The 115,343-nt window shown below is 56.0% G+C and carries 80 protein-coding genes (1 of these 80 running past the window's edge); 55 read left to right on the top strand and 25 right to left on the bottom strand.

Features of this window, described 5'->3' with window-relative positions:
- From aroF to fabF, 7 genes are all read left to right on the top strand, one after another.
- A protein-coding gene (gene aroF / locus FYC48_RS22785; RefSeq protein ID WP_149499091.1) for a 3-deoxy-7-phosphoheptulonate synthase crosses the window boundary here: on the top strand, positions 1 to 217 show its end. 797 nt of this gene lie to the left of the window's left edge; 217 of the gene's 1,014 nt are visible here — the last part of the coding sequence; the start codon falls outside the window, past its left edge; the stop codon is at positions 215 to 217.
- The gene (locus FYC48_RS22780; protein ID WP_149499090.1) at positions 214 to 1,236 is read left to right on the top strand and encodes a class I SAM-dependent methyltransferase; all 1,023 of its coding nucleotides are present in this window, start codon (positions 214 to 216) and stop codon (positions 1,234 to 1,236) included. Before aroF ends, FYC48_RS22780 begins: the two co-directional genes overlap by 4 nt.
- A 318-nt stretch (positions 1,237 to 1,554) precedes the next feature.
- Positions 1,555 to 1,737 carry a 50S ribosomal protein L32 gene (rpmF, locus tag FYC48_RS22775; protein ID WP_149499089.1) on the top strand — a complete coding sequence of 61 codons (183 nt, stop codon included), beginning with the start codon at positions 1,555 to 1,557 and terminating at the stop codon, positions 1,735 to 1,737.
- Between the two features lie 321 nt (positions 1,738 to 2,058).
- Positions 2,059 to 2,982, top strand: a complete 924-nt coding sequence (gene fabD, locus FYC48_RS22770; RefSeq protein ID WP_149499088.1) for an ACP S-malonyltransferase — start codon at positions 2,059 to 2,061, stop codon at positions 2,980 to 2,982.
- Between the two features lie 191 nt (positions 2,983 to 3,173).
- Positions 3,174 to 3,932, top strand: a complete 759-nt coding sequence (gene fabG, locus FYC48_RS22765; protein WP_149499162.1) for a 3-oxoacyl-[acyl-carrier-protein] reductase — start codon at positions 3,174 to 3,176, stop codon at positions 3,930 to 3,932.
- 223 nt (positions 3,933 to 4,155) lie between these two features.
- Positions 4,156 to 4,401, top strand: a complete 246-nt coding sequence (locus FYC48_RS22760; RefSeq protein WP_149499087.1) for an acyl carrier protein — start codon at positions 4,156 to 4,158, stop codon at positions 4,399 to 4,401.
- A gap of 172 nt (positions 4,402 to 4,573) precedes the next feature.
- Positions 4,574 to 5,863, top strand: coding sequence for a beta-ketoacyl-ACP synthase II (gene fabF / locus FYC48_RS22755; RefSeq protein ID WP_149499086.1), 1,290 nt, complete (start codon positions 4,574 to 4,576; stop codon positions 5,861 to 5,863).
- Positions 5,864 to 6,076: 213 nt separating this feature from the next.
- Here fabF and FYC48_RS22750 read toward each other — a convergent pair whose 3' ends face one another.
- The gene (locus tag FYC48_RS22750) at positions 6,077 to 7,735 is read right to left on the bottom strand and encodes a CehA/McbA family metallohydrolase domain-containing protein (protein ID WP_149499085.1); all 1,659 of its coding nucleotides are present in this window, start codon (positions 7,733 to 7,735) and stop codon (positions 6,077 to 6,079) included.
- 107 nt (positions 7,736 to 7,842) lie between these two features.
- Here FYC48_RS22750 and FYC48_RS22745 point away from each other — a divergent pair, with 107 nt between their 5' ends.
- Both FYC48_RS22745 and rnpA read left to right on the top strand, forming a co-directional pair.
- A complete protein-coding gene (locus FYC48_RS22745) occupies positions 7,843 to 8,817 on the top strand; it encodes a DnaJ C-terminal domain-containing protein (protein WP_149499084.1) in 975 nt (324 codons plus the stop codon).
- 14 nt (positions 8,818 to 8,831) lie between these two features.
- Positions 8,832 to 9,260: a ribonuclease P protein component gene (gene rnpA / locus FYC48_RS22740; RefSeq protein ID WP_149499083.1), complete on the top strand. Its 429-nt coding sequence runs from the start codon at positions 8,832 to 8,834 to the stop codon at positions 9,258 to 9,260.
- Positions 9,261 to 9,433: 173 nt separating this feature from the next.
- Here rnpA and FYC48_RS22735 read toward each other — a convergent pair whose 3' ends face one another.
- Complete coding sequence (locus FYC48_RS22735) at positions 9,434 to 10,246, bottom strand: sensor histidine kinase (RefSeq protein ID WP_149499082.1); 813 nt, start codon at positions 10,244 to 10,246, stop codon at positions 9,434 to 9,436.
- Between the two features lie 421 nt (positions 10,247 to 10,667).
- On the opposite strand from FYC48_RS22735, the gene FYC48_RS22730 reads away from it, so the two are divergent.
- The 5 genes from FYC48_RS22730 (at position 10,668) to FYC48_RS22715 (ending at position 17,117) form a co-directional block, all read left to right on the top strand.
- On the top strand, positions 10,668 to 10,940 hold the full coding sequence (locus tag FYC48_RS22730; RefSeq protein WP_149499081.1) for a hypothetical protein: 273 nt from the start codon (positions 10,668 to 10,670) through the stop codon (positions 10,938 to 10,940).
- Positions 10,941 to 11,026: 86 nt separating this feature from the next.
- The gene (locus FYC48_RS22725; RefSeq protein WP_149499080.1) at positions 11,027 to 11,977 is read left to right on the top strand and encodes a lysophospholipid acyltransferase family protein; all 951 of its coding nucleotides are present in this window, start codon (positions 11,027 to 11,029) and stop codon (positions 11,975 to 11,977) included.
- Positions 11,978 to 12,375: 398 nt separating this feature from the next.
- Positions 12,376 to 14,988, top strand: coding sequence for an excinuclease ABC subunit UvrA (gene uvrA, locus FYC48_RS22720; RefSeq protein WP_390622160.1), 2,613 nt, complete (start codon positions 12,376 to 12,378; stop codon positions 14,986 to 14,988).
- A 373-nt stretch (positions 14,989 to 15,361) separates the two neighbouring features.
- On the top strand, positions 15,362 to 15,535 hold the full coding sequence (locus FYC48_RS27965) for a hypothetical protein (RefSeq protein WP_160149717.1): 174 nt from the start codon (positions 15,362 to 15,364) through the stop codon (positions 15,533 to 15,535).
- A gap of 319 nt (positions 15,536 to 15,854) precedes the next feature.
- Positions 15,855 to 17,117, top strand: a complete 1,263-nt coding sequence (locus tag FYC48_RS22715) for a DUF1559 domain-containing protein (RefSeq protein WP_149499079.1) — start codon at positions 15,855 to 15,857, stop codon at positions 17,115 to 17,117.
- On the opposite strand, the gene FYC48_RS22710 is transcribed toward FYC48_RS22715, so the two are convergent.
- Positions 17,114 to 17,590 carry an acyl-CoA thioesterase gene (locus FYC48_RS22710; protein WP_149499078.1) on the bottom strand — a complete coding sequence of 159 codons (477 nt, stop codon included), beginning with the start codon at positions 17,588 to 17,590 and terminating at the stop codon, positions 17,114 to 17,116. The genes FYC48_RS22715 and FYC48_RS22710 overlap by 4 nt on opposite strands.
- Before the next feature lie 194 nt (positions 17,591 to 17,784).
- On the opposite strand from FYC48_RS22710, the gene msrA reads away from it, so the two are divergent.
- The 9 genes from msrA (at position 17,785) to FYC48_RS22665 (ending at position 30,422) form a co-directional block, all read left to right on the top strand.
- Positions 17,785 to 18,498: a peptide-methionine (S)-S-oxide reductase MsrA gene (gene msrA, locus FYC48_RS22705; protein ID WP_149499077.1), complete on the top strand. Its 714-nt coding sequence runs from the start codon at positions 17,785 to 17,787 to the stop codon at positions 18,496 to 18,498.
- A gap of 102 nt (positions 18,499 to 18,600) precedes the next feature.
- Complete coding sequence (locus FYC48_RS22700; RefSeq protein WP_149499076.1) at positions 18,601 to 19,206, top strand: hypothetical protein; 606 nt, start codon at positions 18,601 to 18,603, stop codon at positions 19,204 to 19,206.
- A gap of 257 nt (positions 19,207 to 19,463) precedes the next feature.
- Positions 19,464 to 20,402 (top strand): sugar phosphate isomerase/epimerase family protein, encoded by a 939-nt coding sequence (locus FYC48_RS22695; protein WP_149499075.1) that lies wholly within the window; start codon positions 19,464 to 19,466, stop codon positions 20,400 to 20,402.
- Between the two features lie 3 nt (positions 20,403 to 20,405).
- Complete coding sequence (locus tag FYC48_RS22690; RefSeq protein WP_149499074.1) at positions 20,406 to 21,104, top strand: hypothetical protein; 699 nt, start codon at positions 20,406 to 20,408, stop codon at positions 21,102 to 21,104.
- A gap of 107 nt (positions 21,105 to 21,211) precedes the next feature.
- Positions 21,212 to 22,645: a phytoene desaturase family protein gene (locus tag FYC48_RS22685; protein ID WP_149499073.1), complete on the top strand. Its 1,434-nt coding sequence runs from the start codon at positions 21,212 to 21,214 to the stop codon at positions 22,643 to 22,645.
- Positions 22,646 to 22,805: 160 nt separating this feature from the next.
- Positions 22,806 to 24,635, top strand: coding sequence for a cation:proton antiporter (locus tag FYC48_RS22680; protein ID WP_149499072.1), 1,830 nt, complete (start codon positions 22,806 to 22,808; stop codon positions 24,633 to 24,635).
- Positions 24,636 to 25,040: 405 nt separating this feature from the next.
- Complete coding sequence (locus tag FYC48_RS22675; RefSeq protein ID WP_149499071.1) at positions 25,041 to 27,269, top strand: HAD-IIB family hydrolase; 2,229 nt, start codon at positions 25,041 to 25,043, stop codon at positions 27,267 to 27,269.
- Positions 27,253 to 29,244 carry an alpha-amylase family glycosyl hydrolase gene (locus FYC48_RS22670; protein WP_149499070.1) on the top strand — a complete coding sequence of 664 codons (1,992 nt, stop codon included), beginning with the start codon at positions 27,253 to 27,255 and terminating at the stop codon, positions 29,242 to 29,244. Before FYC48_RS22675 ends, FYC48_RS22670 begins: the two co-directional genes overlap by 17 nt.
- A gap of 248 nt (positions 29,245 to 29,492) precedes the next feature.
- Complete coding sequence (locus FYC48_RS22665; RefSeq protein ID WP_149499069.1) at positions 29,493 to 30,422, top strand: PfkB family carbohydrate kinase; 930 nt, start codon at positions 29,493 to 29,495, stop codon at positions 30,420 to 30,422.
- A 429-nt stretch (positions 30,423 to 30,851) separates the two neighbouring features.
- On the opposite strand, the gene FYC48_RS22660 is transcribed toward FYC48_RS22665, so the two are convergent.
- The 9 genes from FYC48_RS22660 to FYC48_RS22620 all read right to left on the bottom strand — a co-directional run bounded on the left by FYC48_RS22660 (position 30,852) and on the right by FYC48_RS22620 (position 46,002).
- Complete coding sequence (locus tag FYC48_RS22660) at positions 30,852 to 38,450, bottom strand: tetratricopeptide repeat protein (RefSeq protein ID WP_149499068.1); 7,599 nt, start codon at positions 38,448 to 38,450, stop codon at positions 30,852 to 30,854.
- A 152-nt stretch (positions 38,451 to 38,602) separates the two neighbouring features.
- Positions 38,603 to 39,022, bottom strand: a complete 420-nt coding sequence (locus tag FYC48_RS22655; protein ID WP_149499067.1) for a TadE/TadG family type IV pilus assembly protein — start codon at positions 39,020 to 39,022, stop codon at positions 38,603 to 38,605.
- A 167-nt stretch (positions 39,023 to 39,189) separates the two neighbouring features.
- Positions 39,190 to 40,266, bottom strand: coding sequence for a vWA domain-containing protein (locus tag FYC48_RS22650; protein WP_230776028.1), 1,077 nt, complete (start codon positions 40,264 to 40,266; stop codon positions 39,190 to 39,192).
- A gap of 5 nt (positions 40,267 to 40,271) precedes the next feature.
- Positions 40,272 to 40,709, bottom strand: coding sequence for a TadE/TadG family type IV pilus assembly protein (locus FYC48_RS22645; RefSeq protein WP_235034378.1), 438 nt, complete (start codon positions 40,707 to 40,709; stop codon positions 40,272 to 40,274).
- Positions 40,702 to 41,172 (bottom strand): hypothetical protein, encoded by a 471-nt coding sequence (locus FYC48_RS22640; RefSeq protein ID WP_200836678.1) that lies wholly within the window; start codon positions 41,170 to 41,172, stop codon positions 40,702 to 40,704. Before FYC48_RS22640 ends, FYC48_RS22645 begins: the two co-directional genes overlap by 8 nt.
- A gap of 216 nt (positions 41,173 to 41,388) precedes the next feature.
- On the bottom strand, positions 41,389 to 42,729 hold the full coding sequence (locus tag FYC48_RS22635; RefSeq protein ID WP_230776026.1) for a metal ABC transporter permease: 1,341 nt from the start codon (positions 42,727 to 42,729) through the stop codon (positions 41,389 to 41,391).
- Positions 42,726 to 44,318: a metal ABC transporter permease gene (locus FYC48_RS22630; protein WP_235034377.1), complete on the bottom strand. Its 1,593-nt coding sequence runs from the start codon at positions 44,316 to 44,318 to the stop codon at positions 42,726 to 42,728. The genes FYC48_RS22635 and FYC48_RS22630 overlap by 4 nt, the downstream gene beginning before the upstream one ends.
- A complete protein-coding gene (locus FYC48_RS22625) occupies positions 44,315 to 45,106 on the bottom strand; it encodes a metal ABC transporter ATP-binding protein (RefSeq protein WP_149499065.1) in 792 nt (263 codons plus the stop codon). The genes FYC48_RS22630 and FYC48_RS22625 overlap by 4 nt, the downstream gene beginning before the upstream one ends.
- Positions 45,106 to 46,002 (bottom strand): metal ABC transporter solute-binding protein, Zn/Mn family, encoded by an 897-nt coding sequence (locus FYC48_RS22620; RefSeq protein WP_235034376.1) that lies wholly within the window; start codon positions 46,000 to 46,002, stop codon positions 45,106 to 45,108. Before FYC48_RS22620 ends, FYC48_RS22625 begins: the two co-directional genes overlap by 1 nt.
- A gap of 777 nt (positions 46,003 to 46,779) precedes the next feature.
- Here FYC48_RS22620 and FYC48_RS28680 point away from each other — a divergent pair.
- On the top strand, positions 46,780 to 47,115 hold the full coding sequence (locus tag FYC48_RS28680; protein WP_149499063.1) for an RNA recognition motif domain-containing protein: 336 nt from the start codon (positions 46,780 to 46,782) through the stop codon (positions 47,113 to 47,115).
- Positions 47,116 to 47,350: 235 nt separating this feature from the next.
- On the opposite strand, the gene FYC48_RS22610 is transcribed toward FYC48_RS28680, so the two are convergent.
- The gene (locus FYC48_RS22610; RefSeq protein WP_149499062.1) at positions 47,351 to 53,599 is read right to left on the bottom strand and encodes a hypothetical protein; all 6,249 of its coding nucleotides are present in this window, start codon (positions 53,597 to 53,599) and stop codon (positions 47,351 to 47,353) included.
- A 668-nt stretch (positions 53,600 to 54,267) separates the two neighbouring features.
- Between FYC48_RS22610 and FYC48_RS22605 the strand changes: the two genes are divergently transcribed.
- Both FYC48_RS22605 and FYC48_RS22600 read left to right on the top strand, forming a co-directional pair.
- Complete coding sequence (locus tag FYC48_RS22605; protein ID WP_149499061.1) at positions 54,268 to 57,168, top strand: PSD1 and planctomycete cytochrome C domain-containing protein; 2,901 nt, start codon at positions 54,268 to 54,270, stop codon at positions 57,166 to 57,168.
- 57 nt (positions 57,169 to 57,225) lie between these two features.
- Positions 57,226 to 58,713, top strand: a complete 1,488-nt coding sequence (locus tag FYC48_RS22600) for a DUF1501 domain-containing protein (protein WP_200836677.1) — start codon at positions 57,226 to 57,228, stop codon at positions 58,711 to 58,713.
- A gap of 202 nt (positions 58,714 to 58,915) precedes the next feature.
- Here FYC48_RS22600 and FYC48_RS22595 read toward each other — a convergent pair whose 3' ends face one another.
- Positions 58,916 to 61,801, bottom strand: coding sequence for a PVC-type heme-binding CxxCH protein (locus FYC48_RS22595; RefSeq protein WP_149499060.1), 2,886 nt, complete (start codon positions 61,799 to 61,801; stop codon positions 58,916 to 58,918).
- Between the two features lie 560 nt (positions 61,802 to 62,361).
- Here FYC48_RS22595 and FYC48_RS22590 point away from each other — a divergent pair.
- The 3 genes from FYC48_RS22590 to FYC48_RS22580 all read left to right on the top strand — a co-directional run bounded on the left by FYC48_RS22590 (position 62,362) and on the right by FYC48_RS22580 (position 65,581).
- Positions 62,362 to 63,249 carry a serine/threonine-protein kinase gene (locus FYC48_RS22590; RefSeq protein WP_149499059.1) on the top strand — a complete coding sequence of 296 codons (888 nt, stop codon included), beginning with the start codon at positions 62,362 to 62,364 and terminating at the stop codon, positions 63,247 to 63,249.
- 94 nt (positions 63,250 to 63,343) lie between these two features.
- Positions 63,344 to 64,843, top strand: a complete 1,500-nt coding sequence (locus tag FYC48_RS22585) for a sulfatase-like hydrolase/transferase (RefSeq protein WP_235034375.1) — start codon at positions 63,344 to 63,346, stop codon at positions 64,841 to 64,843.
- 261 nt (positions 64,844 to 65,104) lie between these two features.
- Positions 65,105 to 65,581 (top strand): 6-pyruvoyl trahydropterin synthase family protein, encoded by a 477-nt coding sequence (locus tag FYC48_RS22580; protein WP_149499058.1) that lies wholly within the window; start codon positions 65,105 to 65,107, stop codon positions 65,579 to 65,581.
- 62 nt (positions 65,582 to 65,643) lie between these two features.
- Here the strand turns inward: FYC48_RS22580 and truB are convergent, their stop codons facing one another.
- Positions 65,644 to 66,576, bottom strand: a complete 933-nt coding sequence (gene truB, locus FYC48_RS22575) for a tRNA pseudouridine(55) synthase TruB (protein WP_149499057.1) — start codon at positions 66,574 to 66,576, stop codon at positions 65,644 to 65,646.
- 58 nt (positions 66,577 to 66,634) lie between these two features.
- On the opposite strand from truB, the gene FYC48_RS22570 reads away from it, so the two are divergent.
- On the top strand, positions 66,635 to 67,162 hold the full coding sequence (locus tag FYC48_RS22570; RefSeq protein WP_149499056.1) for an NUDIX hydrolase: 528 nt from the start codon (positions 66,635 to 66,637) through the stop codon (positions 67,160 to 67,162).
- A gap of 79 nt (positions 67,163 to 67,241) precedes the next feature.
- Here the strand turns inward: FYC48_RS22570 and FYC48_RS22565 are convergent, their stop codons facing one another.
- The 3 genes from FYC48_RS22565 to FYC48_RS27960 all read right to left on the bottom strand — a co-directional run bounded on the left by FYC48_RS22565 (position 67,242) and on the right by FYC48_RS27960 (position 71,174).
- Positions 67,242 to 69,887, bottom strand: a complete 2,646-nt coding sequence (locus FYC48_RS22565; protein ID WP_149499055.1) for an ATP-dependent Clp protease ATP-binding subunit — start codon at positions 69,885 to 69,887, stop codon at positions 67,242 to 67,244.
- Between the two features lie 454 nt (positions 69,888 to 70,341).
- Positions 70,342 to 71,028, bottom strand: coding sequence for a tetratricopeptide repeat protein (locus FYC48_RS22560; RefSeq protein ID WP_149499054.1), 687 nt, complete (start codon positions 71,026 to 71,028; stop codon positions 70,342 to 70,344).
- On the bottom strand, positions 71,028 to 71,174 hold the full coding sequence (locus tag FYC48_RS27960; protein ID WP_160149716.1) for a hypothetical protein: 147 nt from the start codon (positions 71,172 to 71,174) through the stop codon (positions 71,028 to 71,030). The genes FYC48_RS22560 and FYC48_RS27960 overlap by 1 nt, the downstream gene beginning before the upstream one ends.
- A gap of 220 nt (positions 71,175 to 71,394) precedes the next feature.
- Here FYC48_RS27960 and FYC48_RS22555 point away from each other — a divergent pair, with 220 nt between their 5' ends.
- From FYC48_RS22555 to FYC48_RS22530, 6 genes are all read left to right on the top strand, one after another.
- Complete coding sequence (locus tag FYC48_RS22555) at positions 71,395 to 72,759, top strand: metallophosphoesterase family protein (protein WP_230776016.1); 1,365 nt, start codon at positions 71,395 to 71,397, stop codon at positions 72,757 to 72,759.
- Positions 72,756 to 76,661: an AAA family ATPase gene (locus tag FYC48_RS28900; RefSeq protein WP_149499053.1), complete on the top strand. Its 3,906-nt coding sequence runs from the start codon at positions 72,756 to 72,758 to the stop codon at positions 76,659 to 76,661. Before FYC48_RS22555 ends, FYC48_RS28900 begins: the two co-directional genes overlap by 4 nt.
- Positions 76,662 to 76,922: 261 nt before the next feature.
- Complete coding sequence (locus FYC48_RS22545; protein ID WP_149499052.1) at positions 76,923 to 77,456, top strand: pilus assembly FimT family protein; 534 nt, start codon at positions 76,923 to 76,925, stop codon at positions 77,454 to 77,456.
- Positions 77,456 to 78,538 (top strand): hypothetical protein, encoded by a 1,083-nt coding sequence (locus tag FYC48_RS22540; protein WP_149499051.1) that lies wholly within the window; start codon positions 77,456 to 77,458, stop codon positions 78,536 to 78,538. The genes FYC48_RS22545 and FYC48_RS22540 overlap by 1 nt, the downstream gene beginning before the upstream one ends.
- Positions 78,539 to 78,663: 125 nt before the next feature.
- Positions 78,664 to 79,188, top strand: coding sequence for a hypothetical protein (locus FYC48_RS22535; protein ID WP_149499050.1), 525 nt, complete (start codon positions 78,664 to 78,666; stop codon positions 79,186 to 79,188).
- Positions 79,189 to 79,387: 199 nt separating this feature from the next.
- Positions 79,388 to 80,611, top strand: coding sequence for a hypothetical protein (locus FYC48_RS22530; RefSeq protein WP_149499049.1), 1,224 nt, complete (start codon positions 79,388 to 79,390; stop codon positions 80,609 to 80,611).
- Positions 80,612 to 80,669: 58 nt separating this feature from the next.
- On the opposite strand, the gene FYC48_RS22525 is transcribed toward FYC48_RS22530, so the two are convergent.
- Both FYC48_RS22525 and FYC48_RS28490 read right to left on the bottom strand, forming a co-directional pair.
- Positions 80,670 to 81,221: a DinB family protein gene (locus tag FYC48_RS22525; protein ID WP_149499048.1), complete on the bottom strand. Its 552-nt coding sequence runs from the start codon at positions 81,219 to 81,221 to the stop codon at positions 80,670 to 80,672.
- Between the two features lie 406 nt (positions 81,222 to 81,627).
- A complete protein-coding gene (locus FYC48_RS28490; RefSeq protein ID WP_230776004.1) occupies positions 81,628 to 82,155 on the bottom strand; it encodes a hypothetical protein in 528 nt (175 codons plus the stop codon).
- A 217-nt stretch (positions 82,156 to 82,372) separates the two neighbouring features.
- Here FYC48_RS28490 and FYC48_RS22515 point away from each other — a divergent pair, with 217 nt between their 5' ends.
- From FYC48_RS22515 to FYC48_RS22475, 9 genes are all read left to right on the top strand, one after another.
- Positions 82,373 to 84,433 carry an efflux RND transporter periplasmic adaptor subunit gene (locus FYC48_RS22515; RefSeq protein ID WP_149499047.1) on the top strand — a complete coding sequence of 687 codons (2,061 nt, stop codon included), beginning with the start codon at positions 82,373 to 82,375 and terminating at the stop codon, positions 84,431 to 84,433.
- A 77-nt stretch (positions 84,434 to 84,510) separates the two neighbouring features.
- Entirely contained in the window at positions 84,511 to 85,500 is a 990-nt protein-coding gene (locus FYC48_RS22510) for an efflux RND transporter periplasmic adaptor subunit (protein WP_160149715.1), read from the top strand.
- Positions 85,501 to 85,578: 78 nt separating this feature from the next.
- Positions 85,579 to 87,825 carry a hemolysin D gene (locus FYC48_RS22505; RefSeq protein WP_230776000.1) on the top strand — a complete coding sequence of 749 codons (2,247 nt, stop codon included), beginning with the start codon at positions 85,579 to 85,581 and terminating at the stop codon, positions 87,823 to 87,825.
- Positions 87,826 to 88,112: 287 nt separating this feature from the next.
- Positions 88,113 to 88,511, top strand: a complete 399-nt coding sequence (locus FYC48_RS22500) for a DUF3467 domain-containing protein (RefSeq protein WP_149499152.1) — start codon at positions 88,113 to 88,115, stop codon at positions 88,509 to 88,511.
- 97 nt (positions 88,512 to 88,608) lie between these two features.
- Positions 88,609 to 89,391, top strand: a complete 783-nt coding sequence (locus FYC48_RS22495) for a creatininase family protein (protein ID WP_149499045.1) — start codon at positions 88,609 to 88,611, stop codon at positions 89,389 to 89,391.
- 103 nt (positions 89,392 to 89,494) lie between these two features.
- Positions 89,495 to 90,676: a M28 family peptidase gene (locus FYC48_RS22490; protein WP_315853784.1), complete on the top strand. Its 1,182-nt coding sequence runs from the start codon at positions 89,495 to 89,497 to the stop codon at positions 90,674 to 90,676.
- 10 nt (positions 90,677 to 90,686) lie between these two features.
- Positions 90,687 to 91,040, top strand: coding sequence for a hypothetical protein (locus FYC48_RS22485; protein WP_149499044.1), 354 nt, complete (start codon positions 90,687 to 90,689; stop codon positions 91,038 to 91,040).
- Between the two features lie 9 nt (positions 91,041 to 91,049).
- A complete protein-coding gene (locus FYC48_RS22480) occupies positions 91,050 to 93,506 on the top strand; it encodes a BatA domain-containing protein (protein ID WP_149499043.1) in 2,457 nt (818 codons plus the stop codon).
- Positions 93,503 to 95,854: a VWA domain-containing protein gene (locus tag FYC48_RS22475; protein WP_149499042.1), complete on the top strand. Its 2,352-nt coding sequence runs from the start codon at positions 93,503 to 93,505 to the stop codon at positions 95,852 to 95,854. The genes FYC48_RS22480 and FYC48_RS22475 overlap by 4 nt, the downstream gene beginning before the upstream one ends.
- Before the next feature lie 151 nt (positions 95,855 to 96,005).
- On the opposite strand, the gene FYC48_RS22470 is transcribed toward FYC48_RS22475, so the two are convergent.
- Positions 96,006 to 96,542, bottom strand: a complete 537-nt coding sequence (locus tag FYC48_RS22470) for an adenine phosphoribosyltransferase (protein WP_230775996.1) — start codon at positions 96,540 to 96,542, stop codon at positions 96,006 to 96,008.
- Positions 96,543 to 96,694: 152 nt separating this feature from the next.
- On the bottom strand, positions 96,695 to 98,308 hold the full coding sequence (locus FYC48_RS22465) for an amidophosphoribosyltransferase (RefSeq protein WP_149499041.1): 1,614 nt from the start codon (positions 98,306 to 98,308) through the stop codon (positions 96,695 to 96,697).
- Positions 98,309 to 98,498: 190 nt separating this feature from the next.
- On the opposite strand from FYC48_RS22465, the gene proB reads away from it, so the two are divergent.
- Together proB and FYC48_RS22455 are read left to right on the top strand one after the other, a co-directional pair.
- Positions 98,499 to 99,758 (top strand): glutamate 5-kinase, encoded by a 1,260-nt coding sequence (gene proB / locus FYC48_RS22460; RefSeq protein WP_149499040.1) that lies wholly within the window; start codon positions 98,499 to 98,501, stop codon positions 99,756 to 99,758.
- Positions 99,759 to 99,851: 93 nt separating this feature from the next.
- The gene (locus tag FYC48_RS22455; protein WP_149499039.1) at positions 99,852 to 100,727 is read left to right on the top strand and encodes a DUF1559 family PulG-like putative transporter; all 876 of its coding nucleotides are present in this window, start codon (positions 99,852 to 99,854) and stop codon (positions 100,725 to 100,727) included.
- An 83-nt stretch (positions 100,728 to 100,810) separates the two neighbouring features.
- Here the strand turns inward: FYC48_RS22455 and FYC48_RS22450 are convergent, their stop codons facing one another.
- Entirely contained in the window at positions 100,811 to 102,106 is a 1,296-nt protein-coding gene (locus tag FYC48_RS22450; RefSeq protein ID WP_149499038.1) for a radical SAM protein, read from the bottom strand.
- A gap of 112 nt (positions 102,107 to 102,218) precedes the next feature.
- Positions 102,219 to 103,523 carry an amidohydrolase family protein gene (locus FYC48_RS22445; protein WP_149499037.1) on the bottom strand — a complete coding sequence of 435 codons (1,305 nt, stop codon included), beginning with the start codon at positions 103,521 to 103,523 and terminating at the stop codon, positions 102,219 to 102,221.
- Between the two features lie 43 nt (positions 103,524 to 103,566).
- On the opposite strand from FYC48_RS22445, the gene FYC48_RS22440 reads away from it, so the two are divergent.
- Positions 103,567 to 104,235, top strand: a complete 669-nt coding sequence (locus FYC48_RS22440) for a DNA-3-methyladenine glycosylase (RefSeq protein ID WP_149499036.1) — start codon at positions 103,567 to 103,569, stop codon at positions 104,233 to 104,235.
- Here FYC48_RS22440 and FYC48_RS22435 read toward each other — a convergent pair.
- Positions 104,203 to 105,018, bottom strand: coding sequence for a PIG-L family deacetylase (locus FYC48_RS22435; RefSeq protein ID WP_149499035.1), 816 nt, complete (start codon positions 105,016 to 105,018; stop codon positions 104,203 to 104,205). The genes FYC48_RS22440 and FYC48_RS22435 overlap by 33 nt on opposite strands.
- A 175-nt stretch (positions 105,019 to 105,193) precedes the next feature.
- Here FYC48_RS22435 and FYC48_RS22430 point away from each other — a divergent pair, with 175 nt between their 5' ends.
- From FYC48_RS22430 to FYC48_RS22400, 7 genes are all read left to right on the top strand, one after another.
- On the top strand, positions 105,194 to 106,720 hold the full coding sequence (locus FYC48_RS22430) for a sialate O-acetylesterase (protein WP_149499034.1): 1,527 nt from the start codon (positions 105,194 to 105,196) through the stop codon (positions 106,718 to 106,720).
- 242 nt (positions 106,721 to 106,962) lie between these two features.
- On the top strand, positions 106,963 to 108,201 hold the full coding sequence (ppk2, locus tag FYC48_RS28485; protein WP_235034374.1) for a polyphosphate kinase 2: 1,239 nt from the start codon (positions 106,963 to 106,965) through the stop codon (positions 108,199 to 108,201).
- A gap of 58 nt (positions 108,202 to 108,259) precedes the next feature.
- The gene (locus FYC48_RS22420) at positions 108,260 to 108,610 is read left to right on the top strand and encodes a hypothetical protein (RefSeq protein ID WP_149499033.1); all 351 of its coding nucleotides are present in this window, start codon (positions 108,260 to 108,262) and stop codon (positions 108,608 to 108,610) included.
- Between the two features lie 185 nt (positions 108,611 to 108,795).
- Positions 108,796 to 110,943, top strand: a complete 2,148-nt coding sequence (locus FYC48_RS22415) for an FAD-dependent oxidoreductase (protein ID WP_149499032.1) — start codon at positions 108,796 to 108,798, stop codon at positions 110,941 to 110,943.
- Positions 110,944 to 111,122: 179 nt separating this feature from the next.
- On the top strand, positions 111,123 to 112,805 hold the full coding sequence (locus tag FYC48_RS22410) for a flavin monoamine oxidase family protein (RefSeq protein ID WP_149499031.1): 1,683 nt from the start codon (positions 111,123 to 111,125) through the stop codon (positions 112,803 to 112,805).
- Between the two features lie 87 nt (positions 112,806 to 112,892).
- A complete protein-coding gene (locus FYC48_RS22405; RefSeq protein WP_160149714.1) occupies positions 112,893 to 113,414 on the top strand; it encodes a SixA phosphatase family protein in 522 nt (173 codons plus the stop codon).
- A gap of 18 nt (positions 113,415 to 113,432) precedes the next feature.
- Positions 113,433 to 114,602 (top strand): metallophosphoesterase, encoded by a 1,170-nt coding sequence (locus FYC48_RS22400; RefSeq protein ID WP_149499029.1) that lies wholly within the window; start codon positions 113,433 to 113,435, stop codon positions 114,600 to 114,602.
- The last annotated feature ends 741 nt before the right edge of the window (positions 114,603 to 115,343 follow it).

Here is a 115,343-nt window from a genome sequence, read left to right as displayed (position 1 = left end):
GATCATCGACCCCTCACACGGGACCGGGCACACCTACATGGTTCACGACATGAGCGTTGCCGCCGTGGCTGCCGGTGCCGACGGGATTATCTTGGAAGTTCACCCTGATCCGCCCAACGCACTCAGCGATGGCTATCAGTCACAGACGTTCGACGAGTTTTCGCGAACGATGGGGCGGTGCAAAAAAGTCTTGGCCGCCCTCCAGGAAGACGCATGAGTGCCCCGCAAGAAAGCGACCAATCCCAATCGATCCGCAGCGCCGGCGATCGCACCGTCCAGCAATACCAAGACTGGATGCAGATCAACGGCGCGTCGCACCTGATGCGAACCGCCCGACAATCCGGAATCACGGCGCGGTTAAGAGAAAAGCAGCATTCGCTCGGCGAGCTTTGCGAGGCCCTTTCGCTCAACGAAGACTGCGCGCAATTGGTCCTCGATGGATTGGTCGCGATCGGCTATGTCGAACAGTACGGCGATGACTACGCGCTCGCTCGTGCGGGACATTTGCTTTGCCAATACGACGAAGATCTTGGCGATAGCCGATTCGAATCACTGCTGCCAAAGCTAAAGTTGGCATCGAGCAGCAACGACGGTTCGACAGCCGACACAGAGTCCTTTCGCAACGACTTGGCGGCGACCCAATGGATCCATACCTCCGCGGCGATGCAGGCGGCCGAGGTCCTCGATATCGGTGGCGAAGGAATGCAGGGCTTGCGGATCCTTGATCTAGGCTGCGGTTCGGCGGTCTGGAGCTGTGCGATGGCACACCGCGATCCAGAATCTTCGGTCACCGCCGTTGACCTTGCCGGCCCCTTGGAATCGGCTCGCAGCACCGCCGAATCGATTGGGCTGCAGAGTCGCTTGAAAACCATCGAAGCGAACCCGCCCGAGGCGGAGCTTGGCGAGCAAGAATTCGACCTAGCGGTTCTCGCGCAAGTACTTTCGGCCTACTCAGACGAACAAGCCGCTGGATTACTTCGCAAAGCTGTCGGGGCGGTCCGTCCGGGGGGGCGTGTCGCGATCCCCGATTTGTACTTAGGTCCCGGCAAAGCCAGTTTAAAGGAAACGCTGGGGCGCATCGCCATCCACCTCGCCACCCCGGGCGGCCGGGCCCGCGACCTGAGGAAGTGCCAGCAGATGATGACCGAAGCCGGTTTGGGTGCGATTCAATTCACCTATCTCGCGGCCAGTCCGATGGGATTGGGAATGATGGTGGCGGAAAAGCCAAGTCGTTAGCGGGCGGGCGTCCGCGCCGGCGATTGGTCGGAAACCGCGGCTGACGCCGTCCCGGCTGATCCTGATTCTGAAATGGGGATGGTAGAAAGCCGTCGGCGGCTTCCGCCACGGCATTGTTTGGAGACGACTGGCGATAACGAAGAAACCGGCGAGGCAAAGCGGGAGGCCCCCGCCTGGCAGCCGATCTTGCCAGATCTCGGCGAAAGCAATGACTTTCTGTCAATCGTGCATTGACGAAGTAGAGAACGTATTTCTACATTGCTGGGCCAAATAAAACACAACAGACAGTACGTCTCCTCCTTTTATTTAAACACAGCAATGGCTGTCCCAAAGCGAAAACACAGTAATAGTCGAACCGGCAAGCGTCGCAGCCACGATCACGTTAAAAAACGTCAGATCGGATATTGCCCCCAGTGCAGCAGCCCGGTGCCGACGCACACGATCTGCCCGAAGTGTGGGTACTACATGGGCCGGACCGTGGTCGAGCCCCGCGACGAGTAATCCGCTAACGACCGTAGTCGCCGCAAACGCGACATCGGCGTACTGAAAAAATCGATGAACGCAGCCGATCGCTTGTCGGCCTGTGTTGACCGCGTCGCAGCCTTTCTGCTGTGGCCGACGTGCGATGGCGACGCTTCCGCGTTGTAGTTCGCCTTGGGCGTACGGGGCAATTGTTTCGCGCCGCAAATGGCAGCGAGCAGTCCCGTCGCTTGCCCGAGGAATCTCCCGATGAAAGACCGCATGCCAGCGGTGCGACGGGGCCAAATGAGCGTGCGTCGCAGGCGGGTTCGTGCTTCCCTCCCTCTTAGTGGCAATACATCAATGGACGTCGATGCTGTCGGGATTCTTTTTCCCGGACAGGGGGCCCAGGCTGTCGGCATGGGCAAATGGCTCTGCGAGACCTACCCCGCCGCCAAGGATTTGTTCACCCAGGCGGGTGAAGTCCTCGGCTACGACCTCGCCGAACTCTGTCAGGAAGGCCCGGCAGAGAAACTGGACCAAACCGAATTTAGCCAACCGGCCTTGTTCACCGTTGGGATGGCGGCCGCGCGCGTACTGCAACAGGCACACCCCGAACGACTGGAGAAAGTCACCGCGGCGGCCGGTTTGAGCCTGGGCGAGTACACCGCAGTTTGCTTCGCCGGCGGACTTGAATTTGCCGACGCACTTCGCCTTGTCCAACGACGTGGCGAAGCGATGCAAGCCGCCGCAGACGTCGTACGCAGCGGCATGGCGAGCGTGATCGGCATGGACCTCGATAAACTCACCACGCTGTGCGACGAAGTTCGCCAAGATGACGAGGTTCTTCGCCCGGCCAACCTGCTCTGCCCCGGCAACATCGCAGTCTCTGGCCACACCACCGCACTCGATCGACTCGAACCAGCGGCCCTGGAAGCCAAGGCGATGAAGGTCATCCGGCTGAGTGTCGCGGGAGCTTTCCACACGTCGCTGATGCAACCGGCGGTCGAAAAGTTGACTGCCGCGCTGGCCGAGATGCCTATGCAAGACACCCAGATCCCGGTCTACAGCAACGTCGACGCACAACCACACCAATCCGCGGACGAGATCCGCGAATTACTCAGCCGCCAAGTCACCGAACCGGTTCAGTGGGAAGCCTCCATCCGGCGAATGATTGACGACGGAATCGGTGGATTCCTAGAAACCGGTACGGGCCGAGTCCTTCGTGGCACACTGAAACGAATCCAACGCAAGCTTCCGACCGACGGGTTCGGTGACGAATCCTAGTGCGCCGCCTAGACCAAACGTTCGGGTTCGACTTACTCAGCCGACGGACGTTCGCTGCGGTTGTTGAACCGAAATTGTCGCGAACGCCGCGGTGACGCCTCAGCAAAGGGCTGATGGCCAAATCCGAAGAGCCGGCCTAGAAACCGATCTAGGCAACACATTCCTTGACTTAGAAACACCAAATGCCCGCCATGGAAATGAGTCTCAAAGCCGACCTGACCGATCAGGTTGCAATCGTCACCGGTGCCTCGCAGGGGCTCGGAAAGGCAGTCGCCGTTGCCCTGGGAATGAACGGGGCGACCGTCGCTTGCTTGGCACGCAATGCCGATAAGCTGGCGGCAACGGTTAGCGAGATCGAAGCGGCCGGCGGAAAAGGCATCGCCGTGGCGTGCGACGTGACCGATCGCGAAGCGACCGACGCGGCGATCAAGAAAATCGCCGAAGACCACGGCCGCCTGGACATCCTAGTCAACAACGCCGGCATCACCCGCGACAAAACGATGCGTGGGATGAGTGACGAAGAGTGGGACAGCGTGATCGCGACCAACCTGACAAGTTGCTTCGTGTGCTGCCGTGCCGCGGCTGGCATCATGCGACGCAAGAAGTACGGCCGGATCATCAACATGGCCAGCATTTCTGGCCTGATGGGCAATCCCGGCCAAGCAAACTACTCGGCCAGCAAGGCCGGGATGATCGGCATGACGCGAACGATGAGCAAAGAACTCGTCAATCGGGGCGTGACCGTCAACGCGGTCGCACCTGGCTTCATTGCCAGTGAAATGACCGACGCGATCCCCGCCGCGATCCTTGAAGAAGTCAAAAAAACAATTCCCGCCAAACGCGTCGGAAATCCCGAGGACGTGGCCGCGGCGGTATTGTTCCTGGCCTCGAAAGACGCAGGTTATATTTCCGGCCAAACCATCGTCGTTGACGGCGGAATGACCGGCTAAGTTGCGAACTGACCGCTTAAGTCGAGCATAGTCGGCCCCGGGATATTGACGCCTTTTGCTTGTTTCCCCTATCTTTTCGGCGAATCAACGAGGCGTCCATGGGCTCCATCGGCTGACCCAAGTTCAAAGTCACCGTTTGGCACTTCGCCAGGCATCGCTCTGAACACACCACCTCCCATTCGAACTTCCCTGTTAAAGAACATAACAAACTGGAGAACCGCTTATGGCTACCGTCGAAGAGCGCGTGGTCGACATCGTTGCTGAACAGCTTGGCGTCGAAAAAGACAAAATCACCCGTGAAACCTCATTCGTCAACGATTTGGGCGCCGACTCGCTCGACACCGTCGAATTGGTGATGGAACTCGAAGAAGAGTTCAACATCAGCATTCCTGACGAAGCCGCTGAGAAAATCCAAAAGGTCGGCGAAGCGGTCGACTTCATCGAAAACGCTCGAGGCGACGACGCGTAAGCAAACCGCGTCCAACCGAACTCGCGACGGGCGATGTGCCATGCCATTTAAAGGTGTGCTCATCGCCCGATTTCGATGCCAAATTCCCCTTCTTTTTTTCAGGCACACTGCCGGACGTCACCCCGCCGGCACTTGGTTAACCTGAAGCGATTTCTTTCTTGCAGGCAGCACGATGGCCCAGGAATCTAATTCGTCCACCGCGACTCCCACCGTTTACAAAGGTGAACGTCGCGTCGTGATCACCGGCGTCGGTGTCGTCACTCCCCTTGCCGTCGAAGTCCAAGAGTTTTGGAAACGATTGACGGCGGGCGAAAGTGGCGTCGGAAAAATCACGCTGGTCGATACCGAAAAATACAAAGTCCATTTTGCTGGCGAAGTCTACGATTTCTCTCTCGAAGGGATCACCGACCCACGCGAAGAGAAACGCCTCGACCGATTCACCCAGTTCGCCGTCCACGCCGGCCACCAAGCCGTCAACGATTCGAAGTTGGATTTTGACGCGATCGACCGCACTCGTTGCGGTGTGATTCTCGGTAGCGGTATCGGTGGCTTGGTTGAAATCGAAAACCAAATCGAACGGATGCTGACCAAAGGGCCTTCCCGAGTGAGTCCGTTCACCGTTCCAAAGATGATGGTCAACGCGGCCGGTGGTAATATTTCGATCACGTACGGATTGAAGGGCCCCAACTACGCCGTCGCAACGGCCTGTGCCAGCGCCACCAACGCGATGGGTGACGCCCTGCGTAGCATTCGTCTGAACGAAACCGATGTCGTGATCACCGGCGGCAGCGAAGCCGCTCTGACCCGGATGGGGTTGGCCGCGTTTCAGAACATGAAAGCACTCTCGATGCGCAACGAAGAACCGACCAAGGCCAGCCGACCATTTGACAAGGATCGTGATGGATTTGTCCTCGGTGAAGGTGCCGGAGTTCTGGTGTTCGAAGAACTCAATCACGCCATCGCACGTGGTGCGAACATCTACGGTGAAGTCCTCGGTTATGGGACCACCAGCGACGCCGGACACATCACCGCGCCGGATCCCGATGGCGTCGGTGCCGCCGCCGCCATGTCAGCGGCACTGGCCGACGCCGGCGTTGGCCCCGAACAAATCGACTACATCAACGCCCACGGCACCAGCACCCCACTGGGTGACATCGCCGAAACGAAAGCTATTAAACGCGTCTTCGGCGAACACGCCTTCAAGACAACCGTCAGTAGCACGAAAAGCGCGCTCGGTCACTCGCTGGGCGCAAGCGGTGGCATCGAAGCGGTGATCTTGTGCAAGTCAATCGAAACGCAAACCATCGCCCCAACGATCAACTTGGACAACCAAGACCCCGAGTGTGACCTCAACTACACCCCCAATGTCGCGGCCTCAAAGGAAGTCAAACTCGCGATGAGCAATAGCTTTGGTTTTGGAGGCCACAACGCCTGCATCGTTGTCGGTCGCTACGACGGCTAGTGCTTCGCCAATACCTGAAATGAGGATCAGCCGAACGGCGTTAGCCGCGGTTTCCCCATCAGCCGAACGGCGTTAGCCGCGGTTTGGGTGCAATCTCCGAAACCAATCCCCGTCTGCTAACGAGTGCCCCAGAACCTTCGGTCTAGGCGGAACACTAATGCAACGGAGCCGCACGGGTTAGCGGCTTTCGGGACGGGCGACAACAGGCGACGGTCACTTCGCGACCGCACTCCCCGTCCATCGCTTCGACTGTTCGGCGCGCCGTGTCCAAAATCGACGGGCGGCGCGAACGAACGGGGCTTCTCGATCAATCGCCTCGGGCTGCGTTTGCGCGAGTCGCTTTTCATACGCCGATAACCAAGCGCGAAAAAACTCAACACTCGCTTGGCTGACTCTGCGTTCTCCGTCGAATTCGATCCACCATGGTGCGGTCATCGCAGCCCGGTAATGGCCCTCGTGCAGCGTCAGCACCCGCATGATGACCCAACCGCTTTGCTTTGCTTCGATCGGCGGGATTCTTCCACCAGCCTCGGCGAATTCATCCAACCGCGCGCTGTAATGGACTTGGTTGTTGTAAATCACTTCCAAATAGTCGACCGGATCACGAACTGTCAGGTTTAATTCGGGGTGCAACTGCAGCACTTCGCCGGTCCGACCTTCGAACACATGACCCGGAAGTGTTCCGGCGACCAGTGGACGCAGCAACGGTCCATTCGTTGCCACGCTGCGACCCTGCCAAACCCCGTCCCACCATTGCCGTGATGATGTCGGCAGGACCGGCCGCGACACACCGGTTTCGTTCGTCGCTTCATGGTGACTGGTTACATAAAGTCGGTTGTACCCAACCGGCGTTCCCGCGGAATCATCACCACCGCCGGCGAGCGGGACGATATCGATACCGGCATCAAGGAGATGGCGATAAATTTGCTCGGCATAACGCCCCACCTGTGTCGGCTCGCGAAGAGAAAATGCTTGCTCACCGCGACCGTCACGAACCTGATAAATCGTTTTGTCCAGTCGCAACCAATCGCCCATGACAAACAATCCGTCCAATTTCTGGCTGGCCAACCACACCGGCAACTCCCAAGCAAACGGGTTTTCCACACCGACCTTTAGTTGACCAGCAAGCTCGCTCCGAGATGCCGCGACCAACATTTCGGTTGACGACTTCGCCGCAGCGATCTCAGATCGAAAGGCATCATCGACTCCGTAGAAAATCAAACCTTCGGCGGATACAACGTCACTGCGAATCCAAGTCGGCGTGTGCTCGATCGGTTCATCCGAATCACGGTGCGGGATCGGCTTGGCAGGCACATCCTCCAGCACCGCTACGACGTGCAAATCTTCGGACGCCATACGCAGCGGCAAACTATTCGAGCTGGGAACGACGCAGCAATCTCCCGACATCCAGCCTTCGCGTTTCATTTCAATCATTCGCGGAAGCGCAACCGTTTTTTCATCCAAGCTGGTCTTCTCAAGCGAAAAACTTGCGCCGACGACGCGGTATTCGGGACCACGAATAATCTGCAAACGATAGGCACCGTCGGGTAATTCCATCAGTACCGAACGATCAACAACGACCCCCATTCCCGCATCAACGGTCTGCCGAATCGGCATCGGCTTATCGCGTTTGCCTGGCTGAACACGAAAACACTCCACTCGAGAAATCACCGGCTCGTCGGTCGTCTCATCGACAAGATTCAGCGTTAACGTTCCGCCCGCCGCCCAGAGTCGCCCCGCGCCTAAGCCGGTGATCGATACAAACGTCACCAACACGACGACAGAATAAAACAGACACTGCCGAAAGCCGTGTCTCGCACAAACGCGGTGTTTACAAACGGCGGATGTCCGCAACTGGCGCAAAGATTGCATTTGACTCGTCGGTTTTGATTGTCCTGCCAAGATTGTCTCCCTTGCAGTATAAAAGGCGAGCCAGACGCTTGGCCGACTTCCATTCAACCGCATAGTGTTAATTCATCGTGTCAGAAGACCTGTATCAGATCCTGGGGGTATCCCGAAACGCGTCGAAGGACGAGATCAAGAAAGCGCACCGAAAACTCGCGCTAAAATATCACCCGGACAAAAACCCCGGCAAAGACGCGCAAGACCGGTTCAAGCGGATTCAAGAAGCTTACGACGTTTTAAGCGATGACGAGAAACGCGCCGCGTATGATCGCTATGGCTCGGACTTTGAAAAGATCCGCGGTGGCGGTTATTCGGGTGCCTCGCCCGGTGGATTCGACGGACTCGACCTCGATCAAATTTTTGGCGGCGGCGGTGGTGCTCGCCCCGGAAGCGGCGGCGGAGCCGGGGGATTCAACTTCGAAGGCGGCTTCGGAGATTTTTTCGAACAGATTCTCGGCGGCCGGGCCGCGGGCGGAAGAAACGCTGGCGGTGCGGCCACACGTCAGCGGGCCCCGCAAAAAGGCGCGAACGTTCGGCACGAACTTGAGCTGCCATTGGAACTGGTCATCAAAGGCGGTGAGACCGAGTTTTACGTTAACGGCGAGAAGCTGGCCGTCACGCTTCCACCGGGTGTCGCCGAAGGTGCCAAGATGCGTCTCCGCGAACAAGGCAGTCCGTCGCCCAACGGTGGTCCCCGCGGTGACTTGATTTTGATCATCAAAACCACCCCGCATCAACATTTTAAACGGCACGGCCAGAACCTCGAATTGACTTTACCTGTCACCATCAGCGAAGCTGTGCTGGGCGCCAAAGTCGACGTGCCAACGCCCGCCGGTTCGGTCGCGCTGAACATTCCCGCCGGTAGCAGTAGCGGGCGCAAGCTGCGTCTGAAGGGTCAAGGGATTCAGCCCAAATCGGGACAACCCGGCGACTTGATCGTGCAACTGCAAGTTCGCGTTCCGGAATCGGTCGATGAAACGTCTCAAGAATTGATCAAGACGTTCGCCGAACGCAATCCGCAATCGGTGCGTGATCAGATCAAGTTGTAGTGCGCATTGAATCGATGGCCAAAATAACCACGAACACTGCCCGCGGTCGCCACACGTTTCCGAAGGCGAAACGTGTGACTCGAGGAAGCGAGTTCACGCTGATCTTGCGACGTGGGACATGTGCCGCCGACAACTGTTTGGTCGTCTTCGCGATTCCTCAAGAAGCATTGCTCGCCCAAAAAACGTCGTCAACTCAAGACCGGTCGGACAGAAGATTGGGCGTAACGATCCCGAAGAAAACCGGCAATGCGGTCGTTCGCAATCGCTGGAAGCGTTTGATCCGAGAATCATTCCGAACCCAGCAGGATCGTATTCCTACCGGTTACGACTTTATCGTACGCCCCAAAAAGGACGCCGAGTGTTCAGGGAAAATGATCCAGCGATCGTTGCCGAAACTTGCCCAAAAAGCGGTCCGTCGACTTCGAGATCGACGCACGACCTAGTCGCCTTCGAAATTCGTTAGGCAACGACCGGAACGAGCGAACGAACGCGAGTGTTTCGTTAGCATCTGGAATGAGAATCAGCCGCACGGCGTTAGCCACGGTTCCCGAGCAATAACCAGGACCGGCATCTGGCGGCTGAAAAGCCAACCGCAAACACTTGGTATGACCGAGCACTAGCTGGCTTTAGGAAGCCGAATGGTGAATGCGGTGCCAACGCCGACACTGCTTTCGACACGAATCTTGCCGTTGTGCGAATCGATGATTTCTTTGCACGCCGACAACCCTAACCCGGTACCGCCTTTTCCTGATTCATCAGGCCCGCTTTTGGTAGAGAAAAACGGCTGGAAGATTTTAGGCAGTGTTTCCTGGGCGATGCCACAGCCGCTATCACGCACCATCACTTCGACGTGCTCCCCGTCATCGCTGTTCCGAACCGCGACGACCAACTGGCCACCTTCACCGATCGCTTGTCGGGCGTTGATCAATAGATTTAACAGCACGCGTTGAATCTGGTTTCCGGCGGCGAGTGCCTTCGCGGTGCCCTCGGCGAACTCGGTCGCGACACTCACACGATATTTGTTCATCTCGCGTTCAAGCAGGACCATCGTGTCCTGTACGAGGGCGACCAGATCGGTCGGCTCCATCGCGTCGGAGCGATTGCGTGCCTGGGCGAGAATGGTCGATGTAATTCGCGCGGCGCGTTCGGAAGCTTCGAGAATTTTAGAAAGTGCTTTGTCACGCGAAGCATCGTCGCGATTGCGGATGCCGAGTCGGGCGTAGTTGATCACCGTCATCAGCACGTTGTTAAATTCGTGAGTGGCCGTGCTGGTCAATTCGCCCAACGAAGCCATCGCTTGGTTCTGACGCAACTGAGCTTTCAGTTGTCCGATCTGTTCGATTAACTCTGCCTCGGACGCTCCCGTCGTCGCCGCATGAGAACGATGGGAAGTGATCGGCGAGACGGACTGGGGCGTTGGCTGAGTCATTCGTTTCCGCTAAGGCTGTCGGAAGGCTGGTCGGTTTGGCTCGGTGTCCGCGTCGTAATCCCGGTCAGAATCTGGGCGATCGGATCTCATCCGCCCCGAACCGCCGTGGCGATCAAGCGAAATCGCCGTCGCGTTGAAGCACTGTGCGGTCATTTGATCGCGGCACCACTTGATCTATCGTCCGGCAGACCACCGTTGCTATACCTGACGTTTGTGCGTAAGTGCAGCTTTTCCGTGCTTCACGAGTCCCCCGTGTCTTGCAAGTCAGCCAGGTCACACTGGGTCCCGCAATCGGAAAAGTTTTTACTGTATTGCTAGCGAAACCGAGCCACGTCTCGATCAGTGAGAACCGCGGCGAACGATGTTTGCAACAGCCGCGACCGACCAACGCCCCCGTCAACGTCGAACCACGAGGAGCAGGATGCCACTCGAACGAGCCCCGAGAACGAATGGATTAAATGTTGCTCAACGACTGAGCCTTGCCCTCGGCCAAGCCAAGCAAATGGGGTTTGATGTGCGACGGATGGTGCTCGAAGACCAGCAACCGGGGTGGTGCCAAGTCGGGCAACGACGCATCTTATTCCTGGACCTATCAGCAACTACGACCGATCAGTTGGGACAAATCACCGATATATTGGAATCCTACCGACGGTCTCAGGATGGACTCGCTCACGAGGTCGCGGGGACTCCCTAAGGGATCGTGCTCGGATTGAAATTTTGCTGCCCCGATCCCCATCCGACGGACGTTCTTACCTTCGTCGCATCCGTTTCTTCTGACCGATGATCCGACCATTCATCCAAACCGCGTCTCATTTTTTTGCCTACATCTTCGTCCGCCTGTTCGTGGCCTTCGTGCAAACGATGCCTCTGGATATGGGTGATTCGATGTGCCGAGGCTTGGCATGGTTCGCGGCGAGAGTGTTTCGCATACGACATCGGACGACGGCCAATAATCTCGCCCAGGTCTTTCCTGATGCGACGCGTTCGGAACGCCGTGCGTTGGAACTTGCGATGTGGCATTCGCTGCTCTTGATGGTTTGCGAAATTGCCTGGGCCGGCCGTCGACTGCACCTGACGAACTGGACCGAGTACGTACGTTTTCGCAACCAGCGCGACATTCTAAGAGCCTGTTTGTCACGCAGGCCGGTGGTGATGGTCTCGGGACACTTTGGGAACTTTGAAATCGGTGGCTACACGGCAGGATTGATGGGCTGTGAAGCAACGACGATCGCCAGAACACTGGACAATCCGTATTTACATCGCTGGGTCGAGCGGTTTCGCAGTGCGAAGGGACAGCGTTTACTGGACAAGGATGGATGTGCGGTCGAAGTCGATCAACACCTCTCCGCCGGCGGGATGCTGGCGATCTTGGCCGACCAACATGCCGGCCCGAAAGGTTGCTGGGAGCGTTTTCTTGGTGTGCACGCGTCTTGTCATAAAGCACTCCCGTTGTTCTCGCTCGGCAGCGGTGCGCCGATGCTGGCGGGATTCACCAAACGGCTAGACCATCAACCAATGAAATTCGAGTCCGGCAGTCTGGGGGTGGCCGACCCGGAGGACGATCCCGAAGGCCACTGCGAAACGGTGCACACTTTGACTCGCTGGTACAATCGTCGGCTTGCCGAAAGCGTCGGCGAGGCGGTCGAGCAGTATTGGTGGCTTCATCGACGCTGGAGAACCCCACCACCTCGTGTCGCCAAACGGCTGGCAAAACTAGCCAAAGCAGCCTAAAGCCAGCTTCTCGGCTTGATTTCGCCTCAACCGGTAGGGACTCAGTCCATCGAGAGATCGCATGTCGTTTGAGGCGTCCCGCCACCGAACGGCGGCTGCGACGTGACTTTCAAACCGCATCGGACGATTTCCGGAACTGGCCTCGGCTTGTCGCGCGCGAGGTCAACGCTCCCTTGACTGCCGGTAGGGGCTTTGGCAGACGGCGGCTTTTATTTTAAAACGCAGATGTCGCCAGCTCGCATCTTGCCCCGACGTTCTACAGTACCGTCTAAAGTAAATGTTTGGAGGCGGAGCATTAGACGACGGGCGTTTCCCCCGGTTCCTGCACAGAAACCGTAGCCAACACCATCCGGCTAATTCTCATTTCAAATGTCGACGAAACACTAGGCTTAACTTTAGTGCCCCCCTCCGCCACTGCAAAGCAATCGACCGCCAGGAAACAGAAACGCGCGAGCGCCGCGAACAGCATTCGGATCCGCGGCGCCCGGGTTCACAATCTGAAGTCGGTCGATGTCGACATCCCGCGCGACGCGATCACGGTCATCACCGGCGTTTCCGGGAGCGGTAAAAGTTCGCTCGCTTTTGACACTCTGTTTGCCGAAGGACAACGGCAATACATCGATAGCCTGTCCGCGTATGCGCGTCAGTTTCTCGATTCGCTTCCTCGCCCGGATGTCGATTGGATTGACGGTCTAGCACCGACCATGGCGATCGATCAGAAAGGCGGCTCGACGAGTGCCCGGAGTACCGTCGCGACGGTCACCGAAGTCTACGATTACTTGCGGTTGTTGTTCGCCCGAGTTGGCACACCCCACTGCGCCGCTTGCGGAGCCAGTATCGACCGTCAATCACCCGACGCGATCCGCGAAACCCTGCTCGCGTCCCCGGACGGGACCAAGATGATGTTGCTGTCACCGATGGTACGCGGCCGCAAGGGAGCCCATCGTGATGTGCTGCAGTCGATTCAAGTGGCCGGGTTGGTTCGCGCGCGAGTCGACGGACAAGTTTACTTACTTGACGATGTTCCCGAACTTGCCGTTCGAAAGAATCATACGATCGAAGCGATCGTCGATCGGTTGGTCATACGTGAAGGGGTCGAATCCCGATTGGCAGATTCGCTCACGCTCGCGTTGCGTCTGGGTGAAGGATTGGTGACTTCGGCGGTTCAATCAGAATCGGGTGACTGGGTCGATCAAATTCACAGTACGTCGATGGCCTGCATTGAATGCGGCGCAAGCATCGATGAAATCGAACCACGTTCGTTTTCGTTTAACAGTCCCTACGGTGCTTGCCCTACTTGTGATGGACTGGGAATCGTTGACGCGAAGACTTCGCCACGTGTTTGCCCCGACTGTGATGGCGCGCGATTAAAGCGTCAATCGTTGGGGGTGACGATCGGAGGCATCTCGATCGCCGAACTGACGGCAATGAACGTCAACGAATCCCTGGCATGGATGAATACTCTGGAACGCAACGCGAGCGATGCTCAACCCGATGAAGGAGGCCCCGGCAGTCACTTTTCGGCGCTGCACAAAGCGGTGGCCCAGCCGATCGTACGCGAAGTCTCGAAACGTTTGACGTTCTTGCAACGAGTCGGCGCACCCTATCTGACACTCGATCGCTCCGCCGACACGCTTTCCGGTGGCGAACTACAACGCGTTCGCTTGGCAACCAGCATTGGCAGCGGCCTGGTCGGGGTTTGTTATGTGCTCGATGAACCTTCGATCGGCTTGCATCCGGCCGATCATGATCGACTGATCGAATGCCTACGTGAACTTCAACGTCAAGGGAATACGATCGTCGTCGTCGAACATGACGAAGCCACGATGCGTGCGGCCGATCGGTTGATCGATGTCGGTCCGGGGGCAGGCGCCGGAGGCGGTGAAATCATCGCCCAGGGAACGCCCAAACAGATTCAAGCGAATCGCAACAGTGTTACCGGTAGGTATCTCTCCTGCGCCGACAGTGTTCCGATTCCCGAGACACGACGCCGGAGCGAACAAACGCTGGTTTTGCGCGGGGTGACGACGCACAACTTAAAGGGCATCGACGTGAAGTTCCCGATCGGATGTCTGATCGGGGTCAGCGGCGTTTCGGGCAGTGGAAAAAGTTCCCTCGTTCGCGAAACTCTGCTCCCTGCGCTTCAACACAAGCTGGAAACCGGAAAGAAGTTGCCGGTTCGAAAGGACTCGGTGACCCAGTTCAAATCGCTCGAAGGCGCAGACTTGGTTGATAAGTTGATACCGATCGATCAAGCTCCGATCGGTCGAGGACCACGGTCTTGTCCGGCAACCTATAGCGGAGTGCTCGATGAGATACGCAAAGTCTATGCGGCGACACGAGAGGCCAAGACGCGCGGATTCACGGCGAGTCGTTTCAGTTTTAATTCGGCCGCCGGACGCTGTGAACTTTGCAAAGGCCACGGCGTCGAACGGATCGAGATGAATTTCCTGAGCGACCTGTATGTGACTTGCCCGCGCTGCAACGGCAAGCGTTTCAACCGGCAAACGCTGCAAGTCCGATTCAAAGGCGCGACGGTCGCTGACGTGCTTGCGATGAATGTCGATCAAGCGTGCGAGTTCTTTGTCAACGTCCCCAAAGTGTTGCGTTTATTGACATCGCTGCGTGCGGTGGGCCTGGGATACATGCACCTGGGACAAAGCAGCACAACGCTTAGCGGCGGTGAATCGCAGCGCATCAAACTGGGGACCGAGCTGGCTCGGGTATCGACCGGGAAAACGCTTTACATCTTGGACGAACCGACCACGGGCCTGCATTTTGTCGATGTGAAACGATTGATCGATGTGCTGCAGAAGCTGGTCGATGCCGGCAACACGGTGGTCGTGATTGAACACGACTTTGATCTGTTGGCGTGCTGCGATTGGATCATCGACTTGGGACCCGAGGGCGGAAGTGCCGGCGGCCACCTCACCGGCGAAGGAACTCCGGAAACGTTGGCCGAGCAAATGGCGGGGCCGAGTGCCAAATTTTTGGCCGAAAAGCTTCGCTAACGCTTCGAGAAGCGTTTTGCCTCACCTCATGCTCAGATCGCACATGGGCCCGGAGGCGGACTCCCCCCGGGGCGCGTGAATTCCCCAAACCGCCAAGTCGGCCGGAATGGGTATGGCTTCATATCCAACTGACGACAACGAAGCGTAACCGCAGGCCTCTCGGAGCGGATTACTAAGCGGGTCGATTCGATCCGGCATTGCATGTCCACGATGCATGTCCACGATCCGGCCCTGCGACCGAGCTCAAATGTTGTGGGGGACCAGCGGCTATAGTACAGTGATAGGGCGTCAGATTTGCGCGGTAATCCGAACGATTCACGATTCCGCCGGTGTTATCAATCCTCTTGCTTCTGTTTTCTTGAGATCGAAATCTATGAAACATTTCCTGTTGGGGTGTTCCATCGGGCTGCTAAGTTTGTCGGGGCTGGCTGGATGTGGCGGACATAAAGGTGGCGTGTTGGAAGTAGCTCCGGAGGACAATCCGTATCAAGCAAGTGATCAGGAGCTAGAGAAATTGAACTCCGGAGGCGCATCCGGAAAGAAGTAGTCATTCATCTGCACGCGGTGTTCGACTAAACCTGCGTTTCAACTTCACTTGGGATGATCCGATCGGTCCCGCGAGTTTCATCGCGGTCGCCGAACCTAGCCCCTGGCGGTCGGTCGGTAAAACCTGCAGTCGGGGCTGAATCGCATACTTGAATTGAGTTCGTTCACCGATCGCGGACGCACGGCTTTGAATAAGAGACGTGCCGCTGGTGAGACGCAGACGCTTAGGCTCGACCGTTTTTCGGCTGGAGAATGATCCAGCCCTTTTGTTCTTTTCAAAAATCATTTCGTTCAAAATCATTCCTTCTTGGGAGACGTCTATGTCTAGACGAAACCGCGCCGGCTTTACACTCGTCGAGCTATTGGTCGTGATCGCGATCATTGGAATTCTGGTTGGGCTTCTGCTTCCCGCCGTTCAAGCGGCCCGCGAAGCGGCACGCCGGATGAGCTGCAGCAATAACTTTCGCCAAATCGGTTTGGCCGTTCAAAACTACCACACCACCTACAAACGCTTGCCGATGCAGGGCGACGGAACGGGACTGGATCCGTTCTCGGGAAGCCCCGCAAAGATCTGGCACTATTCCGCAACGACCAACCAAAAAAGCCTGAGTTTCTTGGTCGGACTGCTACCGTTTATCGAGCAGCAGGGATTGTGGGATCAAATCTCACAACCATTGGATATCGATGGCAATGGCACACCAGACTTCCCCGCGATGGGGCCACGACCGCAGGCAGGCGTTTACCTTTACACGCCGTGGGTGACCGAGATCCCGATGCTGCGTTGCCCTAGCGATCCCGGCACTGGTTTGCCGGCACTGGCGCGAACCAACTATGCGGCGTGTTTGGGCGACAGCGCCGTCGGCGCGACCCTGGGACTGACCAACGAAGACCTGGGTGATTATGGCGATCCGCTTCCCACGACCGAGGCGACCGTTAAACGATGGCTACGCGGGATGTTTGTGCCACGTAAGAAGATGGAACTCGCCGACGTCAAAGACGGTCTTTCGAACACGATTTGCTGCGGTGAAATCATGACCGACATGGGAGTCCGCGAAACACGCACGCATGCGGCATTCAACGTCACCAACGTTGATGGCTTTGACGTCGAACTTAGCTCCGGTAGTGGGACGATGGCTTGCCGGACGAATGCAAACTTGATCGACCCCGAACGCCCCTTGTTCTGGAACGCCTCGATCTTCCCAGCTCACAACCCGCTGAACAACGACGGATCTCCCTATCCCGGCACCATCGAAGCCGGGACCCGCCGGGGTTACAACTGGGCGAGTTACTCGGCAATCTACACCGGTGTAACGACTAACCGGGCGCCGAACACCGAGCTTTGCATCAGCCAATTTACCGAATCGAGTCCGGGGAACTGGTCGATCAGCAGTTTGCACCAAGGCGGCGCCCATATTTTGCTCGGTGACGGTGCAGTCGTGTTTATCACCGATTCAATTGACAGTGGCAACCAATCGGCGGGCCAACGCGACGCGGTGACCAAAGGCGAAAAGAGCCCCTTCGGTGTGATCGGCGCTCTCGGCACTCGCAACAGCCGCGAAGTGATCGAAGACGCGTTCAACTAATCCTGGTTTTCCCACGGAAGCGGCGGTGGCTGATCGAGGATCGTCAATGACTGACGAGCCTCGTCCGGTATCGGCATCACCTTGTGCCGCTGAAGATCGACGAACACCCAGCGGGTTTCAATCCGCGCCAACACGGCGCGGTCGGCCGGTCGGAAGATCACGTACTTTCGCCGCGACGCGAACCGCTGTAAATCAGCGACCCACGTCCGAACGACGATGTCATCGCCGGCTAACGCCGCGACGCGGTATTGGATCGAGTGTTCTCGAACGACCCAACCGACATTTCTAGCGAGCGCTTCTTGGGCGTCCCAACCGATCGCCGCGGTGTGTTTTCCGGCTGCCCAAAGTGACCATTGAAGATAACGCAGGTTATGAACGTGCTGCTGGGCGTCAATCTCGTCATCGGCAACATGATGACTCAAGTCAAAATATGGAAACGCAGAAGTCGGATTTCCTGGGGGTGAATCATTCACAAAAATAGTGGCTCGTGCGGTCCAACGTCGGGCTTAAAAGCAGGGCAGAACCTGCCGAAACGGGCGGAATCTAGTTCGCCTTCGCCATTCTACGATTTCACGACGACTGTCCCAGGGCGTATACTGAGATGCCGACGATTCGTGCGTCGCCCCTCCGTCCGCAACCCGACGGTAAACCAAACCCGAGGATCAAGATGAAACCCACCGCCCACGCCACCGCGATCACACCGAAGGAACGCTATTTGGAGCGGTGGATTCTATTTCTTCTGCTTGCGATCGGCGTCCTGGTCGGCGCAAGGGTTTCGGCAGAACCACCAGCCAATGGAGCCACAACGTTGTCATCAGAACAGTCCACGGAAGACCCCGAACAGCTCATCGCGACCTTTGCCGGCGGATGCTTCTGGTGCACCGAAGCGGTCTTCGAACGCATGGAAGGCGTCAGCGATGTGATCAGCGGCTACATCGGTGGACACGTCCCCAATCCAACCTACGAACAGGTATGCAGCAAAACCACCGGTCACGCCGAAGCGATCGAAATGCGGTATGACCCGTCGAAGGTCAAGTACGAAGAACTATTGGAAGTTTTCTTCAAAACGCATGACCCGACAACCTTGAACCAACAGGGCGCCGATAAGGGGCCACAATACCGAAGCAGCGTTTTCTATCACGACGAAAAGCAACGGGAAGCGGCCGAAAAGTACATCAAGAAACTTGACGCCTCCGGCGAATTCGATCGCAAGATCGTGACCAAGCTCGAAAAGGCAACGACATTCTATCCGGCCGAAGAATATCACCAAGATTTCTTCCGCAAGAATCCCAACTATGGCTATTGCCGTGCAGTCGTCGTTGACAAAGTGCGTAAGTTCAACCGAAACTTCGGCGACAAGATAAAGGAAGAATTGAAGTAACCACGATCAGTGCTTCGAATTTAACGAACCTGTCAACTTACGATTGCGATACACCGAGAATCACGGACGAATGCGAAAACGACGAGTCAGGAGCCTTGTTCGATGTTCCGGTTCATCACTATTGCCGTCGGAACGCTCTTGTTTACCGCGGCTGCCACTGCCCAGACCATACAACTGCCCTCCTTCCAGACATTTCGCTACTCAGGCAGCGTCGTGGTTCCCGATCAGGGGGCGACATCACTCGGCAGCGTCCGTCGTTCAGCATCCCGAAGCCGATCCGTTGGAAGCGGAAACATTACCCGTCGTGGGTTTGGCCAGCGAGCAGGCTCGGCAACCGGTTCGACCGGCGATTCCTCAGTTCACGTCACCATCATTGACCACGATGCGATCGACCGACAACTTCGTGGTCTGCCGACAAGGCCCGTCACAGGCTCTGCCGTTCCGAAATCGACCCGCGATGCACTGAAGCCGCCGAGGCAGCCCGGCGGAACGTCTCGCGACCGGGACCAATCGGATCCCGATGCCGAGGGTAAGGCACTCGTTCGATATGCCCGGTCACAGTACCGGGCCGGGAAACGGTCGGCAGCATTCGATATCTATCAACTTGCGATCAGCAAACTTTCACCTCGGCTTGCCGAGCTAGCGAAAGCAGAAAGAGATCGCGTTTTTCCCGCCGAGCAGCGTCGTCTGTTGCGCGGCCAATATTGAAGCCCGAATCTCAAACCGACGGATCACATTCGCCGCGCCGGCCGGCTGTACGTGCTGGCTAGGTAACCGCACTCGCCGCGAGCTGCTTGACCGCGGCGTTATCCGATCTCGCAATCATCGCCTGCTGATCAGAAAGTCCGCCTGTTTTCACTGCCTCAGCTAGGCTCTCGCTAGTCGCCCCAGTGGTTAGAATAAGCCAATTCCTTTGCATTGGATTTCGCTTTCTCCGTTTTGCCGCCCCGGGCCCCACCATACCGATGACCAACCGACGCCAATTCTTCTTGTCTTCCGCCGCGACCGCCGGTTTGCTGTCTTTCCACTCGATCGTTTCTGCTCAAGAAGAACCAACGACGCTACCGGCGCGTTTTGCACTGAACACAAGCACGATTTCAGGCCAGAAACTTCCGATCGAAGAACAAATTCGTGTGGCATCCGAAGCTGGCTACGACGGGATCGAGCCCTGGATCCGAGACTTGCAGGCATACGTTTCGGCAGGCGGCAAATTGGTCGATCTAAAGAAGCGAATCGATGACGCAGGACTGTCCGTAGCGAGCGCGATCGGGTTTGCAAACTGGATTTCAGACGATGATAGTGAACGCCGAAAGGGATTAGAGACAGCCAAGCATGACATGGACTTGGTTTCGGGAATCGGTGGCAAACTGATCGCAGCACCACCGGTCGGTGCCCACCGAGGCGGCGGCCCATCCCCACCGCTAGAAACGATCGCCGAACGTTATCGACAACTGTGCGAGGTCGGCCAGCAGGCGGGCGTCGCACCACAGCTTGAGCTCTGGGGCTTCTCGCCCACACTCAGCAAGCTTGGTGAACTCGCCTATGTCGCGACCGAGGCCGGTCATCCACTCGCTTGCGTCTTGCCAGACTTCTATCACATCTACAAAGGCGGCAGCGACTTTGCCGGTTTGTCGATGATTGAGAGTTCTAAGATGCATTGCTTCCATATCAACGATTACCCCGCCGATCCGCCCCGCGAATCGATTTCCGATCAACACCGTGTTTTCCCGGGAGACGGCGTCTGCCCTTTGCCGTCGATCATCCGTTCGCTGGTCGACAATGGTTTTCGTGGCACGTTCTCGCTCGAACTATTCAATCGAGATTATTGGAAACGTGACGCCTTGGCAGTCGCCCGCGAAGGGCTGGAAAAGTCGCGGGCGGTTGTCGCAAACGCGTTGGCCTGATCGATGGTCGATGCGTCTGAACAACAATTCGCAACGAAACCTAAGGCACCGCGTCCGATACGGCACCAGTTTTCGATAGCCAACCTGCTCGGGTTACTCGCGCTGGTTGCACTCTCACTAGGCTTTGTCATCACGACGATTCGGTTGCGTGAGGCCGAACGAGAATTGACCCGGTTGCGAAACGAAGTGGGCTATTTAGAACCGACGGAGGCGGGGCAAATTGCGGCGGTGCGATTAGCGAGTGAAGAACCGATGACCTATCGCCTGCGTGTGCGAATCCCAACTGGATCCAAGTATCGGCTCGTTTACAGTTCGATGTGGCCCCGCGGGGCGACGGCACCAAGCTGGTTTGGCGCCGTTCCGATCTCGCCTGGCGAGTCGACGCTGCTGGTACGGGTGATGAAGGATCCACGTGACGACCGCTGGAAGATCGCCGCCTTAGGACAATCAACAGATCAAAGGCGGCGAATTGCCACGGTATTGCCGACCGAACAGATCGAGGTTTTTCGCGGTTCACACGACTGGCTGGCCTCCGGAATCCCCCAAACAACCACAATTCGGTCCTCCGGCCAAACAATTCGTCTTTTAGACGAGCGTGTGTTGGTTGGCGAAGGGGCGATGATGTTGTACGGTGACCGGCCGCCCGACGAAGACATGATCGGCGTCTTTGCCGAACTGCAGCCGGACGTCGGCCCAATCTAGTTCGATCGATCTGGAAAAGCTCGGCCTTGATCGAAAGCGTCATCAACAGTTTTTGCTTCTTTCCATCGATCGCACCTCTCCGTTTTCTCCGAACCGCTCGCTTCAACATGCCGCGTGATTTCCTAAAAGGCGTTCAAGACGAATACGATGTTGTCGTCATCGGTAGTGGCTTAGCTGGTATGACCAGCGCGAACATCCTTGGCCGCGCCGGTCACCGCGTGTTGCTGCTCGAACAGCACTACAAATTAGGTGGGCTCGCGACCTGGTTCCTGCGGCCCGGGGGACACACGTTCGATATCTCGCTGCACGGTTTTCCACATGGGATGATCAAGTCGTGCCGCCGTTATTGGAACCGTGAGATCTCCGACCGAATTGTTCAGCTAAAGAACATCCGCTTCGATAACCCCCAGTTTTCGCTGACAACAACGTTTGATCGTGAAGACTTCTCGCGGTTGCTGGTCGAACGGTTTGGGCAGCAACCGGAAAACGTAAAAAGCTTTTTCGATACCGCACGGGGAATGAATTTTTACGACGACCAGTCGACGACGACCGGGCAACTGTTCGAACGCTTTTTCCCAGGCCGAGATGACATTGTTCGGTTGTTGATGGAACCGATCACTTATGCCAACGGCTCGACACTGGAAGACCCCGCCATCACCTATGGAATCGTCTTCAGTAATTTTATGAGCAAAGGCGTATACATATACGAAGGCGGTACCGACGACTTGGTCAAACGGATGCAAAAGGAACTGGAATCCAATGGCGTCGACATTCGCATCAATTCGGGAGTCGATTCGATCGAGTTAAAAGACGGTCGTGTCAGTGCGGTCGAAGTCGGCGGACGCAAAATTCGCTGCCGTGCGATCGTCAGCAATGCGAACCTCCGTACCACCATTCTAAAGATGATCGGGGAAGAAAAGCTCGATCGCAATTACGTCGACCAAACCCGTGCGGTGCGTTTAAACAACAGCAGCACCCAGGTTTACATGGCACTAAAAGAAGGCGAAGAAATCGACGAGTCCTCCGGTGACTTGTTCTTCACCAGTACCGCCAAAGACTTTAATACAGAGCTACTGCTAAGCCGTGATATCACGTCGCGAACGTTCAGCTTTTACTATCCGCGGACGCGTCCTTGGAAAAAGAAAGAACGCTATGCGATCGTCAGCAGCACCAACGCTAACTGGTCCGACTGGAGCGACTTGAGCGACGAGGACTACGACGCCAGCAAACAGGACTTGGTGGAAACAACGATCGATGCGCTCGAACGCTATCTCCCAGGTGTCCGCGACAAAATCGGGCACGCCGAAGCGGCAACCCCGCGAACATTCCATCACTACACCCAGCACGAAATGGGCGCCAGTTTCGGGACCAAATTCGAAGGGCTGCAGGTCAGTCGGGACCTCCCCAATCAGATTGGCGGAATGTACCACGCGGGCAGCGTTGGAATCATTATGAGTGGCTGGCTGGGTGCGATTAACTATGGCGTGATCGTAAGCAACGAAGTCGACCAGTTGTTAACCAGCGAAGCTTCACCGGTCTAGCAGGACGGTTCGTTAACGTCCCCGAAACCGCCTTCGTGTGCTGATCTTTCAACCGTTTTTCTTCGAACCGGTTGCACTGCTCGACCGAGGGGGTAACTGCGGCCTACACTGGACCGACAAATCTACCCCCTCGCTGCCCTGACCATCGTGACGTTCGTCTATGGATTACTTCCTCGTCTACCTGGTCTGCATTCCCATTCTCGCGGTGACCGCGCAGTGGATCGCTTGGAAATTAAAGCTTCCCAGCATCTTGCTGTTGTTGCTCTTTGGGCTAGCACTCGGTGGGGTGTTTCGCCCCGATGAAGTCCTTGCCGAGGTGACCGGCGGTGACGCGGAAATGGCCGGCCCAAACCTACTCTTTCCGCTCGTCTCGCTTGCCGTCGGCGTCATCATGTTCGAAGGCGGTTTGTCACTTAAGTTTTCCGAGCTGAAAGAATCGGGCGTTCCGGCGTTACGCCTGTGTACCGTCGGCGCCTTGATCACTGTTATCGGCGTCGCGATCACGGCGCACTACTGCCTGGGATTTCATTGGCGAATGAGTTTCCTTGTCGGAGCAATCTTGATGGTGACGGGGCCGACGGTGATCGGGCCTTTGATTAAACAAGTGCGGCCGAGCAACCGTGTGGCGAACACGCTGAAATGGGAAGGCATCGTCATCGATCCTATCGGTGCGGTGACGTCGGTGCTGGTCTTCGAAGCGTTGTTAATAGACGCAGGAAATGGCACCGGACACATCGCCTATATGCTCGCCAAAACCGCGATCGTCGGTATCGTGGCAGGAATCATCGGCGGATTCTTTGTGACCGAGTTGATTCGCCGATTCCTCTTGCCGGACAACCTCCATGGCGTCGGTGCCCTTGCCGTCGCACTGCTGCTATTTGGGCTCAGCGACTACGTCGCTCACGAGTCTGGTTTGATCACCGTGACGGTCATGGGAGTGTGGATGACCAATCGTCACCCAATGGACATCGAACACATCGTTCAGCTTCAAGAGCACTTGGTCACACTCTTGATTGGCTGCTTGTTCATCGTACTGGGATCACGAATGGAACTTGCCGGCATCCTTGACCAAGGGCTCTGGGGACCGCTATTCACGTTAATTCTGATTGTCGCCGTACGCCCACTATCGGTGTTCGTCGCGTTACTCGGTAGCAAGCTGAACTTTAAAGAACAGTGTTTCATCGCCGGACTTGCCCCACGCGGGATCGTCGCGGCCGCGATCAGCACCGTCTTTGCATTGCAACTCCAGCGGCAAGGTTCTACCGAACTCGCTTCGAGCGCAAGCCAACTTTCCAACGTCATCTTCATGACCATCATCGGTACCGTCGCGATCTATGGGCTAGGCGCGACGCCGTTGGCGAATTGGCTCGGACTCGCCGACAAAGACTCTAGCGGTGTCTTGATCGTCGGCGCCGACCCTTGGGTGCGGGAGTTCGCTCTCGAACTCAAAGACGCGAATGTGCCAGTCGTGATTGTCGATACCAATTTCGCGAAAGTCTCGCTCGCAAAGATGGCTGGCTTGAACGCCCACTGTGTCAACATCGCCAACGAACATGCCCGAGATGCGTTGCCGCTTGGTGGTATTGGGCAAATGATGGCGATGACGTCAAACAACGAAGTCAACACCTTCGCCGTCCGCGAATGCCGGAGCCTTTTCGGACGTGCAAACGTGTATCAATTGACCTTCGATGAAAAAGCCGGGCGGACCATCGATAAGTCTTTGACCGGCCGAGGACTGTTCGCCAAAGGCCTGAAATTCCAAGAACTGGAACGGCGATTCAAAGACGGCTGGGAACTGAAAACAACTCGACTCAGCGATGAATTTGGCTTCGAAGATTTTGTCGCCCAACGCAAGCAAGTTGAGCTGTTATGCATCATTGATGAGCAAAAGCAGTTGAAGCTTGACACGGTCGACGAACCCGTCGAGCCTCAATCGAAGTGCTCCGTGATCGCACTTGTCGAAAATGGCGAAGGGTCGTCACAGACGTAGCTCGACGTACGATGGCCATCGATTCGAAGACACCCATGGTACGCTACCCTATTCGTTACTTTGCCGCCGAGATACCCCGTCTCGGTTTTAGATAGCAAATCCCGGGGCCTGCGCGGTCACCGCGCGGCCTGGTCGTTTTCCGACCACCACAGGGATTGAGAAGCCGTGGGAATATGAGAACAGGGTTCGAGCAAGCGTTGCTGCGATCATCGTGCCAGATGACGTCGCCCCCTCACCATTCTGCCTTCGGTAGAGCAGTATAAGGGGGGCCGAATGATCGCTGTCTGTCCGCAGTGCCGTTTTGGCATATCGATTGCATTATTTGCAAGACAACCAAGCGTCGAAAAGCCGTATCGACGGGTGGACCGTCAGCGGCTTTGCAGTTCCCAATTCATTCGCACACTCATGAGCTTTGTCATCGAGCCTGAATCCAATTCACTACAGAGTTTGCCGAGTCCCCAAGAGTCCCCCGACGAACCGGCCGTCCAGGAACAAGAAAATCGAGCGTTGAAAGTCTGCCTAATCAGTTTGCATGGACTTGTCCGTGGTCACGAGCCTGAGCTTGGTCGCGACGCCGACACCGGTGGACAGATCAAATATGTCGTCGAATTGGCTCGCGAGTTGGCCAACCGAAATGACGTCGCCGAAGTCGAGTTGCTGACCCGGCAGATCGTCGATCCTAAAGTTTCTTCGGATTATTCGGCACTCGAAGAAGAGTTATGTGAAGGGGCAAAAATCGTCCGCATCCCCTTCGGTCCGAAGCGATACTTGCGCAAGGAGTCTCTCTGGCCATTCATCGAAATGTTCATCGATCAGGCCCTGGTCCATTTCAAGCGAAATGGCATCCCGGATGTGATCCATGGACATTACGCCGATGCCGGTCTGGCAGGTGCTCACCTGGCGCGATTGTTACACGTCCCGTACGTTTTCACCGGTCACTCGCTTGGTCGAGTCAAACGCGAGCGGCTAGCACACGGTAAGTCCTCCGCCGAAACGCTCGAGAAACGTTATCGGTTTCGTCAGCGGATCGAGGCCGAGGAGTTCGCGCTTGAAACGGCATCGATGGTCGTTACGAGTACTCATCAAGAGGTCGAGCAACAGTATCAGCTCTACGACCATTACGTCCCAGGACGTATGGAAGTCATTCCTCCGGGTGTGGACCTATCGTCCTTTACGCCGACACCGCCAAGGGACGGCACACCAGAAATCGCTGGGGCGCTTGATGCATTCCTTCGAGAACCAAACAAGCCGATGATTCTGGCGATGGCCAGGCCGGATGAACGCAAGAACCTTGAGATGCTGGTCAAGGTCTATGGCGAAAGTCACTACTTGCAAGAGGCGGCCAACCTAGTGCTGGTGCTCGGGACGAGAGATGATCTCAGAGAACTTCCGAAAGGCCAACAATCGGTCATCACCAATATCCTGCATCTGATCGACAAGTACGACCTGTATGGGAAGGTCGCTTATCCGAAGTCGCACCGCCCGTCAGATGTCCCTGATTTGTACCGACTTGCCGCCCAGTCACGAGGCGTATTTATCAATCCGGCTTTGACCGAGCCGTTTGGATTGACTCTGCTGGAAGCCGGCGCGACCGGCTTACCGATCGTCGCGACCAATGACGGTGGCCCACGAGACATCATCGCCAATTGCGAAAACGGCCTGCTGATCGACCCGCTTGATGAGGATGATATCGAGCGATCGCTGCTGCGTGTGCTCACCGAACCGGAAGTGTGGGACCGATATTCGGCCAACGGGATCGAAGGAACTCGCAAGCACTATGCATGGAAAAACCATGCCGCTCGCTATGTTCGCGATATCCGCGAAGTCGTCGACCGATCGACGTCACACAAAATGATCAATCGACCGGCGAGACGACTTCCTGAATTCGATCGATTGATCATCACCGACCTGGATAACACCCTGACCGGGGATGACCAAGCGCTCGCCGACTTCGTTGATTTCCTCAACGACAACGAACACATCGGGTTCGGGATCGCGACGGGGCGTCGCCTTGACAGCGCCCTGGAGATGATTGAATCCCTGGGGCTTCCGAAGCCAGATTTGATGGATACCGACGCCGGAACGCAGTTGCATTACGGTGAATCATTGATCGCCGACCGGACTTGGCAGAAATCGATTGGCTTTGCGTGGCATCCCAACGCGATTAGCGATTGTTTAGACGGGGTAGACGGATTGACCAAACAGTCCGACGATCGACAATCCGACTTCAAAATCAGCTACGACATGGATCCCAAAAAGGTGACCGTCGCAGAAGTGAAAAAGCGATTGCGCAGCGCCGGCTTGCGAGCTAGAGTTGTCCTGTCGCTAGGGATGTTCCTGGATATCATCCCTGTTCGCGGCGGCAGCGGCCTATCGATGCGACATGTCTTGTGGAAGTGGGGGTTCTCACCAAGCAACGTTCTTGTCGCGGGGGATTCTGGAAACGATGCCGGCATGCTGCTCGGCGGAACCCTTGGTGTTGTCGTCGCCAACCATAGCCGCGAGCTAAACCGCCTGAAGAATCGGCCACGAATCTATTTCGCAGAGCGCTCACACGCTGGCGGGATCCTGGAAGGCATCGAGTATTACAACTTCTTTGACAAAATCACCATTCCCAATGATCGGATTGACTGAAGCTACTGAGATCGCGCCTAGCTATCGAGATGAAATCGAGTTTCAAGCCGACTTAACGCTTCAGCGTCTTCGTCCACGTTTGCATGAGGTTTGGGAAGCGACCCAGACGGATTCCAGTTTGCAGGAACTCTTCGATGAAAGACTGCAGGAGTTTTGGCGTCCGTTGTTTCGCAGGCTGATCAGTCTGTACGGAACTCGCTACGACTTCTTCTATCACTGTGAACAGATCCTCGAAACCTGTGCCCGCTCGTTCGCCGACCGGTCAGCGGAACTTCGTGAAAGTGATCGCCGACGCGTGATCGAACCCGATTGGTTTCAGTCGGAACAAATCGTCGGCGGTGCACTGTACGTGGATTTGTTCAGTGAGAATCTGTGCAAACTGCGTGAGCATGTCGCCTACTTCAAAGAACTTGGACTGACCTACCTGCACTTGATGCCGCTATTCGCGGTACGACCAGGCAATAACGATGGCGGTTACGCGATTAGTAACTACCGCAGCGTCGACCCAAGTTTGGGGACAGTCGAAGACCTGCGTTTGTTAGCGGATGAATTGCGCGAAGCGGGGATCAACTTAGTCCTCGATTTTGTGTTCAACCATACCGCCGATGATCACGAGTGGGCGATGCGTGCCCAAGCGGGACAGCGAGAGTACCAAGAGTACTACTACATGTTTCCCGATCGGGATATCCCGGAGCAATACGAACGTAACCTTCGCGAAATTTTCCCGACCGTTCGGCGTGGGAATTTCACCTGGCATGAGGGCACGCGTCGTTGGGTTTGGACGACCTTCAATAGCTTCCAGTGGGACCTGAACTACGGCAACCCTGCCGTGTTTCGGTCGATGCTGGACGAACTGTTGTTCATCGCCAATTTAGGCGTTGATATTTTGCGTCTGGATGCCGTCGCGTTCGTTTGGAAGCGAATGGGAACCAATTGTGAAAATCTGCCAGAAGCCCATGAGCTGATTCAGGCGTTCAACTACGCGACACGAATCGCCGCGCCCGGACTGGTTTTCAAGTCCGAGGCGATTGTTCACCCGGATGAAGTGGTCAAATACATTGACATTGGCGAGTGCCAGATCTCGTATAACCCGACGCTGATGGCGCTGTTATGGGAGTCGTTAGCCACTCGTCGAACCAGCTTGTTGACGCGAACGTTGGCGCGACGTTTTTCGCTGCCGGTGGGAACGTCGTGGGTCAATTATCTTCGTTGCCATGACGACATCGGCTGGACATTCGACGATGGTGATGCTTGGTCGATTGGGATCAACGCTTATGATCATCGCCAATTCCTAAATCGCTTTTACACCGGTCAGTTCGATGGCTCCTTCGCAAGAGGTGTTCCGTTTCAGGAAAACGAATTAACCGGAGACATGCGGATTTCGGGAACGATGGCATCGCTAGCCGGACTCGAGAAAGCAATCGAGGAAGAGGACGAGTGGGGGAAAGAACTTTCTATCCGCCGGATGATGCTCCTGCACGGAATCACTCTCAGCATCGGCGGTATCCCGCTACTTTACATGGGTGAAGAGTGGGGCATGTTAAACGATTACGATTTCGTCCGAGATCCGGCCAAGGCTGGTGACTCTCGATGGATTCACCGGCCAAAGATGCGTTGGGAATATCTCGAAGAGTTGGATGAAGATGTAGCCCGCGATTCCGTTCGGCGACGGATCTATCGATCACTGCAAAAGATGATCGCCATCCGCAAATCCAACCGTGCACTCGCCGGGCAAGAGATGAAGTTGATCGGTTGCGACAACCCACATCTGCTTTCCTACATCCGACAATGCGATGGCTCGCGTTTGGTTGTCATTGGGAACTTCTCTGAAGAAGAGCAGTCAATCAATGGCAACATCCTACGGACAGCCGGCCTCGGCAGGTTCTTTGTCAACTTGTTGGATGACACCGAATTTTCGACCAGCCAACCGATCCATCTTGATCCCTATGCCCTATTGTGGCTCAAAAGCGTCTGAGCGAATGGCGTCGCAACGAACGGGCAACGAGCAAGGCCTGCGGTCAGCGCTTTTGCTTTGCGCTTTCGAAACGACCTTGAGCCGAACGCGCTGACATCGGACCTCCGATAATTAGGCAAGAGCTGCGTCGATGGCCGTAGCTCACGAGCCCGCATTCACTGGTTTCCGGAATCGCTCAATGACCACTTGATCAGCTGATACATTGGTGGTCAGTCAGCGAACCATTTTCCTCATCTAAAAAGACAACAATGGAATCGTCACCGCTTCAACAATCCCCACCTCCCAAACCCGTGGTCGTGTTCGGGGAAGTCTTGATCGATCGTCTCGGTGATGGACAGGGCGTGATCGGAGGCGCCCCGATGAATGTGGCGTGGAACCTTCGTGGGTTGGAGCAATTTCCGTATTTGATCACTGCGGTGGGCGCCGACGAAGACGGTAAACGCGTGCTGGAGTCTGCCGAGCAATGGGGCATGACGACGGATCTCATTCAAACGGATATCGATCGTCCGACCGGCGTTGCCCTGGTGCATGATCGCGGCAACGGTCCTGAGTATGATCTGCCCCGTGAACAAGCTTACGACTACATCCGTTTTCCGGAAGCGTTTGTCGAAAGTTTTCCTAATGCTGACGATGCGATCCTGTATCACGGATCACTGTGCTGCCGCTCGCCGGTTTCCTTCGATACGGTGTTGCAACTCCGCAAACAGTTTGCTGCCGAAATCGTTGTCGACATCAACCTCCGCGAAGGCAACTACACCACCGAAATCGTGAAGCAACTCATCGATGGCGCAACGGTGTTGAAATGCAATTGCGATGAACTGAGTCTGATTACCGGACAAACCTGTCGCTCACACGAACAAATTTTAAACGTCGCGAAAACGCTCTTTGAAAACTCAACTGTCCGCGAGTTGTGGGTCACTGATGGTGCGTCGGGTGCTTACTGGGTCAATCAAAATGGAGATCATGCAAAACAGGACGCCGAAAAGATGGACGATCAATCGCTTGTCGATTCCGTCGGCGCCGGGGATGCATTCATGGCCGTCGTGTTAGCTGGAATGGCTACCAACGAGTTTCGCCCCGAGACCCTGGAAAAGGCCGTGAAGTTCTCTGCAAAAGTTTGCCAAATCGCCGGTGCGACAACGCACGACGGTGATTTCTACGCAGTTGCTTCTGTGTAGTTGCAGAAGAGTCTAGGGAGGATGTGGCATCAGGTCAGTGTTTCATTAACCCTTGATTTCAGGATCAGCCGCATGGTGTTAGCCACGGTTCCAGTGCAACGGCCGGGGCTAACGCACGTCGGCTTATGAGCCGAACCTGAACAGTTGATCTAGACGGATCACTAGTAACAAGAGCAAGGTCACGTTACTCACCGCCGAGTTCGCCTACTCCCGCGGACCACTCCCAGGACAATCAAGCTCGCCAAACCGGCGACACCTGAGGGAGAGGGCACCACCGAAATGACAGCATCCCGATAGTCAGCGGCAATATCATTTGGCACGCTGGCAAAGAAAGCAAACACGGACCACCACCTATTTACTCGACTCAACAACCCATTATGACGATGAAGGCTGCACCGCTTTTTTCCATGGGCATGAATGCTGAACGGCCTACCATGAATCGCCGAATTTTTGTTTAACCGCATCCATTAATTCCTTGATGCGTTGATCCCTCTGCCCGATAGCATCGGAAGCCTTGTAAAGCCGTTGTAGTGCCGCTAAAGCTCGCACGCGCGTGACGTCGTTTGCGTTTTCTGTCTCGATCGCGGCGATTAAAACACACAGGCATGCCTCTACGTCATGCACCTTGTAGCGCTGCCGCTGTAAGGCATGATTGAGGGACGTAATACTCATCAGCAGTTGTCGTGAATCGCCGCAAACGATTGCTTGGCCAACCTTGAGCGACTGCACTTGATGGGAGCGAGTTGACCGACTCAGTGACAGAAGCTGGGATTCAATTTCTTTAACGAGGCCCAACCGTTCGCTCAAATTGAACCATGCGAAAGCCAACGAATGGGTATTAAGACGACTTCCATCACTCTTATCGACTCGTTGAACCATCGCGTAAGGGAATAGATTGATAACCAGATCACTTGGGATGATCGCTTGACCGATCGCATCATAGAGCTCTTTTACCACGGATTCTTCGGTCGATTCGATGCTCAATCGACAGTCGGGATTGGTGAGCGGCCGGCCGTCCGCATCTTGAATGTGTTCAAAGATGGAAATTAATCGGTGTGTAATCTCATCTTCCAGGCCGACGGTTGAACTGACGTCTGCTTGGCCGCCGTGGACATCCCTTACGTTGACCTTGGTCATATTCCGTCGGATTTTAGCATTTAGATCAATGCCCCCACCCAATGTCATCTTGATCGCCTTGGCGACAACATCCCAGCGACCACATTGTGCCGCTAGTTCAGCGATGTCGAATTGCTGCATCAACCGCGCAGTCGCCTCGTCCTCGGAGGCCTGCTCGTCGTAGATTTCGAGTAGCGCAGTCAGCGACTCGGAAGTCCGACTGAGCCATAAGACATTGGTCGCTTCCTCATCACGGCCACGCGCTGTGACAATCGTTCGTAGAAAAGTTAGCAACCGCTCAAGGGAAGCCTCGCAATTGGGGCACTTCGCTCGCCGAATTGCGGCTGCCGTCTGATACAGGGTTTGATACCCTTCGAAAGTCCTTCGACTTGAACTGAGGTGTTCCGCTGACGGAAGCGTCGAGAGTAATTGATCGAGCCGGATGGCAAGAGAATCACGATCAACCCAACAGGCCAAAACCAATTCGGCAGCGTTGAGTTGCAACTCGCGAAGTAAAAATGCCGACGTCTGGGACTGTGATCGCTTTGCTAAAACACGATGTAGTTCATCCATCACTTGGCTACCATCGTCGCGTTGATAGGCAAGTCGACAGACGTGTTCGAAAATCCCATCGGAGCGCCGGTCCAAACTGATTTGCAGCGCGACCGAATTTAATCGCAGCGACTGTTCCGCACCGCTACGAAGCTCCTCTGCTAGATCACTTAAAAATACAACGGCGTGATCCGTCGTGATCGATTCGACCGACCGTCGCAGCTGGGTCTCGAGAATCTGCCGATGATCGGTCAAGGGGCTATGTCGACTGGCAAGATTAAACAGTAGCTTCTTTTGCAGCGATTCGGCATTCAGGATCGCCGCTTCGACTGGATTCCCGATGTTGACGAGTTGCTCTGAAACATGGCCGACCAGTCGAAGTTGTCGATCTTCGGCGGTTCCAACGGTTGCCGAAACGATACTTTCGTTCAGTCGCGCCAGCCAACCGTCGACGGCAAGACGGGTTCGTCCCGATCGGTGATAGGCGTGGAGCAAAAGATCAGACGGAACTCGAACGACCGACGAATGCATACGGAACGGTGGGGCAGACCGAACCGCCATTTGGTACATCCCCACACGGATATCATGATCTTGTTGAGTGTCCCCCAACGAATCGTCGACGTATTGTGCCGCTTGCCAAATCAGTGAAGGCGGATATGGCGACTGTGCTCCCGCTTCGATCGATTTAACTTGAACCGGAAACGTTTTTGCCAACGACTCAATCACCTTCGGATCGGTCGATGGCTTAGATGCATGTTTTGATAACCGATGTAAATCGAGAAGTAATTGAGCGATCGCAACTTTTGATTCGTCATCGCCAGCGATCGCTTGCTCGGCAACGCGGACGAACCTCTGACTCGCCTTCTCGTCGGCACACATCAACTCGAGAGCGTTTGCGAGTATCCCAATCACCTTTCCGGTAGAATCCCAGCCAACCATCGCCCAGATCTCGGCGTCTTTTTGAAAGGACTCTGGCGCTGAGATTGAATTCAACACCAGCCCTTTAAACTCATCGATACGATTTCGAGTCTGACTTGAAACCGACGCTAAAATTGTCGGTACGGGCACTTCCCTTTCAGTCAACAAATCGATCAATCGATCGGCGAACGATTCTTGCTGTTCGCTCGATATTGAATCGCTGATTCTCAACAATCCCAACAACGTGTCGGACTGAAGTGACTCTAGAGGAACGTCCTTGACCACGGCTGAAAGATAGCCGGGAAGCTCTCCCGATCGCACCGCATCAGAGAATTGATACCAGTGTCTGTTCCAAAAACTTGGCTCTTGCTCGAAAGCGATTCGGAATAAAATCGCGGCTTGTCGGGGATGCTCATGTTGAAGCTGCTTGAGGGCAAAGTCGATCACTTGAGTTGTCGGCCAATCCTGACTTTTTAAGAACTCTCGCCAGTAGCGTTCGGCTTCTTCGACGTGGTCTGTCAGCAGCAACAGGTTGGTCAAGCTGCGAACCGAATTCACATCAGACTGCCGTGCATGCTTCGCTTTCAGCGCGGTAAGAAGCGGTTCGGTCTTTCCGGTTTGTTGAAGGATCTCGACCGCATCAATGAAAGCCGGGTTATTGTCCGCCGTTTGGTAGGCGGGATGGTTCTTGATCACCGAATAAGCGACCTCGGCGGCCGTCATCAGATCACCTGCCTTGAGGTGAGTCCGGGCCACTGCGATCTCTGATTCTTCGCCCAGTTGAACGCGTCCGCTCGATATTCGAGCTGCCCCCTGCGATTTTGTCTTTGCCGATAAAGCACGATACACCTGTGCGACAACTTGGTTCGAACTGCGATACGGCTTAATACGGTTTGCAAGAATTCGCAGGGTCGGGATGTCATAAGTGCCTTGCAGTAACTCAGTCGCGGCAAGTTCGAGGGCAGTTTTATCCTCGGCGGTGCTAGCCAAAACCACGCGAGCGTAGTCTCGAACGATTTCATTGACACTTCGTGAGACCGGTGCGGCATCAAGGATTCGAAAGCCCAACTCAATGTTCTGGTTGACGACGGCCAACCTCGCGACGGCGATCTGCAAATCAAAGTCGTCACGATAGTCCTCTGCTATCTGTTGAAACTGGGCGTAGGCACGATCGGGTCGGTCCATCCACCAAAGCACATAGGCTGCCGTGACCCGGCGAAGCATCGCTTCGTCATTGGAAAGCTCATCATCCGGTTCACTCAGGTACTCGATCAACTCTTCAGACAGTCTGGCCTGGCGGTGCAAACTCGTTTGTCGAGTGGTCGGCGTGACCGCAAGTACCATGCGTAAAGTCTCCACATCAATCAAACGATTCGACAAAGGCGTCGGAAGTTCAAAAATGCTGTACGACACTCGTTTTTGCGTCTCACTCCGGCGTGAAGCAAGAACGATCTGCGATCGCTCAGCGCCCAGGGTTTTAGAGACCGACATGGTCTTGTTTTTTTCCGGACGCTGATGGGCAGCCATCGCCAAGATGACATCCAACATCTCACGTTGGTGGGAAGCGATAAAATCAAACTCAACGTCTGATTCAATCGACGTGATCCATTTCCAAAGTGGGTTCGGGTCGTGCACAATCGATCCCGAAGTCGAACGAAGGGCGGCGAGTAGTTTCGCCAACTGACGTTCGGCCGACGCCGTGTTGCCTTCTTCGACGGCAAGCTGAAATTCCGAGACGAGTAGAAGGATTTTTTGCTCGATCGCAATTTCCTTACTTTCTACCGCGCGTTCGTCATCATCGGTGAGGAAAGGATTTTCGCGGCCGGCCAAACGCATCTCCGCGATAATCCTCTGCCGCAACAACATATCACCATAAACCGATGCGATTGCGGTCACTTGCTCCAAATTGGCTACATGTCGAACCCGGCAAAGATGCAGCAACAAGTCAAGCTGCTCGCCGGTGAGTGGATCGAGCTTTCTCCTGCTCGTTCTTTCCTCCGCTCGCTTGTTCAGCCACCGCACCAAATTGGACTGGTCTCCGGTCGGATCAAGTTCTGCCAGTCGCCAGGTAAGTGTTTCAGGAACATCGAATTCCGACGACGTCAGCACCTGGGCGAAATCATACAACTGCGCATGATCACGGAGCTGATCCACATTCATCCTGTCAAAGTCGGCGGGAAATTCTCGTGCCATCAACTCTGCATTCGACCAATCCGATTTTTGCAGCCGGCGTCGTTCGAGTGCCACCATGACACGCATGAGCCGGCCGATCCAAACTGCCTCAAAAAAGTTTTGCGGCAAGACGACTGATGCGATCGGCTGGTTGATCGATTTGACAGCTTGGTTGGAAGACCATTTCGGTACCAACACCGCATTACTCGACCAACTTCGAATGGTGTAGCGAACGGAGGAACGAGAGTTGGTTGAACCACCCGCCCGTCGAAATAATTGACGATTGCTGGCTGCCAGCCAATCCAACCACCGCTGTTTCGGCCAGTTCGCCCCGGAAGACGCTTGTGGTCCGCTGCGTTGTGCAAGTGGGGAAGCGGCCACATGCGGTGCGAGCGATAAACCTTCGATTTCAGTCGCGAGTGTGAGCACCCGGTCGAAATCCGACTCGCCTGCGGTTTGATCGCGAGGCAGTGAAAGTTGCATTAAACATGTTTTCACGGCCCAGTCTTCGGGCGATTGCTCCAGAATTTTTTTACAGACGTCAATGGCAAACGCCCGGTCCTTTCGCAATGCGTCTTTCAAGACTAGTCCGACCTGACTCGGGGCCAAATTCAGGTCCAGTTGCGCTATCGCCGCTTCGAGTTCCGTCATCATTCCAGCTTGAGCCTTTAGTTGGATCAAGCGAATTTGATTCTCCGGGGTGTCATGCTGGCGAACGTAACGGGTGTAGTACTCCACTGCTAAAGCGAAATCTTCGGTTTCAATGCAAAGATCGACGATAGTGCGAAGTAGCTCGGAATGATTCGGTTGGTTTTCAACCGCCTGCATTAAGATCGTTTTCCCGCGATCGCTTTGATCTGCGAACCTCCAAACCGATGCGACCAAGATCGGGTAATCCGTGGACTTGCCTCGACGAATCAACTGAAGTCGTCGCATTAGTTCGTCTAGCTCATCGCGTCGTTCATAAAGTGGCACCAATTGCTGCACCATTTCGATTCGGCTCTGTAGCGATGCTTCTAATTCGATCGCTTTCCAGAGCAACTCGATCGCTTCCCGGGTGTCGTACTTTTCGCCCAGACGGTCGGCGAGCAAACGCAGTGAGGTAATCGAGTTTGGAGCCACCGCCAGCGAACGCCGTACGGTCGCTTCACTATCGTCGTGTAAATCGGCCCCACGCTGGACATCGGCCAACAAGTGATAGCCATCTAAAGAAGATGGGTTCTGACGGACTAACTGTTCGGCGGCATCAATCGCAGCGTCCCACTGGTTTCCGGATCGGTGCATGAGAACTAGCTTTCGCAAATAGCTGCTCGACCGGGAAGCATCCAACCGGACTAGCTTTTCGAGAGTCTTGATCGTCTGTGCGGTCTGTTGCGCTGCCTCGTAGATTGCTGCCGAATCGCGTAGAAGGAACAGATTCTCGGGGGCGAGTGAAAGCGCCATCCTAATGTTCTCGAGTGCGAATTCAGGTTGGTTGCTTTCATGATACAAAAGCGCCAACTGGTGAGTTGTCTTGACCGTCTTAGGTTGTCTGATGAGTTCGACGATCGCCGCGTCTAGGCGTCTCGTTTGGACTTGGACTTGAATCCACAAACGCATCACTTGGTCTTGATGAGAAGCTTCGGTGGCCGTTTTTTCGAGTGTGTCGAGTTCATCGAGAGCCTTGTCAGTCGAATTGAACCCGATCAAGGCTTGGCAATAGCGCAGGTGTTGATCCGTTTCCAGACCGATGCCTTTCGCCTCCTCCCAGGCCTGTAAACAGTCATCACGATATTCGAATGTTCGGAAGACCTCTGCAACTCGAATGAGAGATTCACGAGAGCGACGGGAACCTTCGGCAATCGTCCACCACGTTTGGACAGCCTCGTCTTTACGATCAAGCCGATGAAGATACTCGCCAAGGTACTCGCGGTATTGCGCTGACTCTGGGTCAAGTTCGATCGCTTGGCGATACAATTCGATCGCACGCTCCTGCCGATCGAGATGTTTCATCTTCCCGGCGATCGTCACCAAATGCACCGGGTTGTCGGCATGAACCTTTGCCGCCCGATTGAATACCGCCGCGGCTGATTCAACCTTGTCTTCCGCTTGAGTTTGTAAATGAAGGTCCCCGAGCCGTAATGCTAAATCAATGTTCGATGGTTTCTCGTCAACATGCCGCTGAAGCTCGATGATCGCATCGGAATGGCGACCGGAACTGACAAGCAACTCGACGAGTTCCATGCCCGCATCGAGTGATTGAGGAGATCGCTGAAGAACTTGACGAAACAGATCTTCCGCTTCTTGCAACTCTCCGATCTGCCACTTAATTTGCCCGAGTCGAATCGCGAGTGGCAAATCGTCAGGTCGTTTCAGCAATCGGCTCGTATAGTATTCGACCAACTCATCGACTTGGTCGTTCGCAAAGTAAAGCCTCTCCAAACTTTCGCTGGCGTCGCGATAGAGCCAACTGCCAGGACGCAATTTAACGAGAAGCGTTTTCAAAAGTTCTTTTGCATTCGTTGTCTCGCCAATCTGCTCGTGAAGCTGCGCGACATGAAGTTGATACTGCACCCGCTTTTCATCATTCGCGGTCTGTTCGATCATCTGCTGATAGACGGCGATCGCCCGCTCGGGTTGCCCCACTTCGTCCAACAGTGAAGCGACTTTTTCGAGCACCGCCTGACTTCGATTGAATTTGGAAAGCAACTCATCGATCGTTGCGTCAGCTTGATCAGCGTTGCCAACTTTGAACTGAAGTTTCGCCAACCCCATCGATACTTGGACCGCGTCAAGACGTGAGGGATTTCGGCTGAGTGCTTCCTGCAATTGCTTGATCGCCGCGTCGACTTCGCCAGTCGCTTCAAGCACTCCGGCGTAGTACTCGCAGACCAGAGGATCGCCGGGCCGTAGCTTGGCCGCCTTGGCAAAGGCATCGCGAGCCGCGGTTAAATCATGACGCCGTTGTTGAATCATTCCGTGCAGCATCGCCGCCGCGCCCGATTCATCGTCACCGTCAACGAGTGACTTAATCCACTGTTCGATGGTTCCTTGATCGGCGTGATGAGCGTAAACACGATCAAAGGCAACGCCCAAACGAGGTTGCCGAATCAGGACCTCAGTGAACCGTTCAATGATTTTTGCGTCCGAGGCCGAGGACGAATCTTGTCCTTTGACCGGGGCACCTAGCACTAGCAAGAAAGCCATCGCCAAATGGGGCAACAGCGGGCTGGTAAGACGGTTCCCATGGCAAGTGGGCTGCCGATCCGATTCCTGTTTCCGTCGAAGCATCGGTTCCCGGGCAATGGATTGGGTTGTCGAAGATCAATCAAGCGAAACGGCCAGTATGGCTGTTTGCGCCAGGTCGATCAAACCGAATCCGCCCAGGCAAGGCGTTCAGAGCGGCATGCCAAAGAATCATGCTAACTGAAGCTAGCAATCGCTTAGTTCACCGTCTCGCGTTGCATCGTCAATACCCGAGTGATGCGACGCCCACCGGTGAACTGCGGAGGGACGAAGGTATTTGCATCTAAGCGAACATCCACTTCGACGGTCACTTCGGGAGTTGTGTTGTCGATCACTGCCGGAGTAACGGTGACATCGTAACCATTCAGTCCCAGCGTTCCGAGAATCGCCTCGGCGCGCGTCCGCGCCATATTCGCGGTCGCTCCGGGGATAATCGCGTCCCGACACCCTTCATAGACGGCGTTGTCGACGGTATGCCGAATCATAGCGACGCGACAAAACTCGAAGGCGGCGAAAAAGAAGAAGAACAAAACAGGGGCGACGATTGCGAATTCGACCATCGCCGTGCCTCGGCGGTGGTTTCTTCTTCGATTCAGGGGTGCGTTTCGTTTCATCATGGTCGTTTCGTTGCAGGCTTCGCGCGATGGTTTTCGCTGGTAGGTCTTGTACGATTTCCGAAAACCGATGGACGCCATTGGTGAGCCGACGGCGCTGTCCGAGGGCCCTGGCTGTTGAGTGTGTTGTGGGACAAAGGGGGCCCCAGCGCGTTCGGCGCAGGGTTCTGTTACTCTGTCACCACGGTTCCCAGTGTCAACGCAATTTCACGGTAAGCCTCCGTTAACTCTGCGGCGCTCAGTGCATGAAAATGCTTCCCCCCGCCGATCGTTGCGATCTCGCGCATTCTGGCTTGATCGGCACCGTTGCCAAAAGTAATCGTGTGAATTCGGACATCATCGGCAGCCAACCGCGTCGCAACTCCGCGTGGTTCGGGACCTCGGTTGTGCAATCCGTCGGTCATCACGATCAACGTTCGTTCCACGAAATCACTCGATCGGCTTCGGCTCATGATGGAACTCCCTGCTTCCATACCTCGGCTAATGCTGGTCAATCCACTCGGACGTAGGCTGGCCAGCCCCGATTGGATATCGAACAGATTATTCGTCAGTTGGACGTCTTCGGTAGCAGTGGCGGCATAGGATGCCAAGCCAACTTCTTCGTCAACCGGCGTCGTTTGTAGCGTCGCGATAAATACCCCGATCGCGGCTTGCAGGTCGGAGAACTTTCGTCCGCTCATCGAACCACTGCGATCGACGACCAGGACCACATCGCGTTCGATGTAGGTCGCCGCCGCGACCGACTGAGGCTCGAACGAACTGAATCCCATGACGTTGCCGAAGAACAATGGAATCGGTCCGGATGGCGAACCGCTGGTTCGACGGCCTGTCACACGAACCGTATTCAAAGGCGTCGTCCCTTCGGAAAAGACGAAACGTCCGTCGGCATTTTCGTCACTACGCCCGAATTGGAAGTCGGCGCCGTCGAGTAACAGCGGGTCGCCATTGACGAGATTCAAAGCGGCGATTTCTTGTCCTTTGCGAATCGCGGCGGCTCGGTCAAACGTATCGGATAGTTCCTGTGATGCCGCTTGCGCTGCGGCATCGGTGGCCGAACGCAATTCGGTTCTGGACAGATGCATGTGGGCAATGTCGACCGAGAATGCGACGGCGGCGATAAACCCGACCATCATGAACAGGATCAAGACAAGCATCGCACCGCGGCGCTGCCGGGGGTTCTGCTTCGTGTTTTGCCGAGGACGCAAATGCTGGCGATGCTTTGGACTTGTAGTGAATGTGTTGTGCATCGTGTTTATTCTCGGAGCATGACGACGCTGGCGGTCAAGTTTCGGTTCGTGATCCACTGGCCGGCGAGCGGGCTGTTGGTATTGGTCGGTGCGGTGACTTGGCAAACGACTTGATCGCCTCGGCCGAGTGCTTCGACGCCACTGGGAAAATCGATCGCGTAGTCATTGACGCCGCGCGAGTCAAGAATTGCCTGTGCACGTGCTCTCGCATCGGCCTCGGTCCCGTCATCCTTCGCCGCCTCTCGGATGCCTTCATAGCACGCGACGCTGAGCGATTGTTTCAAGAAGATAAAACTGGACGCCTCGATCGAACCGAAGACCAACAAAACCAGGATCGGCAAGCAGACGGCGAATTCGACCGCCGCCACACCACGGCGAGTACGTCTGCGGCGATACCGCCCATGACATTTCGGTGGGCGGCGGAACGATGTCATCTTAGGCATCGTTGTTCTCCCCGGTTGGCTTCGAATCCGATCCCGCATCGAGTTCGCCTCGTCCACGTCGAAGGTCCATGACGTCGTTAAAGTTGCTCGCGATCTCCTGCCAAAAATCATTTTCACGGAATCGCAGCGGTGGCACCGAACGGCCTGCTTTCATGTCTTTGAGCGTGTTGCGAAGTCGGGTGATGGGCCCGGCAAATCGATGGCTCAGTTTGAGCGTGTCCCAGACGAATGCGGGGATCAGTGCGACGGTAATGATGAAAAATGGCAGGAACCGCCGAACGGTGTCACCGAACGTCTGCCCCCAGTCGGCGTCAGGCTGTTCGAACAGTCGAATCCAGCACATGAGCGCAAAGGCATTACAAAGAAAAAACACCACCCAGTGCATTGCGACCCGACGAATCAGGCTGCCTTGCACTTCGGAATCGACGAGGGTGCGTTTACGTTTGACGTGAACGGTAGCCATTTGACTTGCTTCAACTCGAGTGTCAATAAATCGGCGAATGGTTGACGCAACGGGTTGCGAAACACCAATGATCTAGAGAAACCTAGGCTACGAATTGAAGTTTGCCGGTCAAAGTCGATGCAAATTGACCACCAACGATTGGACTAAACGCTACAACCGGAACCGTGGATTGAGGTCGAGCCAGCATGACACGAAGATCGCCTCGCATTGACGGTTTTATTCATGCTCGTCCGGAATAGGACGGCCGTGCGGGTCTTCTTTGGGGGCATCGGTCTGCTTGGACAATCGCTCGCGAAGTTCACGGTCTGTGAAATGCTCGAACCGTTCGGCTTGGTCATGAATTCGATCCGTTCCGCGACCAGCTCGATCGACCAAGTATTGCTCCCACAATCGGTGAGAACGCACCAAGCGTTGTCCGCGGCGCCGGCCCGTCTTTGTCAATTCAAGCGAAGTCGTCCCGGATTGTAGTTCTCCTGACCGACGCAACATTCGAATCGCAAGTCGCAAAGCGGTTCCCGTGGTCAACAAGTTTTCCTGTACTTCGCCAGGTGTGGGCGTTCGATGGTCGATCTCTTCGGCCCGGAAAAGGTAAGCGACGATGTCGTCGCACAAGATGGTGAGCGACAATACCTGGCGTCGGACGGCTTTGACCAAGACGCCGTGTGTCGGACTGAAGGTCGCTGCAAACACAAAAAATATCCCCGTCGCGACGGCGATCATTCCGGCGGTCGTAGTGCTACCGAACCCGAACCAAGTCGGAACACTGATCGCCATCACGTGTCCCAACATCGACGAACAGGCGGCAACAATCGCGCTGATCAGAATCATGATGCCCATACGGTCGGTCAGCATGTATGCCGCGGCCGGCGGTACGACAAACATCGCAACGACCAGGATGCTCCCGACACTCTCGAACGAAGCGACGGCGGTCACCGAAACCAAAACCATCAACACATAGTGCATCCATTTCGCTGAATAGCCCATCGTGGTCGCGAGCGCGGGATCGAATGAAGTCAAACGGAGCTCTTTGAAGAACGCGATCACGAAAACAATATTGATGATCGTCACCGCCCCCAAGATCATTGCCGCACGAGGAACAAGATGGCCGAAGACGTTGACCGTATCGAGTGGCGTCAACTCAATCGCCCCATACAACACGCAGTACGGATCCAGATCAACGTTGTCCGCCGTCTGTACCAACAACACCAATCCAAGTGCAAAGAGCGATGTGAAGACGACTCCCATCGAAGCCCCTTCATCGACATTCCCGGTCGTCCGGATCCACTCGGTGAAAAACGCGGTGAGTATGCCGACAACGACCGCGCCGAGGAACATCGTCAACGAATCACGCGACTGAGTGATGAAGAAAGCCGCCGCGATCCCAGGCAACACGGCATGCGTGATCGCATCGCCCAACATGCTCATCCGGCGGAGCACCAGAAAGTTGCCCAACAGCGCCGACGATACCGCCGCCAGCGCGCCGACCAGAACGATCCAACCATCAAGCGACCACGACCATTGGATCGCGAGCAACGAAAGTGCATTGCCGTTTATCAAGATTGCTCCCTCGTAGGCGACTCGGCACCTCGATCGCCCGACACGTTGACGGACCATTCCTCGGCCGTATGCTCGTCGGCCGGCGTTTCCGCTGTCGACCGCTGTTCTAATTCGTGAGGGCTGACGGGAACCGAAATCGTGGTGCCTTGATCATCGAGTAAATCTTCGAGCTGGTCGATCACTTCCGGAGCGAGCACATGCTCGATCGCATCTGCATCCCGATCCACGTTGGCCGTCGCGACTTCGGCGAACGTGATCAGATACATTTCCCACAATCGGTGTTGCCGGGTCAAACGCGCCGCTTCGGTCAGACCGGCACCGGTCAACTTACAAGATCCGTTTGAACGACGAATCAAATCATCATCGACCGCTCGGTCGATCGCTCGTTCCAACCGCCGCAGCGACCAACTTCGCATCGACATCAATTTGGCGACCGAGACGGTAATCTTTCGGTGGGCGATTGCTTTGGGAGGTGTCTGGCCCGCGGGTGCCTTTGGTTGACCTTGTTCGATCTGTTCGAACATCGCACGCAGCAAGTGTTGGCGATCGATTCGCCGGTTTAACTGCTGGCGACGTAACAGCCGAATCAACACGCCACGCCGCGTCCCAAGCATCATGCTGACGAAGAAAAACGCCGAACAAACCAGAACGATCATCGCCCCCGATGGCAGACCGGGAAAGACTGCGCTGGCCAATCCACCGATCACACTGCCTGTTACTCCCAGCACAGCCGAGCAAATCATCATTCGTGACATCGCTTCGGTCCAGAACCGCGCCGCCGCTGCCGGGATCACCAATAACGCAATAATCAGAATTAACCCAACCGCCTGAAGCCCGACGATAGTGACCAGCACAATCATGGCCATCAGTAGGATGTCTAAAAAGACCACCGGGTACCCCTGGGCGCCGGCGAATCCTTCGTCAAAACAAAGCAGTTGAAGCTCTTTGAATAGTAACAGGCATCCCGAAATAACCACCACCGATACGATCGCGATCAGGCGTGCGTCGGCTGCCTGCATCGAGGCCGTCATTCCAAAAATAAAGCCTTCCAAGCCTGCGGCATGACCGGTCTGCATCTGTTGAATCACGCCGAACAAGGCCATGCCCAAACCAAAGAAGACACTCAACACGATGCCCAACGCCGCGTCTTCTTTCAATCGCGTTTGATTGCGGATCAGGAGAATCCCAGCGACGCCGACCAACCCTGTCACCGTCGCCCCGGCCAAAAGAACCGGAATCGATTTCCCGTCGCCTCCCATCACCGTCGCGATCATGAAGGCGAGCGCGATGCCGGGGGTACTGGCGTGGGCCAAGGCATCTCCCATCAAGGCTCGTTTACGAAGCAAGGTGAAACTGCCGACCAAACCTGCCGCGCCGCCGAGTGTGGCAACGCCGAAAATGACCACGCGCGTGTTGTAGTCACGCATGGTGACGACACGAACCAAATCCGACCAAAATGGGTTGACCGAAGCGGCTTGCTGTGGGCTGAATTCGGCTAGGCCCACCCACCCGCCAACCACCCCAGCGATGTCGACGAAAACAGGCGTCCACATCACGGCAACGGTCATCAAGTCCGACAACGCAATCATAAGCTCGTTTCACGCCGGCGCATCGCTTCGGTGACCTCGTCCAACAACGTCAGTCGTCCGCCATACGTCTTTTGTAGATTTTCCGGGGTAAACGTTTCGACGACCGGTCCGTGTGCGACGACTCGCATGTTTAGTAGCACGACGTAGTCGAAATACTCCGGCACGGTTTGCAAGTCGTGGTGGATGACCACGGCCGTTTTTCCGCGTCCTTTCAATTCACGCAAGATGTCAACGATCGCCAGTTCCGTCGACGCGTCAACGGCGGCGAAGGGTTCGTCCATCAAATACAAATCGGCATCCTGGACGAGCGCCCGAGCAAGAAATGTGCGCTGTTGTTGGCCACCGGATAGCTGGCTGATTTGCCGGTCGGCTAGATCACCGATGCCAACTCGACGCAACGCTTCACGTGCTTGGGCACGGTGACGTTTTCGAACCGGCCGGCACCAACCGATCTTGTCGTACAAGCCCATCGTCACGACATCGAGCGCGCTGACGGGAAATTGCCAATCGACACTTTCGCGCTGGGGCACATAGCCGACACGATTTCGCGAGTGCCGGTAGGTCTGACCAAAGAAACGAACGCGTCCCGACGCCCGAGGGATCAAGTCCATTGAAGCCTTTAGCAGCGTGCTCTTTCCGGCACCGTTGGGACCGACGATCCCAACCAAACTGCCGGAGGGAAGATCAAACGACACATCCCAAATCACTGGCTTGCGGTGATACGCTACCGTCAAATCATAGATTGACAGCGGTGTGGCTGGATCGGAAGGCTCGTTCGGCTGAGGCATCACTTGGGACTACTTTTTCCACCCAGTTTACCGCCAAAACCGCCAGCGGGCACCTGTCCACCAAGTGCGGCTGCCGTTGTACTGAGGTTATGGTCCAACATTCCAACGTACGTTCCTTCGTAAGTCCCGGCGAGCCCCATCGCATCGCTGAAGAGAACCCCTCCGGTGCTGACTTCGTGACCGCGTTGGGCTGCGCCCTCCATCAAGGCTTCGACGTTTTTTGGACGAACGCTACTCTCGACGAACACCGACCGAACGTCGCGTTCGATCAGCAAGTCGACTAATTCGTTGATCCGCCGCAACCCGGCCTCCGATTCGGTCGAGATCCCCTGAATCCCTTGAACCTCAAGTCCATACGCTTGTCCGAAGTAACTGAAAGCGTCGTGTGACGTGATCAATAGGCGACTTTTTTCGGGGACCGTCGCCATCACCTGCTGGCCGTATGCGTGCAGTTTTTCGAGTTCAGCTTGGTAAGCGACCGCTGCCTCAGCGAACTTGTCGGCCAACTCCGGTTTAAGCTTCCCGAGTTCTTCGGCCACCAGCGGCACGCACTGGCTCCATAGCGAAACATCATTCCAAAGGTGCGGATCCGGATGTGCGGACTGGCCCAACGTTTCTTCGCCGCCAGCACGGAGCAATCGCGACGCGTCGACGGCGTCGGTGATCGCGATGACCGGTTTGGTTTGCCCGACCTTTTCGAGCGTGTCGATCATTTTGCCTTCGAGTTTCAGGCCACAGTAAAAAACGATTTCGGCACTTTGGATCTTGCGGACGTCGTCGGTGGTGGGTTTGTAGAGGTGTGGATCAACCCCTGCCCCACAGATCTGCGTCACTTCGACGTCGTCACCGCCGACTTGTCGGACGAGGTCCGCAACCATCCCGACGGTAGCAACCACGTTGATTTTTTCGGACCGGGACGTCGGCCGAGAATTGCATCCCCCCCAGGCGATTACGAAAAACATGGCCGAAACACAGCCCAACGAAGCTACCCGGCGATTTGACTGAGGCGACATAAAGGGGCGAATCCTTTGCGGAGAATGACGTTGCGACCCGTGGTAGCGAGGAAATCCGGTCAATCGACAGCCCAAGACGGCGAAGGCTTTCCGAAACAGCAAGCCCAGCCAGCAAACGCTTCCCCCGCCAACCACGCGTTGCGACAAAACACAGCCAAAGCCTAGCGATTGTCGTGCTCCGATCCTACGGGATGACCTTTCGAATCACACGACGAGACACGAAAAGACGTGCCCCTACCGGCTCCTATCCTAGTGCTTCGTTCCCGTTCTATCTTGGGATTCACCGAATCGCGTTCGCCACAGTTTCCGCGCAATCACCGGGCAAACGCCCGTCGGATGAAGAGCCGGCCCTGTTTTATCGAGACGAACCACGAGTTTCGGCATGTTCATTTGCTGGCATTTAGGTGGGTGGTGGCGGAGACGATTGCGGCAAAATGGGGTACTTCGTTGCGTTAACTTTTTGTAAGGAAGTGCACATACCCAGCAGAATGATCGCCAACCCACCCTCAATTAGTGTTACACTCGGCGGCAGAGTGGATGGCGAATGGCGTCATCCCGTGTGATTGAAGACCGAACTCTCAGAACGAAATGGACCGCTGTGTGTGCGTCGCCGAATGCTCCGAGTGCATAGGCCTTCTGGACTAGGGAGCGATTGAAGCGATGAAAATGTATGTGGGGAATCTAGCCTGGGGTGTAACGACCGAGAAGCTAGAGGAACTTTTTAGGCAGTATGGTCAGGTCGATGATGCGATCGTCCTGACTGATCGAGAAACGGGCCGAAGTCGCGGCTTTGGCTTTGTCACGATGGCAGATGAAGCGGCAAAGGAAGCGATTGACGCTCTTGATGGCCACGACTACGAAGGTCGTCCGTTGCGAGTGAACGAAGCTCAAGAACGTGCTCCGCGCGGTGGCGGCGGCGGAGGTGGTGGTGGTTACCGAGGTGGCGGCGGCGGTGGTGGCCACCGCGGCGGCGGCGGCGGAGGCCGCAACTGGTAGGCTTCGGCACCAACCATAACGATGAATTAACAGAGGGTGCAGTCGGCAATGCCGGCTGCACCCTCTTGCATTTAAGTGCCTTGTTCCTCGGCGTCTTGTTCCTCGGCGTCTTGTATTTCAGTGTCTTGCGTCAGCGAAATCACTTGCCGATCGCCAACGCGAGCGGCAAGGCACGAACTGCCGACGAAGCGACGCTGGCTGCCGACGAAGCGACGCTGGCTCGCAAGCGAGAACGCTATGGGGCAGCGACTTCATGCAATGTTGCCCCTTTGGTCTCGCTTAGCACCATGATCGCATATCGTTCGGCTCCCTTCGCATCGCTCGCACTGATACTGGTGAAATCGAATCTCCCACGTCCATCGGTGTATCCGTCTTTGAAAAACCGAATGTCGCCGCCGGGATACCGGGCGTAGACTTTGACGTACGCGCCGGCAACCGGCCGATGAGTCGTCGCATCGGTTGTCTGCAGTTGCCCAAATGCTTCGCTAACGTAGGTCGTCAGTTGGCCGCCGTAGTACAACGCGGTACTTCGCGACGCCCCGACGTGACTTTCGACGAGCAACGTTTTACTACGCAATTGTCGTGGAATCTCCAGTTCGGTTGTTCCCGTTTGCGAACGCAGTGTGACCGTCTGGGAGGATGTCGGCTTGACCATCGCGATCTTTTGCAAGTCGCTGCGTGCGAACGGCGCCTTGCTGAACAACAATTCCAAATCCACGCCGTAGTAATTCAGCTCCACCTGATCCGCGTTGCGGTGATTCAAACGGACTTGATCGCCATCGACACTCACGATGACTTCTGGAACCGACGCCGAAGCTTGGCTGTTTCGGCGCTCGCGATCTGCGATTGCTAGGTCGGCGGCTTCCGGTGAAACCGCTTCCTCATCCACACCATTTCCGGTCTCCGATTTGACCAATTGCTGATTGTCCATCAAGTCAGACTGCTGCAGAACTTGAAGCGACATCTGGCCGAAACGGTCGCGCCAACGCGGCACCGGATGTTCTGCATGCCGCGTCGCGATTTCTAGTGCGTATTGATAGTTGCCTTGGTGCATCGCAAGGTAGCCGGCCAAGTAGTCGTACTGTAGTTGCGTAGCGATCGTATCTCTGTCCAGGCCCTGAAAGTACGCGATCGCTTCTTCGATACGATTTTGCAACAACAAGTAGTACGTCAGCGGCAGCACTTGTTCGGATTCGATCGCGGGCTGAAATCCGATCCGACGGACGAACCGCTGGTACTGGCTTAGAAATGTCGAATTTAGAATCTCGTCCTGATCCCCCAGGCGATGAATCCGTGCTCGTACCAATGGAGCGTACTCCAGGTGTTCGTAGGACTGTCGATCGATCGCGTCGACCACCAGCAATGTCGATCTCAATTCAGGACCGACACGATCGACCAAGTCAGTTCGCAATGACAGGAAACGCTGCATCGCGGGCTCATTGCGATGATGAAACCCATACGCCCAGACCTCGGCCAGCGGCAAACGAGTCTTGGCGATCGTTTCAGTAACGACATCGAAAACCTCGCGATCACGCAACCGATGAAAGATTAACGTCCAATCGAGTTCGTGCACGTTAGCTTGATCGAGGAATTCCCCAATCTGCTCTGCCGTTCCGTCGACGGCTATGCTTTGCCAAGTGACTTCGTCGTTATCCCACTGATCAGCGACTCGGAATGTCAGTGTTTCGGCGGACGCGAGTCGTTGATCCCCCCTCGAAACATTCGCCGGATAGTGGGCAAACGTGCCTGCGACTGGGAAGTAAAACTGGTACTCGACTGATGAAACGCCAAACGGTTTGATCACGAGGGTCTGGCTGTCGGTCGTTTGGCTATTAGCAAGCGGAAGGCTTCCCGCCGGAATCTGCCAGAACACTTCAACGGTTTGCTCATCGGCGGTTGGATTGGACACCACCACTTGGCCCTTGTAGGCACGTCCGGTCAGAAAGCGTTCATTGACCGCTTCGGTCGTGTCGCGGCTTGAATCCGGAGTCGCGAGCTGGAACAGCTGGCCGATCAAGACGCTGGCCGAATCGTCCGCCGCCTTGAGTTCACGCAATCGCTTGGCGACCAAGGCTACGGCATGTTCGGGCCGATAAACGGTTTCTGGTTTGGTCGGCAATGATATATCGCCGGACTGAAGCGGGAGTCCGCTCATCGCCAGTGCGATCAACGCCGCGTGTCGATTGCCCGTCGGTTCCAGTAGATTGGTTGAAACAGGCAAACGATTACCGGGGCCAAACTTTTGCCCCGCCAAGTCACTCCAGAATGCGTCCACGGGGATCAGCTGACCCGGTTCACTACCGACCGATCGAACGCGATCGAAATGGCTTTCGGCCCATTGCTTGGTGCTGTCGAGTTCTTGATACAGCATGCGAGCGGCGACATCTTTCCGCGCCTTCAACATCGACAAATTTGATCGACCGAGGGCAAGGCCATCGGATTGGCGGGCATGGAGTTCAACTGCGGAACGTGAGCGTCGTTCTGATCTTGAAGAATCTCCAAAGAAGCCACCGCCCCCCATTCCGCCTGCCATTCCCATTAGTGCTTCCGATTCGGCGACGTCGCCCATGGAATACAGTTGGGAAGAAACCTTCGCTTCGGCAACGGCGTCGAATCTTGAAAGTCCGCTCGATCGTAACGCGGTTTCGATAAGAATCCGCCGACGACGATAATCATTCGATGCCGCATCAACCATGTCGGAGAGATCGCGAACAATACCGGAACGCAATTCCGGCAACCGAATGGCCAACAGCGCTCGCTCAGCAGCCGACAACCGACGATAACGCCAAAGCTCGGTATAGGCAGAAACATCATTACCGAGCAACCAGTGGTCGATAAATTGCTTCTCTTTCTTGTTGCTCAGGTATGGCCGAATCACAGCCTCGAAGAAATCGTGATCATGGACCGATAAGAACAGATGCAGTTCATGGCTGGCCAATTTCGAATACTCGGCGAACTTTTCCTCGTCGGACAACGTGTGCCACCGACGCAGCACCGCGAACTCCGACAGTCGATCGTCATTGATTAGCGTCTCGTAAAGGCGGAACAAGGAGTCGACATCGCCGTAGACTTGCACTTGGGCCGAGCCGAGCGATGCGAGATCGAGCGGTTGATCTGGTCCGACAATCGAAACAACACGTTCGAACGAAAGGGCACGATCAACGGGCAGCGAGTTCGCCAACCGCAAGTCATCTGTTTCAAAATCATCGAGCGTGTTGGTGAGTGTTCGACCAACCAATGTCATCGGATCGGAAACGATTAGCTGTACGATCGGCATGCCCTGCACGACGTCCGCCGGTATCGTTAGCGAGCCATCTTCGCCCGGAATCAGATTTGCGACCAGCACGCCGGCATCGCTCAAAAAGTCGTAGTCCGATCCGACTGCGGCTACCGCGCCACCGCGTTGACCGCCTGCTCGCATTCGCGGTGCTGATGCGGGTTCAGACGCCGCCATTGGGGACATTTCGTCGCCGGCACCGGCGACCTGGGACTGATTACTCGTTGTTTCCGTTTCCCACGGGTTCAGCAAGACGCTCGGTTGAGGCAACATGACTCCGGGGTACTTTGCCGCAAACTGCCGTCGCAACACGTACTCATATTCGTCGCCTAGTCGTAAATCACTGATGTACCCGGATCGCATTAACGAAAGCCGTCGACCGTCCAACAAAGGCATGTCGAGTTTCAGCGCATCGAACGCCGATGTCTGACCAAAGTATCGAGAGGCGACCAAGTGAACGCGTGCCAATCTTGTTTCGCCGCTCAACCGCAAACGAATGCTTCCGTCATCATTCTGTACGACGGATTCGATCGACAGGGGGACACGTGGACTTTTTTGCCGATGACGAACTTTCCCGGCAATCACATCTCCGATCACCTTGCCTTCAACGACGGAGATCTCGGTCCGTTGATGTTTTAAACGATCGTAGATCACGTAGTCGCCGGCCGGTAACTTGCCCGCGACTAAGAACCCCGCTTCGACTCGCAGAGTCTCTGAGACGTCGGTCTGAAATGCGGCATCGCGAATTTCCAACAATCGGTAATTCTCTCGACCGCTACCATCGACCAAAGGCAACTGAAGCGTCTCGTCGGTCGACAGATGGATGACCGATGGCCAGCGCTGATGGTCGATCCGGGTCGTGAAATGATGGCGAGGTTGTCCGGCGATCCCGTATGAAAGTACACCTACATTGTCCAGCGTTCCCAACCGAACACGCCCCCGATCATCGGATTGCAACGTCACTTCGGGGCTGAAATCACCGAGCGTCATCGAACAGGTGACTTTTACCATCGCCCCGCCTACGATCTCGCCATTGCGGCCGCGGGTTTCGATCACATAGTTTTCGTCGTCTCGAGTTAGAAACGCATCGACGGTCTGATTCGTTTTTCGGATTCCGGCGAGTTCGATCGTCTCACCGACGCTCAATTTCCGTGTCCGATGATCACTTAGTCCAGGGATTTCGCCGGAGAGTTCAAAGTGCAGACTCGCTAAACGAGGCGGAACACGGAATTCCACCGTTGTCTCTTTTGCCTGATCGAGTTCAATGTTTTCGAATTGCTTTGTCGTTTCGATCCCATCGAGGTCGATCGCCGCCACACGTAGTGACAAGCTTTTCAGGATCGACGGATCTATTGCAACCGAACCGAGTGATAGCCGAGGCCGCACTACCAACGTGGCCATCCTTCCTGATTGAACCAACACCGGATCGATCAAGAACCCGGCTTTCAGGCTGTACTTTTCGACCAGTGGGTTCAGCTTCACTTCCCGAGCGATCGCACCGTCAAAGATGATCCCTCTCGCTTGTTTTGCGTCGCTGACCAACGGTATCAAGATATGCCCGTGGTCATCCGCCGTGAATTCTTGATTCTGAAAGAACAGCTTGGCCGACGGAACCACATTGCGTCCCTCATCAAGCACCGTGATTTGGGTCCCGTTAGGCGTTTGTGACCGTACCGTATGCAGATCGCCGTGCCGTATGATCGTTCGTGCGCGACGGCCTTTGCCAACCAAGTCAATGATCCAAACACCACGCCCTTTCGTTTCGTCGATTGCGATCGTTTCGCGATGCCGTTCGATCGCGGGACGATCATATTCGAGAGTACGCTCGTAGGTCGGAACGAGTCCATCCAGATCGATGCTCGTATCAAGGATGTGCGTGTTCGTTCGATAGTACGCGAGCGAATTGATTTCGTAGACCCGAACCACCAGCTTGTCGATGTTCTTGACGTCGACGAGTAACTCGGTTGAATCGTCACCAGAAAATCGTGTGCGATTCTGCGGCGCGAATGTCAATTCGACTTTGTCGCGTAGTTCCTTACGCTCGGCCGCCGACAACATTTCAAAGAACGGCTGAGGATTCGAAACTCCGGCAAGCAGCTTTGTCCTCGCGAACACCCGGCGGACAAAGTCGGGCTGAAGCAAATCGGTGTACTCCTCGAAATCCTTTGCATCACGCAAAAAGTGTTCGAGATAGGTTTCGATCAGTGGTTGGTCGTTGCCGACCGGTGGCAGGAAGGCGACGTCAGAATAATTCTGTCCAAGGTTGGCACGATTCCCCGCGCGGGCAAGGATGGGTGCTACGATATGACTTTGACGTGGTAAACGCAGATAGCGAATAAACAGATCCTTATCCCAGTGCCCCGCCTGCAGATTGGCTTCCATCAAGCGATAGGCCGCACTTGCTTTCAGCGAGTTATACGATGGGGGTAGGGATTGCGTGTACAGTTCGACTCGCCGCAAATACTCCCGCCGTTGCTCGGGTTGCTGACTCAAATCCACATCCGCGCCGGGGCGCAGGCGATGGAGTTTTGCGTTGACGAACGCATTGTCGTCAGCGATCGAGGGGACCTGTCGACCGACCTCATCTAACTCGGCGAGGGTCAGAAAAGTATGGGCCCGAAGATCCCCAAACTTGCGATCGCGTTGCGTTCGCGAATTCAGCTCTTTGACGACCAGGCGATCGAGCGCATTGAGGTAAGGACCGTCGACTTGATTGAGGAAGTCATGCAAACCGATCCCCAGGTTGCCCGGCGTATCCGACAGAAACCAGTCAGCGGCGATTTGCCTTCCTTGCGGAGAGAGCTTGATGTTTTCCGAAAGCGAACGACGCACGATCGATTCCGCATCGAGCAGTTGTTCGGGTAGGGCACTGGGATAACGTCGCTCCCCCTGACGCACCGGTGGGCTATGGCTTAGTTCAATCCCGAGATGACGAATCAGATAATCGATCGCCGTTTGTGGATTCAGATCGTAGCTGAGTAACCGCTGACGCTCGGTCATGGTGTGCATCAAAGGCGTCATTCCACCGTTTCGTGCATTCACCCATGACTTCAAAATCGCTTCGGCCTGCGCCAATTGCTGTTGGTTTTGGTAGTGCAGGCAATGATAGAAGTAATAGTCGTCGCTGCCCGGGATCAGCTCTGCAAGGACTGCCTCGCGGTCGGCTGCCAACGCATAGCGTTCCATGAATCCGATTGGTTCGGCCATGACGTTTTTCGGGATCAAACCGGCAAAGAGAAGTACGGAGCCGGCTGCGAAAGCCGAAAAGTTACGGCAAAGGCTCCGCCGAATCGGGTGTTTATGATCTCGCTTGATCATGACAGATCACCATATCAGAAAGTTCGTCGTGATGGCTCGCACGTAAGCTTCCCACGCTTCACGCGGGAATTCGTGCAGTAAAGACTCGTGGCGACGCGCACCGCCTCTCGGTCTAACGTAGCCGCCCGAAAGGACGCACGACGACGAGATTTCTTAGGGATTGAAGAGAAAAAATCTCGAATCGCTGTCGTACCGCAGTGATTCGCGTTTTTTCTTTCGCATCGGTCCACCATGGCGGGCTTTGCTACCAACTTCCCAGTCCGAACCGACTTTCCAGGATGCTGCGAATCCCCGAGGCGGGTGCGATGCCAATATCAAGAAGTCTCGCAAAAACTTGTCCCCGGTTTCACAGCCCATTAAACTGATCGCTCGCGGTCGATCAATCACCCGGAAACATTGCCCGCATCAATGTTGCCCGCATCGTTGATACATCAAAGCCTCCTACTGCATCCGTTTCACGACACCGGTGCACGCTGCGGCAACTTCGCGATCACACGAACGTTTGCTTCGCTCGATCGCAATCCTCCCTCCACCATCCCACCGACCACCACCGCCTTATGTCGCTGCTTCGCGCCGCCACCGCACTCGTGGTCGCATTTATCGTGATGGAATCAACGGGGCATTCGCTCGAGCGACCGCCGGCACGGTCACCAAAAAAAACGCTCGAACGTTTCGAGGAGCACATCCAACCGCTGCTAGCCAAAAAATGCGGACGGTGTCATGGCGATCGAGTCCAGAAGGGTGAGCTTAATTTGGCGACGCTCGCTGGCATCCGGCAAGGCGGTGAGTCCGGTGAACCCGCTGTCGGCGAGACGCTCGACGAAAGCCCGCTATGGTATCTGATCGAAAGTGAAGAGATGCCGCCCGAAGGCTTGCCCAGATTAACCGAAGACGAAAAGCAATCGCTTAAGCAATGGATCGCATCGGCGGACCTCTCTGCGGGTGCGTCCGAGACGAAAACGCCGCTTCATCAGCACGACGTGCTGCCAATCGTCTTGCTGCGGTGCGTAACCTGCCATGGTGCTCAGCGACAAGACGGTGACCTTGACCTCCGCTCGGTCGCGGGGATGAAATGCGGCGGTCAAACGGGGCCCGCTTTGCAGCCCGGTGACGCCGAGCAAAGCTTGATGATTCAGCGGATCGAAAGCGAAGCTTGCCCGCCAAGTGACTTGTTACTGAAGTTCTTCGTGCGACGGCCAACGTCTAGCGAAACCGAACAGCTGAAAAAATGGATCAACCAAGGCGCCACGGAACTTCCACTAAAACCCGATGTCGCCAATGGTGCCCCCGATCCTTTAGTGACTGACGAAGACCGTTCACACTGGTCGTTTCAGCCGCTGCCGATCCGAGACAACGATTCACCATCAACCTCGATCGATGACTTCATCGGCGATCGACTTCGCCAACACGGTTTGACGTTGTCTCCCCAAGCCGACCGTGACACTTTGATTCGGCGTGTCTACTTGGACTTGATCGGAATGCCCCCGACACGACAACAATGGCGATACTGGCGTGAGAGCACTGACCCGCAGTGGTACGCGCGGATGGTTGATCAATTGCTGGAATCGCCACACTACGGCGAACGTTGGGGACGCTATTGGCTTGACCTTGCCGGCTACGCGGATTCCGAAGGAGGCATTTCGGCGGATCCCATTCGCCCGGTCGCATGGAAGTATCGCGACTACGTCATTGATGCCTTTAATGATGATAAGCCGTACGACCAATTCTTACTGGAGCAACTCGCCGGAGATGAACTGGTCGACTACCAAAATGCCGAGACGGTGACCGAAGAAATGGTCGACCGTTTGGTCGCAACAGGCTTTCTGCGAATGGGAATCGACGAGACCGGATCGCGGACGATGAATTTTGTCCCCGAACGATTGAAGGTCATCAGTGATGCCATCAACATTGTCAGCACCTCACTAATGGGATTGACAATGGAATGTGCCCGTTGCCACTCACACAAATACGATCCAATCCCCCAACGCGATTACTATCGGTTCAAGGCGATCTTTCAAGGGGCGTTCGACGAACACGATTGGCTGAGCTTTAAGACTCGAAAGATCAACTTCGGCACCGATCATCAACGCCAAACAGCCGCCAAGATTAACCCGCCGCTGCAACGGAAAATCAAACAACTTCAATCAAAGCAAAAGCAGGCGAAGAAGCAGTTGCAACTCTCGCTGCTCCGCGCGCACTATCCCAACCAGTCTGACGAGGACAATGAACTGACCGTCAAGGCACTCCGGATCGCCGACAACAATCGAACGCTGCCTCAACGGACGCTCGTCGAACGCTTACAGCTAGCGGAGTTGCTGCCCGATTCGGAGCAGCCGACGGAGGTTGTCGAAGTCCGCACCGAGATCGAACGATTGAGACGACAAATCGATCGATTGAGTCGACAATTGGCGCCGACTTTGGAAATCCGAGCCCTCTGGGATCAAGGTCGTCCCTCGCCAACGTACCTACTTCAACGTGGCGAGCATAACAAACCAGGACGCTGGGTCGGACCGGGCGTTCCGGCAGTCCTGACCGATGGCACGACCACGTTTGAAGTCAATCCGCCGTTCCCCGGCGGCACCGCTAAGACCGGTCGTCGCCTGGCGTTTGCGCGCTGGCTAACACGTCCCGATCACCCGCTGACCGCCCGTGTGATGGTCAATCGAATTTGGCATCATCACTTCGGTCGAGGGATCGTCGCCGGTCTTGATAACTTTGGACGCCAAGGCGATCGCCCCACACATCCTGAACTACTCGACTGGCTATCGAAATCGTTTGTCGACAACGGCTGGAGCGTCAAGCACGTGCATCGTTTGATCATGAATTCGGATACCTACCGGCAATCGAGCCGGGTGACCGATCAACACCGCGAGCATGATCCTGACAACCAATGGTTCTCACGAATGAACCTTCGTCGCCTGGACGCCGAAGCCCTGCGCGATTCTCTGTTGTTTGTCAGCGATCGTTTGGATCCCAATCCCGGTGGACTTCCCGACGCGGTCTCTGTCGATCGTGATGGCTTGGTCAGCATCGATCCGACACCGGAAGGAAACTGGCGACGCAGCGTATACCTGCAATATCGCCGTACGGAAATTCCTACGATGATGGACACCTTCGATTACCCACCGATGGGTCCCAACTGTTTGTCACGCAATGTCTCGACCGTTTCGCCACAAGCGTTGCTGATGATGAACAACGGGCACATCCACGAATTGTCGCAGGCGTTTGCCGAACGGATCGAAGCGATTTGTTCAGATGCGGGTATCTCGGATGACCGATCGGTGATCGAAACCGTTTACGGCGTGTTGTTGACAAGGCAGCCCAATGACGACGAATTGTTTGCCGGAAGAGACACACTCGCAAAGCTAACCGAACTTTATCGCGGTGATCGAACACCGGCTCTACAAGCCTACTGCCATACCTTGTTCAATTCCGCGGCGCTGCTGTACGTCGATTGACGGTCTGATGACAGCACTCGATAACAGTCACCAACCGTGGCGAGTACCAACCGGCCAATGAAACGACCTGTGAACGAATCCAAACCACTGCCGTTGACACGACGACGATTGTTCTCGCGCGCCGGTGAGGGACTGTTTGGTGCGGCGCTAACCCAATTGCTTTGCGACGATTTCTTCGGTGGCACATCGGCACTCGGAAGTGAAACATTGCCGCATGATCAGGGAGCCTTGGGCGGTCACAACCTGCGTCCCAAACTGCCCCATCATCCGGCGACCGCGACCTCGGTCATTCAGCTATTCATGAACGGCGGGCCCAGCCAGATGGACCTGTTCGATCCCAAACCGACCTTGAACCGAATGGACGGCAAAGCCTATCCGGGCAACCCGGAAGACCTCGGTAACTTTGGGACCGCAGGGATCGGCGTCATGATGGGCGGACGTTATCAATTTGAACGACATGGCGAATGTGGAATGTGGATGGGCGATCCGCTGCCCCACACATCGAAAATGGTCGACGACTTGTGCATGATTCATTCAATGTGGACGGACCACCCCAATCACGACAACGCGCTTTACAAAATTCATAGCGGGCGGTTGTTCATGGGCTATCCGACGCTGGGTGCCTGGACGACGTATGGCTTAGGATCGGAAAATCAAAATCTGCCGGCCTATGTCGTCTTGAGCGATCCCCTCGGAATCCCTAAGAACGGCACACGGAACTGGACCAGCGGGTTTCTTCCCCAGGTCTACGCGGGCACTCCGTTTCGTCCGACCGGGTCGCCGATCCTGCACCTGAAACCACAGTACGAACAACCTTCGCCGGTGACCGACACGGCGCGACAATTACTCCGACAACTGGACGAGATTCATCGACAGGATCGCCCCTATCAACCCGATCTCGATTCGCGGATCGAATCCTACGGACTTGCCGCTCGGATGCAGCTTTCGGCGAGCGAAGCCCTCGACTTGTCGCGTGAAAGCCAAAAAACTAAATCGATGTACGGTGTCGGTGAAAAACCCACCGACTCCTACGCGCGGCGATGCCTGCTAGCCCGGCGATTGGTCGAGCGTGGCGTTCGTTTCGTCCAGATTTTTTTGGAAGAGCAACCCTGGGACAGCCACGTCGATCTAGGACCAAACCATCGCGCCGCCTGCGAACGAACGGACAAACCCGTTGCCGCATTACTGCAAGACTTGAAACAACGCGGACTACTCGACAGCACCCTGGTGATCTGGGGTGGCGAGTTTGGACGTACACCGACGACGCAAAAGACCGGTGATATCTACACCGGTCGCGACCACAACATGCAAGCCTTCACGAGTTGGATGGCCGGTGGCGGCGTGCGTGGAGGCCTGTCCTATGGTGCGACGGATGAATTTGGTCACAAAGTCGTCGAGAACCCGGTCAGTGTGCACGACTTTCATGCCACGATCTTACACCTACTCGGCTTGCACCATCACAAGCTGTATTTCGAGCGCAGCGGACTGGAAGAACGCCTCACCGGTGTCGAAGAGCCGCATGTTGTCACGGACATCATCGGCTAAGGCGTCCTCAACCGAGTTTCGAAATTGCGAGCTTGCCATCCACGACGAGACCAGACGGTTCATCGAGCACGTCACTTCTTGTGTTTGGATTATTCCCGATTGGGAGCGTCAAGGCGTAGGCTCGGCGACGTCGCATCTGGAATCCTCCCCGGGGTCCTGGCCCGCCCCGTATCGGAAAAGCGAGTGATTCCGGAACACTCTGCTAGGGAAGCTCGACCTGCACCGGACTCATCAGGTATCCCAGTAGATCGCGTACCTCGTTATCGGTCAGCGTGGTCAACAACCCATCGGGCATCGGTGAAAGCGGCGTCACACGAACCTGCTCGATCGAGTCCATCGAAATTGTCTCCTTGGTCGATTGAGTCTGAATGACCAACGTTTTGTCGTTCTCGCTGACGATCAAGCCGTTCAGCACTCGACCGTCCTCGAGCAAAACGATCGACATCCGGTGCTCTTTACCGACGACGGCACTTGGGTCCAAAATGTTCTGCAACAAGTAATCCAGACTGGAGCGTTGGGCGCCGGTCAAATCGGGACCAATCTTTTCACCGTCGCCGAACAATCGGTGACACTGGGCACACGTTTTCTTAAACAGTGCCCGCCCCGCCGAAAGATCGGCCGTGGCTAGTTTGTCTTCGGTCAGCCGAGCCTTCAGCGCCGAAATTTTTTCCAACCGGTCAGCCGGTGATTCACGCAGCGTCCCCCAGCGTTCGGTCAGTTTTTTTTCCAGTGATGCGTCACCGAACGCCAAAATTTGTCGCGCATGAAACGCCGTCAGATCCGTTTTGGGAATCGAATTTCGCTCGGCATCCAGATGGTCTAACAATGCATCTGCAAACACCGGACGCGAGACCAGAATTTCAATTACCGCAGGACGATCATTAGGATGAAAGCGACGGTACATCGATGCCAATTTCTTACCGACTTCGGGATCATTGAATTGCGACAATCCCTGAGCAGCGGTCGCGTTCAGTTCGCGTTGATTTAATAGCGACTCGCAGATCTTCCGCAAGTCCTTCGGCTGGGCTTTGATCAACGAACGAAGCGCCGAAACACGCGTCTTTAATCGAACGTTTGACGCCAAGGCAATTCGTCGAAGCTCATCGAGAGCCTGCCCGTCGCCGAAGAGAAGGTTCAATCGCCGTGTCAGTTCGGGCCGAGCTTTGGCAGCTTCGCTCAATACGAATCGCGACCAAGCCGGTGGCGCGTCGACTTTTTGCCAGCCTTCGAAGGCTTCACCAAGACCGACAAGCACTTGGATTTGCATCGACGCTGGAAACAACGATGCGGCGTCCAGCAATCCATCGAGCGCGGCAGGTTCACGTTCCACGCTCGATGCGATCGCCCGTGACATCCACTTCAACACCGAAGGATAACGACAGTGCGTGGCCGCCCGGACAAGCTGACTTGGCGATTGTTTGGCCACCGGCATCAGGCCAAACCAAATCAGCGAGGGCAAATCACGGTCGTTTGCGAACTCGCTTCGGCTAAGTAATCGCGTCGCCAATGACAGTCGATCTTGGACCGGCATCCGCTGGAGCGTCGACGCCAACGTCAACAGGACTAAGCCTGATTCATCCGCTTCGGCTAATTCGTGGAATCGCCGCACACTGATAGGATCGGCTGGATATGTCGCCCCTCGGGGCGGCCCCAAAAATGTATCCAACGGCCACCGGTCGGTTAGCAAGCGAATCGCCCAAACGCGAACGTGTTCTTCATCGTGATCAAGCAGTTGTCGCAACCTTTCGGGCGTGACACTTCCATCGATATAGTCACGCCAAAGTTGCGGCAACTGTCCATCCCCAGCCAAACAGGCTGGCTTGGTAAATCGATTTGCCAAGGGTCCTGCCGAATCATCGGCGCCATAAGAGACTTTATAAATACGTCCGCTGGTCCGGTGCACACCGGTGTGATCGTGGCACTCACCGGTATCGCTCCAATCCAAAACGTAGGCATCTCCGTCGGGTCCGGTACTGATTTCGATGCCGCGGAAAAACGGGTCTTTGCAGACAAACAGATCGGGACAGTGGGAACCGACATACCCGGCCCCTTCGCGATGTAGCGATTCGACGTTGCAGCGCAAACCGTGCATGTTCAAGGTCATCAATTTGTCATGATAAATCTGTGGCCATTTGTTGCCTTGATAAATCATCATGCCGATGTGGGCGTGGCCACCGCCAAGTTCATTGGCCGCCCCATCACGACTTTGTTGCCATGATCCGTTGCGGTCGTAGTGATAGTGATCGGCGATCATGTCCAATCGTTCGTAAACCAAGGGGTTCGGACTTTCGCCGAACGATTCGATAAAGTGGGCTCCGGGCATGCAGTGCCAAAGGTGTCCGATCACGGTGTTGATAAAAAACAGTTCGCCGTTTTTATCCCAATCATGCCCCCATGGGTTGACGGTCCCATGAGTCAGGACTTCGACGGTTTTCCACTCTGGATGATAGCGCCAGATGCCACCATCGATCGGCACCCGCTGATCCGGCGGCGTCCCCGGACGCCCGATCTTTCCAGGACATGAATGACCGCAGCGTCCGTACAACCATCCGTCCGGCCCCCAGCGCAGCCCGTTGGCGAAGTTGTGGTAGTTCGCATCTGCGACCGTGAATCCATCCAAGACGACTTGGGGTGGCCCGTCGGGACGATCGTCTTGGTCCGCATCGGGAATGAACAACAGCTGTGGTGGACACATCAACCAAACGCCACCACGACCGACCTCGACACTCGTCAGCATTTGGACCTTGTCGGTGAAGACTTTTCGCTCGTCCGCCGAGCCGTCGCCATCGCTGTCATGCAAAACGATGACGCGGTCTCGCAGCGACAAATCAAAATGCTGCGTTCGATCGGAGTACGTGTAGTTCTCGGCAACCCACATACGTTTGCGATCGTCCCAAGCCATCGCGATCGGATTGCGGACGTCGGGCTCGGCCGCAAACACCGACGCAGAAAACCCCTCGGGTAGCTGCATCGTTTTTGCAGCCATCGCCGGATCCATCGGTTCGGCATCGCGATCGGCTTCGTTGTTGTAGACGTCTGGGAAATCTGAATCGGCGATCTCGTCAGCCCTGGCAATAGCGACCGTCATGCTCCAAAGAAAACTGGCGATGACAGAAGGAATGATTGACGATCGGAAAACGTGGTGAAGATGAGCGCAGAGTGTTTTCACGGTGGGCCCCGATGGGCGGGCAGTAAGTAAGTAGTACGTCGATCGACGGCGAGCGATTGAGGGCCAAATCCGACGACCGACACGCGTGATCGATCATTGTTGACTCCCAGATGACGGGACCGAACAGTTTAACCATTCTGCAGCGCGGTAACGAATTCTCCTCCACGCTTTTAGAAAGCACCGCATAGCAGTAGAGGTTTGGGTTGCGGCAGAATGGTTCGCTTTGCAGCAATGAATCGGCGATCGACCCATTACGGACGGCAAACGAACTGCCGGCCGATTGACCGCCGGTGCAACAAAATTTGCCCGAAAGTCCGTTCTCCGCCGATCAAAAGCTGTACCGCTGACTCCATTTGTGTCGATCAAGCGGATTACGAGGTGGACGCATTCTTCCCCGCTGAAAATGCGCGCCTGCCGCCGGGGGCTCTCGAGTCGAGTCTACAGCCGGCTCGTTCATTGCGCCTTTGACCGGAAAGCCCGTGACGACGTTCAGAATTTTTGCCAATCAAAAGTCAGCGACGCCGAATCTTCGCGTCGGCTCACGATTGGGCAAATACCGCTTGACCAAACGCCTCGGCGAAGGTGGCTTTGCGACGGTGTTCGCCGCTACCGATACGATCGAAGGTCGGCAGGTAGCGATCAAAATCCCCGATTGCCGTTACATCAGTAATTCGCAATCGATGGACGATTTGCAGCGTGAGGTGCGAATCATGGCTCGCCTCGAACATCCCGGAATCCTGCAGCTCAAAGACGCTCAGTTCATCGACGAAAACTTTATCATGGTGTTCCCGATTGGCGACGAATCTCTCGCCGATCGATTGTGTCGTCGCATGTCGCGCGCGGTTTGTATCGAATACCTGATTCAAATGGTCGAAGCAGTCGCGTTTGCTCACGAACATCGCGTTCTGCACCGTGACATCAAACCGGAAAATTTCATTTTGTTCCCCGACCAAGTCATTCGCTTGACGGATTTTGGTCTGGCCCGCTTAGAAACGGTCGGCCACGAAGTCTCCGCGTCGGGAACACTCGGATACATGGCCCCCGAACAAGCGATGGGGCATCCGAGCTATCGCAGCGATGTTTTCTCACTAGGCTTGGTGCTATACCGGTTGTTGTCAGGGGAACTTCCCGAATATCCCTTTGAAGCGCCGTTGCCAGGATACAACCGGTTGCGGCGCGGTCTTTCGGCCGACTTGGTCGCGTTGATTCGAAAGTCAATTGACCCGGCACCGCGCAAGCGTTTCCGAGATGCGGTTGCAATGAAAAACGCGCTCGTAAAAATCCGTTACCCACTTTCCGATCGCAGCATTGTTCAGCGGACTCCCGAAAAACGGTTGAGCCGCCGCACCAACCGCCAGGCCGCTTAGGATCGATTAGAATGGCACGCTGAAATTCGTGGCATCGGCTTTGAAATGCCCGATCGCTGTCAGTGTCCATTCCAAATCTAGGCGGTATCTCTTCATGGCGTTTGATCAAGCCACGTCGTGTGGTCGGCAATTAGTTGCGAGCACCGTACTCTCTTCGGCAATGCTCCCGACAGCACGCTCGACTCGGTTGCCGCTGTCGCGTTTGTTCACGATTCTCGTGATGGTCTTTGCGGCATCGGTGCATCCCAAAGTCGCCGCCGGTGATCGCCCCAACGTCGTAATGCTTCTTGCCGATGACTTGGGATACCAAGACATCGGCTGCTACAACGGCCCGGTCAGGACGCCTCACATTGATCAACTTGCCGCCACTGGCGTACGCTTCGAAACGTTCTATTCGGGATGCGCGGTCTGCTCGCCTTCACGGGCCGTCCTGATGACCGGGCGACATCACATCCGTGCCGGAGTATATAGCTGGATTCAAGACGAATCTCAAAAGTCACACTTGTTACTTCGCGAACAAACACTGGCAGAGATTTTTAAAGACGCCGGCTATCGCACCGCACATGTTGGCAAATGGCACCTCGGGCTTCCGACCGAAAAACACGACAAGCCGACGCCTGACCAACACGGCTTTGACCACTGGTTCGCGACTTGGAATAACGCAAGCCCCAGCCATCACAACCCAGACAACTTTATTCGTAACGGTGAACCGGTCGGAAAACTCGAAGGCTACTCATGCCAGTTGGTCGTCGACGAAGCGATCGACTGGTTAACAACACTACACAGCGACGATGAATCGGCCCCCTTCTTTTTGAATGCATGGTTCCACGAACCGCACGCCCCGATCGCTGCCCCGAAAGACATCACTGAAACGTACGGTAAGCCAGGCGACAAGGCCGCCGTTTACTCGGGAACGGTCGATAACACCGACCGCGCGATCGGACGACTAATCGATCACTTGCGCAGAATGGGTGTCGAAGATAACACCCTGATTATTTATGCGTCTGACAACGGCAGCTATCGTGATGACCGAACCGGTGGCTTGCGTGGTCGCAAAGGCGTCAACTGGGAAGGCGGCATCCGAGTGCCAGGTATCTTTCGCTGGCCGGGAAAGATTCAAGCGGGAACCACGTCACGGGTTCCCGCTGGAATCGTCGACATCCTGCCAACAGTTTGTGGTTTGCTAGGCTTGAAGCGTGATCAATCGATTCATCTCGATGGTATCGACCTGACGCCGCTGCTGCTCGGGCAAACCGAGACGCTCGATCGCCCGCAGCCACTGTTTTGGCACTTGCAGCGTTCTCGTCCAATCATCGCCATCCGAGACGGTGCCTACTCACTGGTCGCCGAACGCGACTACGAAATGTCCAACCACAACTTGTTCCAGGAAGCTTGGATCCCCAAAATCCGCACCGGCGGGTACAAGAACTTCCAATTGTTCGATCTGGCCGAAGACCCTGCTCAAACGACTGATCTGGCTAACGAACGTCCCGAAGTTGTCGCCCGACTTAAGGCAAAGATGCTGAACATCAACGCCAGCATCATGCGAGACGCGGTCGACTGGACGACAGTCGAACTACCACTGGGGCAGTAAGAATCCTGGACATCCAACGTTGCCACTTCACGCACCGAAGACGCAACAGGCCCGACGCTAGCGAGTTCAGCCGACCGATCGAATCTGAATTTTTATCGCGAGAGTCGAATTGGAAACTTGCCCCCGGCCCGGTGGTGGGACCCTCCTGCCATCGATTTCGCCTTTCCCGACGCTTGTCGCCAGTCAATAATACCGGACCGGCGAGATCGTCCGGAGACTTCCTTATTTCGTTAAGCCGATTGATCGAAACGAGCTTTTGTTATGGCATTGACCATCATGCGCCGCATCAAATTTTGTGCGGGTCACCGATTGCTGCATCATGGCGGCAAGTGCGAAAACTTTCACGGGCACAATTATGTTGCCGACTTTTTTGTGCAAGGTGAAACACAGGACGATGTCGGTCGGGTGATTGATTTTTCTGATCTGAAACGTCGCGTCAAAGGTTGGATCGACGAAAACTGGGACCATGGATTTCTGATCCACCAAGACGACGAGAATGCCCGACAAGCGCTCGGAATGGTCACCCCTTCGCGTGTGTTCGTGTTACCGTACAACCCCACGGCGGAAAACATGGCCAAGTACTTGCTGGAAGAAATGAGCCCCGTCGCCCTCGATGGGTCCGGTGCCCGCGCCGTCCGTGTCCGCATCTGGGAAACCGACGAATCATTTGCCGAAGCCAGTCTCGATCCGGTTAGCGGTAACACCGAAATGTACAGCGAAATGGCGATGGGCGAGTGATCGCCGTCGCAAGAGAATCGAAAGTCGCGCTTTCCCGCCTTCGTCTGTTCGTGTGATCAGAATCATGCTCGCGCCGGCGACGATGTCTTGAAAACTTTTTTTGGAACCCAACGCTGACGCACTGGATCCTGTTTCCCTAGATCTTGTCCGATTGGAACAATGATCGCCTGCAGGATTCCGTCGTGACGAATCGCGGCCGCATGCGACGGTGCCGGATCGGTTGGTAACTGTCCCTGGCGATCTTCAAGCGACAGGCCATTGACCAACCGCTGGGCTTGTTCGTCATCGACGACCAACTTGGGTAAATGCGCGACACCGTCCGTCGCGGGCTGCAATAAAGTCTCGATGGGTTGATCTCGCAGGGTATCGATGTGATGCGATAGCCGGAGATCAAAGTCACCGACACGGGTTCGTTGCAATCCCGTCATCACGGCGGTCGTCCCCACGGCTTTGGCCAAATCAATGCCGAGCGTTCGGATATAGGTTCCTGTCGAGCAAGTGATGGCGAGTTCTAACTCCGGGTACTCATACCGATCGACCGCCAACGATTCGATCACGATCGTCCGTTTAGGCATCTCAACCTGCTGCCCCTTTCGAGCCATCTCGTAAGCTCGCCTGCCTGCGACTTTGATCGCCGAGTACGCCGGCGGCGTCTGTTCGATCACGCCAGTCAGACTTCGGCAAGCAGTTGCGATCTGCTCCAACGTAGGAACCGGATGGTCGTCAAAGAATTTTGGCTCTACCTCGATGTCGCCGGTCGGTGATTCGGCGGCGAGCCGAAACGTACCGCGATAGTCTTTTGTTGTTTCATGAACGTATGGCACCAGCCGCGACGCCGGGCCGACGGCGACCACCAACACACCGTCGGCGAGTGGATCGAGTGTTCCACAGTGTCCGACCTTGATTTTCCGGCCGCGCAGGCGGCCCTGGACGACGTTGACGAGATCTCGCGATGAAAACCCGGCGGGCTTGTTGCAATTGAGGAATCCGAACATGCTGTAAGGTCGTGTGAATCAATCATCCCAATCAATCAAAACGCCATCCGGAAGCCCGATGAACCAGCCGAATGACCCCGAAGAGACGACTCTGTTAAAAGGTGCGCGTTTCAATGTCGAACGCCTGACGTTACATGGCGATGACGGCAAGTTGTACCAACGTGAAGTCGTGCGTCACCCCGGGGCCGTCGTTTTACTGCCGATTCTCGACGACGGTAGCGTTGTGATGATCGACAACACTCGTCCGACCGTTGGCGAAACGCTGCTGGAACTGCCTGCCGGAACCCGTGAGGTCGGCGAAGCAGGACACGTGACCGCCGACCGTGAATTGATCGAAGAAACGGGCTACTCCGCCGGGAAGCTGGAGCTGATGCTGGAATTTTACTCGGCTCCGGGGATCAGCGACGAACTGATGCTGCTTTTCCGGGCGAGTGACCTGACCGCCGGCGAGGCCCAACGCGAAGCGACCGAATCGATTGTCAATCGGATCGTCGCCAAAGAAGACATCCCCGCGTTGATCCGCGACGGCAAAATTCGCGACGCAAAGACGCTGGTCGGCTTGTACGCGTATCTAAACGGTGAATGACCAATCGCCAACGCAAAAAGGGCCGGCACATCGCCGACCCTTTCGCAATTGCAATTCTTAAAATTGCTAGCTCGGATGACTAGTTGTCCGAGTCACCTTCGGGCTTGTCGCCTTCGCTGACACCGGCGCTAACCGGTTCTTCGCTCGACTCGGCCACGCCTCGGCTTTCACCTTGGAACTCAAGACGAACCGCTTTGACGCGTTTGCCATCAGGATCAATCATCTTGCCTTCGTCGGTAATCGTGACGTCTTCATGCTTGACGGCATCTCCGTCGGCATTTTCCAAGATTCCCTTGACGACGATCGTATCTTTGCCTTCGAAGGTACCACGCAGCAACTCTTCACTGAGCGGATCTTCGACGCGTTGTTCGATCGCGCGACGCAGCGGACGAGCACCGTAATCGAGGTTCGTTCCCTGACGCATAAGGAACTCTTTGGCCGCGTCTTCAAGTTCGAGCGAGAGACCTCGTTCGAGCAAGCGTTCGCGAACCTTCGAAAGTTCGAAATCAATCACCAACTTCAAGTCGTTTCGGGTGAGGTGACGGAAGATGATCGTGTCGTCCAACCGGTTCAAGAACTCGGGGCGGAAGACTCGCTCGATTTGTTCCATCACACGTTTCTTCATCGATTCATAGCTGGCATCACTGTCAGCTTTTTGGAATCCGAAACCACCTTCGTTCTTGATCGCTTCGGCACCCGCGTTGGTCGTCATGATCAAGATCGTGTTCCGGAAGTCGACGTTGCGACCGAATGAGTCAGTCAACCGGCCTTCTTCCATCACTTGCAACAACATGTTGAACACGTCGGGGTGAGCCTTTTCGATTTCGTCGAAGAGGACCACCGCGTAAGGACGACGACGGATTTTTTCGGTCAACTGCCCACCTTCCTCGTACCCGACGAATCCGGGAGGTGCACCGATCAGTCGGCTCACGTTGTGCTTTTCCATATACTCGCTCATGTCAATATGAACGAGGGCGTCACTGTCGCCGAACATGTACTCGGCGAGTGCCTTGGCAAGCAGTGTTTTACCGACACCGGTCGGCCCGGCGAAGATGAACGAACCGGTCGGGCGACGCGGATCTTTCAATCCGCTACGACTTCGGCGAACCGCTTTGGCGACGGCCGAAACAGCCAAGTCTTGGCTAACGACTCGCTTGTGCAGCTCTTCTTCCATCTTCATCAGACGCAAACTGTCTTCGGTCGACAGACGTGTCAGCGGAATGCCGGTCATTTTACTGACCACTTCGGCGATCACTTCTTCGTCGACGACGCCGTCGGTCTGCTGACTTTTCTCACGCCAATCCTGAGTGATTTGGTCCTTCTTCTTACGAAGTTTTTCGGCCTGATCACGCAGGTTCGCCGCTTTCTCGAAGTCTTGGTTGGCGACCGCGTCTTCTTTTTCCTTGTTCAGCTTTTCGACTTCTTCGTCGATCTCTTTCAAGTCTGGTGGACGAGTCATCGTACGGAGCCGGACGCGAGCACCGGCCTCATCGATCACGTCGATCGCCTTATCGGGCAAGCATCGGGCGGTGATGTATCGCTCGCTCATCTCGACCGCGGATACAACGGCATCATCGGTGATTTGAACCCGGTGGTGCTCCTCGTAGCGTTCGCGCAACCCTTTCAGGATCTCGATCGTTTCGTCTTTGGCAGTGGGCTCGACGATGATTTCTTGGAAACGTCGCGCCAGGGCATTGTCCTTTTCGATGTACTTGCGGTACTCGTCCAAGGTCGTCGCACCGATGCACTGAATCTCGCCACGAGCGAGTGCGGGCTTGAGGACGTTCGCCGCGTCGATCGCACCTTCGGCGCCACCGGCACCGACCAAGGTGTGCAATTCGTCGATGAACAAAATCGTGTTCTTGACGCGACGCACTTCGGTCATCACGGCTTTGATTCGTTCCTCGAACTGCCCGCGGTACTTGGTTCCGGCGACCATCATCGCCAAGTCGAGCACGACGATGCGTTTGTCGGCCAAGATCTCTGGTACTTCACCTTCGATCACTTTCTGGGCGAACCCTTCGACGATCGCGGTCTTACCGACCCCAGCCTCACCTAGAAGCACGGGGTTGTTCTTCGTTCGGCGGCATAGAATCTGAATCGCTCGTTCGATCTCGCGAGCTCGGCCGATGACGGGATCCAGTTCCCCCTTGCGGGCCAACTCGGTCAAGTCACGTCCGAAGCTATCCAACGCAGGCGTTTTACTTTTACCGCTCTTGCTTGACGTGCTGCTGCTGCCCTCTTCGCTGGCACGGCCACCACGTTCGCCAACCTCGGCGCCTTCCAATCCATGGCCGAGAAGATTGAGGACTTCTTCGCGGACGTCTTCAAGTTTCAGCCCCAGGTTCATTAGAACTTGAGCCGCAACGCCTTCTTGTTCACGTAGCAGCCCAAGCAGAATGTGCTCGGTGCCGACGTAACTGTGATTTAGATTCCGAGCTTCCTCCATGGAATACTCGATCACTTTCTTGGCCCGAGGCGTTTGCGGTAACTTGCCCACCGTCACCATCTCGGGTCCGCTCTGGACCAACTTTTCGACTTCCAGCCGGATCTTGCGAAGATCGACATCCAGATTCTTTAGAACGTTGGCCGCAACGCCACTGCCCTCTTTCACCAGCCCCAGCAAAATGTGCTCGGTCCCGATGTACTCGTGGTTGAATCGCTGCGCCTCCTGGTTGGCCAATTGCATGACCTTGCGGGCGCGATCGGTAAATCGTTCGTACATATGTTTGTCTCGTTACCCTAAGTGTGCCCAACGTCGTGACTGCCGAAACAGCACATCGGAGGGGCAATTGATCCAGTCGTTCGATCAAAGAAGATCAGTTCAGTCGATCGAAGTCTCAGTGAAACCAAGCTTCCAGCAAGAGCTGTCAGGTTGGCGAATCTTTCGACGAAAATCCTCGACAATCCCTTCTGAGCAAACCGTACGCCATTGGAAGCGAATTTCGCTGCCGGGGAACACCCGTTAGTGCGGTGACCACGATTGTTCGCCCGACAAACGCTCAGCTACTCTGGATTCTATCGGTTTTGCATTTTCTCGGGGATAGGAGTCCGACCCAAAGATGTTCGGCCGATGAAGAATTTCGCCCGTAAAACACGGGCGAAAAAAATCGGCACAAAAAATCTACTCCCCCGACCATCCCGTTGGCGAAAAGCCTCGGCCGGAAAACCCTCGGGCATCATGCTGCTGTCATTTCGGCAGCATCGCCGGTGGACGTGTCTGTTTGTCGTGAACGCGTTTCCTTCGCGTCCAGCTCGGAACCGTCGTCCACTTGAGACACGTTGCCTTCGGAAAAGTTCTCCTCGGGCAATTCTCGCTCGTCAATGTTTTGTTCGGATTGCTCTTCGGCCAACCGTTCCGCTCGCCCACGCTCGGCTTCCAATTCGATATGCCAGTGATCGCCGACTTCCAGACGGCTGATCTCGGCAAGCAACGCCAGTGAATGTTGCGGTCGACCTAATTCACGATAGACGCTCGACAACAGCAGCAACGCCGGCGGGTCACGCGGCTCAACTCGCAGCGCCTCTAATAACAATGTCTCCGCTTGTTCCCAATCTCGCCTGAGGTAAGCCGTTTGGGCCTCGGGAAACGTGTCGGGGGTCTCGGCAACGTCACGCGGAGCGATCAGCACCGGCAGCTCCCGGAGACTTTTGATCGACCAGTACCCCCACACGACGAACCCGACCCAAAATCCCGACCGCACCAAAATCGGATCTAGCCAAGTCGGAAAGAGAAATCGAAGCACCAGATATGAGTTCAGCCCGACACCAAACGCAATGGCGGCTGGCAATGCCGACAGACGTCCTCGCCACCAAAGCTCACTCAGCCCCGGCCACAAGCAACTCAAATAGTGCTGAACTCCCATCACCATCCCATCACGATCGTGCCATCACGACCACGCATCGGCGCGGCCTTAGCGAACGCTATCAGTACGCCGGTTCCACCGTCCAACGCAAGATCAGCCCACTGGCATCCGCTGCTTCCGTTCGGCGAAGACTTCCGATCAGTCATCGAGATGACGACGATTTTATGTTGCTAGCAAACTGAAATGAGATCAGTCCGTCGTGATTGCTAATCTTTCTCCCCCATCAATTGGCAAAGCGGCGGAAAACTGGCTTGGTACTTTTTTGCAACTTTCGTTAAACTCGCAGAACCGCGCGGCCGAAGGGCCGGCGGAGAACCGAAGCGATGGCCAAGGATGTGGGACTAAGATGGGCCTGCGGGCAGTCGCTTGAATCGATGCCAAGACGCCAGTGAAGTGTTTGTCACTTCGATCGACAACCGACCGATCGAACCGACACCGCGACATGGCGAGCAACAACGGAGGGAACCGATGCCGGGCGAATCTTTTCGATTCATCCATGCCAGCGATTTTCATTTGGAAAAGCCGCTCGGGGATTTGGATGAACTGCCCCCGCCGTTGAAAGAACAGATGGCGCTGGCACCGCACCAAGCGATGGATGCGGTTTTCGAGGCGGCTCTGTCGAAGAATATCGACTTCGTCCTGCTGACCGGTGACCTGCTTAATCCGAACGCGGCCGGACCTTACGGGATCAACCGTCTGCTCAGCCAGTTCGAAAAACTCAATCAAGCCAAAACCGCGGTCTATTGGGCGGCCGGGACGGCAGACGACCCACAGAACTGGCCCGATGCGTGTGCGTTCCCTCCGAACGTCACCCTATTCCCTCGTGATCGCGCGACGGCGATCAGCGTGGTCCGAGGTGGGCGGCCGATCTGCCAAGTCGTCGGTCGCAGTAGTGACGGACGTGCTTCCTTGCATGTTCCGGGGTTTCAAACCGAATCGGGTTTTCAAAGCGAAAGCAGCGGTGAATTCACGATCGGCGTGGGACACGGCGATGCGACCACCGAAACACTGGCTGAATCGCGTTTCGATTTTTGGTGCCTAGGCGGTCGACACAACCGTCTAGAACTCGAAGACAACGACGGAGTCGTCGCGGTCTTCGCGGGGACACCTCAGGGTCGCGATCTTAAAGAAGCCGGCCCGCACGGCTATTCAATCATCGATGTGGACGCCGACCACAACGTCCGGGTCAGTGAAATTCAGTGCGACGTGTTCCGTTATGAAAACGTCAAACTGGACTCCGCCGATGTTGCCAGCGTCGGCACCATCCAAAATCTGATCGGCGAGCGTATCGTTCGGCTTCAACACGACGCCGGCGGACGGCACCTGATCATCGGCTGGGACATCGGCATCGATAGCACCGACTTGATGGGCCGCGTCGGCGATAGCGAATCGCTACTCGATTGGATTCAGCGTGAATATGGTCACGGCGCGCCGGCGGCATGGTCGACACGACTGCGCATCCGTCCGCCACAAAAGTATCCCAAAAGCTGGTACGACGAAGACACGATCCTGGGCGACTACTTGAGGATCGTCGGGGATCATCGCAAGGGTGACGCCAAAGCGATCAACCTTTTGCCAATGACCGAAGAACATCCCGGCCTGCCAACATCGACCACCACGATGCTCGCCGAGATCCCCGCACCAAACAAACAAGAAACCCTCGATCAAGCGACGCTGCTCGGTGTCGAATTGCTTCGAGGCGGCAAGCCAGATTGGGTAAAACAATCATGAAAGTCAAAGACCTGCATATCGACGGGTTCGGCGTCTGGACCGGACTGAGTGTCGATTCGCTGCAAGACGGAATGACGTTGTTTTACGGCCCCAACGAGGCCGGCAAGACGACCGTCATGCAGTTCTTGCGTTCGATGCTTTATGGCTTCACGCCAGATCGCCGCGAAAAGTACCTGCCACCGATCCATGGCGGAACACCCGGTGGGGCGATTCGCGTCACCGGCCCCGGAGGCGGCTACCACATTCGGCGCCACGCCAAACTGACTGACGAAGGTGCCGCCGGCCAACTTTCCGTTGCCGGCCAGGACGGACTCGTCCAAGGTCAGCACCGGCTCACGATGCTGCTCGGCCAAATCGATGAAGCCATCTTCACCAATGTGTTCGCGATCGGCATGCGCGAACTACAAGAACTCAATACCCTCGACGACACCGCCGCGGCGGACGAGTTGTACAAGCTGTCCAGTGGCCTCGATCGCGTCTCGTTGGTCGATGTGATCCGCTCGCTTCGCGAAGGACGCAAACAATTGATCGGCGGCAACGGCGAAAAAAATCGTGCCGATGCCGACAAATTGGAATCGCTGCTGCACAAACGCGAACAGCTCCGCGACGAAGTCACCAAACTGACCGGCAACAGCCGACGCTACAGCGAACTGGCCAGCCTGCGCCAAACCCAACAGCAAGAGATCAAAGACTTGCAGTCACGTTTGGGGACGATGGAACGGGAAACCAAACATGTCGAGACCGCGGTCAGCGTTCTCGACAAATGGACCGAGCGTGGCCAGCTTGCCGGGCAGATCCGTGAAATCGAAGCGGAGACGCTGCTCCCCGACGAAGCCCCCGGACAACTGGTCCAGATCGATGCGATGATCGAAGACCGAAAAACAAAGCTCGAGGAAGTCAAAGGCAAACGGCGAGCGCTGCGCGACAAGGCAGCCCAACTGCCCGTCAGTCCGCGGATGCTGGAGCTGCAAGGCCGAATCGAAGCCGCCGCCGAACAGGCGACTTGGGTCGAAGCCCTCGAACAACAAATCGAAAAAGTCGACGCCCAGATCGGGACCGCGCGCCAGCAACTGTTCGCCGACGCCGAACGTCTGGGACTCAGCGAAGACGACCGCGAGGCGCTCGCTCAGGGCGACTCGTCACAGATGCCCGACCTCTCGCGCGAAACCCTCGGTGCGCTTGCCGGTCCGGCCAAACGAGTTAAAGAGCATTTGTTTGTACTCAAGCAATCGCGTAGCGAAGGTGCCGAGTACAAGAAACGTTCCGAACACCTCGCCGACGAAATGGGCGAAGTCCTCAACCGGACCCGTTCGAACGATTTACAGCAAGCGATCCGTGAAGAAAACACCCACCTCGCAACCCTGCGACGAGCCAAACAGCTCAGCGAACATATCGAGAAACTGAAGCGGCACTACCGGTCATTGGAAAACGAATCGGTGGATTTATCGACCGCCGAAGTATTACCGATCGACCGACTTCTATTGATGGGCCTGCCATTTGTCGTCGGCGGAAGCTGCCTGGTCGTTGCATTTTCGCACCTGCTGGGCGTGACTTGGTTCTTGACCGGGGAACCGACTCCGACCGCCGGCATGTTATGGCTGTTCTTCGGCCTGATGTCGCTGGCGGTGTACTTTTTGAGCAAACAAAACGGCCAGCGGGCAACCGCGATGGATCGCGAAGAGTGTGATCGTCAGATCGAAACGCTTCGCCGACAAATCCGTGAACTCGAAGCCGAAGAAGACGAAGTCAGCAGCGAGCTTCCCGGCAGCAATCACCCGATCGAATTCCGTGTCCGTCAAGCTGAATCGCTGATCGCGGAACTGGAAAACATGGTGCCAACCTATCACGCCCATGCCGCCGCGCAGCAATCTTACGAAGCCTCACGGGCGAAGGCGGTCAAGGCGGCAGAGCAACTCAAACAAGCTCGCCGCGAATGGTCGGCAACCCTACGAAAGCTTGGACTCGCCGAATCGATGTCACCCCGCAGTGTTCGCAAACTGAGCGAAGGCTATGAAACCTTGCAAGGCAGCTTGCGGCGGCTTGAGGAACTGCAAAAGGAACGCGACGAACGTCAAGCGGAACGATCCGGCTTGGCGAAACGTATCGAACAGCTTTACTTGGAATCGCTGGAAATCAGCGACGAAGACCAACGTGCCGAGGCCGAGAAAGATGAGTTCGAAGACGAGCATACAAGCGCACATAGAAACGCTCACACAAGTGCCAAGTCTGCGAACGAACGCCCGGGCAAACATGTCCATCAAGGCAGCGGTCGTGGTGCGTCGATCCGTAGTACGCCCACACGGACCGGACCACTTGATCAACTTAATCACCTGCAAGAAGAACTTTCGCGACAACAACACTGGATCAAGCGTCGTCGCGAGTTGAAAGAACAAGACGGTCAACTAAAGCGACAACACGCTTCCTACGCGCGATCGATCCAACGTGGCGAACAACAACGTCGCGCCTTGTGGGCAAAGTGTGGCGTTGCGACCGCCGAACAGTTCTATGAGATGGTTGACTGCAAGGCCAGTTTAGTAGAACTGCGTGAGCAACATCAAACGCTCGACCAGCAGATCCGATCGATGATCGGGACATCACTTCAATACGACGACATCGCTCGCGAGATCGAAGGCGCCAGTGCGAGTGATTTGGAAACACGCTGGGATGCGCTCTCAGCCCGCATCACCGAAACACAACAACGAATCGCGACGCTGCAAACGCAAGTCGGCGAATCAGCGGCCGACATGAAGCATCTCGCCGACGACAGTCGACTGACGATCGTGCAACTCGAACTCGGCTGCGTCCAGCGAAAGATCGAAAGTATCGCGCGCCGCTGGCAAACGCTGGCGACCGCCAGCTGTTTGGTCGAAGAGGTCTGCGGAAAATTCGAACGCGAGCGACAACCGGAAACCCTTCGCGAAGCGTCTTCTTTCTTGGCTCAGCTGACCGGCGGAAAGTACACTCGTATCTGGACGCCGTTGGGAACGAATCAACTGAAGATCGACACGCAGGACAACAAGTCGCTGCCACTAGAAGTGCTCAGTCGCGGGACGCGTGAAGCTGTCTTCATCGCGTTGCGATTGTCACTCGCCGCAGCCTACGCCCGTCGTGGTGTCATGCTCCCGCTGATTCTGGACGACGTTCTGGTCAACTTCGATGGCGACCGAGCCCTCCACGCGGCCGAAACGCTGCAGACGTTTGCCGATCTGGGGCATCAAGTGATGATGTTCACCTGCCACGAACACATCGTCGACATTTTTCAGTCGATCGGTGTCGAAGTGCGGCAACTGCCTGCCCAGGGTGCGCCCGGTCGCGCCACCATCTTGGAGCCCGAAGAAGCCATCGAAGACGAAGTCGAACAGTACGCTGAACTGGAAGACGAAGCCGAGGAAGTTTACGAAGAAGAGCCAGAAGAAGAACTGGTCGAAGAAGAGGAAGTGGTCGCAGAAGCACCAGAGCCAGAGCCGGAGCCAATCCCCGAGCCCGAACCGGTCATGATCGAACCTCCCGCGCCGAAGCCGGAACCAAAACCCGAACCAGAACCGATTGCCAAGGCCGAACCGAAGCCCCAACCTCCGCCGAAACCACAACCGAAAGCGCAACCGAAACCAACTCGCCTGAAGCCAATCGTGATCGAACGCCGCGTCACTCCGGTCGAAGACGACTGGGACGACGAAGAGGAAGTGCTCGAGCAGCAGCGCCCCTCAATCGGCTGGGCTTGGTTCCAACGCGAACCCGCCGACGGCCAAATTAGCTCTGACGAACAAGCCGCCGCCAGAGTCAACGAGAGCTATCGATCCGAGCGTGAAGCTCGGGAGTACGGCGAAGGCGAAGAGAACATTCCGGACGAGGTCTGGGATCGCAACGACGCTTGGTGGGACGGCAGCCGCGTCGCCAGCTAGTGCACACCCGTTTGGCGTAACAATTCTCTCCAACATGTCTCCGATCCAGTCGTAGCGATTAATACGGTCGCACGGCATTCGGTTGTCACCAACCGAGCAGTTATCGTCAGAAATCGGTCGGGTGCTCGGCAGACAGCGAAAACGCTTGACGTAGATTTAGGGAATACCGCCATCGTGGACGACGACGGGGCATCACCGCGATGCCCACCTCGCAATCCCCGTTGGCCTCCTTCATCTTTTCTGCCATGCCCAATCGCCCCTATGCCTCGCTGTCATCGTGGAGTCACGGTTTTTGAATTGACGGTGGTGATCTTGATCGTCGGACTGCTCGCGGCGATTGGGACACCCCACTTCGCAAGCTCCGTTCGGCAGCGTGACCTCCGAAACACGGCCTTCGAAGTCGCGTCGCTGGTCCGTTACATTCGTGACGCCGCGGTCAACGAAGGGAGAACGATTCGCTTTTCGGTGGATGACCACGAAGACGTCTTCTTTAGCGCCGACGTCGAACACCCCCAGACACCGGGGACGCCGCTTCGCTACTGCGTCAAGCAACATCCGAAATCGACGTTTGACATTCAAGCGTCGTTTGACACACACCTTTCTGTCGCGTTCGACTACGAAGGCATGCCCTGGGCGAACGGCCAACGGTTGGCAACGGGATTGATCCGTATCACGACTGAAGCGAGCGGCTACGACATTCGATTTGATTCCGCCGACAGTCAAGTTTTTGTTCACCCCACCCCGGATCACGTCTTCGACAGTCTTGCTGGCTCGAGTGACGGTGAACTTCACTAATGCAAAAGACGCATCGATTGCGAGCCAACGGATTTCGATCCGGTTACACGCTGCTTGAATTAGTCAGCGCGATCGCCGCCGCGACGCTGCTGTTACTGATCCTTGCGACCAGCATTGCGGTTTCAACTCACACGGTGGAACTAACCGGCCACGACATCGCCGAACAACGAACGCGAGATTTTGCCACCCGTTTGCAGAATGACTTGCGATTCGCAACGCGCTTTCAATTCATCGATGCGACACGCTTTGAAGTCGATCGGCTTGACGCTCGTGGCGAAACGGAATCGGTGGTTTATCAGTCGGATGCCGATGGCCTAAAACGCATCGTCGACGGGCGGTCTCAATTGATCGCAAACCGAGTTCTATCCACGGCTGCTACGTTTGACCACTACGACGCAGGCGAGCAATCACGTAAATCGAGACTACGTCCACGAATTCGCGACTATCGCACCGCCAGCACTGACGGATCTGGGGCTAGCATGCTTACGATCGATGTCCCCGAGGGAGCCCGGGACGGCGATTTACTACTGCTGGTGTGCTGCTTCAAGAACACCTTTGACGTCATGCCGTTTTCTAATCAATGGACCCGCAGTCATTACACCACCGGCGCATCCTTAGGAATCTGTGCTGACTATCGACTTAAACAGTCGACCACGCCTTCGACGCTGACCGTCGGTTACTTGCCCTACGGTGACGTCGCCGCAATCATGCTGGCCATCGAAAACACAGATGCGCCATGGCCATTTGGTTGGTCAAGCTCGGCCCGAGGCAGTTCGAGTGAACTCGATGCCGGGACGCATCCGTCAGCGATCGAAAACAGCAGTTCGATCGATGCGGAGACGTTGAACTTGAATCTATTTGCGGCATCAGGAACGCCGTTTTACGACCTGACTTGCCAATTGCCAGGGTTCACCCCACTAAACGTTTTGCTTGGATCACCCGGCAGCTACGGGGCGTGCACCCTGGCGACGACCTTTCGTTCCGGTCCGCTACCTCCGATGCACTTCACCCCGCATGTTCGACATGACCAGCCTACCGATTGGTTAACGCTCGCAATCGAAATCAATGGGGGTGTCCAGTGATTACTAGTCAAAAGACGACCACTAGACGCAGGACGACCACTAGCGACATGCCGCAGCGGCGAGGCTTGTCGCTGCTTGAGGTCATCGTATCGCTCATATTGGTTTCGACGGTTTTGATCGTTTCGATGAACGCCTCAATCCATTTGGTTCGCCAACGAAACACTGAACTATTCCACCCCAAAGCTCTGCGACTCGCGGGAATAGTTCTCGACGAACTATCAACACTTCACTTTGAAGACCCTGATGGCGAAGGCGAGCGAGGGTTGGAACCGGATGAACCCGATTCACGAACCCGAGACGATCTGGATGATTACGATGGCTGGTCGCAAACGTCACCGACCTATCGCAACGGCCAATCAATCAAGGGCTATGAGGATTGGAAAGTGATCGTCAGCGTCGAACCGGCGGTGCTTCAAACGTCACTCCCGGTCGTGACTTCGGAACTTGCCTCACCACTCAGACTGATCCGCGTCCGCGTCGAACATCCCGATGGCGCGTTCGTCATCGTCCGAAGCCTGCGTTGTCGTGACGGACAAGCTTTCGATCCGATCACCGATCACCTGCGGTCCCAACATCTTCAGCTGCATCTTTCAGACGACCGAGCGATCGATCTCGCAGTCCCCCACCGCAACCGACCTGTGAGCCACTAAGCCATGCGACCGGACATCGAAATAACGGAGCTACAATTATTCTGCGTTGCGGTATCAGCCTCAAGAATACCATTACCAGGGTTTCACGTCATAGCGCAAGCGTTTCAACCAGGTCTGTATGATGCTTAGGAATCTTCGGCACAGGCCGGGACAAAGGCTGACACGATCGAATCGCCGAGGCTATCTGTACCTGGCGGTAATGTTCACGACACTCCTGGTCGCTGGCACGATCGCCACCGCGGTCTCGCTCAGCACGACACGACTTCGGATGATCACCGGGGAAGCGGAGCGAATGGCCGCACTTAGGCTTGCCGAGTCTGAACTTCAGCGAACCCTGCAGTCACTCAACAACGATTCGCGTTGGCGTGAAACGTTGGTTTCCGGACAGGTCAACGGTTGGCTAAACGCGGAGAGCTTTTGTGGACACGCCCATTCAACCACCGCGTTTCTTGTTCGCGATCCAGACGGAGATCTAAGCGACAACGCATTTGACGAAGTTGACCTAATCGCTCAGGGGAACGTCGGTCGCGCGAAGTCTGCGGTGGGCGCACGGCTGACGAACGCAGGCAGTCCGCTCGGATTACTCAAACGGGGCATCACCGTGAGGCATGACCTTCGACTTCACGCGGCAAACCTCTCGTCGCAGCATCCGGTCGAGATCGGGGGTCACTGCTTGACCAGTTCCCAGGGTCGCATCGTCACGACCACCCTCCACTGTGATGGCTTTGTCACCGCCGAACGTTTCGCTGATCTGGAAGCCGACGAGATTCGATCGCCAACATTCAACTTGGTCGATCGTCATATTGAGCTCGGAACCGAAATCCTGATCGGACAGTTGCCGCTACGAGACGGTATCCGATCAATTTACGGCGTTGTACTTTCGGCCAACGAAAACCCGTTTGGTGATTTGAACAAAGACGGTCACTACTGGATCGATGCCGGCGGTGGTAGCGTGACGATTGCGTCCGCGCGAATCGCAGGGACACTGGCGATCACCAATGCCAGCCGAGTCACGATCAGCGACGCAGTTTGCTGGGAAACACACGGAGCGATCTTAGTCACCGACGCGCCGGTTTTCCTGACTGCCATCGCCCCAATGCTGGACGAGTTTGCGATCGGCGCCAACTTCAATCCGCCGTCGACTCCTTACCGAGGATTCGATTTCAATACGACGACGTTCGATCGAATCCCTACGTCACTGCGAGGGGTGATTTATAGCAGCCGATCGATCACCGTCACCGAAACAACCGACGGGCAGCCGCTGCGAATTACGGGATCCGTTGTCGCCGAAAACCTGGACCTTTGGGGCGACCTCTCCGTCGAGCCATTCGATGAACTGCTTGATGACGTACCGATCGGATTGATCGACCCGACACACCTGAGGATCAAACCGGGCACGTTCTATCGCACCGAAACGTTCTAAAAGGGGTCAGGACTCAATACCGGAGCAGCCGCATATTGAGTCCTGACCCCTTTTCCAGTTAGCGTACCGGATCGAGACCGAGCGAGCGGCGGACGAGACCGATTTGGCCGGCGTGAATGTGTTCATGCAAGGGACAAAACATGATCGCTCCTAACTTGATCGGATAGCCGGCATACGGCATCTCGCAAGGTTCAAGAAGCACGTCCGAGTCGACCGAATCAAGCTCGCCGAGTGCGTCAACGAAGACGCGATTGAAGCGTTCAAGTAGTTCGTCGGGGGTCGGCTGCCGCGACCGGTCATCGCTCGGTGTCGTGCCACGCCCATACGCCTTGCGAAATTTGCCAGGGATCAATTCGAGGTCACTCGGCTGCCGGCCACGAATCCGAAACATCAGCAAGCCGTATTGGCTGACGGTCAAGTGACCGACTTGCCAAGCGATATTGGTCGGCAAACCATCGGGGATCCGGAACCAGTCATCGAGCGACGTGCTGTCGAGCAACTGCAAGGTATAGTCTCGCGCAAATTTGATTTGCTCGATCGCCCCCACCAAAATATCCATCGCGGTCGATGGGCTGGGAAGCGTGATCGAGGCGTCGTTGGATTCAGTCATTGGTAGTAAGTTCAAGGAGGAAGGCTGAAAGCACGTCGCCGATCTAAACCGCAGCGCTAGTGCTCCGCCTGAATTAAATATTTAAGACCAGCTCACAAGCCAACGGGCGTTCGCACCGAGTCTTGCTTGCCCCGGCTATTTCACAGAAACCGCGGCTAACGCCAATCAGCGAATCCTAATCCCGATTTCAAATGCTGACGAAACGCTCGCTGCGGCTAGTTCTCACCAACCCGCGGCCGGGCATCATACCGTTCGGTCGACGAAATCGTCTATCAGTGCGGAAAAGGTTGTCTTGTGAAAAGAGTTTGCCGAAGCCATCGGTCGAACGTTTTCGTACAGAGCCTGTGCTGCCGAAACCAACACCGCATGCGGCCGCTGCTCAACGCGTCCACGTTTCAGAAAGACACTACGCCGACCGGGACTTCCGCGGCGGCTTGGCAACTAAACGGATCTCCGGCATGACGACGCGGCCGCCATGAAACGTTCGCCGGCCGCCAACGGTATGGTCAAACACGAACACGCCGGCGCTCGCACCCGACCGGGGGGACACGCGCAAAATTGCCGGCTGACCGCACTGGGTGCACCGAACCCGTAAACCATGCGCATCAAGCATTTCTTGAATCGATCGAACAAGTTCCCGATTTGCTTCGATTGATCCTAACGATCGACCGGCCATCTGACCTAACTGTGCCTGAATGGTGAGCCGGATTTCTCGCTGAAGCCGATTCATCTGCCGCTTCAAATCCCCCAAAATCAACTCCGGTGCAACGGCCTGGACCGGGGGACCGTCACCGCCGCTGTCGGCGACCGCTGAATTTTCCGCAACCTGCTGTGTTGCAATGACTTCCGGGTCCGGTGAAGACGCTTGCACCGGCGGTGCGGGTTCTTCTCCGACGGTCGTGGATCGGCTCGGTGGGGGGCTGTCTCGTTCCATGTCTGTGGACAATCATATACAAAGTGTATACGATGTCGAGGTTGAATCGCCAAAACCGGTATACACCGAGCGGGCAGGCGGACAATCGAGCGGGGACTTCTAGGTCAACATGGATTCCTGGGACCGAATTTACTACTGTCGCCCGACCGCCTAATTCTGGACGTAGTCTTGTGAGCTACGTCACTGATTCATTTCCTCGGAGTTCTACGTCAAATCGATGTCGGTCAATCAGCAAACGGTTGAAGAGACCAAGGCGCAGATTCGCGGGCTGGTCAATGAGATTGCGGCGCTCGCCAAAAGCGGCGCGACAGCGGAGGAGTTCTACCCCGAACTTCTAAGCCGAATCATCACCGCGCTTGCAGCCGCAGGCGGCGCGATTTGGTTGCTCGACGACGACAAGCAGCTCAAGCTTCAGTACCAAATCAACGCCGAACCGGCGATCTTGGTTGAAGACACCGAAGATTCAGTCCGTCACTCGCGATTGATCAGCCGCGTCGCCAACGCGGGGCAATCGTTGCTCGTCCCGCCGTACAGTGGGACGACCGACGGCGACGCCCAGGGCAACCCGACGCGATACCTGCTGGTACTCGGGGCGCTCACTCATGACGGGCACAATGATGGTTTGATCGAGGTTTTTCAGCGGCCCGATACCGCACCGGAAACCCAGCGAGGTTACCTGCGTTTTCTCGAACAGATGTGCTCGCTGGCGGCCGAGTGGCTGCGAAGTCAAAAACTGCGATCGCTCGGTGACCGGCAAACGTTGTGGCAACAAGCCGACTCGTTCGCCCGTGCCGCCCACGAGTCGCTGGACCTTAAAGAAACTGCCTATGTCGTCGCCAACGAAGGGCGGCGTTTGATCGGATGCGACCGTGTGAGCGTCGCGATCAAGAAAGGCCGTAAATGCAAAGTCGAGTCGATCAGCGGGCAAGATACGATCGAAAATCGATCCAACATCGTCGCCGCTCTTAACAACCTTGCCACCCGTGTTTGCGCGGCCGGTGAACCGCTCTATCACGACGGGGCGACTGAGGATTTACCGCCGCAGATCGAAGAAGCTCTTGAGGATTACGTCGACCAATCGTACGGGCGTAACATCGCGGTCCTGCCGCTGCGTGAACCGATGCGAAAGCTGGGTGCCGAAGAGGACACCGGTGCCGCCGGCGAGATCGATCGTGACAACGCCCACCGCGGTGAAGTCATCGGCGCACTCATCGTCGAACAAATCGAAACCGACATTCCGCGAGAAATCTTTCGTCAACGATGCGACTTGGTCTACGAGCACGGCACGCGGGCGATCGCGAACTCGCAATCGCACAGCAATCTATTCATGATGCCGGTGTGGCGTTCGCTCGGCCGAGCGACTTGGATCCTGCGAGCCCGAACGCTGCCGAAAACGCTGGCCGTGGTCGGCTTGGTATTGATCGTCGCGTTAGGCCTGACGTTCATCCAAAAGGACTTCAACCTTTCCGCCGAAGGGACGCTTGAACCGACCGTTCGCCGTCAAATCTTTGCCAGCGTTGACGGCGAAGTGGTCGATGTCCTGGTCAAGCGAAACGATGTCGTCGAGGAAGGCCAGTTATTGGTGCAGCTTCGCAACCCAGACATCGACATTCAGCTGGAAGATTTGCAAGGTCAAATCAGCACGACCAGTGCCGAACTTGCCAAGGTGATCGGACAGCAACGGATCAGTCGTCGTGAGATCGATCGCGCTGACTTACTGGCTTTGCAAGGTCAAGAAGGCGAACTACGAACGAAGCTCGAATCGCTCGGCAAGAAGCTTGAGCTACAGATGAAGCGTCGTGAAGAACTGGAAGTTCGATCGCCGATCAACGGCGTGATCACCACCTTCGATGTCGAAAACACGCTGCGAAGCCGCCCGATCATGACCGGCCAAGTGCTGCTCGAAGTCGCCGACCTGGATCAGCCGTACGAGCTAAAGATCCAACTTCCTGAAAAACGCGAAGGCCATCTCGATCAGTTCATCAAACAAGAGAATATCAGTGACGAGCTAAAGGTGACCTACATTATGCAACTGGATCCGACGATGGATCCGTTGGAAGCGACGCTGCCGATCGAAAATATCTCGCCGCGAGCGGAAGCTCATGACGAGCATGGTGCGGTGATCGAAATGGAAGCCATTCCGAGTGCCGAATCGCTACAGAAGATGGCACCTCCGCCGGGTTCGTCAGTCTTAGCAAAAATCCATTGCGGAAGACGGGCCAGTGGCTTTGTGTTCTTCCATGAAATCTGGGAATGGCTCTGCAAGTTCTTCTTCTAGGCGTGGTGGTTCACCATCGCCGATCGAAACGCCCCGAACGTTCCTCAACACACATTTCCCCAACGCCGATCAATTCCATGCACCATCAACACGCCTCGATCCGCGGCATCGTCTTCGGAAGCTTGTGCGGGCTTGTCTTCATGGCTTCGACGACGACGGCCCAAACCGGTGGGTTTCAAATCCCAGGTCAACTGCCGTCGCCAAACGCTGCCGGTTCGGCAAGTCGCTCATCCGCAGCGCCGGACGGAATTCGCATCGGTGGCTGTATTGTGCAGTTCAACTACAAAACCAAGCTGCCCTCGAAAGCCGACGGGCAGTTGACCGAGTTAAATGTCGAAGAAGGCCAATTGATCAAGAAGGGCGACATCATCGGACTCGTTGACACCAAACAAGCCGAACTGACGCTGGAACTAAAGCGACGTGAAGAAGTCGTCGCGAAGATCAAAGCTCAGGATCACATCAATTACCGCGACGCGATCGCGACCGAAAAAATCGCCCGGGCCGAGGCTAAGGCCTACGAAGAATTGTTCGACCAAAGCGCCGCGCCGTTTTGGGAGATGCGAAAAAAGCAAGCCGAAGCCGACCGTGCCCAACTGCGGATCGAACTCGCCGAACTGAACGAAAAATCGGCGATGGCGGAATACATGGTCAAGCAAGCCGAGACCGAATTGGCCAATCATGAAATCCAAATGCGAACAATCCGAGCCGACTTTGACGCCTTCGTCGAAAATCGATTTGCCCAGCTTGGCGAATGGGTCCAACGAGGCAGCCCAATTGTCGAAGTCGTCCAGATGGATGAACTGCGAGTCGAAGGAGCGGTCGACGCGTTGAGCTATGGCCGTGAAATTCGCCGTGGTCAAGCCGTCAAAATCTATATCACGGTCGGCGGAACCGATGACGCGCCCGTCACCGAAGAGTTTGACGCGACGCTCGATTACATCAGTACCGAACTGGACCTCAAACAAGCTCACCGTATTTGGGCCAAGATCAAAAATCGAAAATCAGGCAACGATTGGCTGATCAAACCGGGGATGGAAGCCGTCATGTACGTCTCCGTCACACCCTGATTCGTACCGGCGCCCCGAACATTTTGGCTCGCCCAGCCGGTCGACAAATCTGACCTGATCTTTCCCTAACGTCCCTTCATGGCCACACTCGCCGAATCTCTTGTCAGCAGCTCCTCACGTCCGCTGACGGTGCGCAAACGACCGGACTTAGTTTCCAGTCGGCACCGCTATCAGGGCACGGGGTACTGGGTCCTAAAAGAACCTGTGGGGCTGCAGTACTTTCGTTTTCATGACGAGGAGTACTTCATCCTGAACATGCTCGATGGGCATGTCAGTCTGCAACAGATTAAGGAAGGTTTCGAACAGCGTTTCGCGCCGCAAAAGATTACCTTCGGTGACCTGCAGCAGTTCATCGGAATGCTGCACCGCAGCGGTCTCGTGATCAGCAACTCACCCGGCCAGGGAAAAGCACTGCGTCACCGCGGACGCAAGAAACGCAACAAGGAAACGCTTGGCAAATTGGCCAACGTGTTCGCGCTTCGCTTTCGTGGATTCGACCCCGAAAAGATCCTCAACACGATCCTGCCTTGGTTGGGCTGGATCTTCACGGTCCCGGCGTTGTTTTTCTTCTTGGGGTTGCTCGGTTGTGCGTCGTTGCTGTTAGCAACCCAGTACGAAACGGTGTACTCGCGCCTGCCAACATTCCAACAGTTTTTTGCCGCCGACCGCTGGATCATCCTGGCGGCGACGATGGCGATCGTCAAAGTACTACACGAATTCGGGCACGGCCTGAGCTGTAAAAAGTTCGGAGGCGAATGTCACGAGATCGGATTCATGCTGTTGGTCTTTACGCCATGCTTGTACTGCAACGTGTCCGACTCGTGGATGTTGCCGAACAAATGGAAACGGGTCTGGATCGGTGCCGGCGGGATCTATGTCGAAATGATCTTGGCATCGCTGGCTGCGTTCGTTTGGTTCTTTACCGAATCGGGAACGACGGTCAATGACCTTTGCCTGAACATGATGTTCTTGAATGTCGTCAGCACGGTCCTGGTCAACGGGAACCCGCTGCTTCGTTTCGACGGTTACTACATATTGATGGACATGTTGGAGATCCCCAACCTCCGTCAAAAAAGCACCGAAGTCCTGAAGCGTTGGTTCCAGAAAACTTGTTTGGGATTGGAACTACAAGACGACCCGTTTTTGCCCACCCGCGGCCGACTTTGGTTTGCGATGTTTACGATCGCCAGCGTGATCTATCGCTGGGTGGTCGTGTTTTCGATCTGCTGGTTCGTGATCAAAGTCCTCGAGCCGTATGGTTTGGAGGTCATCGGGCGAGCCGTTGCGGTGGTCGGTTTTGCCGGGCTGGTTGCCCAACCGGTGATCCAAACTTGGAAATTCTGTCGAACCCCCGGGAGACTCTCGAAAGTGAAACGATTCAACGTGATGGTCACGCTGGCCGTCGTTTCGACGGTCATTGCGGCCGTGTGTTACATCCCATTGCCACACCATATCGATGCGGCATTCGAAATTCGTCCCAGCGAAGCCGGACGTGTCTACGCTGGCAGTTCTGGCCAAATCGTCAGCACCGTCGAACCCGGCCAGCCCATCGAAGCGGGCCAGACGATCGCGGTCTTGAAGAACCCCGATTTGGAAATGCGGATGCAAGACCTGCAGATCGAGGAAGCGGTCGCCGAAACCACTCTGGAAAAGCTCAACCAGCGACGAATCAGTGACCGATCCCTGGCCGCACAGATCGAAACGCAAGAAAAAATGTTGCAGGCCGTCCGGGAACTTAAACGCAAAACACAAGTCGAACTTGATCGACTGACCGTGGTTGCGCCGATCAGTGGCATCGTAATCCCACCACCACGAAAACCGCTGCAAGGCGCCGAATCGGGACAATTACCGATGTGGTCCGGATCGCCGCTTGAAAAGCGCAATCGAGGTGCAACAGTCAGTGCAGAGGATTTGCTTTGCGAGATCGGAAACGCCGATGACTTCGAAGCAATCTTGGCGATCGACCAAGGTGACGTTCAATTGGTCAGTGTCGGCCAAGCGGTCGACATGAAACTTGACTCACGTCGCTTGGACACGTTTTCAGGTTCGGTCGGTGAGATGGCTCGAGAACCGCTGCGGAACACGTCGACGTCAATGTCAAGCCAAACCGGAAGTGACCTGCAAACCGAAATCGATCCCGCCACCGGACAGGTTAAACCGCGAAGCGTGACCTACCAGGCACGTGTGCCACTGCAGATCGATCCGCATACCGATTTACCACTTCGGCCGGGCTATCGCGGTAGTGCGAAAGTTCATGTCGAGAACATGTCGCTCGGTCGAAGGCTTTGGCGCATCATTGCGAAAACATTCAATTTTGAGTTTTAGACCGGTGGCACAACTTAAGTCACCAGCCCCATCCCATTCCGTTACTTAGCTTCGTGTTTTTCCTAGTTATCGCATCTTGAACCTATTTAACTGCTGACCTGAACGAAATACACGGCGGCGGTTTTCCAGATCACCTGCTGGCGGTACGATGCGACGCGTCGACCTTTCAGCGAGCCTGATCATCGACCGGAAGACCGAACGCAAGTTTGACTTTCCCCTGTTTTAGCGATCTGCCCAGTCGTTGGATCACGGTCGCGACCCTAACCCTTTGTGGAGATTTTTCATCGATGGCTGATGAAGCAAAGAAACCTGACGCTGCTGCACCTCCGGCTGAACAAGCTCAAACGCAACAACCGGTTCAGGTTCAAGTGAACGACGACAACGCCTTGGCTGCTTACGCAAACTTCTGCCGCGTCACCGGTTCACCCGAAGAACTGATTGTTGACTTTGGCCTGAACCCACAACCGATCGGTGTGCCCAAAGAGCCGATCGAAGTCAAGCAGCGAATCATCGTTAACTTCTACACCGCGAAGCGTTTGCTGGCCGCATTGCAAATGTCGATCGCCCGTCACGAAGCTGTGTTCGGCGTTTTGGAAACCGACATTAACAAACGAGTTCGCCCCGGCTTGGCTCAACAGCAAGCGCCCGCCGCTGCGGCTCCCGCCCCCGCCGGCGACAACAAGTAAATCCAACGATCAAATTGCGTTGAATGGACCGTGTGTCGAGCTTTTCGGCACACGGTTTTTTTATTGACCGCCCCTTGTTCTTTGCAGGCACCACGCGATGCGTCCCTGGATTCTCTCAGAAACGAACTACGGATTCGTCAAAGATTGCCGCTATCAAGTCGCCGTCCTACCGACCGGTGCGACCGAGCCACACAACTTGCACCTACCTTACGGTACCGATACGTTTCAGGCAGATGCGATCGCCACCCGCGCTTGTGAAGCGGCCTGGAATCGCGGTGCCCGAGTCGTGATGTTACCGCCGATTCCCTACGGAACAGAAACAAATCAATCGCACTTTCCGCTGTCGATGAACCTGCATCCGTCGACGCTGATGACAATATTCCGTGACCTACTCGGTTCGCTGACAAACAGCGGGATCAACAAACTACTGATCCTGAACAGTCATGGCGGCAATGAATTTAAACCGATGCTGCGCGAGTTAATGAATCAAACACCATGCAAGCTGTTCCTTTGCGATTGGTTCCGTGGCATTAGCGCCGATCTACAGCAAGAGATTTTCGAAGATGCCGGAGATCATGCCGGGGAGATGGAAACCGCGTTGGGGTTGGCGTTCTTTCGCGAATTCGTCGCGACGGACGAGAACGGTAAGCTGACCGCCGACGACGGGGCCGTCAATCCGACTCGATTTGATGCGGTCAATCAAGGTTGGGTTTCGATCTCGCGTCCCTGGCACTTGTTGACTTCCAATACCGGCTCGGGAAATCCACATGCCGCAACTGCTGAGAAAGGCCGGCAATTGATGGAAGGAGTTGTCGGTCGGCTGTCAGAATTCCTCGTCGAACTTGCCGGCAGCGAAGTCGACGAGTCATTCCCATTTTAACAATGCAGCGGTTGTCGACACCGACGGCCTGCGTCCGATTCAGCATCAGTGTCACACCAACTAGGCGTGAAACGTCGGATCGGCATACAATGAAGCCCGGCGAATGAGTTCAACCGCCGAAACGTTTTCTTTGGACCCTAGCATTAAATTCATGGGCACGTCACCGACCGCGGTTATGGAGAATCACAGGACCTTGACTGCCTCTTCCAGTAAAGCACGACCGGATCGTTCCACGAAGCCATCGGCGAGCGTCGCTCCGCCCGGGGCTGGGTTAACGACGCGGTTGATTTTAGTCGGACTCGTCGTCCTGCTCATCGCTGGCGGCGTGTTGTTTGTCCGCGTGATGCTTCATCGTGGCCCGGCCGTCGATCAATCGCCGTCAAGCCGTCCGATTCCCGATCGTTATGACGGCGATCGCGCGATGGGCTACCTGAAAAAACTCTGCGAATTCGGGCCACGTCCCTCCGGTAGCGACGCGATGATTCGCCAACAACGTTACTTGGAGAGCTTCTTTCGCGAACGTGGTGCCGAGGTCACTCGCCAAGACTTCGAAACTCGCAATCCGAACGATGGATCGGCGATGACGATGACCAACTTGATCGCGTCGTGGCACCCCGACCGGCCGATTCGCTTTCTTTTTTGTGCCCACTACGACACGCGTCCCTACCCCGACCGCGACCGTCAGAATCCCAAGGGAACCTTCATCGGTGCCAACGACGGTGCCTCGGGGACTGCCGGGTTGATGGAACTATCCAATCAGCTTGACGATTTGCCAGATGACATCGGCATCGACATGGTGCTCTTCGATGGCGAGGAATTCGTCTGGGTCGAAAACCGAGACCGATACTTTCTTGGATCGACGTTCTACGCGCAAACCTACCGACAGTCGCCACCGCAAGTTCCGTTTCGTGCCGGCGTGTTGTTTGACATGATCGGCGACAAAGAATTGAAGTTGTACTACGAGATGAACAGTATTCGTTATGCCAAGCCCGTCGCGCAATCATTTTGGCAGGTGGCGAAACGCCTGCGCGTCGATGCGTTCGTCCCCAAGACGCGACATGACTTGCGTGACGACCACTTACCGCTCAACCAAATCGCAAAGATCCCGACGATCGATGTGATCGACTTTGACTATCCGCGTCCGGGCATCGGCAGCCCATCGTATTGGCACACCGAAAACGATATCCCAGAAAACTGCAGCGGTGAATCGATCGCCGCGGTCGTTTGGGTTGCTCACCAATGGGTTCTTGCGCAAAGCCGTTCGAAGCGAAACACCAGCCGCTAGGGGAGACGCCATGTTTGGAGGAGGATTGTTGCTCGGCGGCACGCTGTTGTTTTTCGCAATTTGGCTGCAATGGACGGAACATCATGGATGGCCACACGATCATTTCGATTCCGATGATGATTTGGAATATCGAAAGCAAAGGAAACGTTCACGTTCGAAAGTCAACTCGCTGATCGGCATCTGTGGGATGTTGGTCTTGGCCGCGACGCTGGTCAACGACCGATTGATATTCGTCGCCGCATGGACCGCCGTTACCTTCATCTTGTTAGTCATCATTGTGCTTGCGATGCTAGACGCGTTTCGGACGCATCGTTATCACCAAGACAAAATGCGACGGATTCGCGAGCAAGCACTCAAAGATTAAACACCGCTTGTGAATTTTCTTAACGGCACCCTACTGATTGCCATCACGGCGATCGGCATTCCGATTGCCTTGCACCTGATCGCGCGCAAGGAACCACGGCGGGTAACGTTCCCTTCGGTGCGACTGCTGTCTCAACGATTTGAAACGAACCGCAGCAAGATGCGAGTGCGCCGCTGGTGGTTGCTTGCGTTGCGAATTGCCGCGATCGCTGCGCTGGCATTGGCGCTCGCACGGCCCGTGTCCACGGCCGCCTTGAGCCCGACGTGGATCGCGATCGGTATTGTCGCCGCCGTCGGTGTCGCGCTACTTTTGATGGCCTCGGTTGCCGCTTCAAAAGTAGGCCGCCGGCCGATCGCACTCGGATTATTTGCCGGCGGATTGGTTTTCCTGCTTTCTTCGATTGCCTGGGCCGCCGTTACGATCAGCGGCAGCGATCCACCGGAGATCGCCCAGCAGCAACCGGTCGCCCTGGCGGTCATTGTCGATAACTCAATCGAATCAGCTTGGTCATCGAACAACGATCTGCGATCCGACCGAATCGGTGAGGCGGCCAAAGAAATCGTCCGAGCCGCCGGCCGAAACAGCCGCGTCATCGCGATCGATCGTTCCGCGACACCGGCAACGTTTTCGGCAGACGCGGCCGGAGCGATCGCAAAGATCGAGGCATTCGAACCAGCGGAAGTCGTCCAGCCTCTGGCGGCGCGAATCGAAGCGGCCGCGCGTGTCTTGGCGACCAGCGATATCGACTCACGTCAGATCGTCATCGTTAGCGGGATGACTGAATCGAGCTTTCCCAAATCCGATTCGCTTCAATCACTACGAGCACTTCTTACCGAGCAAGACATTCGCTTAACGATTTGGGATACGGGACCCTACCAGGGGACCAACCGTCAATTGTCATCGGTCTCGATTTCCAATCCCGCGCCGGCGCCACGCTCACCGATCACCGTTACCTCAACGCTTTCCATGGATGCGAAAGACGAAGCATCGACGGGAACGAACACGGAACTCGACGATCCATCGTTTCAACAGGAAGTGACCGTCGAGTGCGTTTTATTCTCTTCCCACGCTGGTTTGCCGGTTGTTCGCAACGGTGACGTCATTCGTCCCGAAGCCAAGCCCGTCGACCGCGTCAGCGTCAGTGCTCAACCGGGGCGCGATGTCGAAATCCAGCTGACGTTACCACCACTCGAAAGTGGCCTACATCACGGGGCGATGCGTCTGACGGGCTCCGATGCGTTGGCGGTTGACGACGTGTCCTATTTTTCGATCGAAATTTTGCCGCCAAGTCGACTGTTGATCGTTGGTGACGACCGTATCGAAGCGGAAGAATTCGTTGATTTGGTGTCCGCCGAAGCCAACGGTGCCCCTTCGCAATACGATACGGAAATTTCACTGCAAGATGATTTGCCCGGCGTGCGTCTAGCTGACTTCGATGGCGTCGTGCTATTGAATCCGTCCGCGTCGCTGCTCGAAGGCCAGCAACTCGAATCCTATTCCCAGTCCGGAAAGAAAGTGTTGATCGCTGCTGGACCGGGACTCGGCAACGCGGCGGTCGAACTGAAGGGGCTGCTTTTGGAACGACGCTGGCGGGTTCGTGAACCGGGAACGTATCTTCAAATCTCGGCAGACTCTCACCCCGCACTCGCATCACTGTTGAACCTGCCCGGTGACATTCCCTTTCAAGATCTGCGGATTCATCAATACTGGCAAGCGCAACCCGAGACGGGATGGTCGACGCTGATGCGATACGCGGGAACGGAGCATCCGGCGCTGTTGGAAAACGCGAGTGCCGGAACGCTGCTGTTGACCACTCCGATCCCGGACTTGGTATCGCGGAAGCCTTGGAATGATTTGTTCCGTGCCGACAATCTTTGGCCGACGTTTGCGCTCACACGAGAATTGACGCGGTACACGACCGGTCGCGACGTCGGTCATTGGTCGGCTGCGGTCGGCTCGCCGGTCGCGTTGCCCGCCGAATCACTCATCGCTGAAAAAGCCGCCACCGCCCCCACGGACGAATTGAAACAGCCTCCCGTTCGACTGCAATGGTTTCCCGCCGGACGAAATGCCCCCGTACCGATCGAATTTGCAGACGATTCAAATTCGCCGCCCGAAGATCGATTGATCACGATCGGGACCCCCGATCGCAGCGGCATTCACTGGATCCGTGGCAGAACGAGTGGGCTTGGATTTTCCGTCAACTTGCCGCGACAACGATTCAGTTTCCAGCGCGTCCCTGAATCACTCGTGCAAACCCAGTACGGAGAAGACCTGCGGGTGATCTCGTCAATCGAAGAAATGGATTGGACCTCGGGAGATGCCAAACAAACGCTGCCTTTGTGGTCACCTCTGATGTTTATCGCGCTGGCAGTGTTTTTGCTGGAGCTGATTCTTTCGAATCGTTTCTATTCGCAACGACCGTCGACCTCGTCGCGACAGACGAAACAGAGGGATGCGGCATGACCTCTATTTCGTTTGAACCACTTTATGCATCGCCTTTGATTGTATTACTGGCTTCGGTCGCCATCGTTGCGGTGATCGCGATCGTGACCCCGCCGACCGAAGATCGCCGCAAGCGACGCTTGCTGATGACCCTGCGTTCCTTCGCGGCACTTCTGCTATTACTCGCTGCGGTCCGGCCGACGCTGATCCGCACCGACAACATTCCTTCACCGGCCACACTGATCGTCGCGGTCGATCAATCCAAAAGCATGTCACTTCCCGATGGCAGTGGGGCCAGTCGTTGGGAAACACAACAAGATGTGATCACTCGTCTGCTCGGTGGCATCAGATCGTTTGATGAATTCTTAGAAATCGAAGTACTGAGCTACGACCGGCAATCAAACGTCATCGGCCAAGCCAACGACTTGACCGCGATCGACCGCCTGAATCAAAAACTTAGCGAACTTCAGCCAGACGGAGACGCCACCGACTTGGGCATGGCACTCGCCGGTGCGATTAACGCAACGACCGCCAAGACACTTGCCGGTGTCGTCTTATTGGGTGATGGAAAACAAACCGCGCGGGCGGACGCATCGCCTGGTACCGATACGAATACTCGCCGATCGACCGGTGACATGATGACTCCCACCGATGCACGCTACGGTGCACAAGTATTGGATGCATTGGGAGTACCACTTTGGAGCGTACCGATCGGGCCTCCGGCGTCTGACGATGCGTCCCGTGATGTCGCGATCACGAATCTTCCGGATAGCTTGCAACTATTTTCGGGCAATCAATTCGATTTATCATTCACCGTCGAAGCAACCGGACTGGCAAGTATCGAACTACCGATCAGTGTGACCTGGGTTGATGAAGCGGGAAATCGGGACCAGGTACGCACAAGACAACTGGATCCACGATCGGCGCAAGAATCACTGGCGGTCAACCTTCCCATTGAAGCCCCCGCTCCTGGCGTCTATCGATTAGAAGTCTCTGCGGCCGCACAAGACGGCGAATGGGTGACGAGCAACAACTCACAAACCGCGTTTGTGGAAGTTCGCGAAGGCGGCGGCCGAATCCTAATTCTGGAGGGACCGGGGCGGCCCGAACTCGCATTTTTACGTCGATCACTCAGTGGGTTCCCAGATCTGGAACTGCAGGTCGCGACGATCCGAGGAGACCAGAAGTGGCCGGTGTCGCTCGAAGCGGCGCTTCAGCCGGGACGGTTCGACATCCTGATCCTTGGTGACGTCGATGCTTCGGCCCTCGGGCAGACTCAATTGAAATTGATTGCCGATCGAATTGCTTCCGGGGTCGGCCTGATCACACTTGGTGGCCTTTCCACCTATGACATCGGCGGTTATGCCGAGGGGCCGTTGGCGGATGCACTGCCCGTGATCCTGGACGCATCCGCACGGCGGCAGCCGGCTCGCTCAGCCTTGTCAGTGGCCGAACGTCAGGCAAGACTGAAAAGCCAAATCGCCGGCCCTATTAAACTGAACCGTTCCCGACAGCACCCGATCGTCGACTTGGGCGGCTCGACGGCCAAGTCGGTTTGGGAACAACTACCAACGCTTTCAGGTGCCAATCGTTTTGTCGGCGCAAAGCCTCGATCGGGCGTTCAAACTCTGCTCGAAACCGGTGACCAACAACCGCTGCTGGTCATCGGGACTTACGGCAAAGGCCGCGTCGCGGCCTTAGCGATCGACGAAACCTATCGTTGGTGGCGGATCGGCAAAAGCGAAGTCCACCGGCGATTTTGGCGACAACTGATGCTCTGGGTGATGTCGCGTGAAGAGAAAGGTGGTGACAGCGTCATCGCCGAGTTGGGACAACGACGATTCGAAGGTGATACCCAAGTCGAATTTCAAGCACGCGTTCAATCGCTTAGCGAGCGTTCGTCGCCAATCCGACTATCGGCGACCGTCGTCAACGGTGATGGCGATGCGACGGCGTTGGATGTTACCGAAGGCAGCGGCGAAGAATCTCGCATTAGCGGAACGCTACCAGACCTGGAACCAGGATTTTATAAGCTAGTCATCGAGGCAGACGACCCGACCATTCGCGGTGATGAGGTTGCCTTTCAAGTGACCGAAACAAGTCGTGAACTAGCCAACCCAATGCCAGATCTTGTTTATCTGCAACAGCTCGCGTCGTTGACCGAACAACATGGCGGGGCAAGCTTTGACCCGGTAAACCTTGATCCACTGATTGATACGATCCGAACGAAGCGTCGTACGGCGGAGACACCAGTGATCGAAAAGTCTGGACTCGGCGACGGACCGATCAGTGGCTGGATTGTGTTCCTACTGTTTACTGCCGCGATGTCGACCGAATGGTGGCTCCGCCGACAGTGGCAAATGGCCTAACGCATTCGCACTCCCTACGCGCTCGCATCGGTTTAACGCAAAATTACGACAGCCGTACGACATTGACCGAGGTTGCGACATAAGCCTGTCGACCGGTGAATCACACCGGGATTCCTGTGATTCGACACCCGTTCGATCGCCACTGAAGTGGTCAATACACGATGGCCGATTCAACACGGTAGGGTTCCAACTTGGCTTCCCCGCCCAAGTCTGCCAAATGAATGAGGAACGAGCACCCAACGATTTCGGCCGCACAACGTTCGATCAATCGACAGCAAGCCTGCATCGTGCCACCGGTAGCCAGTAAGTCGTCGACCAACACGACGCGTTGGCCGGCTTGGACGCCATCGACATGAACGTGCAATTCGTCGGTGCCGTATTCCAAGTCATACGCATGCGAATGCGTTTCAAAGGGCAATTTTCCGGGCTTACGAATCGGCACAAACCCTGCTCCGAGTAGGATTGCCATCGGCGCGGCGAAGATAAAACCGCGTGCCTCGGCAGCGGCGACGATGTCGATCTTTTCGTCTTTAAATGGTGCGGCCATCACTTCGGTCGCGGCCCGCAAGGCGTCCGGCGACGCCAGCAGTGGCGCGATGTCGCGGTAGATGATCCCCGGTTTCGGGAAGTCTGGAATCTCACGGATGTGTTGTTGCAATTCGGCGGTCATCGCTGCAGTTCTGGGCATCGAGGGAGCGGCAAGAAATTGACCCGGAATCGGTCAACGAAAGCCTATCTTGCCGACGTCCGGCTGACCAGAGAGCGTCGTAACCGGCCGATTGGGTGCGCGATGACGAGCCGAAAACTGATCGCCAACGATTCAACATCGCCAGCTATTCGTTACTGGCTATTCATCACCGCGGCAAGCTGTTCGTAGGTTCGTCCGCTATCGACGTCGCTGCCTCGGTTATCGAGTGCGATTTGGTAAAGGTGCTGGCCACACTCGGTTGGATACTGCCCCGTCACGCAAGCTTGGCAGAGCTCGGTTTCGGGCAAATCAATCGCTCGTGCGATCGCTTCGACGGGCAAGTAACGCAGTGAATCGGCCCCCAAATCATCGGCGAGTCGCTGCTGTGCTTCGGGTGTCAACAGGCCTTCGGTTCCAAAGTATTTTGGCGCGATCAGTTGATCGATCGTGCTCATGTCGATGCCGTAAAAGCATGGCGCGACGATCGGCGGGCACGCCACACGGACATGGATTTCTTTGGCGCCACCGACTTCACGGATGCGGTCGAGCAACACATTCATCGTCGTACTGCGGACAATTGAATCTTCGACGAGGATGACACGTTTGCCTTCTAAGACGTCACGAAGCGGGGTGTACTTTGTCGCGGCTTTGGCTTTACGCGCCCGCCCACCTTCGATAAACGTTCGACCGGCATAGCGATTGCGGATCAATCCCTCGCGGCAGGGAATCGACAACTGGTAGGCCATCGCATCGGCGGCGGCCTTACTAGTGTCGGGCACGGGAACGATGATTGTGTCCGGATCATCGAGCGGGATTCGCCCGTCTTCACGCTCCGATCGTGCCAGCTCCTCCCCCAGCCGTGTTCGAGTCAAATACACGCTGCGATCATCCAGGGTGCTGGCAACGTTGGCAAAGTAGATCCATTCGAAGAAGCAATGCGCGTTCTTTTTGCTCTCGACGAATTGCTCGATCCGCACACCGGTTTCGGGATGAACGATGACGGCGTGCCCCGGGGCGAGTGATTTGATCTGGCTGGTTTCGAATCCCAAGTTCAAAAGCGCGACACTTTCACTTGCCGCGGCAAAGAAGGGACCTTCGTGGACATAGCACATCGGTTTGATCCCCAAGGGATCTCGTGCGACGATCATTTCGCCTTCGGCGGATAGCAACGCCAACGAATAAGCACCATCGAAATCGCCGGCAACTTGGCGAAGCACATCGATCCACTCCACACGCTCGGTCGATTGGCTCAGCACACGCCCGATTTCGTGCATCAGGATTTCAGTGTCGGTATCGAGCACTAAGTGGTGATCGCCGTCGGCCAGTAGACGTTCTTTGAGCAGGCTGTAGTTGGCCAGTTGCCCGTTGAAGCAGAAACTGAACCACTTGCGTTTATGGATATGTTCGCGTTCGAACGGCTGGGCATAGTTCCGATCGTCTTGTCCGCACGTCGCATACCGCACGTGGCCAATCGACGCGCTACCGGCCAAGCCTTGCATGATCGATTCGCACTTGGCGCGATGATTCAGGCGAAAGACTTCGGTCACGGTCCCGACGTCTTTACGGGTCATCAACAATCGCGGCTGATCCGGATTGTAGGTCGTCATCCCCGCAGCGAGTTGCCCTCGATTCTGAATGTCGAGCAGCATTCGCGGCAGCAACCGAGAGATCTGCCGTGGCCCTTGCTCGGGGCACACCGGGCTGCGTCCACGGCCGGAAAGGTGATAAATCGCCGCGACGCCGCACTCGTGATTGATCTCACTCATTGAACGGATTTGCTCGTCAATCAAATCTGGAATTCAGGCGGACCTGAAGAAACGGATGCCGAAAATGGCTGGCCCGCAATCGGCAGACTGCAGGTAGGTGTTCCCCATTGTCCAAAAGGGGACGCATTTATTGAACCGCCCGCTTGTGGGAAGTCGCGTTTTTTCAAAAACTTCTCTCTCCGTGTGTCGGATGGCCGATTTAAGCGGGAAAGATTATTTTGATTGGGAAGTGAATCACTGCCAGTCATGTCACAACCACCCTCGATTGCAAAACGCCAACAACGTGCCTCTGGACTCCTCTGCAGAACGTCAAAAAGCCATTGAATCCGCCGGAAGTGTCGTCGTCAAAGTCGGAACTCGCGTCCTGACAGACAGTTCCGGAAAACTTGATCGACACCGAATTGAATGCCTCTCTCGTGGGCTTTGCAAAATTGCCGACACCGGTCGCCAAACCATTATTGTCAGTAGCGGTGCCGTTGGCGCTGGCATGGGAAAATTAGGGTTATCGCAACGCCCCACAGACCTCGGGCACCTGCAGGCCGTCGCGGCGATCGGACAAGCGGATTTGATCCAGTCTTATGAGGCTTCCCTGGCCGAATCGGGGCGGCACGCCGCTCAGGTGCTGCTCACGCGAAATGATCTTCAATCTCGCGAAGGGTATTTGAACGTCCGCAATGCACTGAGCCAGATTCACGAACTTGGTGCGATCGCGGTCGTCAACGAAAACGACTCCGTCGCCGTTGCCGAATTGATGACCACCTTTGGCGACAACGACCGCTTGGCCGCACAAGTCGCCGGTTTGCTCGACCAGTGCTTGCTGGTGATCCTCTCAGATATCGACGGTTTATACGACGGATCACCGGACCACCCGGAAAGCCAGCGCATCAATATCGTCGAAACACTCGACGACGATGTCATGTCGATGGCCAGTGACAAACGCAGTTCACTCAGTAAAGGCGGTATGTCCAGCAAGCTCGCCGCCGCACAGCTAGCGACCAGCCACGGGCATGCGGTCATCATCGGCCCAGGACGAGATGACTTGGCCCTCGAGAAGGTTTTGCAAGGCGAGATGATCGGAACACTGTTTCTCCCTTGCGAACGCACCCTGCGTGGACGCCGTCGCTGGATCAGTGCCTCGGCCGAAGTCGAGGGGCGACTGATTATCGATGACGGTGCCGTCAAAGCCATCCATAATGACGGCAGCAGTTTACTGGCGATCGGTATCACGGGCGTCGTTGGCGAGTTTGATGCCGGTGCCGTCGTGATGATCACCGACCGCCATGGCTACGAAATCGCCCGCGGCTTATGCAACTACCCGTCATCAGAAGTCGACAAAATCAAGGGTAAAATCAGCGAGATGATCGGCGGGATCCTCGGACATCGACCGTACGAATCGGTTGTCCATCGCGATAACCTTTCCCTTCACATGGGTGCCGACCGGACGCTGTAATTCCCTCGAAATTGCCCCCAGGCTCGAAATTGCCCCCAGGAATAAACGCCCGAAGTGTCGGAGAACCGTTTCCCCGTTGATGCCGGTTGATCAATGACGTTGCCTCCCGCGAACCGAACCCTGTTGCCGCGACGCTACCGGCAAGGCATTACCCTGATCGAAGTGCTCCTAGTCGTGGCGATCGGCTTGGTCATCCTCATCCTACTAACAATGCGACTTTCCTCGACTCGTGAATCATCACGAAGAATTGAGTGCGAATCGAATCTGCGTGAAATCGCGGTCGCAACGCAAAGCTACTCGTTGATCGGTGGACACCTGCCGACCGGGACGCAGAATCCGACCGGCCCGATCCGAAGTGAAAGCAAGGGCTATCACCACAATTGGCTCGAAGCCCTTCTGCCGATGCTCGATCAACAGGACCTCTTTGACCAAATTGATTTCAGCTACGGAGTCTACGCGGCGGCGAATCGGCCGGTCGGCGAGGAAAGCCTGACGACGCTTCGCTGCGGTGTTTCGGCGTCGACACTGCGTCCGAACGCGACAACGTATGCCGGCGTGGTCGGATCGGTCGCCGAGCCGATCGACGAAGACGGCGACGGCATGTTTGCGCTCAATCGGTGGCGGATGCCGAGCGATGCGGTCGACGGTGAATCGTATGTTTTTTTATTCGGTGAAAAAGCGATCGACTTCGGCCCACCCCAACGGTGGAACAGCGGCACGCGGGCAAGCCTTCGCCATACCGGTTTCGCTATCAACGCCCATCACAACCCCGCGCCCTCGGATCCGAAAGCACTGGGCGACGTCGACAACTTGTTCGTGGGCAGCTTTTCGAGCAATCATATCGGCGGTGCCTACTTCGCCTTCGTCGATGGCTCGTTCCGCTTTTTCTCCGCCGACACCGACCAACGACTGCTCCAAGACTTGGCCGCACGAGACAACGCACCTCAAGACAACGCACCTCCGGAGTAAACGTCGCAGGGCAGACGCCGACCGATTCAAGTCGACGAACTGCGATTAATGAAGCGTCCCGATCATCGGCAAAGCGATCGGCATCACGACGACTTGGTCGCCTGTAACTGCACCACTTGGACGTCATCATTTACCGCCGGCGTCCGTTCGGCATCTGGATCGCGATACTTAGCCACATCAAAGTGACGGCTGTAGGTCCCGAAGTCATTGAAGGCGTATTTCTTCGCCCATCGATAAACAAAGCTTCGCTCGGGAATCTCATCTCCGGGCTGAAACTGGCTGCGCCGGGGCGTCACGTGATCGAGTTCTCGCATCACCTCGTTCCGAATCGTTGTATCGCGGGCACCGTGTTTTTCTGCGAGTTCGATTAACAGATCGGGACGTTCCATGATCACACAACCGCGCGTGTTCTGAGCGGTCAACTCACGGAACTCTGTTAAAAACGCCGAGTTGTTAAACGTCTCTGCCAACGGGCGATCGTCGTGAATTGATTCGGCGGCCATTTGAATGACGGGGCACGGTTCAATGTCACCCTTGGGACCGATATGGTGCGTGAACCCTGTCGCGGCGGGACACAACGCATTGCCGGCGTCGTCGTGATACGCATCGATCACGATGATCGGTTTCGTCGCACGCGTGTCGACGACAAATTGACGAACCCGCTTTTGCTCTTCGCTACTGAGTGCCAACTGCGGGTTTGGTTCCGGGCCGACCGGGCGATAAATGTGGAACCAGCAATACATCACCCCCATGTCGATCAATCGTTCGACCCAAGCATCGTTGACCAAGTCATCAAGATTCGTCTTGCAAACACTGGTACAAACGCCGACCAACAAATTGTGCCGTAATGCCGTTTCGAGCCCCTTCATCGTCTGGTTGTAAACACCCCCCCGACCACGTCGCTCGTCGCTGATGATCTCGGTCCCTTCGACACTGATCAGTGGAGTCACGTTGCCGTACTCTTTCAACTTGGCCGCGACTTCGTCGGTGATGAAGTGACCGTTGGTGAATACCTGAAAGTAAACGTCGCGGTTCTGCTCGAAGATTTTCAGTAAGTCTTTATGCATGAACGGTTCGCCGCCCAAAATTCCAAAGAAACTGTTCCCCATCTCTTTGGCTTGGCGAATCGTCTTATTAGCCGCATCAAGCTCGATCCGATGCTGCTTGGCTGCGACATCGACCCAACATCCCTGACAGCGCAGGTTGCAGCTATTGATGACCGACATGTAAAGAAACGGCGGGAAAAACTCGCCGCGTTTCAACCGCCGCTTGTGCTTGTGGACACTCAGCAGGCCCTTGACCCCCAACGTCCAAATCGCCTTGGCAAGCAAACGTTTGTCGGTCTCGAAAAGAAATCGTGACGCAAGGCGAAGGTACATTTCAAAACTGGGAAGGTCGGAGGGCGTGTCGCGAAGGCTGGATCAACCGTTCGTTCAGTAATCCATATTGGCTGCACCAAACGGTCACAACGGAGCGTACCATCGAGGCCAGTCAATTGTCTGTATTATGGCCATCGCTCGGTCGGTTTGCAGAGCAAAACTTCAGTTGGGACGTTTCCGTCGCCGAGAAGTCGGCAAATACCGAATCCAACTGCTTCCCGGCGGTGGGAACCATCAAAAGTGAATCGAAACGGGTTTTGCCGGGAACCAGCTGCCCGATCGCTCGTTTTTGCAGTCGGCTTGAAACCGCCCGCGGCGACCCAAACATCAATGCTTCGGCCCCCATCAAGGTGGCCATCGCCAAGACTTGCTGGGGGTCAATATCCTGACGTTTCTGGAGCAGAAACCGCACTTCTTCCCAGATGCTAAGGTCGGGATTGCTCGCTCGCGAATCGGTCCCCAAAGCCACCCGAACCCCCGATCGCAACAAATCGGCGACCGGATGCCGGTCATGGCCAAAGAAATGATGCGTCCGTGGGCAATACACAACGCTCATCTGACGATGTTGTGAAATGATCTCGATTTCGCGTTCGCTCAAGTCGTTTCCATGAATCAAAAGCACCGCCGGCGCGGGCGCAAGCGTTTCGAGAATGGAGGGAATCGAATCATCCGTGTATGGAAAAATCCCTTCCCGCCAGACCCCGGCACGCCGAAGCGATGCCGCAAACGGACCGGACGCGTGATCGAGCAGCTCGCGTTCGTCGGGCGACTCGGCCAAGTGAATCGCCAGCGGGACGCCATGTTGATTTGCCCGCCGCGAGCATTCTGCGATCACGTCCGGCGGTGTGGAATACGGCGCATGGGGACTGATTGCGGAAAAAACACTGGAAGACGCCTGCAACGCTTGATGATGGGTCGCCGCACCCGCCAAACGCTCCCGATGCCGATCGAGAGACAACCCAAGAACTTCGGCGAAGGAAACAATCAACGGATCGATGCTATCAGGGTAAGCCGATGGTGTGGTCGCGATATCGCCAATCAGCCCGACACCGGCATCGGCCGATTCCTGAACTCCTTTTGCGATCGCCGCTTGCCGCGAAGTTTCATTGCTGACCCCGCGAGCACGGATTACTTCGCCGATCCAGTCTGCGAGCGCTATTCCAGGTGCACCAATCGGTTCGGAACAATCCGAAAACTCCAGATGAGTGTGGGCATTGACGAACCGGGGCATCATTGCCACGTTCCCCAAATCGATGACCGAAGCGTTCCCCGCGTTTGCCGAAAAAGACTCGACTTTGGCAACCACCCCGCCGACCACGGTGATCCGCGCGTCTTTGATCGGCGGACTTGAAATTGGCAACAGCCAGCCGGCCCGGTAGGTTTGTGTGGTATCGGGTTTGGGTTTGGAAAAATTCATCGATGTATGACGAGAGCCATTCGTCTCAATAAGGCAACGTGATTTGACGAAGCAGACGAAATACGCCGAACGCCTACCGGAATCGTTCTTTCAACGAGAAACGACCAAGGTCGCTCGAGATTTAATCGGCAAAGTGATCGCGCATTACCTCGATGGCAACTGGGTCGGCGGGTCCATCGTCGAAACCGAAGCCTACTTACATTCCGACGATCCGGCTAGCCATTCGGCTCGCGGTCAAACGCCTAGCAACGCATCGATGTTCGACCGCCCGGGCATCCTGTATGTGTATCCGATTCATGCGAAGCACTGCTTGAACGCCGTGACCGAAGCGAAGGGTCGTGGCGCGGCGGTGTTGATCCGTGCGATCGAACCGCTGTGGGGAATCGAAACAATGCAACGCAAACGTCGGCTACAAGATCTTCGACGACTGACACGCGGACCGGCGATGCTGTGCCAAGCCTTGGCGATCGATCGCAACGACGATGGACGTTGCCTGGTGAGCGATCCGAACCTGGGACTGTTCGAGCTCAAAACGGCCCCCACAACGGTACACTCCCTGACCATGGCATCAATCGATCCACGTGCGACGGTGTCAACTGGTCCGCCAACCATTGTCGCCACCCCGCGAATCGGGATCAGTAAGGCGCAGCGACTCAAGTTGCGATTTGTTGATTCGCGATCACGGTTTCTTAGTCGACCAATGCCGAAGTGATAGCTCACGAATGTTGGACGGTTCGGCGGCAGGCCCCGGTGAGAGGTCCATCCCCAGGGCGGCGAAGAAGTTGTTGGTCACAAAGGGACGCGCCGCCGCGAACGATTCCGCCGCGGATACGCCAGCGATCGACCCGGTCATCACGGCGGCCGCGCGCACGCGGTCATCGATGCCGCGTTTATGATCAAATTGACTTCCGTAGCAACGCATCGCGGCAAGCTTCTGTTCTAGCGTCGCACTGATATCGACCAGTAAATGGAACGGGTTGCCCGCGATCGTCATCGGTTCAAGGGCCAAACGAAAATACAACTGCCGATCGATCACATGGGTCGGAAGCCCGCCGAAGTAATCGTCCCACTTTGATAGCCGACTGTAAAACACCGCCGCATCGGTTAACAGCATCGCTTGGTGGTGATCCGGTGACGCCATCGGAGTCTTGTCACCGAACCCTAGCACGACACGAGGCCGCGTCCATCGAAAGACCTTGGCGAGTTCAATCCGAGCTTCAAACGAATCGATCAAACGTCGATTCGGAAGGTCCATCTGGATCCGTTCACAGACGCCAAGTGTCTTGGCCGCATTCACCGCCTCGATGAACCTAGACTTGGGACCGTTGGAAAACGGAGTCGGTTCGCCATCGGTCAGATCAACGATCCCGACGCGGTAACCGTCCGCGGCAAGTTTTGCCAGTGTGCCGCCGCAAGCGACCTCCACATCGTCGGGATGTGCCCCGACGGCGAGGACATCCAGTGGTTCGGGTTGATCGGCCAGACGAATAGACATGGTTGAAATTGTCAATGAACGTGAAAAATATCAGCCGCGGGGAGAACCGCACGCTAGCGCGTTGCGGCTGATGGGGGAAATTGAAAAACATGTGCGACAGCCACGATCGGCTCTGTAGAGAAGTTATCATAGGCCGCTTCCGCCTCCCTCCTCCCCCTGCCATGGAGCCCACATCATGAGAACTTTTGGCCTGTCATTGTTACTGCTGGCTGTGTTTGCCAGCCACGCGGCCGCAGAGATTCGAACCAGCGCCGTATTTGGCGATTCGATGGTCTTGCAGCGAAATAAACCGATCCACATCTGGGGCTGGGCAGACGCCGGTGCCAGCGTCGAAATCAAATTGGCCGACCAAACGGCGACGGCGAAGGCAGACGCCGATGGCCGATTCGATGCCGCGCTGCCAAAGATGTCCGCCGGTGGGCCCTTCGAATTGTCGATCCAAGCCGGCGACGATCACGTTACCTTCAAAGACGTCCTAATCGGTGAGGTCTGGGTGTGCAGCGGCCAATCCAACATGCAATGGGCGGTGAAACAATCCAATGACGCCGATTTGGAAGCGCTTGCGGCAAAGTTTCCCAACATCCGCATGATTTCGGTACCGCAAGTCGGTGTTCAACAACCCAAGGATAGCTTTGACGGCCAGTGGCAAGCCTGCACGCCCGAATCCGTCAGAGAATTCTCTGGGGTTGGCTATTTCTTTGGCCGTCAGATCCATCAAACACTCGACGTCCCGGTCGGATTGATCGACAACGCCTGGGGCGGTTCGGCCGCGGAAGCGTGGGTCAAACGCGACGTCTTAAAATCGAGCGGCAAGTTTGACGAGCTACTCGAACGCTGGAAAAAAACCGAAGCTACGTTTGATTACGAAGCGGAACTTAAAAAGCATGAAGAACGTCTCGCGAAATGGCGGGAGAACAAAAAGGGGAAAGCACCGGCCCGTCCGCGTAATGTTCTGACCGGACAACATCGGCCCGCCAATCTCTATAACGGCGTGTTGAACCCGATTATCGGCTATACGATCGAAGGCGTCATCTGGTACCAAGGCGAATCAAACGCCAGCCGCGCTTACCAATACCGTGAACTCTTTCCGCTGATGATCGATCACTGGCGTGATGAATGGAAACAAGACGACTTTTCGTTCTACTGGGTTCAGTTGGCTGACTACAAATCCGAAAGAAGCGAACCGACGGACAGCCAATGGGCGGAATTGCGTGAAGCCCAAACGATGACGATGTCGAAACTCGAAAACACCGGCGAAGCGGTGATCATCGATCTCGGCGAAGCTTCTGACATTCACCCTAAAAACAAACAGGACGTCGGCAAGCGACTGGCGCGCTGGGCACTGGCCAAAAACTACGGCTACGACATCCCCTACCAAAGTCCGACGTACGAATCGATGTCTGTCAAAGGCAATCTTGTCACGCTGAAATTCGAACACGTCGGCGGTGGTTTAGACACATTTGATGTGAACGAACCGATCGGATTCACGATCGCAGGTGAAGACCAACAGTTTGTTAAAGCACATGCCAAGATCACTGGCAAGGACACGATTGTGGTTTCTAGCGATCAAGTCGCGAACCCCGTCGCCGTTCGCTATGCGTGGGCCGACAACCCGATTTGCAACGTGCAAAGCGTCGAAGGATTGCCGATGACGCCGTTCCGCACGGACGACTGGAAAGGCATCACCGCTGACGCGAAATAGACGTGGCTGAAAGCGAATGCGTTCGCCACGGCTAGGTTTCACTAACCCTGGCGAACGCTCGAAGACGAATCGATCAAGATGGTGACTGATCGGTGAGTGAACTATTCTGGCGCGGTCGATAAAGCTGATACGACCGTTCCCACAGTGGACGGGCAAAGGCAGGTTCACTTCCCCACGCCGTGCTTTCCCGACGGCCATTTAGCGAACAGCTAGAATTGATCATGACGGATCTCCCGTTTCCGATGACCGATTCTTCAACCCCGTTCGTGATCATGGCTTCAGAATCCCAGGGAAAATCTTCCACTCGCGGCGCCGCGAAGGGCGCAGGCAATGGCTCGGCGAACGGAAAGCCTGGCAAAGGAACCAAGAAAAAGCGAAGCGTGTCGCGCGGTCGACGCAAGGCGGACGATGGCGACGTCGCACCGCAGTTGACCGAAGGCGGCGTCGAATCTCATGTCGTCAACGAATCAACCAAGGCTGCCCAGCAGAGCAAGATCTCGGCGGTCCGCGACATCATCGAAAAAACGCCGCCACACGACGTTCACACGCTCGCCCGAACACTGGAAGTGATCATCGACGGTTCTTCACCGGAGGACGCCGCGGTGCTGCGCAACGCGTTGCTCAAACGAACCCCCGGTCCTGCGGGAAAACGCCGGGTCAATCCCGATGACCAACTCTCCGATGGTTGGCGCGACGGGGCGTATCCCTACCGCAACCTGATGTCACGCAAGGCGTACGAGAAACAAAAGTACCAGCTTCAAGTCGAACTTTTGAAGCTTCAAGCCTGGGTCAAGGAGAACGGTGAAAAGGTCGTCATCCTTTTCGAAGGCCGCGACGCGGCCGGAAAAGGGGGCACGATCAAACGCTTCATGGAACACCTTAATCCTCGGGGTGCGCGCGTCGTCGCGCTCGAAAAACCCAGCGAGACCGAAAAGGGACAATGGTACTTTCAGCGATACGTCGAACACTTACCGACGGCCGGAGAAATCGTGCTGTTCGATCGAAGTTGGTACAACCGCGCCGGCGTCGAACGTGTCATGGGATTCTGCAGCGACGAGGAATACGACGAGTTCATGCGGCAAGTCCCCGACTTCGAACGCAACTTGGTCCGCAGTGGGATCCGCTTGACTAAGTTTTGGTTTTCGGTCAGCCAGAAAGAGCAGCGTCGCCGCTTCAAAGAACGTGAAGTGCATCCGCTCAAGCAATGGAAACTCTCACCGGTCGACATGGCGTCACTCGATAAATGGGACGACTACACCCGCGCCAAAGAGGCGATGTTCTTTTATTCGGATACATATGACGCCCCGTGGACGGTGGTGAAGTCCGATTGCAAGAAACGTGCGCGTTTAAACGCGCTACGTTTTGTCCTTGGCACGATTCCCTACAAAAATCGTGAAATGTCGCGGATAGGGATGGTCGATCCTCTGCTTGTCGGACGCGCTAATGCGGTGCAGGCTTCGCGATCCGCCGGTGATGTCTGATGCCGGTTTATAGGAAATAGCTTTGGCATCGCGATCCCTTTCTCACGCCAAGGTTACCATGTCTACCGCCAATCCATTCGGGGCACCGATTTCAAGCTCCGAGACACCGATGGTTTCTGAAAGCTCGATCGTCTTGAAACGAGTCGACGTGATGTCGGTGGCGATGCTCTCCGGTGTCATGTACGCAATCATCGGCTTGATCACGGGTGTCCTATTCGCCTTTTTCGCGTTGGCAGGAGCGGTCGGCGGTGGTGACGCCGCAATGGGGATCATCTCTGGCTTGATCATGGCCGTCTTCATGCCGATCGGCTATGGAATCGGTGGCTTTATCGGCGGCATCATCTTTGGTGTGATCTACAACGTCTGTGCTTCGATCGCCGGCGGCATCCGCTTCGACATTGAACGGTAAAATCACGTCGGGAACGACGGTCGCCATATCAGATCGTTTTCTCCACACCACGGTGCTTCGCCATGCGATGGTCGAGGACACACGAGGCAATCCGAGTTTGTATAAAATGTGCGGCCTGCGGCTCGGAGCAAGACGATTGCGTCGAGCCGCTTCCCCACCTATCGCTTGATTAACCGGATACCCGTATGCCCTCGCCAAGAACGAACCGGATTGTTCGGATCGTATTGACGTTTGCCGTCATCGCCACGTCAACCGTCTTTGAATCGAACCGTCATTGTGCTTTTGCCCAGTCACCTGAGGCGGATCGCCAGTACGACTTGGTCATCTACGGTGGGACCTCCTCGGGGATCGCGGCGGCGGTCGCCGCGAAACGAAATGGCCTATCGGTCGTTGTGATCGAACCGACTGACCGCGTTGGTGGGCTGACCACCGGCGGTCTGGGACAAACCGATATCGGAAACAAGTCTGCGATCGGCGGTATCGCGCGCGAGTTTTACGAAGCGATCGCGCATCACTACCAAGATCCCAAAGCCTGGAAATGGCAACGCCCGAACGACTATCGAAGCGGCGGCCAGTCTCGCACCTCGACGGGCGAATCGGCGATGTGGACGTTCGAACCGAACGCCGCATTAGCTGTCTACCAACAGTGGATCAAACGCGATGATATCGAAGTCATCTACGGCCAGCGACTCGATCGCTCCGCGGTGATGATGACACGAAGTCGACCGGCTCGGATCCTGGCGATCAAGATGGAATCCGGGGCAACGTATCGTGGCAAAATGTTTATCGACGCGACTTACGAAGGCGACTTGATGGCGACTGCCGGCGTCAGTTTCACCGTCGGGCGTGAAGCGAATTCGGAATACGGCGAAACACTGAACGGTGTTCAAACCAAACACGCTCGATCCCATCAATTAAAACGCGGCATCGATCCCTACGTCGAACCGGGCGATCCGTCCAGTGGCCTGTTGCCACACATCGACCCCAACGGCCCGGGCGAGGAAGGGGAAGGCGATCATCGCGTACAGGCTTACTGTTTTCGAATGTGCCTAACCGATCATCCCGACAATCGGATTCCGTTCGCTAAACCCGATGGCTACGACGAACGCTGGTACGAATTGATGCTTCGCAACTTCGAAGCAGGCGAAAATTCACCGCCCTGGATCAATTCCTCCATGCCGAACCGCAAGACGGACACGAACAATCGGACCGGGTTTTCAACCGACTTTATCGGCCAAAACTACGACTATCCCGAAGCCAGCTATGAACGCCGAGAATCGATTGCCGAACAACATCGCCTGTATCAACAGGGCCTGATGTGGACGCTGGCCAATCACCCACGAGTCCCCGAAAACGTCCGTCGCGAAGTCTCTCGCTGGGGAATGTGTAAAGACGAATTCGTTGACGGTAATGGCTGGCAGGATCAACTTTATATTCGCGAAGCACGTCGAATGGTCAGCGACTATGTGATGACACAGAAGAACTGCCAGGGTGAAGCGGTCGACGATCCGATCGGCTTGGCCGCCTACACCATGGATTCACACAACCAACAACGCTACGTCGATCAAGCCGGTCATGTCCGCAATGAAGGCGACGTGCAAGTGGGAGGCTTCTCGCCATACGGGATCAGCTATCGTTCGATCGTGCCGGCTCGCGATGAGGTTTCGAACCTCTTGGTCCCGGTCTGCCTTTCGGCTTCTCACATCGCGTTCGGGTCGATCCGGATGGAACCGGTCTTCATGGTCCTCGGCCAATCCGCCGCGACCGCCGCCGCCCAAGCAATTGAATCGAAAACAACGGTTCAACAAGTCGCCTACGCAACCCTTGCCGAAAAACTTCGCAACGACAACCAAGTCCTGCAGTACACCGGGCCACCAAAAGCCCAAGGGATCGACGCCAAAGAACTTAACGGAGTTGTGGTTGACAACACCCAAGCAAAAAGCGAGGGCCCCTGGATCGCCAGCAGTTCATCGGTACCGCGTGTAGGTAGCGATTACTTTCACGACAACAATGACAACCGCGGAGAATGTAACGTCACTTATACGGCGAAGTTGCCGTCGGCTGGTCGGTATCAAATTAATCTGCTTTGGCCTCCGCACTCGAATCGTTCGACACAAACGAAGGTCACCGTCACCTCCGATCGTGATGACCGAGTGAAAACAATCTTGGTCAACCAGCGTGACGGAAACTCGAAAGGACGTGTCACCCTGGGAAGCTTCGAATTTGATCAACAGGCGATCGTGACACTTAGCAACGAGGGCGCCGATGGATACGTCATTGCCGATGCGATTCAGTGCGTTCCCCAAGCCGGCGAAGGACCAACGAGCGAGTGAGCACTTGCCTGACGCCACATGTCAGCCCGCCGTGGATGGAGAATCGAACCGGGCGTAGCGAATCGCGTTCTACAAATCGAGCGTGCCAGAAAGAAGCGTCAACAACTCACACGCTAGAATGCATCGATCCGTGAACTAATTTCCGGATCGCTTCTCAAACTAAACAGAGAGTCGCCCGCGTGGCCCACCAACATCGTTCCGTCATCCAGCCGACGCTCAGACGACGTGAACTGCTCGCGCTAGTCGCCGGTGTCCCGCTGGCAAACTTGGCCGGTTGTAATTGGCAAGCGAGCAACATCTCTGGCGAGTTATTGAACCCGGACTTCACGGTCATGCACCGCTTGCGAGATCAGTGGCGTCCCCCTAAGCCATCCGGCGATCCGGTACGTCATCAAGTCGTCATCGTCGGCGGTGGCATCGCCGGACTGTCCGCCGCGTGGCAACTGAAGCAAAATGGAATCGACGACGTTGTTGTCTTGGAATTAGACGCCCAGGTCGGAGGCACCGCTCGATCAGGACAACACGGTAACTTCCGGTTCCCGTGGGGCGCCCACTACGTTCCGGTCCCGATGAAAGACAACGACCGCTTGGTCAAGCTGTTCCAAGAGATGGGGGTGATCATCGGTGAAGACGCCCAGGGAGAACCGATTGCCGCCGAATCCGTCCTTTGCCGTGACCCGCAGGAGCGTGTTTTTGTCGCAGATGATTGGGTGTATGGCCTTTATCCGTCGCATTCACCCTCGGATGAAGATCGGCGACAACTCGAAGCGTTTCGTAATGCGATGCGTCAATTGGCTCACACACGCGACGATCAGGGTCGACGGCTATTTGCGATACCAATGTCGGCCGGATCAGACAACGACACCGTCCGAGAACTTGACCGGCACTCGATGGCCGCTTGGATGAACTCGCAAGGGTACACCTCGCCGCTGCTACGTTGGCTGGTCGACTATGGTTGTCGCGATGACTACGGACTGACTGCGGAACAAACCAGTGCCTGGGCAGGCGTGTTCTACTTTGCATCGCGTCTGAGAAACGGGGCCAAAGAAACACAAGAAGTGATGACCTGGCCGGAAGGCAACGGACGCATTGTGCGTTTCTTGGGCGAACAACTGCGGTCACACATTCGCTTGCGTCAAGTGGTCACCGCTATCACGCAAGATGTTCAGCAAGCTCGCGTGACCGTGTTTGATGCGGAGCAGTCGATCACTGATGAACTGATCGCCGATCAAGTGATTTTTGCCGCCCCCCAGTTCATCGCCCCACGGTTAATTCCGGACTTCGAGTCGACCGGACGGGATGTCGCGTCGTTTCGGTATGGAGGATGGGTCGTCGCCAATGTCATGCTTCACGATCGTCCTCGGCCGTCACAGGTTGCGATGTGCTGGGACAATGTCATCGCCGACGGACCGTCGCTCGGTTACGTCACGTCGACTCACCAAAAAGGAATCGACCACGGCCCGACGGTGCTGACTTGGTATCGACCGCTCACCGATGATGACCCGCGAATCTCGCGATCCGAACTGATGCGTCTGACCTGGGAGGACTGGGTAACGGTGATCGTTTCCGATTTAAGTCGCCCGCACCCAGACATCGAATCGCTGATCGATCGTATCGATGTCATGCGTTGGGGACATGCGATGATCCAACCACGGCCCGGATTTCTATTCGGTGGCGAACGCGAACGTGCCTCCGAATCGCTCGGACGCATTCATTTCGGTGCGAGCGACCTCAGCGGAATCGCCTTGATGGAAGAAGCGTTTGACCGTGGCACCCGCGCCGCCGACAAGGCGATCGCGGCGTTGCGTCACGACGCCCCCAAGCGGGCACGATTCGATCAGCCATCGCGGACAAACGCCTAGTCTGCTACACATCGCCTGCGAACCGTTCACCGTCTCATCCGTTGTGTTTTCATGCGAGGCCGTCGATTGAACAAACAATTAATTTTGATGCGTCACGCCAAAAGCTCGCATGGCGATCCGGGGTTATCCGATCACCAACGCCCCCTCAATTCGCGTGGCCGACGAGATTCGCCACGCATGGCGCGTTGGCTTTCCGACCAGGGATACGAACCAGAAATCGTGCTCTGCTCGACCAGCCAGCGCACGCGGGAGACGCTGCAATTGATGCTCGATCAGTTTTCCGGCGAACCAGAAATCCGCTACTGCGACAGCCTTTACCTGTCAGCTCCCGAATCGATTCTCTGGACGATCAGCTCTGAACACGGAGGGCATAGCCGAGTGTTGGTCCTCGGTCATAATCCCGGTATGAGCATGGTCTCTTCGGTTCTCTCCCGCCAAGCATTGCAAATGCCGACGGCCGCGGCGGCGGTATTGGGATTGCCAGCAGAGCCCCCAGCGCACGAAACTCCTTCGCATTGGCTTGATGACCTCAGCCAACAAACGCCACTTCAGTTGGCGGCCTACATGTATCCCAAAGGGCTAGACAGCCATGGAGAGGTCGCGAGTTAAAAACCTCGCGGCGGTCAGATGAACGGATTTTGGAATGTTCTGCTATTCCTGTTGATTCTGATCGGCCACGGTGGATTGCACGTCGCCATTTACAACCGAGTCAACGCGTTTGGCTGGCAACGAAAGACGATTAAACGTTGGGTCAAAGCGTTTTTCATCAATACTTTTGCACTGCCAACGTTGATTCTTCTGACCCAGCACGAAGCACTGAATGCGATCATTCGTGGCGAGCCAGCTTGGGGACAACTCTCGGCCTGGACGCTGACTTATTTCGGCGTCTGCCTGGCGACCTGGGGAGTTTTTGGCATCCCCTGGCTGTTGTGGCGACCGATTTTTGGGCTCGAGTGGGCCGATGCCAAACGCCAAAGTCGAATGATCGATGTCGCGAAAACGACCAATCGTTCGCTGCTACTGACGCCCAAAGCTCAGTTCGAATCGCGTCTGCCTTTCAATCAACTCCTCGAACTCTCGATCGATGAAATCGAATTGCCAGTCGCCGGGCTTCCCGAGAAACTCGACGGCTACCGGATCGCCCATCTCAGCGACATTCACCTCACCGGGGAGATTCATGCCGACTATGCCCGCTATGTCGTCGCCCAGGCGACGCGTTTTCGCCCGGATCTATTCGCACTGACGGGCGACATCATCGATTCACAACCTTGCATCGACTGGCTGTTTGACATTTTTTCGCCGGCCCAAGCCCGAGACGGATGCTTTTTCATTCTTGGGAACCATGACACGCGAGTTGTCGATTCCTGGGAAACCCGACAAGCGATGGACCGAGCGGGATGGATTGACCTAGGGTCTCAAGCGGCCGAGCGAGAGTTAGCAGGCGTCAATTCGCTCGTCGTCGGAAACGAATCCCCTTGGTTTGAACGCCCGATCGTACCGGAGAGCGACGCAGAATTCCGGTTGCTACTGAGCCACAGCCCCGACCAGATTTGGTGGGCTCGGAGGCACGGATTTCAGCTCATGCTGGCCGGTCACACACACGGCGGACAGGGCAGATTACCGGTAGCAGGGCCCATCTTGAGCCCTAGTTTTCACGGCAGCCGCTTTGCTTCGGGCAGCTTTTACAAGGCCCCGACCACACTTCAAGTCTCGCGCGGACTCGGCGGTGTGCATCTTCTGCGGCTCAACTGCCGTCCCGAGCTCTCGATCGTGACCCTTCGATCGCAGTCATCCTGACGTTTCGTTTTGATTCCATAAGCCGTGAACGCGATAGCGTGCGGTTCTTCCGCGCGAATGTGGGCTTATGCCGGCTGGCCGATCGTTGAGTCGTTCAAATTGACCAATTCAACAGCCCCGGAGCCATTCGACAAGCTCCGCTTCGCAGCGAATCGAGACCATGATCTCGAGAAACGGATTCGGAGAGACGAGCCTCCGGGGTGCCGTGGCACACAATTCCCATGAAAAACCACCATTTGAGGGCCCCAGACGAGGTGGACACTTTGGTTCTTAACGGGGGAAGTGTGTTCAAAGCCAAAATTGCTTTCGGGGGGTCTGCAACCGGCGACGGGACGAGTCGGAAGTCTTCTCGGGCAGTTTCGGCGTCCCGTTGGAATGATTCAGCGGGGGAAGAATTGTGGAACAATGCCCAAAAACGCCCGTGAAACAGGCCTAAAGACCTGAACAGATGCAAATTAATCCCGGATGGCGAAAGCACGTAAATCGCCGGATCAAACGGCGTTCGGCGGGCCGTTTTATCTCGAAGCGAACAAATAATTCATCCTTTTTTCTCATCGCCCGTTGACTCAGTGCCGATCCTCCGCAACAATCCCGCTCATCGTTCGAGAGACGTCGCCGACAACCAAACGCGACGCGACATCGAGCGGAACCGATCATTGACAATTTGGTGGTGAAACTTCTGTTGAGTTCAGCAAAAGCGAGATCGCTGTTGAGCGACTGAGGCTTGCCTTGGTTGCTTGA

Origin of the sequence: Roseiconus lacunae, assembly GCF_008312935.1 — a bacterium.
GTDB lineage: Bacteria > Planctomycetota > Planctomycetia > Pirellulales > Pirellulaceae > Stieleria > Stieleria lacunae.
The sequence above is the reverse complement of the archived record's forward strand: the minus strand, read 5'-3'. Positions and strand labels throughout refer to the sequence as shown.

Bases quoted from the DNA above. Each gene is read 5' to 3' on its own strand.
- FYC48_RS22780 (WP_149499090.1), top strand. From the start codon at position 214: ATGAGTGCCCCGCAAGAAAGCGACCAATCCCAATCGATCCGCAGCGCC.
- rpmF (WP_149499089.1), top strand. From the start codon at position 1,555: ATGGCTGTCCCAAAGCGAAAACACAGTAATAGTCGAACCGGCAAGCGT.
- fabD (WP_149499088.1), top strand. From the start codon at position 2,059: ATGGACGTCGATGCTGTCGGGATTCTTTTTCCCGGACAGGGGGCCCAG.
- fabG (WP_149499162.1), top strand. From the start codon at position 3,174: ATGGAAATGAGTCTCAAAGCCGACCTGACCGATCAGGTTGCAATCGTC.
- FYC48_RS22760 (WP_149499087.1), top strand. From the start codon at position 4,156: ATGGCTACCGTCGAAGAGCGCGTGGTCGACATCGTTGCTGAACAGCTT.
- fabF (WP_149499086.1), top strand. From the start codon at position 4,574: ATGGCCCAGGAATCTAATTCGTCCACCGCGACTCCCACCGTTTACAAA.
- FYC48_RS22750 (WP_149499085.1), bottom strand. From the start codon at position 7,735: ATGCAATCTTTGCGCCAGTTGCGGACATCCGCCGTTTGTAAACACCGC.
- rnpA (WP_149499083.1), top strand. From the start codon at position 8,832: ATGGCCAAAATAACCACGAACACTGCCCGCGGTCGCCACACGTTTCCG.
- FYC48_RS22735 (WP_149499082.1), bottom strand. From the start codon at position 10,246: ATGACTCAGCCAACGCCCCAGTCCGTCTCGCCGATCACTTCCCATCGT.
- FYC48_RS22730 (WP_149499081.1), top strand. From the start codon at position 10,668: ATGCCACTCGAACGAGCCCCGAGAACGAATGGATTAAATGTTGCTCAA.
- FYC48_RS22725 (WP_149499080.1), top strand. From the start codon at position 11,027: ATGATCCGACCATTCATCCAAACCGCGTCTCATTTTTTTGCCTACATC.
- FYC48_RS27965 (WP_160149717.1), top strand. From the start codon at position 15,362: ATGAAACATTTCCTGTTGGGGTGTTCCATCGGGCTGCTAAGTTTGTCG.
- FYC48_RS22715 (WP_149499079.1), top strand. From the start codon at position 15,855: ATGTCTAGACGAAACCGCGCCGGCTTTACACTCGTCGAGCTATTGGTC.
- msrA (WP_149499077.1), top strand. From the start codon at position 17,785: ATGAAACCCACCGCCCACGCCACCGCGATCACACCGAAGGAACGCTAT.
- FYC48_RS22700 (WP_149499076.1), top strand. From the start codon at position 18,601: ATGTTCCGGTTCATCACTATTGCCGTCGGAACGCTCTTGTTTACCGCG.
- FYC48_RS22695 (WP_149499075.1), top strand. From the start codon at position 19,464: ATGACCAACCGACGCCAATTCTTCTTGTCTTCCGCCGCGACCGCCGGT.
- FYC48_RS22690 (WP_149499074.1), top strand. From the start codon at position 20,406: ATGGTCGATGCGTCTGAACAACAATTCGCAACGAAACCTAAGGCACCG.
- FYC48_RS22685 (WP_149499073.1), top strand. From the start codon at position 21,212: ATGCCGCGTGATTTCCTAAAAGGCGTTCAAGACGAATACGATGTTGTC.
- FYC48_RS22680 (WP_149499072.1), top strand. From the start codon at position 22,806: ATGGATTACTTCCTCGTCTACCTGGTCTGCATTCCCATTCTCGCGGTG.
- FYC48_RS22675 (WP_149499071.1), top strand. From the start codon at position 25,041: ATGAGCTTTGTCATCGAGCCTGAATCCAATTCACTACAGAGTTTGCCG.
- FYC48_RS22670 (WP_149499070.1), top strand. From the start codon at position 27,253: ATGATCGGATTGACTGAAGCTACTGAGATCGCGCCTAGCTATCGAGAT.
- FYC48_RS22665 (WP_149499069.1), top strand. From the start codon at position 29,493: ATGGAATCGTCACCGCTTCAACAATCCCCACCTCCCAAACCCGTGGTC.
- FYC48_RS22660 (WP_149499068.1), bottom strand. From the start codon at position 38,450: ATGCTTCGACGGAAACAGGAATCGGATCGGCAGCCCACTTGCCATGGG.
- FYC48_RS22655 (WP_149499067.1), bottom strand. From the start codon at position 39,022: ATGATGAAACGAAACGCACCCCTGAATCGAAGAAGAAACCACCGCCGA.
- FYC48_RS22650 (WP_230776028.1), bottom strand. From the start codon at position 40,266: ATGCACAACACATTCACTACAAGTCCAAAGCATCGCCAGCATTTGCGT.
- FYC48_RS22645 (WP_235034378.1), bottom strand. From the start codon at position 40,709: ATGCCTAAGATGACATCGTTCCGCCGCCCACCGAAATGTCATGGGCGG.
- FYC48_RS22640 (WP_200836678.1), bottom strand. From the start codon at position 41,172: ATGGCTACCGTTCACGTCAAACGTAAACGCACCCTCGTCGATTCCGAA.
- FYC48_RS22630 (WP_235034377.1), bottom strand. From the start codon at position 44,318: ATGATTGCGTTGTCGGACTTGATGACCGTTGCCGTGATGTGGACGCCT.
- FYC48_RS22625 (WP_149499065.1), bottom strand. From the start codon at position 45,106: ATGCCTCAGCCGAACGAGCCTTCCGATCCAGCCACACCGCTGTCAATC.
- FYC48_RS28680 (WP_149499063.1), top strand. From the start codon at position 46,780: ATGAAAATGTATGTGGGGAATCTAGCCTGGGGTGTAACGACCGAGAAG.
- FYC48_RS22610 (WP_149499062.1), bottom strand. From the start codon at position 53,599: ATGGCCGAACCAATCGGATTCATGGAACGCTATGCGTTGGCAGCCGAC.
- FYC48_RS22605 (WP_149499061.1), top strand. From the start codon at position 54,268: ATGTCGCTGCTTCGCGCCGCCACCGCACTCGTGGTCGCATTTATCGTG.
- FYC48_RS22600 (WP_200836677.1), top strand. From the start codon at position 57,226: ATGAAACGACCTGTGAACGAATCCAAACCACTGCCGTTGACACGACGA.
- FYC48_RS22595 (WP_149499060.1), bottom strand. From the start codon at position 61,801: ATGACGGTCGCTATTGCCAGGGCTGACGAGATCGCCGATTCAGATTTC.
- FYC48_RS22585 (WP_235034375.1), top strand. From the start codon at position 63,344: ATGGCGTTTGATCAAGCCACGTCGTGTGGTCGGCAATTAGTTGCGAGC.
- FYC48_RS22580 (WP_149499058.1), top strand. From the start codon at position 65,105: ATGGCATTGACCATCATGCGCCGCATCAAATTTTGTGCGGGTCACCGA.
- truB (WP_149499057.1), bottom strand. From the start codon at position 66,576: ATGTTCGGATTCCTCAATTGCAACAAGCCCGCCGGGTTTTCATCGCGA.
- FYC48_RS22570 (WP_149499056.1), top strand. From the start codon at position 66,635: ATGAACCAGCCGAATGACCCCGAAGAGACGACTCTGTTAAAAGGTGCG.
- FYC48_RS22565 (WP_149499055.1), bottom strand. From the start codon at position 69,887: ATGTACGAACGATTTACCGATCGCGCCCGCAAGGTCATGCAATTGGCC.
- FYC48_RS22560 (WP_149499054.1), bottom strand. From the start codon at position 71,028: ATGGGAGTTCAGCACTATTTGAGTTGCTTGTGGCCGGGGCTGAGTGAG.
- FYC48_RS27960 (WP_160149716.1), bottom strand. From the start codon at position 71,174: ATGACTGATCGGAAGTCTTCGCCGAACGGAAGCAGCGGATGCCAGTGG.
- FYC48_RS28900 (WP_149499053.1), top strand. From the start codon at position 72,756: ATGAAAGTCAAAGACCTGCATATCGACGGGTTCGGCGTCTGGACCGGA.
- FYC48_RS22545 (WP_149499052.1), top strand. From the start codon at position 76,923: ATGCCTCGCTGTCATCGTGGAGTCACGGTTTTTGAATTGACGGTGGTG.
- FYC48_RS22540 (WP_149499051.1), top strand. From the start codon at position 77,456: ATGCAAAAGACGCATCGATTGCGAGCCAACGGATTTCGATCCGGTTAC.
- FYC48_RS22535 (WP_149499050.1), top strand. From the start codon at position 78,664: ATGAACGCCTCAATCCATTTGGTTCGCCAACGAAACACTGAACTATTC.
- FYC48_RS22530 (WP_149499049.1), top strand. From the start codon at position 79,388: ATGTTCACGACACTCCTGGTCGCTGGCACGATCGCCACCGCGGTCTCG.
- FYC48_RS22525 (WP_149499048.1), bottom strand. From the start codon at position 81,221: ATGACTGAATCCAACGACGCCTCGATCACGCTTCCCAGCCCATCGACC.
- FYC48_RS28490 (WP_230776004.1), bottom strand. From the start codon at position 82,155: ATGGAACGAGACAGCCCCCCACCGAGCCGATCCACGACCGTCGGAGAA.
- FYC48_RS22515 (WP_149499047.1), top strand. From the start codon at position 82,373: ATGTCGGTCAATCAGCAAACGGTTGAAGAGACCAAGGCGCAGATTCGC.
- FYC48_RS22510 (WP_160149715.1), top strand. From the start codon at position 84,511: ATGCACCATCAACACGCCTCGATCCGCGGCATCGTCTTCGGAAGCTTG.
- FYC48_RS22505 (WP_230776000.1), top strand. From the start codon at position 85,579: ATGGCCACACTCGCCGAATCTCTTGTCAGCAGCTCCTCACGTCCGCTG.
- FYC48_RS22500 (WP_149499152.1), top strand. From the start codon at position 88,113: ATGGCTGATGAAGCAAAGAAACCTGACGCTGCTGCACCTCCGGCTGAA.
- FYC48_RS22495 (WP_149499045.1), top strand. From the start codon at position 88,609: ATGCGTCCCTGGATTCTCTCAGAAACGAACTACGGATTCGTCAAAGAT.
- FYC48_RS22490 (WP_315853784.1), top strand. From the start codon at position 89,495: ATGAGTTCAACCGCCGAAACGTTTTCTTTGGACCCTAGCATTAAATTC.
- FYC48_RS22485 (WP_149499044.1), top strand. From the start codon at position 90,687: ATGTTTGGAGGAGGATTGTTGCTCGGCGGCACGCTGTTGTTTTTCGCA.
- FYC48_RS22475 (WP_149499042.1), top strand. From the start codon at position 93,503: ATGACCTCTATTTCGTTTGAACCACTTTATGCATCGCCTTTGATTGTA.
- FYC48_RS22470 (WP_230775996.1), bottom strand. From the start codon at position 96,542: ATGCCCAGAACTGCAGCGATGACCGCCGAATTGCAACAACACATCCGT.
- FYC48_RS22465 (WP_149499041.1), bottom strand. From the start codon at position 98,308: ATGAGTGAGATCAATCACGAGTGCGGCGTCGCGGCGATTTATCACCTT.
- proB (WP_149499040.1), top strand. From the start codon at position 98,499: ATGGCCGATTTAAGCGGGAAAGATTATTTTGATTGGGAAGTGAATCAC.
- FYC48_RS22455 (WP_149499039.1), top strand. From the start codon at position 99,852: ATGACGTTGCCTCCCGCGAACCGAACCCTGTTGCCGCGACGCTACCGG.
- FYC48_RS22450 (WP_149499038.1), bottom strand. From the start codon at position 102,106: ATGTACCTTCGCCTTGCGTCACGATTTCTTTTCGAGACCGACAAACGT.
- FYC48_RS22445 (WP_149499037.1), bottom strand. From the start codon at position 103,523: ATGAATTTTTCCAAACCCAAACCCGATACCACACAAACCTACCGGGCC.
- FYC48_RS22435 (WP_149499035.1), bottom strand. From the start codon at position 105,018: ATGTCTATTCGTCTGGCCGATCAACCCGAACCACTGGATGTCCTCGCC.
- FYC48_RS22430 (WP_149499034.1), top strand. From the start codon at position 105,194: ATGAGAACTTTTGGCCTGTCATTGTTACTGCTGGCTGTGTTTGCCAGC.
- ppk2 (WP_235034374.1), top strand. From the start codon at position 106,963: ATGACCGATTCTTCAACCCCGTTCGTGATCATGGCTTCAGAATCCCAG.
- FYC48_RS22420 (WP_149499033.1), top strand. From the start codon at position 108,260: ATGTCTACCGCCAATCCATTCGGGGCACCGATTTCAAGCTCCGAGACA.
- FYC48_RS22415 (WP_149499032.1), top strand. From the start codon at position 108,796: ATGCCCTCGCCAAGAACGAACCGGATTGTTCGGATCGTATTGACGTTT.
- FYC48_RS22405 (WP_160149714.1), top strand. From the start codon at position 112,893: ATGCGTCACGCCAAAAGCTCGCATGGCGATCCGGGGTTATCCGATCAC.
- FYC48_RS22400 (WP_149499029.1), top strand. From the start codon at position 113,433: ATGAACGGATTTTGGAATGTTCTGCTATTCCTGTTGATTCTGATCGGC.